Here is a 112,483-nt window from a genome sequence, read left to right on the forward strand (position 1 = left end):
CGACACGCTCGGCGCTCAACGGCTGACCGATGAGCGCGGCGTACGACGCCATGGCGATGAGCTGGTCGGCGATGGCGGCAGCATCCACGTCTTCGCGAATCTCTCCCGCCGACTGTCCGCGCGCGATCCGTTCGGCGACCCACGAGCGGATCGGCGCTGCGAGACGCTCGTTGAGCGCGAGCCCAAGTTCGTGGTCGGTGGCCGTCACCGCGATCAGAGCCCGGGCGAGGGCGACGCCCTCGGGCCTCTCCATGCCGGCGGACATCGCGGAGAACCAGGCGTGCAGATCAGCCCGGATGTCGTCGCTCATCGCGACGGTCGCATCCGCGAGGGGCACCTCTCCCTCGAGCAGCGCCTCGCCCAGGATCGCCGCCTTCGACGGCCACCAGCGGTAGATCGTCTGCTTGGAGACAGTTGCGGACTCCGCGAGTCCCTCGATCGTCACGGCCTCGTAGGCACCGGCCACGACAGCAGCGCGCATCGCCTCGAGCACGGACTGGCGCGCGGCTTCACTTCGGGGACGGGGCACCTGAACAGGCTACCGATGCTGCGGGTGGCGCGTTTCGTTTCGGCAGCTTCGCAGACCTCGCTCAACGCCTGAGGGGGAACAACCGCGGGCCTCGCTCAACGACCGTTGTGGCTGCGCGGTCTTGGATAGAGTCGCGGGATGAGGGAGACTCGAGGGCGGTTGAGCATGGGCATGTTGACTCTCGCGCTCACGGTGTTCGGACTTGTGCTCTTCATCGTGACGATGCTGATCATCCACGGCGCGCCCTACCTGACCGACTCGCTCAGCCCCGCGAACGACCGCGAATGGACCAATTGGTACTGGCTGGCCATGCTCATCGTGGCGCCGACTGTCATCACCGGCGCCGTATCCGGACTGACCTCAGCCTTCGGCGCCTACATCGCCAAGCGCGTCTCGGCGACCACCGATGGCGCGCCAGCGAATCGGTGGAAGATCAGCGTCGGCGCCGGTGTCGGTGGCGCCCTGGGCAGCGCCTTGTTCCTGATCTATATGAGCTGGCTCTACCAGAACGGGCTGGGCCCGTGGATCCTGGTGCTCGGGTCCGCAGCGGTATTCGGCGCCTACGCGGGCTTCACCGCACTGTGGATCGGCCGCAGATCGCGGAGCCCTCAGGCGCCCGCACCTGCAGTCACAGCCGCGGACGGTATGTGACGGCCACGGCTCCCGAGCCGAACTCCCGACGATCGACGACGTCGAGCTCGAGCGGCCGGTTCAGCCCATCCAACAAGCGCGGCCCGTGCCCGGCGACGATCGGATGCACGACGAACGTGTATTCGTCGATCAGCCCCAACTCAGCCAATCGCAGCGGCAGCGTCACGCCGCCCACCGACAGCCCCTCGCCCGGCTGCTGCTTGAGCTCTCGGACCGCCTCACCCAGGTCACCGTGAATCAGCTCGGCGTTCCAGTCGACCGAGCTCAGCGTGCTCGACACGACGCGCTTCGGCACGCGGTCGATGGCCTCGGCGAACGGGATCTCCCACTCGCTCATCCAGTCCGGCCACACCCCGGATGCCGGGCGGCGCCAGGCGCCCTCCATCATCTCGTAAGTCGTTTTGCCATAGATCACGGCACCGGCCCGCTCCATCTCGGTGGTCCAGAAGGCCATCAGCTCTTCGTCGGGAGCGACCCCCGCCTCGTGGTGAACGCAGCCGTCGAGCGTGACGTTGATGGCGTAGCGCAGTGGTCTCATCTCGCCGATCTCCTTCGATGCGGGCGGTGCAGGATGAGCACCAGGGTACTGCTGTCAGAACGGCGATGTGTCAGTTCGCGCTCTCGTCCGGATCAGCCGGATGCGGACGACGGGACAGTGCATAGACCATTCGTTGGCCGAAGGATTCGCCTTGCATCGAAGGATCGCCCCCAAGAGAGCGCGCGGTAGCTACAACGCCGGTCACGCAGGCGACGACGGCGAATATAGGCCCGATCCACAGGGCTCTCGAACCAAGCGCAAATCCGGCGACCACCGCCACTCCGACCAACAGGAGCCCCGTGACAAACAGAGCCGATCGATGCCTGCTGCCGGGGGCGGAAGCGAGCACCAAGCCGACGCTTACAGCTTGAGCGAAGGCGAGCACGTACACGATGATCTCTTCGATGCCTCCGATAGTCATGAGCGCTCTCCAGTCATCAACATCCGAGCCTGAAGATCACTCCGGGAACTGGCGCGGCCGTGAAGAACAGGCAAGTCTTCGCAGGACTATCCCCCTGTGCAAGGTTCGCCTGAAGGATGATGTACGACCCGAATGCAGAGCATGCAATGCTGACCTGCCTCGCAAAGACTGCGCACATACCGAGGGCAGCGGCGTAGTCGCGTACGCGGGAAGTTTCAGCACGAGTGAGCTTCATCCCCCAGATCGGCCCGTACCACTGCCAGCTCGGATCCGCCACGACGGGGTATGAGGTGGAGTCATCCGCAACAACGATTTGGAAGAGCTCGTCTCCGCGAATCTCGTATCGAGTTTCAACCGGATTCCCGTTGGCATCCGTGGCCCATGGGGCCGCGACCGGAACGTAGTTTCCATCCTCGCTTACGAAGATCACCTCGCCGGTGTCGCTCTGGTACGGCTGGTAACCGGACATGCGATAGCCGAACTCGTGTGCGCTCGCGCTGCCGCCGATGACGGTCTGAATCCGAGTTGAACCATCGTCGAGCGTCTGCACTGCGACAGCATCCCCCGAGTCGTCGGTGGCGGCGAAGACGACCGTTCCGTCATCCGCGACCACACCGTCCTTGACGTCAATCTCGTCAGGCAGGTCGATAGTCGCTGTTTGCTCCCCAGCGCCGTTCGCCGAGGTCACGGTGATCGCTTCCTCGGCAGACAAAGGCACGATGGACTGCACGTCCCCGGCTTCGGTACTCAGTTCACCTGCGACGAGATCCCCCGGTTCAGACAGATCCGTCGCGGGAGCAGCCTCCTGAATCAAGGAAGCGATTGCGTCCGCGTCGTCCGTCGTCTCCGACGCGTGGGCAGGCGACACCATCGTCGCGGTCAGGGCAACTACAGCCGCCACCGAGCCCCACACCCGCAGCCTGTTGTGCACGTCCTCCGTCGCCGAGACATGTGTGTGTCCGTTCATCGCTACTCCGATCTGTCAAATATGTTTTCTTTCGAGAAAGAAAAGCACACATATGACTGCATATCGGCATACAGTGAAAGCTCGGGCTTTCCGTCTACCTGTCGACGGGCGACGGACAGGAGTGGTCCTCTGCCGAGCAAGAGATCGTCTACCCCGCGGTTCAGCCAGGATTGGGCTACCGGGCAGCAGCCTCGGTTGAAAAGACGTGCGCCTCGTCTCGGGCGGCTCCGCCGGCCTCGCTCAACGACAGGGGGCATCAGCACTCCACGACATTCACCGCCAACCCACCGCGACTCGTCTCCTTGTACTTGTCGCTCATGTCGGCGCCGGTCTGACGCATCGTCTCGATCACGGCATCCAGAGACACCACGTGGCTGCCGTCGCCGTGCAGGGCGAGGCGGGCGGCCGTGACGGCGGTCGACGCGGCGACGGCGTTGCGCTCGATGCAGGGGATCTGCACGAGTCCGGCGATCGGATCGCAGGTGAGCCCGAGGTGGTGCTCCATCGCGATTTCGGCCGCGTTCTCGACCTGCTGCGGGGTTCCGCCGAGCACGGCACAGAGCCCCGCTGCTGCCATCGCGCACGCAGAGCCGACCTCGGCCTGGCATCCGCCCTCCGCGCCCGAGATCGACGCGTTCGCCTTGATCAGCGATCCGATCGCGGCGGCGGTCAGCAAGAAGGTCCGCACAGCCGCAGCATCCGCACCGGGCACGAACCGCGAGTAGTACATGAGCACGGCGGGCAAGATGCCGGCGGCACCGTTCGTGGGAGCGGTGACGACCCGGCCACCCCCGGCGTTCTCCTCATTGACGGCGAGCGCGAACGCCTGCAGCCAGTCGGACGTGACCGGCTGCCCCGCCGCCTCCGCCCGGAGGATGCTGTCGCGCATCGAGCGCGCCCGCCGCGGCACACCGAGCCCGCCTGGCAGCACTCCCTCAGCATCCAACCCCGCCTCGACGCACTCGCGCATGGCAGTCCAGATCGCGTCGAGACCCGCGTCGACGGCATCGGCGCCACGCGCAGCGAGCTCACCGGCCCGCGCCACGTCGGCGATCGACAAGCCATCGGCGCACAGCGAGAGCAACTCCGCAGCCGTCCGGAACGACGGCATCTCGTCGGGCACGGCCGGGCTCTCGACCACCTCGCCAACGCGCTGGATGAATCCGCCGCCCACCGAGAGGTACGTCTCCTCCGCGATCGACACCCCACCAGCCCCGAACGCCCGGATCACCAGAGTGTTCGGGTGCACCGGCTGCCGGGTGAACGGGTCGAGCACGACATCGGAGCTGTCGAATGCCACAGGCACGACGCCGCCGAACAGCAGCGGCGACCCCGCCGGGTGCCCCGACCACGCGCCGCGCACGGCAGCCGGGTCACATGTCTCGGGATCCAGACCGGCGAGACCCGCGACCACCGCATCCGGCGTTCCGTGGCCGAGTCCGGTCGCCGCGAGCGACCCGTACAACACCACCTCGACGCGACTCGGCCCGCCCGGATGCTGCGCCAGCACCCGCCGCGCGAAATCACGCCCGGCGCGCATCGGCCCCACCGTGTGCGACGACGAGGGGCCGATACCGATCGAGAACAGGTCGAATGCCGAGACGTACACGCCGCTGCGAGCGCCGGTCGCGGAGGTGAGAGTCGTCACTCCTCGCCCTGCGGGTGGGTGGTCGCTCCGGCCGGTCGGGCAGCCTGGCGAGCGAGCAGATCCGCTCGCGACTCGGGCGTGAGCGCCGCGGTGGCCGCCGCCCAGGCGAGGCCGATCGCCGCATCGATCACGGCGCGGTCGGCGGCGGGCGTCGCCGCATCCGCAGCGAACCCCTCGGTGTGCGGGGCCGACGTCGAGCCGATGATCGCGATGCCGGGGTGGATCGACGGCACGACCTGCGAGACGTTGCCCATGTCGGTCGAGCCACCGGCCGCTCCCGAGAACGCGATCGGCTCGCGGCCGAGCTCGGTGAGCGCGTCGTTCCACGCGTCGGCGAGCAGCGGCTCCTGCACCAGCGGGTCGTACCGGGGCTCGGTGCGCACCTGCTCCCACGAGCATCCCGAGGCGAGCGCTCCTGCTTCGAAGCAGGCCATCACCCGGCGCTTGGCGTCGCGCAGCTCGTCGAGGTCGAACGAGCGCACCTCGGCCTGCAGCACGGTGCGCGCGGGGATGATGTTCGTCACCTCGCCGCCCTGTGTGATCACGGCGGCTGTGCGGACGGTTCCGGGCAGCTGCTGACGCAGCAGGCCGATCGACGTGAGCGCGATCGTCGCGGCATCCAGCGCGTTCACGCCCTTGTCGGGAGCGGCCGCGGCATGCGCCGGTCGACCCGTGTACGTCACCTGGAATCGGTCGACGGCCTGCGTCGCGAAGCTCTCGCAGCGGATGTCGATGCCGGGCGCACCGTGCACCATGAGCGACACGGTGGCGTCTTCCCACGCCCCGCCCTCGAGCATGAGCACCTTGCCGCCGCCGTGCTCTTCGGCGGGGGTGCCGAGCAGCTTGACGGTGAGCCCCGCGTCGTCGGCGATGGCCGCGAGCGCGATCGCCGCACCGAGGCCGGCAGCTGCGATGACGTTGTGCCCACAGGCATGACCGATGCCGGGAAGAGCGTCGTACTCGGCGCAGATCGCGACCACGAACTCACCATCGCCGAAGCTGGCGTCGATGGCCGTCTCCACACCGAACGCGCCGACCGTGGCGGTGAAGCCGGCATCGCGCAGAGCCGCTGCGACGAGGTTCGCCGCCCGCACCTCCTCGAACGCGATCTCGGGATCGGCGTGGATCTCGTGGCTGATCTCGACGAGCCGCTGCTCCCACGCACGCACGGCATCGGCGCTGCGCTGCTTCGCGTCTGCGAGATCGAGCAGGGTGCGGGTGGAGGGGTCTGCGAGGGTCATGCGGTTTCTCCTTCGAGAACGGGGTCGGCCGTGGTGACGGCGGGAACGGGAGTCGGGGTCTCGGCGACCGGACCGGGCACGCGGAGGAACAGGGCGAGCACCGCGATCGCGACGCCGATGGTGGCGCAGATGCTCCACACGGCGACGTATCCGTCGAACGCCGTGGTGGTGACGGCGGCATCACCCGTTCCAACGGTCATGAGGAAGCTGCCCATGACCAGGGCGAACACGGCACCCGCGACGGCTCCGGCCGCCGTGCGCGAGGTGTTGTAGAGAGCGGAGGCGATGCCGACTGAGTCGGCGGGGGCGCGGCGCACGACGATGGTCGGCAGCACCGAGATGAGCAGACCGTTGCCGAGCCCGGCGATCACCATGGCCCCGACGAACACCGCGACGACGCTCGGCGCGGAGAGGAAAGCGACGTAGCTGCCGCCGACCAAGACGCCGCCGAGCGCGATTGCGCCCTTCGCCCCGATGCGGCCGGCGACCCTGTCTCCGATGATCGATGCAAGGAAGGCCGAGAGTGCCGCGACCAGCGCGATGACGCCGACGGCGGCCGCCGTGAATCCGAGGCCGAAGCCGACGGCATCCGGATCACTGAGCACGTAGACGCTCGATGCCGTCTGCCCGCCGAAGAGCTGGGCACCGAAGAGGAAAGCGATGATGATCGGCAGGCCGATGCCGCCCTTGGTGAGCAGGGCGATGTCGATGAGCGGATGCGCGACGCGCTTCTCGACCATCACCCAGACCACGAGCAGAGCGATGCCGCCGAGGATCGCGACCCAGGTGATCGGGTTGCCCCAGCCCCACGTCGACGCGTTCGAGATGCCGCCCAGCGTGGCGAGCAGGCCGATGCCGAGCAGCGAGGCGCCCAGCCAGTCGGTCTTGCCAGCCGCCCGGACAGTGGTCTCGGGCACGAGGAACGCCACGACCGGCACGCAGATGAGGAGGAAGATCGCGGGCATCCAGAGCACCGCACGCAGGTCGCCGAGCGCCCCGAACAGCAGGCCGGAGCCGAGGGAACCGAGGGCGGCGCCGAAGGTGAGCGCGCCGACGAGCTTGCCGATCGATCGCCCGGCGGACTTCTCGTCGCGGTCGCGGACGATCGCAAACTCCAACGGCAGGAAGGCGGCGAGCGGGGCCTGCAGCGCCCGACCGACGAGGAACAGCTCATAGCTCGGTGCGATCGCCACGACGATCGAGCCGAGCGCGACGAGGGCCGTCGAGATCAGGAGCAGCTTCTTGTGTCCGTAGCGGTCGCCGAGCTTGGCGAGGATCGGCACGCAGACCACGGTCGCGAGCATGTAGGCGGCGCTGACCCAGTTGAGCTGCGCAGCGCCGATGCCGAACTCTTCGCCGATCGCGGCGAGGAGCACGGGGTACCAGCCCTGGAGCATGCCGGAGCCGAGCTCCATGATGACGAGGAAGCCGACGGCCCCGCGCACAGCGGAGCGGCCGGAGATGGTCTTGCCAGGCGGTGCGGGGACAGCCATGAGGACTCCTTGAGAGGGATCGGGTGGAGCAAGAGCGAATCGGATTGCAGTGACTCTAGGAACGCAGCTGTACGATCACAGTCAGGTGCACGAAATCGGATGCGAAGGTGTGACGCATGCAGGAAATCGGACTGGATGACCTCGACCAGCGACTCATCCACGCCGTGCAGGTGAGTCCGCGAGCGACCTGGAACGCGCTGGCTCCCATCGTCGGCGCCGACCCTGCCACCCTGTCGCGCCGCTGGGCGCGCCTCGTCGAGCAGGGGATCGTCTACGTCACCGGGTACGGCGCGGGGGCGCCCGCCACGCTCGTGCTCATCGAGATCGAATGCAGTCCGGGCGAGACGCTGGCGGTCGCCGAGATCCTCGGACGAGACCCCGAGGCGTTCACGATCGATCTGACCGCAGGTGGACGCGACATCTTCCTCACTCTCGCGGTTCCGGATGCCGAGGCGCTCGCCGTCTGGACGCTCGAACGCATCCGCGGGGTCGCCGGCGTCCGCTCGATGCGCACCCACCTGGTCTCAGAGACAGTCCGCGACGCGCGGGGATGGCGCCTCCGCGCGCTCACGGTGCAGGAGGTCGGGCAGATCGAAGCTCTAGAGCGCAGCGCCCCCTCAGCATCCGTGCGGATGTCGGTGGAGCAGCGAAACGCCATCGCGTCGGAGCTCGCCTACGACGGTCGCGTCGGGATCACCGAGCTCGCTTCGCGGCTGGGAATGGCTCCGCGCCGTGTGCGCGATGCGATCGCCGAGATGCGCGAATCGGGGCGGCTGGCGATCCGCGTCGACGTCGCCCGGCGCTACACGCCCTGGCCGATCTACGCCTGGTACTTCCTCAGGGTGCCGGCCGCGATGGCTGCTCGCATCGGCGCACAGCTGGGACGAATCGAAGAGGTGCGCCTGGTCGCCAACACGGTCGGCGAGTACAACGTGATCATGGCCGTCTGGCTGCGCACGCTGCAGGACGTCGGACGCATGGAGGCGATCATCGAGGAGCGCCTGCCCGGGGTCACCATCGCCGACCGGTCTGTCGTGCTGCGGACGACGAAACACCTCGGGCACCTGCTGCATGCCGACGGGCGCGCGTCGGGCGAGGTCGTGCCACTCACGATCTGACGGCTTCGTCGGTCAGCTCCTCCCGCACCCACCCCCGCAACCCGGTCGGGGTCGTCGTCACGACGGTCCGCTTCTGCTCGGGCACGAAACCGTCGCGCAGCCCCGTCGACATCCCGAGCACGGCACCCGCCATCGCGTCCGGCATCCCCGCGTCGAGCAGTCCCTGCCGCATCTCGTCGTCTGCGATGCGCTCGACGGCGACGTCGCGGAGGAGCTCTTGCGTGAGGATCTCGGCAACCTGCGACCAGCTCAGATCCTCCGGCCCGTGCACGGCCTGCACCCGGTGCCCGCTCCACTCGCGGTTGAGCAGCGTCAGACCGGCGACCTCGGCGATGTCGCGCGGCGCCACCCAGGCCATCGGCGCATCGAGCGGCAGCACGGTCGTGAGCCGACCGGCCTTCAGCGACTCCGGATCGAGCAGCAGGTTGCTGAAGAAGTACCCGCACCGCAGATGGGTGACGTCGATGTCGAGGGCATCGAGCGCCACCTCGGTCGCCGCCAGCCCGTCGATCTCACCGGCACCATGACGCATCTCGGCGCCGACGCTGCTCTGGAACACGACCCGACCGATCCCGTTCTCGACCACAGCCCGCACGAGCGCATCCGTCGCCCGGGCATAGTCGGCGAGGGGATCGTCCGACATCACCGACGGATCGACCCAGTAGATCGCGTCGACACCGCGCGTCGCGGCCACGACTTCATCGGCTTTCTGCGAGTCGGCGCGGGCCACATCGACGTGCGGCAGCAGCTCTTCGGCGATCTGCTCGGGATGCCGTGTGAGCAGCAGAGGACGGATGCCGGCGCGCACCAGCATCCGTGTGAGGTGGTGTCCGACGTTGCCGTTCGGGGTGGTGACGGCGATTCTCATGGCGAGTCCTTTCGTCTGTGACTGGCCACGGTAGACGCAGATGCGGCCTGTTTCTGGCCGCATCTTGGGCGATCATGGATTCGTGGACTCGCCATCGACCCGCACCCTGCACCTGCTGTCGCTGCTCCAGACGGGCGGCGACTGGAGCGTGGATGCTCTCGTCGAGCGACTCGAGGTGAGCCCGCGCACCGTGCGGCGCGACGCCCAGCGGCTGCGGGATCTCGGCTACGACGTGCAGTCGCGACCTGGTCCCGGCGCCGGATATCACCTGCGCCCCGGGACGAAGATCCCGCCGCTGCTGCTCAGCCCCGACGAGGTGGCCACGATCATCACGAGCCTGCTCGTGCTCGAGACGTGGATGCCCGACGACCCGTCGGCATCCGTCGCCCGCGCGAAGCTCGAGCAGACCCTGGCGCCCGCACTGCGTCGAAGGGCAGTGGCCACCGCGATCTCGACGCAGATCCTGCACGAGCCACCCGCGCCGGTCGACTGGGCACTCGTCGGCACGCTGTCGGATGCCGTCGCGCAGGGCGCCCGTGTCACCTTCGACTACACGGATCAGCACGGGCGCGAGTCGACGCGGGTCGTGGAACCGCACCGTCACGTGCTGCGGAAGCGGCAGTGGTACGTCGTCGGATTCGACCTCGACCGCGACGACGCGCGGCTCTTCCGGCTGGATCGGATGCAGTCGACCAGCATCCTTGCCGGCGTGCACGCGCACCGGGAGTTCCCGTTCGCGTCGATCGAGGAGTGGCTGGTGAGCGACTTCGGGCGGATCGAGCATCCCTGATCCGCCCAGCCTCTGGCCGGGTGCCGCGCACAGACCTAGGCTGACCGGCATGTTGAAGATCGTGTCGATCGTGATCCGCGTGAACGACCTGCCGGCGCAGTCCCGGTTCTGGCAGGCGGCCCTCGACTACATCGAGCGGGATCCGGCGGACGATGACTGGGTCGTGCTGAAACCGCGCGACGCGGATGCTCCCTGCATCGCCCTCGACGCACATCACTCCGAGCGAGTGGTGCCGCCGCGCATCCACCTCGACATCTATGCCGAGGATCAGGCAGCCGAAGTCCACCGTCTGGCCGAGCTCGGCGCGCGCGAGGTGCACTGGGACAACCTGCCGGACGACGCCGACTACGTGATCATGGAAGACCCCGAGGGCAACCGGTTCTGCGTCGTGGATCGTCCGGATTGGGTGGGGTGGGAGGCCGTGCGCTGACGGACCGCCCCAAGGTCAGCTCGGCGCCACTCCTTGGGCTCCGCTCGACATGCGCCCCATGACCTGCCTGTCTCCTTGATAGGTGGCGAGGGGGATCCATCCACTTGAGGAGTAGAGCCGAACGGCCGGATCGTCTGCGCGGGCAGACGTCGACAGAAGCGCGCGCTCATGCAGCAGGTCGGCGAGGAGGGCATCGTGCAGTGCTCGCCCGATGCCGCGACCACGAGCGTCCGGGATGACCGCGAGCTCGACGAACTCGAAATGGCCGCCGATCCACTCATCGACGCGCGGGCCGAGCTCGCGTGAGATGAAGTCCGACCAGTACTGCCCTCGCTCACCGGTGTACCCCCACGCGAACCCGACCAACCGATCGCCCTCGCGTGCAGTGACCAGGCGAAAGCCCGCCCGCGATCGATGACGCTCCCAGATCGATGCTCGCCAGTCGTCCGCATCCGCTACCGCGCCGAACACATCGGACCAGACCTCGAGAACTTCGGACTCTAGTCCGGCCGCTTCGGGGCCCGCGAGCGTGACGACGAAGAGCTCGTTCACGTCACTGCGCGATGTAGCGCTGCGCCGGTCGCCTCTCATCCGCCATCGCCTGTCGGTGCGACGTCAGCGCTGCGCGCACGGCCGTGTAGATCACGAACCACAGGATGAGCAGACTGATGAGGAAGCCGCCGATATAGAGGAGCACCACGAAGAGGAAAGGATCCATGGCGTCAGGATAGCCACACGGCTGTTGGCGACCTCAGTTAGCCCGCGCTCAACGCCCGGTAGAAGTAGAACGCTCGCTCACCCGAGTCCGAGTCGGTGCCGCTGAAACCGTGCCGCTCGTAGAAGCGCATCGCCCCGGCATCCGACTCATCGACGTTGATCTCGATCGCTGCGGCTCCGAGGTCGCGGCAGATCGCGACCATCTGCAGCAGGATCGCGCTGCCGATGCCGCTGCCCCGCTGCTCGGGCGCGACGTACATCTCGTCGAGCAACGCGACCGGACCGTCTGACCATACGTTCGGGCGCAGCGTCACCAGAGCCACGCCGACCGCCGGGTCGCCACCGAGCACGGCGAACGTCGATGGCTCGGCGAGCAGAACGCGCAGGCGTTGCGCGAGCACCGCGACCCCGGGTGTCTCGGTGTCGAACTCGGTGTTGAAGGCGTGGAGGAGCTCGGCGATGCGGGCTGCGTCGTGCGGGGTGGCTCGACGTGTGACGGTGGTCATGCGGATGCCTTTCTCGGGTCTTGTGCGTCGCCTCGGCGGCGCTGCCGATTCACAACTCAGCAAGAACGGGTCGACCGACGCATCGGTCCCACGGGATTCCGGGGCCGAGTCGGCGGACGCACACGATTCATGCTGCGCTGTGAACGTGAACCTCCGCTACCTTGCTGACGGACCGGGAGGACCCGATCAGGCACTGTCCGAATCCGCCTTGCGCGAGCCGGCCTCGAGCACATCTCCCGCGGGCAGCTCCTGATGCCCACCGAACTGCAGGCGCATCGCCGACAGGACCTGGTTCGCGAAGTGGTCTTCGTCCCTCGAGGCGAAGCGCTCGAACAGGGATGCTGCGAGCACCGGCACGGGCACTCCGACGTCGACCGCGGCCTTGACCGTCCAGCGGCCCTCGCCCGAGTCGGACACGCGGCCGGCGAGACCGTCGAGCTTGGGGTTCTCGGCGAGCGCCGCTGCGGTCAGATCGAGCAGCCACGACGAGATGACGGATCCGCGGCGCCACAGCTCGGCGACCTTCGAGGTGTCGATCGGGAACTGGTAGAACTCCGGCTCCTCCAGTGGGGCGATCTCGGCAGAGTGCTCGGCCTCGCGCACCCCGGCATCCGCGTTGTGCAGCAGATTGAGCCCCTCGGCGATCGACGCCATGATGCCGTACTCGATGCCGTTGTGCACCATCTTCACGAAGTGCCCCGCACCCGTCGGACCGCAGTGCAGATACCCCTGCTCCTCGGCAGTGAGCTCACCGGTGCGGCCGGGCGTGCGCTCGATCTCGCCGACACCCGGAGCGATCGTGCGCAGCACCGGCTCGATGCGCTGCACGGCCTCATCCGGTCCGCCGACCATCAGGCAGTACCCGCGGTCGAGCCCGAACACACCACCGCTCGTGCCGACGTCGACGTAGTGGATGCCGCGCTCGCGGAACGCCTTCGCCCGCCTGACGTCGTCACGGTAGTTCGAGTTGCCGCCGTCGATCAGGATGTCGCCCTCGTCGAGCACCTCCGCGACCTGATCGGCCACCATGCCCGTGAGCGAAGCGGGCACCATCATCCACACGGCCCGCGGCGCCTCGAGCTTCGACGCGAGGTCGGCCATGCTGTCGGCGCCTGTGGCTCCCTCGGCGACCAGCGCCTGCACGGCATCCGCGTTCACGTCGTAGACCACGCACTCGTGCCCCGCCCGCATCAGGCGGCGCACGATGTTGGCACCCATCCGGCCGAGTCCGATCATCGCCAGCTGCATGAGAATCCCTTCGTCCCCGCCCCCGGTGAGCCGAGTCGGGGCAATCCTGGCACGGGTGCGGGGAGGGCTCAATGGTGTGGACTACCCCCGCCCTTTGAGGTAACGCGGCAGATCGATGCTCCACATCGGCGGAGTCAGCGCCGCGATCGCCAGAGAGATCGTCGATGCGCACATCGCCGAGGTCGCGGCCAACACGCTGAACGCCTGGGGCGTGAGACCGCCCGAGGACAGGAGGAAGGCGACGCCGGCAGCGAGCATCAGCAGCGTCGCGGGAGTCGCCAGAAGCCAAGCTTCCAGCGCGAACATCACCGCTATGTCGGACGAAGAGAAGCCGACGATTCTGTACAGTGCGAACTCGGGCCACCGGGGTCGCAGCGAGATGACCAGCATCCCCGCACAGGTCACGGCGACCGGCACCCAGCTCCACCGGGTGACGCGACCCTCGTACTGCGCCTGTGCGGCGGTCACCACGTCGGTCGAGACGAGGGAACGCACCCGGAGGTTGCCGACAGAGCCGAACAGCGCAGGCACCATCTCGCGAACCCGGTCGAGGCTCCCCTGCCTGCTCTCGACCCAGCACTCCGCCACCGACGCGTCTGCCGCAGCAGGGGCGATCTCGAGCATCCATCGATCGCGATCCTGCGTCCTCGCACCGGCGGGCAGCACCGCCCCCACCCGAAGGCTGCGTCCATCGGTCAGCCGAACCAGGCTTCCGGCGCCGACCCCCAGAGTGTCCGAGACCGCGCTGCCCGCGACCACGGCATGCACGCTCAGTGCCTTGGGGGCGACGACGCGCAGGTAGCCGGGACTCACCGTCGCTAGCTGGAACGACGACGCCCCGCCATCATCGAGTCTCACCGCGACGACCGACCGCACGCTGCCGACCTCGAGCACGTCGCCCGACCTGGCCAGAGCCTCGCAGGGACCGGAGGGAATCGGAGATCCGTCGGCATCGATCACCAGGACATCGGATCCGGCCGCGACCTGCTGCGCGACAGTGGCCTCGAGGGAGTTCAGCGCGTGCACCTCGAGGAGCCCCGCCCCCAGGCTCAGCGCACCGATGGCAAGACCGGTCAGAACGGAGAGGACGGGCCGGGCGACGATGGAGCGCACCGACTCGAGCACCAGCTCACCGAGCGCGACCGACCTCATAATCACCCCCCGAGCGCAGGGTGATCTGCTGGTCGCAACGGTCTGCGAGCCAGGGATCGTGCGTGGCGACGAACACCAGCTTGTGCGAGTCGGCCGCCGCCCGCAGGGCCTCGTAGACGAGAGTCGAGCTCGCCGCGTCGAGCTGCCCGGTCGGCTCGTCGGCGATCAGGATCGGTGCCGACGCGAGCAGTGAGCGAGCGATGGTCACGCGCTGCGTCTCGCCGCCCGAGAGCTCGCCGACAGGTGCGTCGGCCCGCGACTCCAACCCGAGCGCGGCGAGCACCGTTCTGGCCTCCGCACGCGCCTGCCGCATGCTGCTCCCCTGCGCGAGCAGCGCCACCGCGGCGTTGTCGAGCGCCGTCCGCCCGACCAGCACGGGGTTGCTCTGAATCACCCACGAGGCGCGCCGTTCCTCTCCAGCGAGCGATGCCTCGGATGCTGGCTCCGAACCCGAACCCGATCCCGATCCCGACCCCGATCCCGATCCCGACCCCGACCCCGACCCCGACCCCGACCAGACGATGCGCCCGCTCTGCGGTCGCCGAAGCCCGCCGACCAGGTCGAGCACCGTCGATTTCCCGCACCCGCTGGGACCGACGAGTCCGACGATCCTGCCGGCCTCCGCCGTGAAGGACAGCGTCTCGACCACCCAGGGGTCGGCTTCTGAGTACCGGAATCCGACCCGGTCGAACGCTAGGCGCACTGGCCGACATCGTTCGCGTCGGTCGGGTGGGTGAGCACCACTCCACTGTCGGGTAGTGGTCCTCCCACCCAGGCGACACCCGGAGGCGATCCGGCCAGCAGCTCGACCTCTCTCATCTCGAAGTCATCCGCATCGCTCGCCGCAGTCAGGGCATCGGACTCGGCGAACATCACACAGTGCCCACCGCTCGGACCGACGAGGACGCTGCTCGATGGCACCGCCCATCCGAGCATCGGGGCCTCGAGGCTGAGGGTCGCGGTCACGGTCTCCGGCGCGTCGGCCCCGAACTGCGCGGCGAAGGCCGCGAGCAGCGGCGGATCGACGAGGGGAATGCTCTGCACCGGGCTCGACGCCGCCCCTATCGTCAGCTGCCACCGCTGCCCTGACAGGTCTGGGATCCGTACCCCCTCGGAGGGTCGAATGCCCGTGAGGCACGGCGGAAGCACGAACACCTCATCGGTCGCGGAACTGCCCACGCGGGGCACGCCGCCCCCGACCTGCACCTGCCCGGCGGGGATCCATACGATCCAGGTCGGATCGAACTCCGTGACCTCGCCCGCTGACGGCACACCGATGTCACTCGCGAACTTGCGGATACCGGACAGCAGGCTGCGATTCCAGGCCGATCCGCTCGTCGAGTATCCGAGCGACGACAGAAAGGCGCTGACCGTAGACCTCGAGACCCCCCGACTGTCAGCGCCAACGGGCCCGAAGAGCGGCTTCTCGGCGCTGTAGGCCACTCGACGCACCCCGTTCACCTCGACGACGGGCGTCCCGGTCGTGACAGCGTCTCCTTCTGCGACGAAGACCGCCGTGATCAGCCCCGACCACCCGGGGCTGAGCACGGCGACGGGCTCCTCCCACGTCAGATCGAGCCCGACCTGCTGCTCGCCCACCAGCGACGACGTGTCGACGGGGATCCAGGTCGTCTCGGACGTGACCTCGGTCGCGTCCGAGCTCACCTTTGCCGCGACGAGCGCGCCCAGCCCCAGACCGAGCAGCGGAACCGTCATCAGCACGACCATGAAAACGAGCTTCGCCCTGGCCGCGTTCCGGGCATCTGACCTACTCACCCGTCGTCCGACTCGTTCGAGTCGTCATCGGTTCTGTTCGGGTCGGGCGCTACGGCGAAGAAGCCGGGGTACTTCTGCACGCACGGCTGGATCACCGACTGGTCCTCCAGCTCGCCCACTCGAGCGGCCAGGTCGTCGAGCGTGAAATCGTCGTCGACGTCGATCCCGACTCCCCTCAGACACTCGGCCACGTCGGGGCGCAGGTCCTGCAGCTCTTCCGGCGAGAGCAGCTGCTGATACGCCCACACCTTCCCGACATCCTGGAAGTACTCGGGCAGGCACTCCTCGGCGAGGGCGTTGATGCGCTCGAGATCCTCGTCGTCCACGGCGAACACCTGATAGTCGAAGGCCTTCTCGCCATTTCCCGCCTCGTAGATCTCCGAAGGGGTCGCGCCCGCGTCTTCCACGCATGTGCGATATGCGAGAAGGGACTGCTCGTACTCGTCGGCAGACACCACGCCGTCCTCGAGCAGCGGCTTCTGGTACTCGCTCGTCGATTCGACGAGCGAGTCCACATCGAGAGGCGGAGGCTGCTCGCTGCCACTGCAGCCCACGACCACAAGCATCGTGACCGCTACGAGGGCGACGCACCCCCCGCCCCTCGAACGGATCACGCCCAGACGCCGACCTGCGGGATGCCAGGAGCCCACGTGCCGTCATGATAGGACTGGCCCTTCACGGTCGTGCCGCTCTTCATCTTCACGTTGAGCCCGGTGTAGCCTCCCGCGAAACCGATCGGGATGCATCCGCTGTTGATGCCTGTCGTCTGACTCCATGCGGACCCTGACGACAGGGTTCCCCATGCCTTCGAACGGAAACCGCAGTAGTTGAGCCAGGCTTCTCCGGAATGGCCGTGACTGGTGTCCCATCCGGTGACGGTGGTCGACGTGCCCGCGATGTGCAGATAGGTCGAACCGCCCAGACCATGAGACGCGACGATGTTGGTTCCGCTCGCCTGCGCCGCTTGCCCTGCCGTCAACGAGACGACGAGCAGTGCCGAGGCGGCGAAGGCGCCCACGAGCACTCGGTTGCGCCGGGATGATGTCATGTGATGTTCCCACCTCCTTGTCGATGAAAACTTTCTTAACATGGCCATATGGAGGATATAAGCACACATATGTGGACTATCCGATATACGACGATGCCGGGGCTCGGGCGCCTCTCGGCAGGCGTGGCTGCTGCCCAGAGCGCCGCGCCATGGTCGACCGATGGAAGGATTGAAGAATGACTTCCGGCACGTTCGACCAGATCACGCACGACGACCTGCGCCATGCGGGCAGCATGAAATGGACGACGTTCCCCGACATGATCGGCGCTTTCGTGGCCGAGATGGACTTCGGACTCGCCCCTGCCGTCAACACCGCCGTGAAGGATGCTCTCGACCTGGGCGTCACCGGTTACCTGCCCGAGAAGCTCGCGAAGGACCTCTCGGCGGCGACCTCCCGCTGGTATTCCGACTCGTACGGATGGGAGATCGCCCCCGATCGGGTGCACCACGTGCCCGATGTGATCGCCGCCTTCGAGCTGGCGATCGACAACTTCACCGCTCCCGGCTCGGCCATCATCGTGCCGACTCCCGCATACATGCCGTTCCTCCTGGTGCCGCCGATGCGCGGCCGCCGCGTCATCGAGGTGCCGAGCATCGAGGTCGACGGACGCTGGGTCATGGACCTGGATGCTGTCGCGCAGGCGTTCCGCGACGGCGGCGAGATGCTGGTGCTCTGCAACCCGCACAACCCGCTCGGCACGGTCGCAACGCGGGATGAGCTGCTCGCGATCGCGTCGGTCGTGACGGATGCCGGAGGCCGCGTCTTCGCCGACGAGATCCACGCGCCGATCATCTACTCCCCGGGCCGGCACATCCCCTACGCCTCGGTGTCGGATGCCGCCGCCGCCCACACGTTCACCGCGACCTCCGCCTCGAAGGCCTGGAACCTCGCGGGCCTCAAGTGCGCGCAGGTGATCCTCTCGAACGACGCGGATGCCGAGCTCTGGGAGCGCCTGGGATTCTGGCCCGGACACGGCACCTCGACCCTCGGCGTCATCGCGAACACCGCCGCCTATACGGCCGGCGGCGAATGGCTCGGCGAGGTCGTCGACTACCTCGACGGCAACCGGCGGATGCTGGCGCAGCTCGTCGACGAGAAGCTCCCCGGCGTGCGGATGATCGTGCCTGAGGGCAGCTACATCGCGCTGCTCGATTTCCGCGAGACCGGGCTGACGGGGGATCTCGGCGAATGGTTCCGCGAGCACGCGGGAGTCGCGATGACGGATGGCGCCGCCTGCGGTGCGGCCGCCATCGGGTACACGCGCTTCGTGTTCGCGCTGCCGCGTCCGGTGATGGTCGAGGCCGTCGAGCGGATCGCCGCTGCGCTCGTCGGGCGGGCCTCGGTCTCCGCCTAGCCGCCGTTCCGGGGCCTGGCTCACCGCTTCGCGCGGGGTCCCGAACACGAGGGCGAATGTCGGAAGCTGCGCGGAGGATGGCAGCACGCTCGACAGCCCAACTTCTACTACTTCTACTAGTTCTACTAGTTCTACTAGTTCGAGCGTAGAATCGGGGAATGGCCACGGTGACGAAGACCGAACTGAACCAGCAGACCGCGAAAGTCCTGGCTCGTGTCGCCGCGGGTGAGCGCCTCACCATCACTGATCGAGGCCGCCCGATCGCCGAGCTGACACCCCCGACGCAGAACCCCTGGGAGCGGCTGGTGTCGTCAGGTCGCGTCTCTCTGCCGACCAAGACCGGCGCACTCGAAATGCCCCTGACGACCAGCGACCGCACGACCCGCGAGATCCTCGACGACCTTCGGAGCGATCGCCTGTGATCTACCTCGACACCTCGGCAGCAGCCAAAGCACTCATCGAGGAGGACGGGAGCGATGCGGTGCGTCAGGCTTTCGCCGAGGGCGCGCCGTTCGTCTCATCGCGCTTGCTGGCGGTGGAACTGCACGCCGTGACCGACCGCCGCTCGGTCAGTTCCGAGGCCGCGCAGGAGCTCCTCGACCGCGTCGCACTGGTGTCGCTCGCCGACGACACCCTCACGCGAGCCGTCGACCTGCACAGCGGGCTGCGCACACTCGACGCGCTGCACCTCGCGACGGCGGTCGAGATCGGGGACGCGCTCACCAGCATCCTCACCTTCGATGTCGAGTTCGCCGCGGCGGCGACTCGACTCGGCATCCCGGCATCCTCTCGGGTCTGAGCCCGACCCCGGGGAGGTGGATCAGCGACCGCGAACCGCATCCCCCATCGCGGCGAACGCCTCGCGCAGGATCGGCCGCGGAGTCGCGAACACGACCCGGACGAAGTTCTCATACCCGTGCCCGAGCAGCGCGCCCTCGGTGAGCACGACGCCCGCGTGCTCACGGAAGAACGCGGCGGGAGGGCCGTCGATCGCGAGGCCGCGAGTGTCGATCCAGCCGATGTAGGTCGCCTCCGGCGCGCGATATACCGCACCGGGCAGGTGTTCGGCGACCAGCGAGACGACGAGCTCCCGCGAACCGTCGAGGTAGTCGAGCACACCATCGAGCCAGGGCTTGCCCTCGCGGTACGCCGCGGTCGAGGCCACTACGCCGAGGGTCGCGGCGCCGTGCTGCACCGAGAAGCCGAAGCGGCGATAGAGCTCCTGGTCGGCGTCGTTCGAGGTGATCAGTTGCGCGGTCTTGAGCCCGGGGATGTTCCAGGCCTTCGACGCACTCGTGCCGGTGACGGTGTGCGCGGCGGTGGCCTCAGACAGCGATGCATAAGGGATGAAGGGGCGGCCGTCGAAGCGCAACGGCGCGTGGATCTCATCCGCGAACACCCGACCGCCGTGTCGTTCGACGATCTCGGCGAGCGCTTCGAGTTCGGAGCGCTCGACGACAGTTCCGGTCGGGTTGTGCGGGTTGCAGAGCACGAGGGTGCGGGCGCCCGCGGCGAACGCCTCGTCGATGCGCTGCAGGTCGTGGTGCCAGCGGCCGTCGACCTCGACCCCGGGAACCTCGATCACCGGATGCCCGATCGCGGGCAGATATGTCAGGAACGGCATATATGCGGGAGTCGGCACGATGACGGGCGAACCGGCGGGCGCGTACTCTTCGACAGCGACGCGCAGAGCGGCCATGACATCCGACACGGGGTGCACGCGCTCGGGGTCGACGTCCCAGCCGTACTCGCCGCGCATCCAGTCCGCCGTCGCCTCACCCAACCGGGCAGCGAGCGGCGGCGACAGGTATCCGAGGTTCTCCTCGTCGATCGCGCGGTGCATGGCCTCGGCGATCACCGGTGCCACGCCGAAGTCCATCTCCGCGACCCAGGCACCGATGCGCCCGGGGTGCAGGCTCCACTTGCGGCTCTCCGGCCGATCGAGGTCGAACCTCGTGCGGGAGTCGAACGGATGCGGGTCGGTGTGCGCGCGGTCGTCAGTCATGGTGTGCGGCTTTCAGCCTTCGGCCCGACATCGAACGGCAAGTCCGACGGTCGCGACGCGGCGAGCGTCCGCGCCGCGGGACGCGAGCGCCGCCCACCGGGTGGTGGTCTGAGTCTCGGACACGGCTGCTCCTTCACGGCATCTTTCATCGCGGCGTTCACGGTGGGAGCTTCCAGCCTAAAGACGCCCACCGTGGTCTCGCGATTCACGTTTCGGTGAGTGACGGTTGCAGCCTGGTCGTGCTGCGCACCCGGCACCCCTCAGTAGGCGGAAGTGAACGCGGATGCCGCCCGCACCAGCGCCGCGTTGTCGGGTGCGCTCCGCCCGTCGGGCAGCGTGAGCGTGTCTTCGAGCCCGATGCGGGTGTCGACTCCCAGCTCGGCCGCGAGAGTGAGTGCCGGCCAGGCCGAACGCCCCTCGCCGTGAAGCAGGATCGGCATGCTCGGCTCGTCGAGCCGGACGTGCGCGATCAGCCCCTCGGCATGACGCCGCACCACCTCGGCGGCCTCGTCGGGCAGCTCGATCAGCACGCGCGTGCAGTCCGCGCGTGACGGCGAGCTGCTCCACGCCTCGAGACCGGTCGGATCCCAGATGCCCGCCTCGACGCCGACGCCTCGGCTCAGCAGCAACGCGGCCACGCGATCGGCGCCCGTCTCGTGCCAGTTCACCGACGCAAAGTCGGGGAGTTCGGTCCATTCGGCGATGGACGCCAGACGCTTCTCGACGTCGGGTTCGATCCACGCTCCGGTCGTGACGCCGATCGGCACATCGGGGCACGCCGATCGCAGCGCGCGCAGCCAGCTCGCGACGCCATCGGCATCCAGGGTGTCGCGCCCGACGGCATCCTTCGGGTGCACGTGGATCTCCTGTGCTCCGGCCGCGACAGCTCTCGCCGCATCCGCGGCGGCGAGCGTCGCGTCTGCGCTCAAGCCCGGATGCTCGGTCACATCGCGCGCCCCGTTGAGGCACGCCTGCACCAGCATCCGTCGTTCTGACTCTTCGGGCACCGCGCCCATCAGTTCATGAGGTCGCGGGGATGCCAGTCGTAGAGGTTGCCCCTGTCAGACGGGCCCTCTTCGGTGCGCACGGCGTGCTCGACCTGACGTGCCGCGGCCGCTCCGCGCCCGACGCGGACGGCCTCGTCCTCGGTCTCGAAGCTCGACCCCAATGTGCGGGATTCGCCCTCGATGCGGTTGAACCAGATCCCGTCACGTTGGAACGTCTCGATGTCACCTGCGGCCATGCCAGAAATCCTTTCGATCTTCTTCATTCATACCCGGGGGTGCGGACGCCGCGAGAGGGCCTTGACAGCATTTCCATCGCCGCTCGATGCCTCAGCGAGGCGTGGATGACCGCATCTCGCGGCGCGCAGTGCGAGTGCGCGAGAGCCGGATCGCCGAATTCGCGTAGGCGGCACCGATCACCAGCAGGATGACCGCACCGATGTTCCCCGACATCACCAGCGGCGGCGTCCACGCACTGAACAGCGAGAAGGCCGCCTGCCCCACGAACACCGCAGAGAGCAGCGCACTCGGGAGAGGCGCGGCCGTCATCTGCCACCACGGCCGCGGAGCAGACGACTCCCCCGCACCACGGAACGTCCGCGCCGCGAAGAGCACGAGTGCCGTCATGGCGAAGAGCATCCAGGCGGCACCCCACCAGGGGTTTACGACCGCCAGCAGCACACCGATCATCGGCATCAGGATGACCGCCACGATCACCGTGCCGACCTGGGCAGAGGGGGAGGAAATCCGCACGGGAGAGGCCTTTCTCTTCGGAGCGTCACTCAGAAGCGTAGCCAGATGAGGTCGCCTCCTCCACCCGTGCCGGGCCTCGTCTTCTCGGATACCGGAATGGGATGTCGTCTTTCTTCTCACGACCGCATCCACCGATCCGCGCTCGCGTCAACCCCGATGACGACCTCTTTCGACGCTGGGTAGGGTCGAAAGATGCAGTACCCGGATGCACCCGCAAGGAGCGAGCGATGACGCTGGAAGTGATGTCGCCGACGGCGGCACTGCTCGATGGACGATATGTGCTGCACGAACGCGTCGGTCGCGGCGGCATGGCCACGGTCTACCGCGCGGAGGACACCCGGCTCGGTCGGATCGTCGCGATCAAGATGATCCACGAGGGCGAAGGCCCGGTGGCGTCGATCGAACGCGCGCACACCGAGAAGGCGCTGCTCGCGTCACTGAGTCATCCGTCGCTCGTCACCCTGCACGATGCACAGCTCGAGCCGAAGCGCCCGCAGTACCTCGTGATGGAGTTCGTCGACGGTCCGACCCTCGCCGCACGGATGGCCGAAGGCCCGCTCCCGCCGCGCGACGTCGCCCGCATCACCCGCGATCTCGCCGAGGGGCTCACCGCGGTGCACGCCGCCGGGATCGTGCACCGCGACGTCAAGCCCTCGAACGTCCTGCTCGCGCGCGGCCGATCGGGGCGTGCCGTCGTCGCGAAGCTCGCCGACTTCGGCATCGCGTGCTCGATCGAGAACACCCGGCTCACGACCCCGGGCATCGTGCTCGGCACACTCACGTATATGGCACCGGAGCAGCTGCGCGACGCCGACCCAGGCACACCGGTCGACATCTTCTCTCTCGGACTGGTCGTACTCGAGGCGCTGACCGGCGAGCCCGGCTATCCCTCGCTGGTCTCCGGCCGCGCAGCGGCGATCGCCCGGTTGACGGAACCGCCCGCGATCAGTGAGACCGTGCCTCGGGAGTGGCGCGACCTGCTCGCCTCGATGACGAGCCTCGAGCCGGACGAGCGACCGACCGCTGCCGACGTGGCACGCACCGCACGCGGCCTTCTGCGCGACTACGCATCCGACGCGAGCGGGACCGCCGTCGCGGCAGCGGCCGCATCGATCGTCGCGGCCGCCGGGGCAGCACCCGTGGAGGCCTCGGCTGCGACCCGTGAGCCGGATGCCGCGGAGTCGGCGTCGACCGGTGCCACGGCAGTCTTTCCTGCGACCGGTGACGCGGATTCGCCCCCGCGCGGACGCACGCGCACACGCAATCGGGTGATCGCCGGCGCCGCCGGTCTGGTCGCGACCGGTGCTGTCGTCGTCGGACTCGCGGCATTCACCGCTCCGGCATCCGACATCGGCCGCGCGGCGACGGCCACCGTCACACGCACGACCTCCACGCCCGCCGAGACGGGGCCGGAGGACACGCCCGTCGAGGCGATCACCGACTCGGAGACCCCCGGAAACTCGGGCAATTCCGGGAACAGCGGCAGCTCGGGCAAGGGCGACAAAACCGACAAGGCGGACAAGTCGAACGGCAACTCCGGCAAGAACTGACCGGCGTCGCCCGTTCACAACTCAGCACGAATGCGCGGGAGCCCCCTGAAACGACGGTCCAGAGATGACCCGACGCTGTTCATGCTGAGTTGCGAACGACGTCCGGCTCAGCCCGCGAACTCCGCCCGCACGTCGAGCACCCAGGTCACGCCGAAACGGTCTGTCAGCATGCCGAATCCGGGCGACCATGCCGATGCGGCGAGCGGTTCGACGATCGACGCACGCTTCTCTCGCGACCTTGGACGCACCGTTCCGCATCGAGGGCCCGTCCGAGCTGCGCGACGCCGCAACCGCCCTCTCGCGACGCCTCCCCGCCTCTCGCGACGCCTCCCCGCCGCGGGCGAGGCTCGCTGACCGGTCAGCCCTGATCGCATCCGAGACCTCGCACCCCGAGTCGCCGCGTGCTCACAGATCGATCTGCGTATGCCGCGCCGCCCCCGCCCCGCGGTGCGCCGTCACCTCGATCTCGGCCTTGTACTCGCCCGCGAGCGGGCTGCGCGTCATGGTGAGCGCCGGGTCGATGCCGCGGAACACCTCGCCGAGCACCTCGATCGTCTCGTCCTGATCGGACGCATCGGGAACGAAGACCTGGATCCGGACAACATCGGAGAGCGATGAGTCCACGGCGGCGAGCGCCCGCGCGACGGTGGCGATCGCGAGACGCAGCTGCTCTGCCGCCGTGTCCGGCAGGGTCCTCGTCTCGTAGTCGATGCCGGCGGTGTTCGAGACGAAGATCCAGTCGCCGATCGCGACGGCCCGCGAGTAGCTCGCGAGGGTCTCGAACTTGCTTCCGCTCTTCACGCTGGTGATTATCAACGGTTCCGTCTTTCGTGTCAGTGGCCCTGGAGGACCGGATAGTCGTCTGCGAGGACGAGATCGTCGGCGCGCGCCTGAGCACGGCGCCGGTGGTGGCCAAGCGTGAACAGGGGGTGCTGCAGCGCACTCGACCCGCTCTCGGCGAGTTGCGCCAGTACTCGCCCGTAGGCGGGCGAGAACTTGAAGCCGTTGCCGGAGAACCCGGCTCCGATGACGATCCGCCCCGACTCGGAGACGTCGAGGATCGGGACATGATCAGCCGTCGTCGACTCCGGGTGGATGGACGACCGGACCACCTCGGGCAGGATGCCGGGGAACATCCGGGTGGCGATCGCCGTGCAACTCCGCAGTTGCTCACGCGACAGTTCGCGGGGATCTGTGTCGGGGTCTTCGATCGTGTCGATGCGCGTCGTGGGGGCGATCTTGACCGAGTAGCCGTCGAGCGTGGGGACGCCGAAGGCATGGTCGCCGTCCAGGTCCCGCATCCAGCAGGGGAAGCGATCAGGGGTGAACTGGCTGATGTCCTCCGGCATGAACCACGTGAGCGGGATGGCGATCGCGCTCACCAGATCGCGCAACTCCGGCACGATCCTCGTCGTCCACGCACCGGTCGTCACGATCACCCTCTGCGCGTGGACGATCCCCTCGGATGTCGAGATCACGACACCGCTCTCGCCCTCATCGATGCCGAGCACCGGGGTGTTGTACAGGATCTCCGCCCCGCGCCTGATCGCGGCCCGCTGCGCGGTCGCCACCGCCAGCTCCGAGCGCAACCCGCCGCCCAGCACGTCCATGATCCCGATGTCGCCGTCCTCGACGGTGAACTGCGGATACTCCCTGCGGAGCTCCGCGGCATCGAGGAACCGGTGCGGGAGATCGCCCTCCACGATCGATCGCTGCGTGGACTCGAGGAACGGATGTCCCTCCGGCGCGATCGCGAGGACGCCGGTCTTCAGCAGGAGCTGGCGGCCGGTCTCACGCTCCAGCTCGGTCCACAGCGCCCTGGCCTCGAGAGCAGCGGCCGTGTAGAGCGCGCCCTCCTTGTTCGCCGCACGGAACAGACGCGACTCACCGGCGAAGGCTGCGTGGCCGTGCGCCGGTCCGTACTGCTCGACGCCCAGCACGGACATCCCCGTAGATTTCGCGAGGTGCCACAGCGCCATCGATCCCATGGAGCCTGCACCCACCACCGCGACGTCGACGGTCCGGATGACCTCTGCCTCATTCATGCGAGAGCCGGCTCGGTCCACAGGTTCAGCTTCTGGCCGATGCCGCGCTCCAGGGCGTTGCGATACACCTTCGTCCCCCACGCGACGTCCTCCACCGGCATCCCGCCGACCGACATGATGACGATCTCGTCATCGCTCTGCCGACCTGGCCGCTTTCCGGAGACGACATCGCCGATGTCGACGAGCTCGTCACGGGAGAGCTCCCCCGCCTTCACGAGATCCATCCACTTCTGCCCGACCATCGGAATGTGCTCGAACGACGGCTTCGGGAACTCCTCGTACCAGGTCTCGTACAACCCGTACGCATCGACGACCTTCGTGATGTCGCGGTCCAGCAGCGAGTCGTCGGTGTTGCACAGGGACGGCATCGCGAAGAACGCCCCTGGCGAGATCCACTCCCGCTGGATCGTGGGGTAGTTCTCCGAGCCGCCGGCACCTGTGCCCGTGGTGCAGAAGCTCACCAGGTCGCTCCCCCCGGACGACGTCCTCGATCGAGTCGACGACCTCGATCGTGGTGATCGTCGGGAACTCCTCGCGCACCCACTCCTGGAAGCGCGCGAGGCTCTCCGCCCCTCGCCCCTTGATCTTCAGCGTGTCGATCAGCGGGCACGCGTCCATGAAGGCCAGGAGCACCGTGCGGGCCATGACGCCGGGCCCGGCGATCCCCGCGACGCGCGAGTCCTTGCGGGCGAAGTGCCGCGCACCGACCCCCGGCACGGCGCCGGTCCGGTATGCCGACAGCAGGTTCGCCGACATGAACGCGAGTGGCACCCCGGTGTCGGTGTCGTTGAGCGTGAACATGAGGATCGACCGCGGCAGACCCTTCTCACGGTTGGCGATGTTGGACCCGTACCACTTGACGCCGGTCGTCTGGAAGTCTCCGCCGAGGTAGGCCGGCATCGCCATGAACCGTCGGTCCTCAGTGGGCACGGGCATGTTCGGGAACGGTGACGCCTCGGGGAACGTCATCATCGCGCCGTGCGAATCGTTGCTCTCACCGGTCATGCGGTAGTCGCCGGCGGCGAACAGTGCGAACATCTCCTCCATGGTGTCGACGCACTGGTGCATATCGGTCACTCCGGCCGCGATCATGTCGGCTTCGGAGAGGTAGAGGAAATCCACGTGGGGCAGGGGCATGACGGTCCTTGTCGTCGAGGGGGTGGGGGAGAGTGTGTCGGTCGCGCTCATGGTCGCGCGCCCTCAGCCGGCGATGGCGTCGGTGAGCTTGGCGTATGCCGCGGGCCTGCGGGCTCTGATCCACGCGGCCTGGGCGTACCCGATGAGAGGGAAGACGATCACCAGGCCGAGCAGACTCCAGCTGACCGCGCCGAAGACGGGCGCGCCTGTGGCATCCGCATCGCCGACCATGATCGGGAAGTAGACGACGATCATGACCACAGAGAGCACCAGGCCGATGAAACCGAGCACGGGGGCGATCACGGTGTTCCAGACCCTCCGGTCCTTGCGTGTCCTCGCGAAGTAGACGATGACCGCGATCGAGGTGACCGCCATCAGGAGGGCGATGGCCACGGTCGCGACCCCGGCGAACCAGGTGAACACCTGCAGCACCGGGTCGAGCTGCAGAACGGCGAACAGCGCGACGAGGACGATCGCGGTGATGCTCTGTACGAGCGAGGACACGTGCGGAGACATGTGCCGGGGGTGCACGGCGCCCACCCGGTCCGGCAGCACGCCGGCGCCTGCCATGGAGTACTGGTAACGGGCGACGACGTTGTGGAACGACAGCACGCAGGCGAACATCGCGGTGATGAGGAGGATGTTCGTGATGATCTCGCCGGTGGCGCCGAGGTACGCCGACATCGTGCGGAGGATGAGCGTTCCCGGGTCGGCCGCGGCCTCCTCCAGGATGTTCGAGGGCCCCCACGCCATGACGAGGCCCCATGAGGCGAGGGTGTAGAACACACCGATGCCGATCACGGCCATATAGGTGGCTCGGGGGATCGTGCGGTCGGGATCGCGTGCCTCGCTGCGGAAGACGGCGGTCGCCTCGAACCCGATGAAGGCGGCGATCGCCATCATGAGGCCGACGCCGGGGGAACCGCTCGCGACGTTCTTCGGCTCGAAGGGTGCCAGGCTCAGACCTTCGGGGCCGCCGGAGATCACGACCGCCGCGACGAGAAGGAGGACGATTCCGACCTCGGCGCAGAGCAGGACGCCGAGCACTTTGCTGGACAGATCGATGTGGCGGTAGCCGAGGAACCCGACGATCGCGACGACGGCGATCGAGTACAGCCACCAGGGGAGCGTGATGCCGAACCCCTCGAAAGTGAAGCTCAGCACGTAGCCCATGTACCCGTACACGGACACCTGGATCGTCGTATACGTGAGCATCGCGATCCAGGCGGAGGCGAGGCCGGTCGAGCGTCCGAGGCCGTATCCCACGTAGGTGAAGAACGCCCCGGGGTTGGGGACGTGCTTGGCCATCGCGGAGACGCCGACGGCGAAGAGCACGAGAACGACGGCGCTGATCGCATACAGCGCCGGGAACCCCGACCCGTTGCCGAGCAGGATGCCGAGTGGGGCCGACCCGCCGATGACAGTCAGGGGCGAGGCGGCGGCGACGACCATGAAGACGATCGCCGTAGCACCGAGCGATCCCGACAGGACCTTCTTCGGGGAGGCCTCGGTGGCGCTGGGCTGAATCTGGACCATGTGCAAACCCTTCTGAGAGAAGCGGAGTGGAGCGGTTCACCCACCCTGCCGCGGCGGGATTTCCCGCCCGTCTCGCCGGAGTGACGTCTGCGGTCGCCGCGAACGGGACGCCGGAGTTCCGGCCGTCTCATTCGGGTGACATCTGCATGAAACATCGCGGACGCGCTCCGGCAACAGGCCGCTCGTAGCCTCCTCCCATCACGAGACAGGCGGAGGCCCCATGTCTGCACTGGAAGAGGCGATCGAGCGCCCGCAGACCGTGCGCTCGTTCGCCGCCCGGTCACCGTTGCACGGACTGGACAGACACACGGTGGGTTTCGCGGACGTCCTCGCGCAATCGGTCGCGGCCGTCGCCCCAGCGGCCGCCTCGGCGATGGCGGTGCTGCTGGTGGCGGACCTGGCGGGCGGCGCCACCGTCCTCGTGATGGCCCTCGCCATGATCATCACGTTCCTGGTCGCTCGGACGATCAACCAGTTCACTCGTCGGTTCGCCGCCAGCGGCTCGCTGTACACCTATGCGGCGCGGGGACTCGGCGCGGCGGGCGGACTCGCGACCGGTGCAGCGATCCTCGTCGGGTACGCCTTCATCTCGATCTTCGCTCTTCTGGGCGGCGCCCATTATGCGACCATGCTCGTGACCCGGCTGTGGCCTCAGCTCGCCGCGATGCCGATCGCCCTGGGCGCTCTCGTCGTCGAAGCAGCGGTGCTCGCGATCGTTCTCGTCCGCGGCATCCGACTCTCATCCCGGGTCGCGCTCGTCGTCGAACTCATCTCCGTCGCGCTGATCCTGTTGCTGATGATCGTGCTCCTCGTGCACATCGGACCGCTCCAGCCGGCGGCGATCTTCTCGGCAGACGGCATCTCGATTGCCGGCGTCGCCGGCGGTGCCGTTCTCGCGATCACCGCGTTCGTGGGGTTCGAGAGTTCCGCGACGCTCGGCGTCGAATCCCGCTCGCCGCTGAAGAACATCCCTCGCGCCATCGTGTGGAGCGTCGGCGTCGCCGGAGTGTTCTACCTCATCGCCGCCTACACGCAGATCGCTGGAGCCGCCGCGATCGGGGGGACGTCATCGGTCGCGCTCCTCGACGATCTCGCGTCGCGTTTCGGCCTCTCCGCATGGGCCGCCGTGGCGGACGTCGGCATCGCCACTTCGGGTCTGGCCTGCGCGATCGCCTCCACGACCGCCCTCACCCGTATCGTTTTCGCGCTCGCCCGCGACGGCGTCCTCCCCGCCCGGCTCGGCCGCACGCACGGACGCCACCGCACTCCGATCGGCGCGGTCGTCGTCGCGGTCCCGCCGATCGTCCTCGCACCGATCGTGATCGTCGCGGTCGGCGTGTCACCGTGGGACGCGATGAAGGCCGTCCTGTTGATCTCGGCAGCGGGCTACATCGTCGCCTACGTGCTGGTCTGCATCGCCGCTCCCCTGTTCCTGCGCCGTATCGGGGAGGTCACCGTCGGTTCCATCATCGCCGCCGTCAGCGCGGCGGCGGCTCTTACGGCATGCCTGACGGTCTATCTCGTCGCGGAGGCGGCCGCGGGAAACCCCGGGGTCTGGTTCGCCCTCGGCTTCGCCCTGATCGCGGCGGTGCTGATCCGGTGGCGACGGCGCTCGCCTCTCGGCGAGGTCGGGCGCTACGACGAGCCGGTCGCCGCCCATGTCCTCGGCGGCGTGGCCCGCACCGGCGGCGGTAGCGCACACGGGGGCGAACCGGGGGACGCCGACGGATGACGGCTGGCGACGCGGTATCGATCACGGCCCGCCAGCCCGCCGCCATCCACAGCGCGCTGTCGATGCTGGAGGCCGTCGCTGCGATGGGTGCCGGCGTCACAGCGCGGCAGCTGGCCGAGCGGCTCGGGCTGCCGCGGGCGACCACCTATCGTCTGCTCAACCTGCTGGTGCAGGACGAGTACCTCGTCCGGACGCCGGATCTCGCCGGATTCGCCCTGGGCACGAAGGTGGCGCTGCTCGCCGGCAGCATCGGCGTCGAGCGCATCCCGCGCGCCGCACGGGACGTCCTCGAGCGCACCAGGGCGAGCGCGAGGGGCGGCATCCACCTCGTGCTCTATCGTGACGGCCGGGTCGTCGTCGCCGATGAGGATCCCGACTTCCCCCTCTCGAATCGGCAGGGTCTGCAGCAGGAGCCCACCCGCTACGCCCTCGGCCTGCTGCCCCTGGTCGTGCGCGGGGAGACCGTCGCCGGCGACCTGGTCACCGAGCTCCGTTCGCAGGGGGTGATCCGCGCCCGCGACGGTCAGCGTGGCTGCCTGGCCGCGCCGATCACCGACGCCTCCGGCACGCTCGCCGGAGCGCTCTCCTATTCGGGTCCGCGCCGGCAGATCGACAGTTCCGACTCGATCGCCCTCTCCCTCGTCGCGGCTGCGCGGGAGCTCGGGCCGCTCCTGACGTAGACCCCGTCATCCGCCCGGGCCGATGGCCCCAGCATCCCCCGGTAGACTGGCCATGCCCCGCCGGCCCCTCATCTAGGAGTGCGCGTGACCACCGCCCCTGCACCTGCCCACAAGCACGTCCCCGACTCCGTCGAGAACGCCACCGCGACTCCGGAGAAGGAGCAGCCGTACGCAGCGCTGGGCCTCAAGGACGACGAGTACGCCCGCATCAAGGAGATCCTGGGCCGCCGCCCGACCTCCGGCGAGCTGGCCATGTACTCCGTCATGTGGTCGGAGCACTGCTCGTACAAGTCGTCGAAGAACTACCTGCGCCGCTTCGGCCAGAAGGTCTCCGACGAGATGAAGGAACGCCTGATGGTGGGCATGGGCCAGAACGCGGGCGTCATCGACGTCGGCGAGGGCTGGGCCGTCACCTTCAAGGCCGAGTCGCACAACCACCCGTCGTTCATCGAACCTTTCCAGGGTGCGGCGACCGGCGTCGGCGGCATCGTCCGCGACATCATCTCGATGGGCGCACGCCCGGTCGCGGTCATGGACGCCCTGCGCTTCGGCGCGATCGACCACCCCGACACGGCCCGCGTCGTGCACGGCGTGACCAGCGGCATCAGCTTCTACGGCAACTGCCTGGGTCTTCCGAACATCGGCGGCGAGACGGTCTTCGACTCCGTCTACCAGGCCAACCCACTCGTCAACGCGCTCGCAGTCGGCGTGCTCCGCCACGAAGACCTCAAGCTCGCCAACGCCACCGGCGTCGGCAACAAGGTCGTGCTGTTCGGTGCCCGCACGGGTGGCGACGGCATCGGCGGCGCCAGCATCCTGGCATCCGACTCTTTCGATTCCACGGGCCCGACCAAGCGCCCCGCGGTGCAGGTGGGCGACCCGTTCGCCGAGAAGGTGCTCATCGAGTGCTGCCTCGAGCTGTACCGCGACGAGCTCGTCGAGGCCATCCAAGACCTGGGCGCTGCCGGCATCTCGTGCGCGACCAGCGAGCTCGCGGCCAACGGCAACAGCGGAATGAAGGTGTCTCTCGACAACGTCCTGCTGCGCGACCCCTCGCTCACGGCTGAGGAGATCCTCATGTCGGAGTCGCAGGAGCGCATGATGGCGATCGTCGCCCCCGAGAAGCTCGACGCGTTCCTCGCGGTCGTCGAGAAGTGGGACGTCGAGACGTCGGTGCTCGGCGAGGTCACCGGCGATGGCCGCCTCATCATCGACTGGCAGGGCGAGCGCATCGTCGACGTCGACCCCTCGACCGTCGCGGTCGACGGCCCGGTCTACGACCGCCCGGTCGCGTACCCGACGTGGATCGACGCGCTGCAGGCGGATGCCGCCGAGAAGCTGCCCCGCTCGAACGACCCCGAGGTGCTGCGCGAGCAGTTCCTCAACCTGGTCGCCTCGCCGAACCTCGCCGACACCCGCTGGATCACCAACCAGTACGACTACTACGTGCTCGGCAACACGGCCCTCTCGTTCCCCGACGACGCCGGCATGATCCGCGTCGACGAGGAGTCGGGCCTCGGCTTCGCGATCTCGACCGACGCCAACGGCCGCTACTGCCAGCTCGACCCGTACGCGGGTGCGCAGCTGGCCCTCGCCGAGGCGTACCGCAACGTCGCCGTCACCGGTGCCGTGCCGACCGCGATCACCGACTGCCTGAACTTCGGCTCTCCTGAGAACCCCGAGGTCATGTGGCAGTTCGGGCAGACCGTCGACGGCCTCGCAGACGGATGCTACGAACTCGGCACCCCGGTCACCGGCGGCAACGTCTCGTTCTACAACCAGACCGGCGACGTGCCGATCCACCCGACCCCGCTCGTCGGTGTGCTCGGCATCATCGACGACGTCTCGCGTCGCATCCCCTCGGGATGGCAGGACGAGGGGCAGAACATCTACCTGCTCGGCACGACCTCGACCGAGCTGTCGGGTTCGGCGTGGGCCGAGACCGTGCACCAGCACCTCGGCGGACTGCCGCCGAAGGTCGACCTCGCGGGCGAGAAGCGCCTCGCGGGTCTGCTCGGCGCCGCCCGTGACGAGTGGCTGATCTCGTCGGCGCACGACGTGTCGGAGGGTGGCCTCGCGCAGGCTCTCGCCGAGGGCGTCTCGCGCTTCGGCATCGGCGCACGCGTCTGGCTGAACGAGATCCTCGAGCGCGACGGTGTGGATGCCGCATCCGCACTGTTCTCCGAGTCGACCGGTCGCGTCATCGTGACCGTGCCGCGTGAAGACGACGTCAAGTTCCGTGGGCTCTGCGAGGGCCGCGACTACCCGGTGATGCGCATCGGCGTGACCGACACCGAGGGCGACAAGCTCCAGGTGCAGGATGTCTTCACCGTTCCGATCGCCGAGATCCGCGAGCGCTCGCAGGCCACCCTGCCCGCAGCCTTCGGCCCGACGGTCGCGGAGCCGGTCAGCGCATGAGCGAGCTCAGCCGCCCGGACGACGACTACGGCGACCTGGGCGAGAAGCGCAACCGTCGCCTGCGCATCGTCGCCTGGACGGTGATCATCGCCCTGATCCTCGGCGGCGGTGGCGCGACGGTCATCACGCTCATCCTCGGCTGAGGCTTTCGGGGCTGATGTCGGTGCGGGTCCGGGGTGTCTGGGTCTGACCCTGAGGACGACTTCGGAGCGCCCTGGTCGACCACCGGGCACAACTTCGGAGCGCCCTGGTCGACCACCGGGCACAACTTCGGAGCGCAGGGGCGACACTCGGGTGACCCCGGCCTCGATGACGGCGTGTCGACGGCCGGGTCCGAATATGTGCCCGGCCGGCCGCGCGGCGTCCTCTTCTGCACCGGCATCCGTGATTCGGGTTTCTCCACAGACCCCGGAATTCGGCCTCGCAATGTAGGTACCCCCGCGAAGGATCCGAGGCATCACAGATCCAAGGGGGATGCCATGACCGAAGCCAAACTCGACCTCATCGCGAAGCTGCTCGCCAAGGCCGAGAGCACGACGCCCGAAGAGGCCGAGGCTCTCACCGAGCACGCCGAACGACTGATCGTGAAGTACGGGATCGAGCAGGCGCAGATCGATGAACGGCGAGGCCGACTGGGGCAGTCTCGTGAGCAGATCGTCACCGAGCGGATGCTGTTCCGCGGCGTCTATGCGAAGGATCTCCGCGAGATCGGCATCGGCGTGGCCATGGCGTTCGAGACCGTGCGGCCGCTCGTCGGGGAGTTCCCGCCCGTGTCCGCGCTGTATCTGGTCGGGCACGAATCCGACGTCCGCCAGGCGCAGACGCTGACCGCGAGCCTCGAGGTGCAGGCCATGGTCGCTATGCGCGATTGGTGGCTCAGGCACCGCGACCTGTACGCCAGGCACCGCGAGGGCGAGAGGAGACGTGCGCGCAGTGGATTCCTCCGTGGGTTCGCAGTGGGCGTCATGAACCGCATCGCGGAGAGCCGCCGCGTCGTCGTCGACGAGAGCACCGCAGGTACCGATCTCGTGCTCGTCTCGCGGCGGAGCCGGGTCGATGCTGCGGTCGACGAGATGGCGACCAAAGCCGCACGACCGAGGCGAGGGGCCGATGCCGCGTCGTTCGCGTACGGGCACCGATCAGGCCTCGATGCTCAGACCGGCGGCCAGGCCGCGGTGGCGCGGTGAGCCCCAGGACTAGCGGGAGAAGAAGAAGCGGGTCAGCCGCACGATCGACTCCGGGTCGTGGTGCTCGCGCCCCAGCGACTCGACGATGATCGCGCCGAGGATCGCCCGACCGAGCTGCTCGACGGGGGCGTCCTCGGTGAGCTGACCGTCGCGGATGCCACCGCGGATGCGCTCGGTGAGGTACTTCTCGACGCCGAGGCTGTCACCGAGGTGCGCTCCGACTCCGGCATCCTCGGTGGCGGCGGCGACGAGTGATCGCAGCAGCGCTCCGCCCTCGGGCGCCTCGAGGATCGAGAGCACGCTGCGCAGCCAGGTCTCGACGTCGGCGACGAGGTCTCCGGTGTCCGGCACGACGAAGTCGACCGGGATGAGGCGCCCCTCGGCGAGGCACTCACCGATCAACGCGCCCCGCGACGGCCACCACCGGTAGATGGTCTGCTTGCCGACACCGGCCTCTTTCGCGATCCCCTCGATCGTGAGACGGTCGTAGCCCTGATTGTGGAACAGTCGCGCGGTCGCGTCGAGGATCGCCTCACGGGCAGCCGTGCTGCGCACAGGCCCGCTTCGATGCTCGTTCACCACACGTTCAGGATAACCACAGAACACTAGACGAGACGCCCCGTATGATCTATTCGTCTAAGGAGATCGTTTTGGCATCACTGCTCTACCGTCTGGGTTCTTTCGCTGCGCGCAAGGCGTGGACGGTGATCGTCTCGTGGGTCCTCATTCTCGGCCTGGGCGTCGGCGCGTTCCTCACGCTCGGCGGCACGCTGAGCAACAGCTTCGACATCCCCGGCACCGCCTCGGGTGCCGTGACCGACCAGCTCGCCGAGAAGCTGCCAGACACCGCGGGCGGCACCGGCACGGTGGTCTATCAGACGACCGACGGCTCGGCCTTCACCGAGCAGCAGAAGCAGGACATCTCCGCCCTCGCGAAGAGCGCCGAGGACCTCGACGGGGTCGCATCGGTGGTCGACCCGTTCGACGCCCAGCAGCAGCAGGCCGTGCAGGCGCAGGATCTCGCCGACGGCAAGGACCAGATCGAAGGCGGCCGCGCCCAGCTGGATGCCGGTCAGACACAGCTCGATGACGGACGCACCCAGCTCGACGCGGGTCTCGAACAGCTCACCACCGCTCGGTCGCAGGCCGAAGCGGGGGGTGCTCCTTCTGCACAGCTCGCCGCTCTCGACGCGCAGATCGCCGCGCTCAACGCACAGCTCGCCGAGCTCGACGCCCAGCAGAAAACGATCGACGAGTCGCGCGCCGAGCTCGACGCCAACGCCGAGAAGGTCGATCTCGGGTCCACGCTCCTCGATCTCACGAACGGCATCGGTGTCGTGTCCGACGACGGCTCGACAGCGATCGTCAACGTCTCGTTCGAAGACCCCCGCCTCGAGCTCTCCGAAGAGGTCAAGGAAGGCACGATCGAGCACTTCGAGTCGTCCCCGATCGATGGCGTCGAGGTCGACTTCGGCACCGACATCGCGCAGGGCGTGCCCGAGATCTTCGGCGTCGGCGAGGCGATCGGCCTCGCATTCGCCGCGATCGTGCTGATCGTGATGCTCGGCTCACTCATCGGCGCCGCACTGCCGATCGTGACCGCAGTCGTCGGCGTGGGTGTCGGCGTGACCGCATCCCTCGCCTTCTCGGGCGTCGTCGACATGGCATCCGTCACCCCGGTCCTCGGTGTCATGCTCGGCCTCGCCGTCGGCATCGACTACTCGCTCTTCATCGTCAATCGACACCGCAAGCAGCTCCTCAACGGTGTTCCGGTTCGGGAATCCATCGGGCTCGCGACCGGTACCTCGGGCACGGCGGTCGTGTTCGCCGGAACCACGGTCATCGTCGCGCTGCTCGCCCTCAATGTGACGGGCGTGCCGTTCCTCGGGCTCATGGGCACGGTCGGCGCGGTCTGCGTCGCGGTCGCCGTGCTCGTCGCGATCACACTCGCCCCCGCTATTCTCGGGCTCGTCGGCACCCGCCTGCTCAGCGGCAAGGCCCGCGCCACGATCGGCCAGCCGCACGCCGCGGGCAAGCCCGTCACGCGCATGTCGACGCTGCGCGCGATCGTCACCGTACTCGTCAGCGTGATCGCGCTGCTGATCGTCGCGATCCCCTCGATGTCGCTGCGGCTCGGCCTGCCCGACGGTGCGAGCGAGCCCTCGGACTCGACCAGCTACCGCGCGTTCCACATCGTCGACGAGCAGTTCGGCGAAGGCGCGAACGGGCCGCTGCTCGTCACCGCCACCCTCGACGACGCCGTGAGCGACGACGACCTTCTCGCCACCCAGGTCGAGGTCGCCCAGAAGATCGCCGATCAGGATGACGTCATCGCTGTCGCCCCGATCGCGACGTCCGACGACAACACGCTGCTCGCGTTCCAGGTGCTGCCGGCCGAAGGCCCGAACAGCGCATCGACCGAGAAGCTCGTGCAGGACATCCGCGCCCTGCCCCAGCTCGACGGCGGAATCACGCTCGGCGTCGCCGGTCAGGCTGCGACCAACATCGACATCTCCGAAGCACTCGCGGGCGTCCTGCCCCTCTACCTCGTGGTCGTGGTCGGGCTCTCGCTGCTCATCATGATCGTCGTGTTCCGCTCACTGCTCGTGCCGATCATCGCCACCGGCGGGTTCGTGCTCTCGCTGTTCGCGACCTACGGCCTGATCGTCGCCGTGTTCCAGTGGGGCTGGGGTGCAGACCTCATCGGCCTGGACACACCGGGACCGATCCTGAGCTTCCTGCCGGTGATCCTCGTCGGCATCCTGTTCGGGTTGGCGATGGACTACCAGCTCTTCCTCGCCTCGGGGATGCGCGAAGCGTACGTGCACGGAGCGTCCGCTCGGGATGCCGTCGCGCAGGGCTTCCGCGCAGGCCGCTCGGTCGTCATCGCCGCAGCCCTCATCATGGTCTCGGTGTTCGGCGGGTTCATCTTCTCGGAGTCGACCATCATCCGCTCGATCGGCTTCGGCTTGGCCTTCGGTGTCCTGCTCGACGCCTTCGTCGTGCGGATGCTGCTCATGCCGGCGCTCATGCACCTGCTCGGCCGGTCGGCCTGGTGGCTGCCGCGGTGGCTCGACCGCATCCTCCCGAACGTCGACATGGAAGGTGCAGCGCTCGAGCGCGACCACCCCGGCGTGCGGACGGACACGGTTCAGGTCGTGCCGAGCACGGAAAAGGCGACCGACGCGCGCTGACCGCGCTCTCGCGCTCGCGAGATATCGCGCATCGAAGGAGTCGATCCGAGGATCACTCCTTCGATGCGCACGTCTCCCTCGCAGTGTGCGGCGTGCACGAACACGCGCCGTCCACGCCCCCCCCGGATCGCCAGCGCCTCTTCCGTGCGGGGGATCGCGTGGGTAGCCTCGGCGAGCAAGGAGGCATCATGACGATCCATCCCGTAGACGCCGCCCGCGATGCCGATATCGAGGGCTACCTGATCGGCTCCCCCGTGAGCATCATGCGCGAGTACATCGCGAGACCAGGCGCAGGGCCACGGCTGCACCGGCATCCGTACGTCGAGACCTTCGTGATCCGCGCCGGCCGCGCTCTCTTCACCGTAGGTGACGAGCAGGTCGTCGGTAGCGGAGGGCAGGTGCTGGTCGTTCCGGCGCTCGTCGACCACCGCTTCGAAGTGCTCGACGGCGGCACCTATGAGGCCACCCACATCCATGCCAGCGACCGGTTCATCACGGAGTGGCTCGAGTAGTCACCCGCGGGCAGCGGCCGGATGTTCGATACCGCCGGGCTGGCCGCTTGCACACCCGCATGCCCAGATCACAGGTGCAGGCCGGATCTGGGGTTCTCGGTCTGCATCCGTGATCCGAGCATGCAGATGTGCACCGAATGCGGTCGGATCAGCGGGATGGGTGGCTCAGGCGACCATCCCGCGCCAGATCACCTCGACCGCGGCGCGCAGCCGTGCCGCCACCGCGGGGTTGTCCATCCGATCGCCGCGCACGACGATCTGGTAGTACGCGGTGCCGGCGATCGCATCGAAGCACGCCTCGACATCGAGATCGGCCCGCAGCTCTCCGCGCGCGATCCCGGCGCGCAGCGCGTTCACCAGCGGCACCCGCCGTCGCGACACATGCGATTGCCAGTACGCCTTCTGCAGGGCACGGTCCGACATGACGAGACGGATGCGCTGCCGGAAGCGCTCTTCCGAGTACCCCGACACCGCCAGTGCGACGCTGCTGCCGCCGAGGCCGAAGCCGTCGACCAGCGCCTCGCGCAGATCGACGCCGTCCGGATACTCGGGCGGGATCGTGCGCCCGACGTCGAGGGCCGCCGCGATCAGCGTCGTGAGCGACGGCCACCGCCGATACAGCGCGGCGCGGCTCACACCGCTCCGAGCGACGACGCGGCTCACGGTCACCTCGTCGCCCGCGTCGATGATCTCGAGCGTCGCGGCGACGATCTGGCCGTCCATGTCCTCATCACGCGGGCGACCGGGGCGACGGCGAACCGCTGCCCCGGCATCCCGCTCCACAGTCGTCACGCGCTGAGCGCCCGCTCACGGAGCCGCGCAACGGTCGCATCCGACAGTCCGGCCGCGCGAAGAGGCGCGAGGGCATCGCCGTGCTGTTCGCGGAGGGTGTCGAGCAGCGTGCGCATCGACACTTCCATGGATCCCTCGAGAAGCGAAGAGGTCGAGGCGACGGCATCCGCATCGAATCCGAGGGCCTTCCACATCGCCCCCATCACGGGTGCGGTGCGCTGCATGATCGCGACCATATTGCCGCCGGTGAGGGCGTAGTCGGCGACGATGTCGTCATCCGCCGCTCCGAGCGCGAGCAGCAGCATCGCCGCCACCACACCGGTGCGATCCCGTCCGGCGGCGCAGTGGAACGCCGCGGTTCCCGGGGTGTGGGCGATCACGTTCAGCGCCGTGACCAGCTGGGGAGCTGCCACTTCGACCATCCGCAGGTACATCTGGCCCATGGCGTCGTGGCTGAGCTCGGTGGCCCCTTCGCCCATCGAGCGTCCGACATCCGCGATCAGCGGCAGGTGGTGGTACGCGACGGGGTAGTCGGCGAGGGGTCCGCGGCCGGTCACCGACACCTCCAGCGGCGAGCGCAGATCGATGATCGCGGTGAGCCCTGCGGCGACGAGCTGCGACGCGATCTCGGTCGTGACGTACGCGAGGTCGTCGGTGCGGATCGCGAGACCTTCGCGCAGCACTCCCCCGTCGATCGGGATTCCGCCGAGGTCGCGCAGGTTGACGGGGGCGCTGAGCACCAGGTCGATGTCGGCGATGGTCATGTGATTCTCCTTCGGATGAGGGCACTGCCCTGGTCGATCGCCGTGACGAGCACGATGATGCAGATGATGATGGCGCTGAGGTGGCCGTAGTCGTACATGCGCATGGCGGTGGTCAGCTCGAGGCCGATGCCGCCGGCTCCGACGAGACCGAGGATGGTCGCGCCGCGCACGTTGCCCTCGAACAGCAGCAGCGTGTAAGACGTGAGCAGCGGTGCGGCCTGCGGCAGGATGCCGTACTGGATGACCTGCCTCTTCGACGCGCCGACCGCCTCCATCGCGACGACGGGCCCGCGGTCGACCTGCTCCATGGCCTCGGCGAAGATCTTGCCGATCGACCCGATGGATCCGAGGGTCATGGCCAGGATTCCGGCGAACGGACCGAGTCCGACGGCCGAGACGAACATGAGCGCGAAGACGAGGTCTGGCACCGAGCGGATGATGTTCATCACCCATCTCGTCGGGTAGTAGACCCACTTGGGCGCGATGTTCGACGAGGCCCCGAAGGCGGCGAGCAGCGACAGCACGGCCCCGAGCACGGTTCCGACGACCGCCATCTGGAACGTCTCGAGCAGCAGCGCGAGGATCGTGCCGATCTTCGAGAAGTCCGGCGGGAACAGGCGCGACAGGAACTCGCCCATGTTGACCGCGCCGTCGCCCAGCTTGATGAAGTTGAACTCGGCGCCGTTGAACGACCAGATCAGCAGCAGCGCGGCGATCGGCAGTCCGATCAGGAATCGCGCACGCGGCACCCGGAACGCACGCTCGAGCCGAGAGCGCTCGGCCGCGTCGAGCGCGGGACGAGTCGTCGGGCGTTCCGTCGGGCGGGGATCAGTGGTGAGCGTCATCGTCGTGCTCCTCGTCGTCGTAGAGCGGCGCGAGGGCCGCGGCATCCAGCTGCGATGTGGCGCCGGCGACCAGCATCCGTCCGTGCCGCAGGCCGATGATGCGGTCGCTGTGCGCGAGCGCCAGCGGCAGCACATGCAGGCTGACGAGCACGGGGATGCCGTCTTCGGTGGCGATCTCGCGCAGCAGTTCGAGCACCGAGTCCGCGAGCTTCGGATCGAGCGACGCGACCGGCTCATCCGCCAGGATCACCTTCGGCTGCTGCATGAGTGCGCGGGCGATCGCGACGCGCTGCTGCTGTCCACCCGAGAGCGAGCGGGCGGGGGCGTTCGCCTTGTGGGCGATGCCGACCCGGTCGAGCAGTTCGAGCGCGCGGCGACGGTGCGCGCTCGAGAAGCCGCCGACCATGTTGATGGGTCCGGCGCCGTGCAGTGCACCCGTGAGCACGTTGGTCAGCACGCTGAGCCGGGGGATCAGGTTGAACTGCTGGAACACCTGTCCGACATCCGAGCGCAGGGTGCGCAGCTCGCCGCGGCCGAGGTTGGTGACATCGTGCCCTGCGACCCGCACAGAGCCCGCCGAGATCGGAGCGAAGCCGGTGAGACTGCGCATCAGCGTCGACTTGCCCGAGCCTGAGGCACCGAGCAGAGCGACCATCTCGCCAGGGAACAGGTCGAGATCGACGCCGTCGAGCACGGTGGTCGTGTCGTACGCGACGCTGAGGTCGCGCACGGTCACGAGCGGCAGGGTCTGACGGAGTTCCGCGGTGGGGGTGCGGGTGGTGGATGCCGCGGCATCCGCTCCCATCCCCATCGCGTTCTCCTGCGCGATCGCCGTCGGAAAGCTCAGACCAGCGGATGCCTGCTCGGCACGTCGAGACGCGGCACGCCGTGCGGGGGCCGTTCCGTCTGGGTTCTCCCGTGAGCCGAGGGCGGAGAGTGCGGGACTCGTCACTTGAGGTCCTCGAGCTCGACCCCGGCGACCGCGGCGATCTCGGCGAAGGAGGCGAACGACGAGCCGTCGGGGTCGACGGTCTGCTCGGCGGCGGCGAAGGCCCCGTAAGCTCCGAGACGCTCGGCGTTCTCGGGCGAGAAGACCTCGGCGATGCCCTCCTGGATGACCTTGCGAGTGTCGGCGTCGAGCGACTGGCGTCCGAGCACCGCACCCTGGATGTCCATGGCCGGGCTCTCTCCTACCGCCCGCCACTCGCCATCGGCGAACGGGAACATCGGGGCGCCGAGCTCGGTCAGCATGACGGCGGTGCAGGCGGCATCCACCTGTCCCTGCTGGAGTGCCGCGAAACTGCCCTCGTGCCCACCGGCGAAGATCGCCTCGTAGTCGGTGCCCTGCTCGAGGCCCGCCTCGTGAAGCATGTACACCGGCATGAAGTAGCCCGAGCTCGAAGCCTGGTCGGCGAACGCGACGGTCTTGCCCTCGAGGTCCTCGACGGTCTCGATCGGCGAGTCGTTCAGCACGACGCAGGTGGAGACGGGCTTGCCGTCGCCCTGGAACGCGACCAGCGCGTCGACCTCGCCGGTGTTGACGGCGAGAGCAGAGGGGAAGCCGCTCATGATGCCGATGTCGACGTGGTCGGCGCGGATCGCCTCGACGACGCTGAGGTAGTCGGGCACATCGGTGATCTCGACGTCGCGCCCGGTGGCGGCCTCGAGGAGCTCGGCGAAGACCTCGATCGGGTTCTCGGCGGTGGGGTCTTCGCCGACGGGGATCGTCGCGATGGTGATCGGAGCGTTCGGGTCGGCGGGGGCCGCTTCGGCGGACGGGCTCTGGCAGCCGGTCAGGGCGAGGGCGGCGACGCCGAGGAGGCCGACGGCGGGCAGGGTGAGGCGGCGCATGATGACCTTTCGGGAGGAGATGTTCCCGAATTCCGAGAACAGGAGTATTCCAACTCGCGAAGGTGACAGGCAATTACGAGACCGCCGTACTCGAAACGGAACGCTGGATGAACGACTGGTGACGGCGTTCGGGGTTGCGCGCACACTTGGATGCTCGGATCACGAATGCAGGCCGAGAAACCGGATTCCCGACTTGCACGTGTGTTCTGGACCTGCAGATGTGATCCCGAGCGCTTCTCCCTCGGGCGACCACCGAGCCTAGACCGGATGTCGGAGCCCCGGCCTAGAGTGTGCGGATGACGTCGGATGCCCGCTCTCGCCTCGCGCTGTTGCGTGCCGAAGCGGCGGCTCGGGTCGCATCGACGGCGGCGACCCTCGCCGAGCTGATGCACGACCGCGAGGGATCGAACGACGACGACGAGCACGACCCCGAGGGCGTCACGCTCTCGTCGGAGTGGTCACGACTGACGGGGCTCGCCGACGCAGCGGCATCCGAACTCCAGCAGGTCGACGACGCGATCGCACGCCTGGATGCCGGCACCTACGGCGTCTGCGCGAACTGCGGCCGACCGATTCCCGAGGCGCGACTCGCGGTGCGCCCGTTCGCCACCCACTGCGTCGCCTGTGCCGAGAAGCTCGGCCTCTGACCCCGGGCTGGGCCGCCGCTACCCGGCGACGACCTCGGCGATCGCCGTCCCCAGCTCGACCGTCGTGGCGGTGCCTCCGAGGTCGGGGGTGAAGGGCGCAGCATCCGCCCCTCGACTGAGCACGTCTTCGATCGCGCCGAGCACGGCGGCGCCGGCATCCGGGTACCCGAGGTGCTCGAGCATCATCGCGCCGCACCAGATCTGACCGATCGGGTTCGCGATGCCCCGGCCGGCGATGTCGGGCGCCGAGCCGTGCACGGGCTCGAACAGGCTGGGGAACAGGCCCTCGGGGTTGATGTTGGCGCTCGGTGCGATGCCGATCGTCCCGGTGCATGCCGGCCCGAGGTCGCTGAGGATGTCGCCGAACAGGTTGCTCGCCACGACCACGTCGAACCAGTCGGGGTGCAGCACGAAGTTGGCCGTGAGGATGTCGATGTGGAATTGATCGCGCCGCACATCGGGGTAGTCGGCTGCGACGGCGGCGACCCGTTCGTCCCAGTAGGGCATCGAGATCGAGATGCCGTTGCTCTTGGTCGCAGACGTGAGGTGCCCGCCATCCTCCCCGCCCCGCTTCTGCGCCAGGTCGAAGGCGTACCGCAGCACCCGGTCGACACCGGTGCGGGTCATCACGGTCTCCTGCAGCACGAACTCCCGGTCGGTGCCCTCGAACATGCGCCCGCCGATCGACGAGTACTCACCCTCGGTGTTCTCGCGCACCACGTAGAAGTCGATGTCACCGGGCTCCCGGCCGGCGAGCGGCGAGACGACCCCGGGCATGAGGCGGCACGGCCGCAGATTCACGTACTGGTCGAACGCGCGCCGGAACTGGATCAGGCTGCCCCAGAGACTCACGTGATCGGGCACGACATCGGGCCAGCCGACCGCGCCGAAGTAGATCGCGTCGAATCCGCTGAGCGTCTCGAACCAGTCATCCGGCAGCATCTGCCCGTGCTTCTGCCAGTACGCGGCGCTCGCGAAGTCGAACTCCTCGAACTCGAGAGAGATGTCGAAGCGGGATGCCGCGGCCCGAAGCACCCGCAGCCCCTCGGGCATCACCTCGGTGCCGATGCCGTCGCCGGCGATCACGGCGATGCGGTGCGTGGTGGTCATGGGGTTCCTTCCGGGTACGGACAGAGGGGACGGAGGAACGAACCTCAGAGCACGTCCCGCTCGGCGGGGTGGTGGCAGGCGACGCCGTGGGTGTCGCCATGGTCGACGAGCAGGGGCACGACCTCGGCGCACACCTCGGTGGCCTTCCAGCAGCGGGTGCGGAAGCGGCATCCGGACGGCGGCGAGACCGGACTCGGCACGTCGCCGGTGAGCACGATGCGCTCGCGCGCCCGCTCGGCTCGCGGGTCGGGCACGGGGATCGCCGACAGCAGCGCCTGGGTGTACGGATGCAGCGGCCGCTCGTACAGCTCATCGACCGGCCCCTCTTCGACGAGCTTGCCGAGGTACATGACGCCGACCCGATCGCTCAGGTGCCGCACCACCGACAGGTCGTGCGCGATGAAGAGGTAGGTGAGACCGAGGTCGCGCTGCAGGTCGTCGAGCAGGTTGAGCACCCCGGCCTGCACGCTCACATCGAGTGCGCTGACCGGCTCGTCGAGAACGATGACCTCGGGCTCGACGGCGAGCGCCCGCGCGATGCCGAGCCGCTGGCGCTGACCACCCGAGAACTCGTGCGGAAAGCGGTCGGCGTGGGCGGGGTTCAGACCGACCTGAGCGAGCAGCTCTTCGACGCGCCGCTCGTGGTGGCCGCGGTGCAGTCCGTGGATCACGAGCGGTTCGGTGAGCGTCGCCCGCACGGACTTGCGCGGGTTGAGCGACGCATAGGGGTCTTGGAAGACGAACTGCACGCGACGACGCAGCGCCCGCAGGCGCCCGCCCTCGAGGGTCGTGATGTCGTCATCGCCGAGCCGGATCGTGCCGCCGTCACTGGACTGCAGACGCGCGACGCTGCGTCCGAGCGACGACTTGCCGCACCCGGATTCGCCCACGAGACCGAACGTCTGGCCGGCGCCGATCGAGAGGCTCACATCCGACACGGCCTGCACGATGTCGCGCGTGCGACCGAACAGCCCACCGCCGACCTTGTACTCCTTGACCAGACCTTCGACGGTGAGTCCGGTGCCCCCTCGCACGACCTCACTCACGACGCGATCACTCATGACACGACCTCCTTCTGCCACTCGTCGACCCGCACGCACGCGGCCGTATGACCGGCGCTGACCTCGACCGGCGGCGGCACCACGGCATCGCAGAGACCCGCGACCGCATGGGCGCAGCGCGGTGCGAAGCGGCATCCGTCGGGCCACGCCGTCGCCACCGGTGGCTGCCCCGCGATCTGATAGAGCCGCTCGTCGCGAGACGACCGGCGGTCGATGCGCGGCAGCGATGCGAGCAGCCCCGCCGTGTACGGATGCGCGGTCTCGTAGAACAGCGGATCGACGTCGGCGGTCTCGACCAGCCCGCCCGCGTACATCACGAGCACCCGGTCGGCAGTGCCGGCGACGACGCCGAGGTCGTGGGTGATGAGCAGCACTGTCGTGCCGGTGCGCTGCTGCACCTCGCGCAGCACCTCGAGCACCTGCGCCTGCACCGTGACGTCGAGAGCGGTGGTCGGCTCGTCGGCGATCAGCAGGTCAGGCTCGTTCGCGATGCTCATCGCGATCATCACGCGCTGGCGCATGCCTCCGGAGAACTCGTGCGGAAAACGGTCGACCCGCAGTTCGGGCGAGGGGATGCCGACGACGTCGAGCAGCTCGATGGCTCGCGCCTTGCGCTCTGCCGCCGTCGACTCGGGCCGGTGCACACGCACCGCCTCGATCAGCTGCTCACCCACGCGCATGACCGGATTCAACGCGGTCAGAGCGTCCTGGAACACGATCGCGATGTCCTTGCCGCGGATCTCGCGCAGCTCGGCATCCGAGAGTCCGACGAGTTCTCGACCCCGCAGCTTGATCGATCCGGTGACGACCGCCTTCTTCGGCAGCAGTCCCATGATCGCCATCGCGGTCATCGACTTGCCCGAGCCGGATTCGCCGACGATGCCGACGGTCTCACCGGTGCGCAGCACGAACGACACGCCTTCGACGGCCCGCGCGAGCCCGGCATCCGTCGGGAAGCTGATCGCGACGTCTTCGACCTCGAGGAGGATCTCTGCAGTGCTCATAGGTTCTTCCCCTGCGGGTCGAGGGCGTCGCGCAGTCCGTCGCCGATGAAGTTGACGCACAGCACGGTCACGAGGATGAAGAGGCCGGGGAAGTACAGCAGGTACACCTGGGGCGTGCCCACGTACCCCGCGGCCTGACTGAGCATCGAACCCCAGCTGGTCTGCGGCGGCTGCACGCCGAATCCGAGGAAGCTGAGGGTCGACTCGGCGATGATCGACGAGGCGACGGCGAGGCTCATCGCCACGACGATGACGCCGGCGAGGTTCGGCAGCAGGTGCGAGACGACGATGCGGAATCCGGATGCTCCGATGCCGCGCGCCGCGTCGATGAAGTCCTTCTCTCTGAGCGACAGCACCTGGGCCCGCACGACGCGGGCGATGTAGGTCCACCCGAGCGCGGTGAGCGCCAGCACGATCGTGGTCGGCGACGGCCCGAGCCCCTGCAGGATCACCGCGAGTAGCGCGATGGCCGGGACGATGAGGAACAGGTCGGTGATGCGCATGATGAGCTCACCCACCCAGCCGCCGACGTACCCGGCGACGGCCCCGAGAGCCGTGCCGACGACCGTCGCCAGGAGCGCCACGGCGAGGCCGATCGCGAGCGAGATCTGCCCGGCGAAGAGGATCTCGCTCAGATAGTCGCGGCCCAACTCGTCGGTGCCGAGCCAGTGCTCTCCCGACGGGGGCGTCGGGCCGAGCAGCAGATCCTGCTGCCCCTGCGGGTAGGGCGCGATCCACCCGGCTCCGAAGCACGCGATCAGCAGGATGCTCAGCACGATGAGACTCGTCACCGCGAGCCGGTGGTGAAGGAACCCCTTGATCAGCTGACGGGTGGGCGCCTTCTGCGGATCCTGCTCGGCGAGGACCTCCTCGCGCCCGGCGATGCCTGCACCGCTCATGACAGCCTCACTCTCGGGTCGAGCACCGCGTACGCGATGTCGGCGATCAGGTTGCAGATGACCACCGCGACGGCGACCACGATCATCCAGGGCAGCAGCACGTAGACGTCACCGGCGACGAGCGACTGCAGGAACAGCCGCCCCATGCCGGGGATCGCGAAGATCTGCTCGGTCACGACGAGGCCTCCGATGAGGATCGCGGCATCGAGCGCGACGACCGTGACGAACGGCGCCATCGAGTTGCGCACCGCGTGCCGCCAGATCACCTGACGACGCGGCACCCCCTTGGCCCTGGCCGTTCGCACGTAGTCGCTCGACAGCGCATCGAGCATCGCCGCCCGCCCGAACCGGCTCCACGAGGCGACCAGCGCGATCATGAGGGCGGCGACCGGCAGGATCAGGTGCCGGATGTAGTCGAGCACCCCGGTCTGCCCCGGCGAGTGCAGCCCGATGAAGAAGAGCGGCGGCTCACTGAGACCGAATGCCTCTTTGGGCCACACCGCGAACGTCTGGATCAGGATGAGCCCGAACCAGAACGCCGGCATCGCGATGCCGATGTACGACGCCCCGGTGAGCAGGTTGTCGCCGAGCGAGTACTGGCGGACGGCCGAGTAGACGCTGATGCCGCCGGCGATGAGCACCGCGATGATCAGCCCCCAGAAGGCGAGCTGCAGGGTGGGCCAGAGCGCGTCGCCGATCAGCGGCAGCACCGGGGTTCCGGTGCGGGTGCTGAGACCCCAGTCGCCGACGACCAGCGACCGCAGCCACAGGAAGTACTGCTCGGGAATCGACCGGTCAAGGCCCAGTCGTTCGATCTCACGGGCGATCACGGCCGGGTCGTGCGCCTGGCGGAGCTTGGCGAGCGGATCGAACGTCGACCGCACCGCCCAGAACAGGATGAACGAGGCGACGATGATCACCGGGATCGAGTACAGCACCCGTCGTGTGATGAAGGTGATCATGTCGCCCCGTTCCTGTCCTGCGCTGTCTGCCCGGCCCGGCTCAGCCGGCCAGGCCCCACTCGGCCAGGTTCCAGAACGGACCCTCGACCGGGTTGATCTGCAGCGGGCCGCCGACCGTGTCGCTCCACAGGAGCACGTTCGGCACGGCGTCCAGGGGCAGCGACGGCACGTTCTCGGCGATCAGCGTGTCGGCCTCGTGCGAGGCGGCGATGCGAGCATCCGGGTCGACCTCGCTGTCGACCTGCGCGAGCAGATCGTTGAGGCCGGGGATGTCGGTGCGGTAGAAGTTGATGCCGGAGAAGCCGTTCGCCTCGCTCGGGATGTTGACCGACGAGAACGTCGAGCTGAGCGTGGGGTCCGGGAACGTGTCGACGAGCGCCCAGATTCCGGCCTGGAAGTCACCCTGCGGCGCGATCGTGCCGAACAGATCGGCAGGGGTCACCTGGTCGATGGTCATCTCGAACCCGGCATCGGCGAGCTGCGACTGCAGCACCTGCACCGTGAGGTCGCGGCGCTTGTTGCCTGCGAGGGTCTTGATCGAGAACGTCGCCGTCTCTCCGCCCTTGGCCCAGACGCCGTCGGAGTTCTTCGACCAGCCGTCGCCCTCCATCAGCTCGTCGACCTTGTCGAGGTCGAGCGAGTACTGCGAGAAGTCGTCGGCCGCGAACGGAGCGACCATCGGCGAGTTGAAGCTCTGCTGCGCCTCGTCGATGCCGAGGCTGCCGAACAGGCGCGAGACGATCGCATCGCGGTCGATCGAGTAGGCGAACGCCTGACGCACGGCGACCGAGTCGAACGGGGCGGCGGAGTTGTTCAGCCAGATCGCCTCGAGGTTGCCGCTGCGGGCATCGACCTGCGACTGGATGCCGGGAAGCCCCGCCTCGATCTGGTTCAGCGCGTCGAGCTGCGGCGACGGGTAGAGCGCGCTCACCTGGCCGCTCTTGAGAGCCTGGAACGCCGCGGTGGTGTCGGGGAGGAAGAGGAAGGTCACCTTGTCGAGGTGCGGCTTCTCGCCCCAGTAGTTCTCGTTCGGGACGAGGGTGACCGAGGTGCCGCGGGTCCATTCGTCGATCTTCCACGGGCCGCCGCTGAAGTCGTAGCCGTCTGCCATCAGCGCGTTGCGGTCCTGGCCCTCGAGCAGGTGCGCCGGCATGATGCCGTAGACGCTGAACAGGGTGCGCCATCCGGCGTAGGGCGAGCTCAGCGTGACGACTGCGGTCGCCGGGTCGGTGGCGTCGATCGAGGCGATGCGGTCGTAGCCGGTCTTGTCGAAGATGTCGTCGCCGTCGCGGATCTGCAGCGCCGTGTACTCGAAGTCGGCCGAGGTGATCGGCTCACCGTCGGACCACACCGCATCCGGGTTGATCGAGTAGGTGATGGTCTGGGTGCCGTCGTCTGCGACCTCGACCTCGGGCTCGGCGGTGACCAGGTCAGAGGGCACCGGCACCCACTCGTCGTCGACCTGCCTCGTCTGGAAGACACCGGGCAGCGTCGGGATCTGCATGATGTACGTGCCCCAGATCGAGCCGCCGCAGGTGGCGATCCAGTCGGCGCAGTCGGGCTCCTGCTCGGCGCCGATCACGATCTCGCCGCCGTCGACGACGGCGACCTCGCTCGGCTCGGGCGTCGCGGATGTCGGCGAGCAGGCTGCCAGCGAGCCGACGAGGGCTGCGGCGGTGAGGGCGGCGATGATGCCGCGACGGGAAGCGGGTACAACAGTGCGAAGGGATTTCGACATGGTCGGATCTCCTGTGATCGGGCTACTGAGGGACAGTTCGGGAGTGCTGTCGTGCTGTGGTGGTCTGACTCTAGAACTGACCCGGAAAGATAGCAAGCCTTTTAGTCAATGTTCGTGACTAAGGGCGAGATCAGTGATCCCAGCGATCCCCCGAGAGCGTCCGCAGAGCGAGCTCGTGCATGCGCCGCTGGTCGATCGCGGCAGCCTCGAGACCCGTGGGCTCATGGCCGCCCTCGAAGATGTCGAGCACGACGTCGCCGCCCTGAGCGCCCAGCTCGTCGACGTAGCGCTGCACCCCGATGATGGGCGTCCTGGTGTCGATGGACCCCTGGTTGATCCAGACCGATGCCGTCACGTCGTCGAGGTACGAGATCGCCGAGAAGCGCTCGACCATCTCGGGCGGCACCCATGAACTCCACACCGAGCGCACCGCCGGATTCATGGCCGCGATCGCGGCCGTCCAGTCGGCGACGGCGACGTGTGCGAGCCCGCCCGCGAAGAGCTCGGGGAGCCGGCCCACGCTCAACAGCGTCATATGACCGCCGTACGAGGCGCCGGTGATGAAGGTCGACGCGGGGTCGGCGAGGTCCTGCTCGCGCAACCACGCGATCGCCGCCGCGACGTCTTCGATCTCGCGATCGCCCCCTGCTCCCCAGAACCCCTCACGGAACGCGCGGCCGAAGGTCACCGAACCGCGGTAGTTGAGCGAGGCGTAGGCGAAGCCGGCATCCAGCCACGCCTGCGCCGACGGGTTGTACGAGTCGATCGTGACGAGCATCGGGCCGCCGTGGATCTCGAGCACCGTGCCCCGGGGCTCGACCCCCTCGGGGCGCGCCCACCAGAGCTGCACGCGCGTGCCGTCGGCGCTCTCGACCATGGCTGACGCGAGCGGACGCCCGGCGGGCACGGGTGCGGGTTCGATCAGCGTCGCGCTGGTTGCGTCTGCGGCGATCTCGTCGATGTGCAGCGGAACATCCCACGTCGAGCGCACGGCCCGGATCGCACCGTCGGGCGCGTAGTACGACGCCCACTGGAACGGATGCAGGTCGGCGACGTCAGGGTCGGCGAAACTGCCACCCTCGGCCACGACCCGCGTCGAGCCGTCACTCTCCTGGATCTCGAGCAGGTGGTGGATGCCGTCGTCGATGTGCACCGCGAGGATCCTGCCCGACGGCGAGTGCCAGTCGACCGGGATCACTTCTCCGGCGAGCTCGGGCAGATCGAAGTCCTGGCGCTCGTCCGTGCGAACGTTCCAGATCGCGGGGCGCGCGAAGCCCGTGCGCTCGGTGTTCAGCAGCAGACGGTCATCGCCCGCCTCGGACGCGAATCGCACACTGCGCACCGGCCCTGCCGGGAGGTCGTCGAGCGTCGCGATCGTCTCGCCGGTCACTCCATCGACGACCGTGAGCAGCGGGCGACGGATGCCGGGGTTGTGCGCCGTCGTGTCGACCGAGATCAGCAAGCCGTCGGGCGAGATCTGGCCGTACCAGGCCTCGATCGGGTTCGAGTAGACGACTCGGGTCTCGCCCCAGGGCGCCGCCGGGATGACGAGAACGTGAAAGCCGTCTTCGTCGACGACGGTCGCGACGATCGCGGATCCGTCGTACGACGACTCGAGCCCGCGCACCACGTAGGGTGCGCGACCGGGCGTGAGAGCGATGCGCTCCGATCCGTCGACGGCGAAGGCCACGAGACCGCCGACCTCCGACCCTCCGTCGTCGTCGAGGTCGATCACCCATTGCCCGTCGGAGGCGAGGATCGCACCGACGCTCACCGGGAACGGCAGCAGTTCGCTCGGCTCCGCGGGTGCCCGCCAGACGCGGCCGCGGGCGCCGTCGGGGTGATTCTCGACCAGCAGCGCGAGGTCTGCCTCGCCCGGCACCGGCCGCACCGTCAGGAGGTAGGGCACGGCGAACCTCGCGGCGAGCACCTCATCGGACGGAACTGCGGGGACCTCGAGCATCCTGACTCCTTCTGACCACGTTGCCAATGGCGTTGACTATAACAGTGGCTATCGTGCGCCGCCAGAGCTTGTCCCATTGTCGATGCCCCTGACAGACTGGCTGACAGCGGTGAGGTACCGTGATGTCTGCGCGGCCGCACGGCTGTGACCTGCGAACGGAGTTCTCGATGGCGACGACACGGAAGACCGCGGATTCGGCGAAGGCGAAGGCCCCTGCGAAGGCATCCGCTCGTCCCCGGCGAGCGCGCGATTCGCTGAGCCGCGAGATCATCGTCGCCGCCGCCGACCGCGTGGTCGCGCGCGAGGGCCTCGACCGTCTGACGTTCCAGTCGATCGGCGAAGAGCTCGGCGCGCACCCGACCTCGATCTACCGGCACTTCCGCGACAAGGACGAACTGCTCCTCGCTCTCATCGACACGCTGCGCGCCCGGTCGTACAGCGGCGGGATGGTCGCGACCGACGACTGGCTCGCCGACCTCCGCACCCAGGCGCACCTGATCCACGACCACTACATGCGCTACCCCGAGTTCGCGCTGCAGATGGCGCTGCGGCGCCCGACCGACTTCGCGTCGATGGAGTTCTCGATCGGCGCGCTGCGCCGCGGTGGCTACGACCAGATGCAGGCCGCTCTCTACGCACGGGCGCTCGGCCAGCTCATCCGCTCGGCATCCAGCATCCAGGCCGCCCTCACCGCGCTGCCCCCCGATGTGCAGGATGCCGATGAGCTGACCTGGCAGATGGACTATCGCCGGCTCGACCCCGCCGAGTACCCCGAGATCACCTGGGCGGGCGACGCCCTCCCCGGCATCCGCGACCCTCGAGCATGGGAGACCGCGCTCGACCTGCTGCTCGAGAGCATCGAGCGGCACGCGCCGGGGGCCTGACGCGGCACTGTTCTCGCGGCGGTCTCGCGGGGTCGCCGCGGGCCGTGGGCCACTTCGGCGGACTCGCCCTCATGCGGGGCGTTTTCGGCGGACTCGCCCCTCGTGCGCGGGGCCACTTTGACACCGCCCTCACATGCGGGGCCACTTTGACACCGCCGCGAGGCGTATCGGGTGCGGAAGTGGCCCCGGCTGGAGGCTCGGGTGCGGAACTGGCCCCGGCTGGAGGCTCGGGAACGGATGCCGCGTGTCAGCCCTCGCGCCCACCGACGAGGTCGTCGAGCATGCCGGCCAGCAGGTCGACGCGCTCGTGCATCGAGGCGATCGACACCCATTCGTGGTCGGCGTGCGCGCCGGCTCCTCGTGGGCCGAGGCCGTCGAGGGTTCGGGCGCCGACCGCGGCGGTGAAGTTGCCGTCGGATGCCCCTCCGGCCGAGACCGCCTCGACCTCGGGGTGACCGAGAGCATCCGCGACCCGGCGAGCGCAGGCGAGCAGTTCAGCCGACACGCTCTCTTCCATCGGAGGGCGGTTGATGCCGCCGAACACCTCGACGCTGACGTCTTCGGTGTGGGCGCCGAGCGACTGCATCCGCTCGTCGACGCGTTCGAGTTCGTCGAGGGTCCAGGCGCGCACGTCGACGCGCAGCTCGGCGTGCTCGGGAATCACGTTCGTCACAGTTCCGGCCTGCGCCACGGTCGGACTCACGGTGGTTCCGCGCTCGTCGTCGGCGAGCTGCGGCAGCGCCAGCACCTGGTGCGCGAGCTCGGCCAGGGCACTGCGGCCCTTCCAAGGTTCGAGTCCGGCGTGCGCTGCGCGCCCCGTGATCGCCAGGCGATAGATGCTGCCACCGCGGCGAGCGATCTTGAGCGCGCCGTCGAGGCTGGGTTCGAGCACCAGCACGGTGCCTGCCCGCGCGGCCTCGCGTTCGATCAGCGCCCGCGAGGTGGTCGAGCCGACCTCTTCGTCACTCGTGAGCAGCACCGCGATCTCGCCCGGACGCGCGACCTTCTCGAGCGCGGCGGCCATGATCACGATGCCCGCCTTCATGTCGAAGACACCGGGCCCCGTGGCACGATCACCGTCGAGGTGGAAGGGGCGTTCGGCGATCGTCCCTGCCGGGAACACGGTGTCGAGGTGCCCGATCAGCAGCACCGAGGGCGCGTCACCACCCGGCCAGAGCAGATGAGGGATGCCGTCGACGGTCTCGATCACGCCCTTCTCGCCGAGCACGGGCTCGAGCCAGGAACGCACGAGATCCTGGGCTGCGGCGAGTCCCGCCGCATCCCCCGTCGGCGTCTCGATCGTGACGAGTTCGGCGAGACGTTCGGTCTCGCGGTCGCGGGTGCTCACGACGACACCTCCACGCTCGAGAGGAATGCTCGCAGGGCCGCGGCCGTCGGCTCGGGCGTCTCCTCGGCGAGGTAGTGGTCGGCGTCGATCGGTTCTCCGCTGACCTGCTCGGCATACTGCGACCATGTCTCAAGCACGTCGAAGTTGCGGCCGACGTAGCTGTGCGCGCCCCAGAGCGCCAGCACCGGGCATCCGATCCGTCGCCCCTCCGCCCGGTCAGCACGGTCGTGGTCGAGGTCGATCGTCGCGGCCGCGCGATAGTCGGCCCCGGATGCGAAGACGGTGTCGAGGTCGAAGCAGCGCAGGTACTCGTCGAACGCCTCGGGCAGCGCATCGCCGTCATGCCGGCGGCCGGTGAAGCGACTGCGCAGCCAGGTCTCGCGATCGGCGCCGATCAGCGCCTCGGGCAGGCCGCCCGAGCGAGCGAGGAAGAACCAGTGGAAGTACGCGGTCGCCATCTCACGGTCGACGTTCTCGAACATGTGCAGCGTGGGAACGATGTCGAGCACGGCGAGGGCGGTGACGGCATCCGGATGGTCGAGCGCCAGCCGATGCCCGACACGCGCTCCCCTGTCGTGCCCGATCACGGCGAACCGTTCGTGGCCGAGCTCGCGCATGAGCAGGAACTGGTCGCGGGCCATGTCTCGCTTGGCATAGGAGGCACCGCGCGGTTTGGCCGAGTCGCCGTAGCCGCGCAGGTCTGCCGCGACCACGGTGTGGTCCTCCGCGAGCGCGGTCGCGACCGCATTCCACATCGCCTTCGTCTCGGGGTAGCCGTGCAGCAGCAGCACCGCCGGGCCTGAGCCGCGGACCTCGGCCGCGATCTCGATGCCGTCGCAGTCCACCGTGATCGATGTCGCCGTGCGGGAATGGGTCATCATCGTCCAACTCTCGGAACTCAACGCGCAAGTCAATTGCATTGACTATATCAATGACAAGGGATTTGGGAAGAGGGCGTCGGGGATGTCGGAGAGGTTCCGCGCCCGGCGAGCACCGGGCGCGCGACCCCTTCGCGTCACCACAGGAAGGTGACCCCGACCGCCAACACGGCGCCGATCACGGCGACCGGCCACCAGAACCAGGCGCGGCGACGAGGCAGGAACGGCAGCCGCGCCCGCGAGGCGCGAACGACGAGCACGCCGATCGCGGCGAGCGCCGGGGCGAGAGCGATGCCCCACAGCCATCCGCCGACCGCGAACCAGGGTCCGCTGTGCCAGAGCAGCAGCAGTCCGAAGGTCGCCCAGATCAGATCGCTGACCGACGGGAGCAGCGCCTTCACCCGGAACGAGCGGATCAGCGCGATCAGGCCGAACAGCAGCGCGAGCCCGAAGACGCCCCACGCGACCGTCTGACTCGGTGCGTCGACCTCGGGGATCGGGGCGCCGGACGCGTACGACATCGCGATGTAGTCGGCGGGAGCCACGGTGTTCGACAGCGCGATGAAGGCCGTTCCGGCATCCCGGTCGAGTGTGAGCATCGTGCGGAATCCCGCGGTACCGCCGTTGTGCCATGTCTGCATGCCTTCACCCGAGAAGGATGCCGAGGTGATCCATCCCCAGCCGATCTCGGCGCCTTCGCCCATCGGTGCGGTGGGCTCGAGCGCCGCTGCGCCCGGGGCCGTTCCGTCGAGGTTGGCCTGCGCCCAGAGAGCGAGGTCGGCCGTGGTCGTGAAGGTCGACGACCCTGCCGGCAGATATCCCTCTCCCCACCACCGCGGCGCCGGAACGCCGTTGATCAGGAAGCCGGGCACGGCATCGGCCGGAGCCTCGTCGGCGGATGCCGCGACGACCGTGTCGTCCATGCCGAGCGGACCCGTGATGCGCTCCTCGAGCAGGGTCGCGTAGTCACCGGCATCCGCCGCCTCGACGAGCGCGGTGCCCAGCAGCGAGACGGCGAAGTTCGAGTAGAGCGAGCCCTGGTCGGGGTCGACCGGCGCCACCGCGGCGTCGGCGATCAGCTGCTCGGTCGTGGTGGTCGCGTAGGCGTTCTCATTGAGCAGCACGCCGCCGACCGCGGCCTCGGCGGCCGTGGCTCCGAGACCGGGCAGACCCGACGAGTGCTGCGACAGCGATGCGAGCGTCACGTCGCCTGCTGCAGTGCCCTCGAGTTCGGGCAGGTGCTGGGCGAGAGTGTCGTCCGCGGCGACCTCACCGCGGTCGATCGCCTCGGCGAACAGCGCTCCGGTGAAGGTCTTCGTGATGGATCCGAGTTCGAACACCGTGTCGGAGGTCGGCGCTCCCGGGTTGCCGGGGTCGGCGTCGCCGAGACCGGCGAAGACCGCGCCATCCGGGCCGATCTCGGCGACCGAGAGAGAGCGGAAGCTGTCGAAGCTGCCGGGAAGCGAGCGGATGCGGTCGGCGAGACCCGGATCCCCCGCCGTGGATGCGCCCACGGTCTGGTGCTGCGGGCCGATCGCGGCACCGACCGCGATGCCCACGACCGCAGCAGCGCCGATCACGGCGAGGATCGCACGGGTGGGGCGGCGGTGCGATGTCTCCGGTCCGCTCGCGCGAACCTCGGGGTCGATGGATGTCGGGGACGTTGAGGGGGTCGTCACGGTGGGCTCCTCAGCTCGAAGCGATCATGGTCAGGACGAGAAGGGGCACGACGCGCGCGGCGGGCACCTCGTAGTACCCGCGGCGGGGAGAGACGAGCCAGCCCGCGCTGACGAGCTGACGAAGGTGGTGGTAGAGCTGCCCGGACGATGCGAGGTGCTCGAGCTGCAACAGCTCGGCAGTCGTGTGCGCGCCGCGCATGACCTGACGGACGAGCTCGATGCGGGCGGGGTGACCGAGCGCCTCGAGGGGGCGCGCGAGATCGCTCCAGTCCTCCGACAGCAGGCCGTCGGCCATGAGGCCGTATTGCCAGCGGACGGGGCCTGCGGCGGTATCGACCGCACCGGCCATCATTACGGCACCCGGCGCGCGACGACCGAGCTCGTTCACGAACCAGAGCGGGTCGTCGGAGCCGGCGGACGCGGCACCCGGAGCATCCGAGGCCGGTTGCTCGCGGGCTGACCCTGCAGCTCCTTCACCGGCCGCGTCTGCGGCATGGCCAGCTGTCGGCTCGGCCAGAGCGGAGAGCCGCGCGACCTCCTGCTCGAGGTCGGCCAATCGACGCTCGATCGCACTCGCGGTATCCGGTTCCATGAGTCGAAACTATCAAAAGTTCGTAATTACGGAAAATTGGCTCTAGGGGTCCCGCGCACGCACGACGCGACGGTCGTCGAACGACCCCGCGCGCAGCAAGCTACGAGGGCGTGCGCAGGCGCACCGGACGAAGAACGGTCAGGCGAGGACGGTCGGCCAGGAGGCCGCGCGGATGCCGTGCCAGAGCCGAGACAGCCGGGCCGCCATGTCGATCGAGGGGTCGAGCAGCCACTGCACCTGCAGCCCGTCCGCCGCGGCGATGACCAGATCGGCGACGTACGCGACATCGACATCCGGCCCCATCAGCTCGGCCGCCTGCTCCTGCTCGACGGCCTCGACCATGAGGGTGCGCACCCAGGCGAAGCGCTGCTCGAAGAACGCTCGCGCGGGGTGCCCCTCGAGGGTCGCCTCAGCCGAGTACTCGACGTACAGACGGACGAGTCCGGGCACGCTGGCGTTGTGCGCGATGACATCCAGGAAGCCCTGGAACCCGTGCTGGGGCGAGTAGAACCGCTCGTGGTCGCGCTCGTCGCGCGCCCGGAGGACTTCGAGGAAGAGCTCTTCGCGGGTGCTGAAGTAGTGCATCAGCCCCGGCTGCGTGAGTCCGACACGTGCGGCGATCTCACGGTTCGAGGCCTTGCGGGTTCCCAGTTCGGCGACGACATCGAGCGCGACGGCGAGGATCTCGGCACGCTTCGCCGCGCCCTTCGCGTACTGCCCCCGTCGCGCCATCACGCCATTCTAAGAGAATCCGATGAGAGGCCGAGCGGGACGGTGGAGACCGGATGCGCCCCCGAGGCGTCCGATCTCCACCCCCCTACCCGCTACTTCACGCTCTTGATCGGGAAGATCACCGCGGCGCCTATCAGCGCCGCGACCGCGCAGACCGTGAACCAGACCGTGTAGTCGGCACCGCTGGCGCCGCCGGTCGCCGCCAGAACGAACCCTCCGATCAGCGGAGCGACCGTCTGCGGCAGCGCGTTGGCGATGTTGAAGACGCCCAGGTCCTTGCCGGAGTCATCCGGGTTCGGCAGCACGTCGACGACAAGCGCGAGGTCCACGCCGACGTAGATGCCGTAGGCCGCGCCGAGCAGGAGTTCGAGGATGTAGTACGACGGGACGTCCTGGATGAAGATCAGTGCGAACGTGCCTGCGGCGAAGAGAACGGTCGACGTCCACACGAAGATCTTGCGCCGGCCGATCCTGTCCGAGATCTTGCCGGCGATCCACGCCGTGACGACGAGCGCTGCGGTGTAGACGAGCGTGGTGTTCGCGATCAGCAGTCCGATCTCCTCCTCCGGCACGCCGAGGTGGAAGCCCATGTAGGCGAAGCGGAAGGTGGTGAACCCGAAGCTCGCGAACGTGATGAGGAACCGCGACCACCACGCGAGCGCGAAGTCCGGGTGCGCGACCGGGCTGACCCAGATCGTCTGGATCACCTCGCGGAAGCTGATCCGCGGCGGCTTGACCGGGAGCACCCTGTCGGGCAGCACGATCGCGAAGACGACCATGGCGATGATCGCCAGGATCGCGGGGATCACGAACACGATGAAGAGGCTGAACGAGAACCAGCCGGCGACGTAGACACCACCGACGATGCCGAGGTTCTGTGCGATGCCGAGACCCGCGGTGATCGACCCGCGTTGGAACTTGGGCACCTGATCGGCGATCGTCGCGACGAACGGCGCGAGAGTCATGTTGGCGCCCAGCTGGGCGATAGCCCATCCGATCGTGGCGACGAGCAGGCTCGGGCCGAGCGCCATGAAGACGAAGCCGATCGCCATGATGACGGTGCCCAGCACGATCCAGATGCGGCGGCGTCCCCATCGGCTCGTCGTGCGATCGGAGACCCGGCCGAAGACGACGTTCGCGACGGTCGCGAAGAACGCCCCCACTCCGCCGAGGATCGCGGATGCGGTGTTGAAGCCCGCGGCACCCTCAGCGATCGCCCCCGCGTTCTGCAGATCGGTGATCTTGAGCCCGATGCCGACGACCGCCGGCCCCAGCAGGGCGACGAAGAAGATGAACTGGGCGATGATGAGCCAGGCGACATAGCCCTTCTTGGCCGGCTCGGTCGGTTCGGCGAACCAGTGATGCTCCCGTGCGACCGCCGTCGCCGTCGTCATTCCCGACGGCGTACCCGCTGCGGAACCGCTCATGCCTGCCTCCTTCGGCCGGTGGGAGTCGGAAGGCATCGCAACGCCGCGATATGCCGAGGTTTCGCTCCCGTGGCTGAAAACCTAGACTGTTCAGGTTTTCAGCGCAAGAGCTTCTGTGCCAGATGTCGGCGGCGTCTTGTGGAACAAAACCTTAGCGATTAAAGTTTTGGGATCGAGCGGATGCCGCGCTTCCGACGCAGCCCGATCCGACTCAACGGCGAGAGGGAACCACATGTCCGAGCCCACCGGCGCACGCGCGCACGACCTCAGCCTCGAAGAGAAGGCGGCGCTCACCAGCGGGGCCGACTTCTGGACGACCAAGAGCATCGACCGCGTCGCCATCCCCTCGCTCATGCTCACCGACGGACCCCACGGCCTGCGCAAGCAGGGCGGCGACACCGACCACCTGGGCCTCGCCGGAAGCATCCCGGCGACCTGCTTCCCGCCCGCGGTCGGACTCTCGGCGAGCTTCGATCCCGACCTCGCCGAGCGCGTCGGCGTGGCGCTCGGCGTCGAGTCGGCGATCGAAGACGTCGCCGTGATCCTCGGCCCCGGCATCAACATCAAGCGCTCGCCCCTGTGCGGACGCAACTTCGAGTACATGTCGGAAGACCCGATCGTCTCGGGTGCGATGGGCGCCGGGCTCGTGCGCGGCATCCAGTCGCAGGGCGTCGGGTCATCGCTCAAGCACTTCGCCGCCAACAACCAGGAGACCGACCGGCTGCGGGTCTCGAGCGACGTCGACCCGCGCACGCTGCGCGAGATCTACCTGCGCGGATTCCAGCGGGTCGTCGAAGACGCTCAGCCCTGGACCATCATGTGCTCGTACAACCGGATCAACGGCGTCTACGCGTCCGAGGACCCGTGGCTGCTCACGACCGTCCTGCGCGACGAATGGGGCTTCGAGGGCATCGTCGTCTCGGACTGGGGCGCGGTCAACAGCCGCGTCGCCGGCGTGATCGCAGGCATGGACCTCGAGATGCCGGGCAGCAGCGGGCGGACGGATGCCGAGGTCGTCGCCGCCGTACAGGACGGCAGCCTCGACGAGGCAGCTCTCGACACCGTGGTCGACCGCCTCATCGACCTGACGCGCAAGGCGCAGGCGCGGCCGGCAGCCTCCGGTCCGCTCGACGTCGACGCCCACCACGCGCTGGCTCGCGAGGTCGCCGGACGCTCGATCGTCCTGCTGCGCAACTCGGGCGGCATCCTCCCTCTCCGCCCGTCGGCGAACCTCGCCGTGATCGGCGAGTTCGCGCGCACGCCGCGGTTCCAGGGCGCCGGCTCGTCGCAGATCAACCCGACCCGCGTCGACACGGCGCTCGACGAGATCCGCGCACTCAGCGACGGCGAGGTCGCGTTCGCCGCCGGATACACGATCGGCGCCGATGCGGATGCCGACTCCACAGCCCTCCGCGATGAGGCCGTCGCCGTCGCATCCGCCGCCGACGTCGCCGTCGTGTTCCTGGGCGTTCCCGCCCACGAGGAGTCCGAGGGCTTCGACCGCGAGCACATCGACCTGTCGGCGGCGCAGCTCGAGCTGCTGGATGCGGTGCTGAGCGCCAACCCGAACGTCGTCGTCGTGCTCTCCAACGGCGGGGTCGTGGCCCTGCCGTTCGCCGACCGGGTGCCCGCGATCGTCGAGGCCTGGCTGCTCGGCCAGGCGGGCGGCGGCGGCACCGCCGACGTGCTGTTCGGCGTCGTGAACCCGTCGGGCCGGCTCGCCGAGACCATCCCGCTGCGCCTCGAGGACACACCCGCGTTCGGCAGCTTCCCCGGGGAGCACGGCCACTCGATCTACGGCGAGGGCCTGCTGGTCGGATACCGCTGGTACGACGCACGCCACCTGCCCGTCGCGTTCCCGTTCGGCCATGGCCTCTCGTACACGACGTTCTCGTACGGCGAGGCGACGGCATCGGTCGACGGTTCCGGCGATGTCGTCGTCACGGTGCCGGTCACGAACACCGGGGCGGTCGCAGGTCGCGAGGTCGTGCAGGCGTACACGAGCCTTCCCGGGTCGTCGGTGCAGCGCGCGCCGCGTGAGCTCAAGGCGTTCGCGTCGGTGCTGATCGAGCCGGGTGAGACCGTCCGGGTCGAGCTGCGACTCCGCCGCTCTGAACTGGCGTACTGGGACACCCGCGTCGACCGCTGGATCGTCGAGAGCGGCGAGTACGTCGTCGATCTCGGGTCGTCGAGCCGCGATCTGCACACGCGCACGACCGTCGCGGTCAGCGGCGACGAGGTCGTGCTGCCGGTCAGTCTCGGCTCGTCCTTCGACGAGCTGCTGGTCGATCCGGTGGTGGGGGCGGAGTTCGCAGCGGTCATCGACGAGAAGTTCGGCTCCGAGGGCGGCGAGATGCTCAAGATGCTCGGCAACTTCCCGGTCGGCCGTCTCGACGGATTCCCACTGCCGCGCGCCGAGCTCGTCGCCCTCGTGGAGCGCGCCCAGCGCGGCTGAGGCAGATCGGGCGAACTCGGGCTCGTCGACCCGCTTCGCCCGGTCGATCGGCTTCGGAGCCCCGGTCCGGCACGCCGAGCGGCGCATCGGATGACCGGCGCGGCGGACCCGGCATCCGAAGCTGTGCCCGGGCCCGGAAGCCGCGACGCCGTCGAGCCCGAGAAGTAGGCTGTGTGCATCATGGAACCCTTCTGGAGCTGGCTCGGCACTGTGCCCTGGTGGATCATCTTTCCCATCATGGGTGTCGCCGGCGGCGCGGCGAAGGCGTGGGAACGCAATGCGAAGCGCCGCCACGAACGGCGCCTCGAGACACTGCGGCTCAAGGCCGAGATCAAGACCGCCCAGCTCGAGGCGCGCGGAGGTCACGCGCGGCGGATCGGTCCGGCGGTCGTCGACACCCGGGCATCCGTCGCCCCGAACGCCCTGCTCGAGCGCCTGTTCGCCGAGCACGACGAGATCACCGCCCGCTGGCTCGACTACGAGCTCGACGTCGCGAAGCTCATCGCCTTCCCCGCCATGAGCGACGGGCGCCAGCCGCTGGTCGCCGCGTTCCTACGGGCGAAGAAGACGGCGGATGCTCTGCGACCACTGTCGGCCGAGGCGACCGTGACCGAGCAGCAGGTCTCGGAGTATCTCGATGCGGTGGGCGCGTACGCCGTGGCGTTCGAGATCGCCGAGAAGGATGCCCGGCGCCTGCGCGATTCGACCTTCACCGAACCGGAGCGCAAGCGCCTCGATCGCGCGCAGCAGCTGCTCAAGGTCGCCGTCGACGAATCGGCCACGCAGGCCGAGCGCAACATCGCGTACAAGCGTGTGCGCGACGAGCTCGAAGGGCTGATCCTGCTGAGCGATGAAGCCGTGCAGGTGCTTGAGAAGCAGGTCGCGCGCGAGCTCCCGGCGCAGGCGACATCCCCCGCAGTCCCCGCGGCCGCGCCCGCTCCGGAGCCTGAGAGGATCTTCCTTCCCTCCTCGACGAACTCCCCGGCGGCCACGACCGGAACGGCGGCGTCTGCACCCCTGATTCCGAGCGCAGACGACGACGGCGAGAACCCGCGATGATCACGAGATTCGAAGAGCTCGACTGGCAGGAGACGCCGATCGGCGAGCTGACGTTGCGCCGACGCACCGAGCCCGCGGTCGGGCAGGAGATCTACGAGGTCAAGCTCGGTGACGAGTATCTGATGTCGAGCCTGTTCACGGTGGCGGAAGAGGAGCTCTCGAATCTGGGCCTGGCCGCTGTCGACGGCGACGAGCTCTCGGTCCTGGTCGGTGGTCTCGGGCTCGGGTACACCGCGGTCGCGGCGCTCCGCGATGACCGCGTGGCGTCGCTCACCGTGGTCGATCGTCTCGGCGCGGTCATCGGCTGGCACCGGAAGAAGCTGCTGCCGGTCTCGGCGGAGCTGGTCGACGACCCGCGCACGACCCTGGTCGAAGACGATTTCTTCGCCCTGGTCCGGGCAGCGCCCGCTGAGGGCCGCCGCGGATACTCCGCGATCCTGCTGGATGTCGACCACTCGCCGCGTCACCAGCTCGATCCCACGCACAGTGATCTGTACACCGCGGCCGGCCTGCTCGCACTCGACCGGCACCTCGCTGCGGGCGGGGTCTTCGCACTGTGGTCGGACGATCCGCCCGACGACGAGTTCATGGTCGAGATGCACGCGGTGTTCGATGACGCGGTCGCCCACGTGGTCGACTTCGCGAACGCCGTCACCGGCGGGACGTCGTCCAACACCGTCTACGTCGCGCGCAGTCGCGGCGCCTCGGCCCCACCTGTCGGCGGTTCGCAGAAGTCGGCGTCGTGACGCAGAAGACGGTCGTCCTCACCGGCGCATCCGACGGCATCGGTGCGGCATCCGCTCGCCAGCTCGCGGCATCCGGCCACAGGCTGATCCTGGTCGGACGGTCCGTCGAGAAGACACGCGCCGTCGCCGCCGACACCGGGGCCGAGTGGTTCACGGCCGACTTCGCCCGGCTCGACGACGTGCGCGAGCTCGCGACGAAGATCGCCGGAGCCGTGGGCGACGGCGGCATCGATGTGCTCGCCAACAACGCCGGCGGCATCTTCGGAGATCAGACTCCGACCGTCGACGGCTTCGAGAAGACGCTGCAGGTCAACCACCTGGCCCCCTTCCTGCTGACGAACCTGCTCCTGCCGCAGCTGCGCACGGGCCACGCGGCGATCATCAACACGTCGAGCGTCGCGCACCGCCTGTTCGGGCGCATCGACATCGACGACCTCGACAACCGCAAGGACTTCAGCGCCAATCGGGCCTACGGCGACGCCAAGCTCGCGAATGTGCTGTTCACGAAGAGCCTGCATGCGAAGTTCCACGGCGAGGGGCTGACCTCGGTCGCGTTCCATCCCGGGACCGTGCAGACGAACTTCGCCTCGGACTCGAGCACCGTCATGCGGTTCGTCTATCGCACCCCGCTCAAGCACCTGCTGCTCATCAGCAGCGAGAAGGGCGGCAGCACGTTGAGCTGGTTCATCGAGGGCACGCCGGACGAGACCTGGATCTCGGGCGAGTACTACGACGAACGGGTGCTGACACGTCGGGTGAACCCGCGGATCGAGGATGCCGCGCTGGCCGAGGCCCTGTGGCAGAAGAGCGCCGAGCTCGTCGGCATCGACGCCTGACCGCATCCGACACGCATGGATCTCCCGTCCAGCACGCAGGAGTATGCTGGCAAACCGGGCCATGTGACCCTTTCAGAGCGCGAGAGGCGGTGATGGCGATGTCCGGTGATAGTTGCGACGCCGCCTTCGTTGCGTCGCGTCTGACTGCATCCGTGCGTTGAGCTTCGGCTCCGCACCTGCACGTCCTGCTCCGCAGCCGTCGGTGGCGTCTTCCGCCCCCTGATGAATTCTGCGCACGCCCTCTCTGACGAGGCAGTGCGCCTGCGAGAACGGAGCCAGTCATGGCCCTCATCGACAACGGCGTGTACGTCCACGGACGTCGCGTGGAGACCCCGAAGAACCTCGACGAGACCTACCGGTCGCTCGACGCCCACGGCGGCATCGCGTGGATCGGCCTCTACCGCCCGAGCCCGCAGGAGGTCACCTCCGTGGCGCGCGAGTTCGACCTGCATCCGCTTGCGGTCGAAGACGCGCTCTCGGGCCACCAGCGGTCGAAGGTCGAGCGCTACGGCGACACGCTCTTCGCCGTGCTGCGCCCTGCGCGCTACCGCGACGAGCAGGAGTCGATCGAGTTCGGCGAGCTGCACCTGTTCGTCGGACCCGACTTCGTCGTCACGATCCGGCATGCCGAGTCGCCAGACCTCGTGGGCGTCCGCCGCCGCATGGAGGCGCACCCCGAGCTGCTCGCGATGGGACCGGAAGCGGTGTTCTACGCGATCCTCGATGAGGTCGTCGACGGCTACGAGCCGATCGTCACCGGGCTGCTCAACGACATCGACGAGATCGAGGACCAGCTCTTCGGCGACAGCGACGACGACGCCCTCTCGCGCCGCATCTACGAGCTCTCTCGCGAGGTCATCAACTTCCAGCGGGCGGTGCACCCGCTCGCCGGGATGCTGGAATGGCTGCGTCGTGGATCCGAGAAGTACCGCATCGACGAGGAGCTGCAGCGGTCGCTGCGCGATGTGCTCGACCACGTCATCCGCGTGAACGAGCGGGTCGACTCGTTCCGCGCGATCCTCGAGAACGCCCTCACCGTGCACTCCGCCCTGGTCGCACGGCGGCAGACCGAGGCGGGACTGGCGCAGAACGACGAGATCAAGCGCATCTCGTCGTGGGCGGCGATCATCTTCGCCCCGACGCTCGTCGGCACCGTCTACGGCATGAACTTCGACGTCATGCCCGAGCTGCACTGGGTGCACGGGTATCCGATGGCGATCGGCGCGATGGCCGCGTTCGCGGTCGCCCTCTACGGGGTGTTCAAGTACAAGAAGTGGTTGTGAGGCGACCGGGCTCAGCGATCGCGCACCTCGATGCTCGCGACCTCGAGTTCGTCGTCGAGCTGCACGAGGATCCGGGAATCCGGGAACTGCTTCGGCGCATCGAAGGCGATCAGCACCGCGTCGGCGAACACCACGGCGGAGGTGGCTTCGAGGTCGTCGCGCAGGTCGGTCTGCTCGATCACCGGCTCGTCGTCGACCGCCTCGTCGATGTCGTCGGCGACCTCGTCGATCACCGCACGCCACCGCGACTCGGACACCGACAGGATGCGGGTGATCGCCCCGAGCAGCGCGTCGGCGTCGAGGGTCTCCTCGTCATCCTCCAGCTCGGGGTCGACGTTGACCGTGACCACCGCGCCGGCCGCGTCGATCGTCGCCCGGCCGTACACGAGACCGTTCTCCGCGACCGGATCATCGAGCAGACCGCTGTCGACGATGCGGGCGAGGAGGTCGTCGAGCAGAGGGGAAGCCATGAGACCAGTCTCCCACTGACGCCGCGGCTAGTCTTTAGGGCGTGCCGAACGCCGAATCCCCCGCATCCGCATCCGCCGCATCCGATCTCCGCCGCCTCGCCGAGCTGCTCGCAGGCGCCGAGCCGCTGAACTGGGTCATCACCGGCGACTCGATCACCCACGGACTCGTGCACACGCAGGGCGGCCGGAACTACGCCGAGCACCTGCACGAGCTGATCCGCGGCGAGCTGGGACGCACGCGCGATGCCGTCATCAACACGGCGATCAGCGGGCACCGCATCACCGACATCCTCGGCGACTGGGACCGACGCATCGCGACGTGGAATCCCGACATCGTGACCCTGATGATCGGCACCAACGACATGGCGACCGGCCCCGGCCAGATCACCGTCACGCCTGCGGAGTTCACCGCGTCGCTGCGCGAGTTCGTGACGCGTGCACGGGCGGAGGGCGCGATCGTCGTGCTGCAGACGCCGCCCTCGATCGACATCGCCAACGCGCCCGGTCGAGAGCGGATCGTGGAGTTCGCGAATGCCGTACGCGAGGTCGCCGCGTCGGAGGACGTGATCCTCGTCGACCAGCACGCGCGCTTCACCGACCTCGGCAACGGCGGCGTGCCGTGGGGCATGATGAACGATCCGTTCCACCCGAACGCCGCAGGTCACGCCGCACTCGCACTCGAACTCGCGAACGCCCTGGATATCTGCCCGCAGGCCGACCGCGACCGCACGCTTCCGCTGCTCGAGGCGCGGGTGATGGCGGCGCGCCTGAACGGCTAGCGGCCGCATCCCTCAGCGGTCGCCCTTCGCGGTCGCCCATCTCGGGTGATGCCCCTATGCAGCCGACCCCGCACGCCGGTACGGTGAGCGCATTCGCACTCGAGAGCGAGGGGGGACGCCATGTCTCATGTGGTCGCAACAGGGGCCGGCAAGGCCATGATGGAGCGTCGGAACGACCCGACGCACGACTACATCCTCGGACTCACGCGAAAGAAGCGACCCCGGGTGCTGTTTGTGGGCACCGCGACGGGCGATGACGCTGCGTACATCCTGAGCTTCTACTCGACGTACGACTCCGACCGGTGCGCACCTCATCACCTCCCCCTCTTCCACCGGTCGGTCGACGATCTCGCCGGATTCGTGAAGGGCTTCGACGTCATCCACGTCGGCGGCGGCAACACCGCGAACATGCTCGACGTGTGGAAGCGTCAGGGACTCGACGACATCATGCGCGAGATGTGGGAGGACCCCGACTCGAACGTCGTGTTCACCGGCGGCAGCGCCGGCGGCATCTGCTGGTTCGAGGGCGGCACGACCGACAGCTACGGGCCGACGCTGCAGGTGCTGCCCGAGGGACTCGGGTTCCTGCACGGCAGCTTCTGCCCCCACTACGACGCCGAGGATCAGCGGCGACCGCTGTTCCACGCATCGCTGCTCAGCGGCGAGCTCGCGACCGGATACGCGGTCGGCAACCTGCAGTCGCTGCACTTCGAGAACTCCGAGTTCGTGACAGCGATCAGCCCGGTCGAGAACCCGCTCGCGCTGCGCGTCGAAGCCATCGACGGAACCATCGTCGAGACCGAGCTCGCGACCGAGATCCTGACCCCCTCCGCACCGATCACGAAGGGGCCGTCGACGTGAACGACAACGTGTGGATCCTCGTCGCCCAGCTGATCGTCGTCATCCTCGCGATCTACATGGGCACCCGCACCAGCGGGATCGGCCTCGGCGTCTGGGGACTCGTCGGCGTCGCCGTGCTCATCTTCGTCTTCGGCGAAGCCCCGGGCAACGCCCCGGTGGATGCGGTCTTCATCGTCATCACGGTGATCACCGCGGCATCCACCATGCAAGCCGCCGGCGGCATCGACTGGATGGTGTCGGTCGCCGCCAAGGTGATCAGGCGCAAGCCGAAGTCGGTCGTGTTCCTCGCCCCGGCCATGTCGTTCCTCTTCACAGTCGGCGCCGGCACCGGAAACATCTTCTACCCGCTGCTCCCCGTGATCTACGACGTGTCGTACCAGCAGAAGATCCGTCCCGAACGGGCGCTGTCGGTCTCGGCCGTCGCGTCGCAGGTCGGCATCCTCTGCTCCCCCGTCTCGGCGGCGACCGCGTCGATGGTCGTGCTGCTGGCGCCTCAGGGGGTCGATCTCGGTGGACTGCTGCTGATCATGTGGCCCGCGTCGATCGCCGGACTCTTCGTCGCGGCGCTCGTGATGATGAAGCACGGCAAGGACCTCGAGGACGACCCCGAGTTCCAGCGCCGTCTCGAGAGCCACCAGATCCAGCCCCCGGTCGTCGACGCGCACGACACCAAGCTGCCGCGCACCGCGGTGCTGTCGGCCACGCTCTTCCTGATCGGCGTCGGCGTCATCGTGTTCTTCGGACTCTTCGAGGGGCTGCGCCCGGTGATCGGCACGGATGACGCAGGCGACCCCGTGCGCCTGAGCGTGACCGTGATCATCGAGGTGGTGATGGGCATCATCGCGGCTCTCATCTTCGTGTTCTGCAAGGTCAAGGCCGCCGACGTCCCCAAGCAGCCGACGTTCCCCGCCGGCATCGTCGGTGCGATCGCCCTGTTCGGCATCGCGTGGCTCGCCAACACGTTCGTCGCGGCGAACCAGACGCTCATCGTCGACGGACTCGGGTCGGTGGTCTCGGGATCGTCGGCTTTCCTGGGCGCGCTGCTCTTCGCCCTCGCCCTGTTCGCCGTCGCGATGCTGACGACGAGTCAATCGAGCGCGACCAACGCGATCGTCCCGATCGGCATCACGATCGGGCTCCCCGCCCCACTGCTGGTGGGGCTGTGGCCGTCGACCATGGGCATCTACACGCTGCCCGCCAACGGCAGCCAGGTCGCGACCGTCGCGTTCGACCAGACCGGCACGACGAAGATGGGCAAGTTCGTCTTCGACCACTCGTTCCAGCTGCCGAACCTCGTCTACATCGGTGTCGCGATCGTCGTCGGAGTGACCCTGTCGCTGATCTTCTCGTGACATGACGGCCTGCTGAGATGCCGGATGCTCTCGACCGTTCGGCCCTGCGCCAGTTCCTGATCGGACTCGCGCAGGGCATGAACGCGTCCGCGGAATCGGTCGACCGCATCCGCGACACCATGACCGATGTCGTCGAGGCGTACGGCGGCGACGACACCGACTTCGTCGTGCTGCCGACGATCATCCTCGTCGAGACGGGCGACGACGAGGAGTCGCGGGTGGCCATCCGCTCGGCGACCAACGCGTCGTTCCGCTTCGACCAGATCGCGGCCCTGTATGAACTGATCGCGCAGGCGCGCACCGCGTCGGTGCCGCCACTCGACGGCATCCGACGGCTGAACGAGATCGGGGCGATGCGCCCTCGCCTGGGCTGGGTCACCCGGACGTTCGGGCACGCGGTGCTCACGACCGGCCTCGCGCTGCTGCTCGCCCCGACCTGGCAGGGCGCGATCGTGGCCTTCGTGCTGGGCGCCGGCATCGGGCTGCTCAAACTCGTGCGGTCGCCGACACTCCAGCTCGTGATGCCGATCGCAGCCGCGTTCGTCTGCGCCGCCGCGGTGTTCCTGCTCGCCGAGGTCATCGAGATCGGCGATCCCATCCGGCTGCTGATCGCCCCGCTGGTCACCTTCCTTCCGGGCGGGGTGCTGACCACGGCGACCGTCGAGCTCGCAGCGGGGCAGATGATCTCGGGCGCCTCGCGCCTGGTCTACGGTTTCGTGCAGCTCGCACTGCTCGCCTTCGGCATCCTCGCGGCCGGAACCGTGGTGGGCGTCGAGTCGCGCACGTACGAGCCGCTCGAGGCGGCATCCTTCCTGCCGTGGTGGGTCGCGCTCATCGGCATCCTCGTCTTCGCTCTCGGCAACTACCTGCATTTCTCGGCGCCCGCCTCGACGTTCGGCTGGGTGCTGCTCGCCCTGATCGTCGCGTATATCGGACAGTGGGCCGGCACGGCGCTGCTCGGCCCGACCGTGGGCGGATTCGTCGGAGCGGTCGCGATGGCTCTCGTGGTCTTCTGGATCGCGTCACTGCGTCATGGGGCTCCGGTGCAGATCACCTTCCTCCCCGCGTTCTGGCTGCTCGTTCCCGGAGCCGCGGGCCTGGTCGGACTCACCGAGGCCGTCGCCACCGACAGCGGCCTCGCCGATTTCATGGAAGCCCTGCTCTCGATCATGTCGATCGCGCTCGGCGTTCTCATCGGCACAGCGCTGTACCGGGTGGTGCATCACGGGGCGGAGGAGATCGTGCAGTTCGCCGTCGCCCCGCCGGCGGTGGTCACTGAGGCGCCGCGCCGGCTCTTCGACCGGCTGCTGCCCTGGCGGCGAGCGCGGACTCGAACGCAGGCTCAGGTGCGGACTCCGCACGCCTGAGCGCCGCGTTCGGCGTGCAGGACTCAGCATGGATGCTCGGGGCTCCCGCCGATCCGGCCATTCGGCGGCCATCCGTGCCATCGGTGCTGAATCGTGCACACGGCCTCCGCGAGCCGCCGCGAGAAAGTTCAGTATTCGGTGTTGCTAAGTACCGGTACTCAGTGTTACTTTGTACCGGTACCCAGCAACACTGAGTACCGCAACCGAACGAAAGGAGGTTCTCATGGGCAAGCAGATGACCGAAATGCTCAAGGGCACCCTGGAGGGCATCGTCCTGACCCTTCTCGCCGAGCAGCCGGCCTACGGGTACGAGATCACCAGCCGCGTGCGCGATCACGGATTCACCGACATCGCCGAGGGCACGATCTATGCACTCCTCGTGCGCGTCGAGCAGAAGAAGCTCGTCGACGTCGAGAAGGTCCCGAGCGAGAAGGGGCCGCCCCGCAAGGTCTACTCGCTCAACCCCGCGGGCACGCAGGAGCTCGAGGAGTTCTGGAAGACCTGGAGCTTCCTCTCCCAGCACATCGAACGACTCAACACGCACACCACGAACACGAACACGAACACGAACACCACGAACACGAACACCAAGGAGAACTGACATGGCCGCCAAGTGGATCGAAGCGCTCACCGGATCGCTCGAGCAGAAGAAGCAGTACCGCGATGGGAAGAAGCGCATCGACGCCCTCCCCGAGCCGTACCGCACGGTCGCCAACGCCCAGCACCGCTACACGATGTACTACGGGGGCATCACCGACGGCGACATCCTCGTGCAGATCTTCCTCGATCTCGCCGACCTGTGGGAGCGCGCCGCCATCGACGGCACCCCGATCGACGACATCGTCGGCGACGACGCCGTCTCGTTCGCCGAGACCTACGCCGAGGCGTACGGCGGAACCCACTGGATCGACAAGGAACGCGCCCGCCTGAACACGGCGGTCGACGACGCGAAGAAGAAGGAGTCCCGATCATGAACGCACCCGCCATCGCCGTCCGCGGCATCGAGAAGTCCTACAAGGAACTCCACGTGCTGCGCGGCGTCGACTTCGAGGTCGAGAAGGGGTCGATCTTCGCCCTCCTCGGCTCGAACGGCGCCGGCAAGACCACGATCGTCCGCATCCTCTCCACGCTGCTGACCTCGGATGCCGGCACCGCCGCCGTGCAGGGTGTCGACGTCGCCGCCGACCCTGTCGCCGTGCGGCAGCGCATCAGCCTCACCGGCCAGTTCGCCGCGGTCGACGAGATCCTCACCGGACGTGAGAACCTCGTGCTGGTCGCGAAGCTGCGGCATCTGCCGGAGCCGGGGATCATCGCCGACGACCTGCTCACCCGCTTCCGGCTGACGGATGCCGGCGCCCGCAAGGTCGGCACGTACTCGGGAGGCATGCGCCGCCGACTCGACATCGCCATGAGCCTCGTCGGGCACCCCGAGGTCATCTACCTCGACGAGCCGACCACGGGCCTCGACCCCGAAGCCCGCATCGAGGTGTGGAACGTGGTCAAGGAACTCGCGAACACCGGTACGACCGTGCTGCTCACCACGCAGTACCTCGATGAGGCCGAGCAGCTCGCCGACCGCATCGCGATCCTCCACGAGGGGCGGATCATCGCGAACGGAACGCTCGCAGAGCTCAAGCGCCTGCTGCCGGCCGCCAAGGTCGAGTACGTCGAGAAGCAGCCCACCCTCGAGGAGATCTTCCTCACCCTCGTCGGCACCACGTCGACCTCAGAACCCGGAAAGGAGAACGCAGCATGAGCACGCACATCGTCGCCGACACGGCGACACTCACCGGCCGCTCGATGCGGCACATCTTCCGCAGCACCGACACCATCATCACCACGGCGGTCACCCCGATCGCACTGATGCTGCTGTTCGTGTTCGTCTTCGGAGGGGCGCTCAAGCAGAGCATCGGCTCCGAGAACTACGTCAACTACCTGCTCCCCGGCATCCTGCTGATCGCGGTGGCATCCGGCATCGCCTACACGGCGTACCGCCTGTTCAACGATCTGCAGAGCGGCATCTTCGAGCGTTTCCACTCCATGCCGATCGCCCGATCGAGCGTGCTGTGGGCACACGTGCTCACATCGCTCGTCGCGAACGGCATCACCCTGGCGATCATCTTCGCCGTCGGGTTCCTGCTGGGGTTCCGCACCGGAGCAGGTCCTCTCGCGTGGCTCGCCGTCATCGGCATCCTGCTGCTGTTCACCCTGGCCCTCACCTGGCTGGCGATCATCGCAGGCCTGAGCGCCAAGACGATCGACGGGGCGACCGCGTTCTCGTATCCGCTGATCTTCCTGCCGTTCATCAGCTCGGCGTTCGTGCCGACCGACACGATGCCCGGACCCGTGCAGTGGTTCGCCGAGAACCAGCCGGTCACCTCGATCGTGAACACCATCCAGGCGCTGTTCGCCGAGAAGCCCGTCGGCACCGACATCTGGGTCGCTCTCGCCTGGTGCGTCGGCATCCTGATCGTCGGCTACGTCTTCGCGATCATCGCCTACCGCAAGAAGGTCAGTTGAACGTCTGCAGTGAGACGGAACGCTCCGTCCGGGCCCCGCGCCCGGCCGGGGCGTTTCGCCGCGCTCGGCGCGACGTCAGCGTCGTGGCCGATCATCGACCTTGACCAGCGTCCGCCCGCGGAGGGTGAACACCGCCCCATCCTCGTCGACATTGAGGTGAGGCCCGCTGTACCAGCCGCCGTTGATCCCCGGGACGACCGTCGTCACCTCGAAGGTGCGAGGGTGGATGCGGAACAGGTTCGTGTCGGAGACCCCGTAGATCACCCCTCTGGCCGCCTTCATCGCGGCGAATCCGGGAACGAGGGCAGAAAGGTCTCCCGTGTGCGCGATCGCGCGGCGCGGGCGATCGATCACCACCAGCGCGCCCTTGATCGTGAGGGCGAACAGGTACCGTCCGTGCGCGGCGAGGGCGGCGATGCCGTTCGGCGTGCCCGTCTCGACCCGCCAGAGCTCTCGTTGCGCCACCGGATCCCACGCGACGACGGTGCCCCGAGGCCCGGTCTTCTGCGCGTTGTCGCCGCCGAGATACGCGACACCGTCGACCGCGACCACGGCACGCACCAGCTGCACATCGTCGATCGGGTTGATCGCATGGGTGCTCGCGCCCGTCCGAGGGTCAAAGGTCCACAGCGAGCCACCACCCTCGGTGTCGGCCTGGGCCGCCACGAGCAGCATGCGATTGCAGTCGTCCCAGTGGGTGTCGAGCGGCCGATTCTGCGCCGAGGGGAAGGATGCCACGCGACGGATCGGCTCTCCCGAGCGCGGGTCGTATGCCCAGATCCCCTGCGAGTTGTACTGACCGGTGTACAGCACGCCGCCGATCACCTCGGCATCCTTCGCCTCCCCGGGCGCGCGGAGGTTGACGGCACCGCCGCGGCGCAGATCGTGGCGGGCGATTCCCCCGTTGCCACCGACATAGGCGAAGCCCGCACCGACCGCGATACCCATGCAGGTCTGCGCGCTCACGGGCGCCCCGGCCTTGCCGAGGTCGTACTCGCCTCGCACCGCACCGGCGGCGTCCAGCGCAGCGACGAAGCCATAGCCCGACACCACGACCAGTCCGTCATCCTGGGCGTCGACGCCCCAGATCTCACCGAGGTCGATCGTCACGGCAAGCTGCTCGACGGCATCATCGCCCGGCGTCCAGCGCACCACACCGGCGTCGTTCGCGCAGAAGACGTCGCCACCCAGGACGGCGAAGTTCTTGGCCGTGGTGCCGATCGACGTCACCGCGCGGTACGACCCGTGATCGGCGAGCGAGATCTCGGCGAGCTTCGACGGCTCGGTCGACCCCGCGGAAGACACGAGAAGCCGGTCCCCGGCGACAGTGAGCTCACGGATGCTGGGGTCGTTCACCATCTCGACGGGAGTGATGTCCGAGAACGACCCCGATGCACGATCGAAAGCATAGAGCGCCGCCCTGCTCGTGCCCGCTCCACCCCCGAGCGTGCTCCCGGCACCGAAGAACACCGCCTGATCGGTCGCGGCCACGGCCCGAGCGAGGGTCGCCTTCGCGTCTGGCACGCCGAGACTCGTGATCGCCCCGGACGCAGGGTCGTACTGCCACAGCGCGGGGGCGCCCGTGCCACCGCCTCCGACCGCGAACACCGTGCCGTCGGGCGAGACGGCGAGGTCGCGCACGTCGCGGTCCCCGATGCGTCCGATCGCCACCGCGGGTGAGGTGAGGTCGCTCAGATCCCAGCGATACAGGTTGTTCGTACTCGCAGCCTTCTGCAGGATGCCGGCGTAGAGCACCTTGCGCACGGGATCCACCGCGAGCGCCTGGATGCTGTGGCCGGTCGCGAGCGTCGTGGAGTGCGTGACAGTGGCCGATGCCACATCGAAGGCGAGGATGCCGGTCGGCTCGAGGTTGCGGGATCCGATGTAGCAGACGCCGTCGAGCAGCACCCCGCTCATGAGCGAGTACTGCATGATGCCGGGCCCGATCTCGGTGATCGTGGAGCCGGTGCGACCCGCCGGGAAGAGCGACGGTGCGGCGCTCGCCGACTGCCCGGACCCGACTCCCGCCGCAGCCGCGAGCAGGCCACCGGCCCCTGCGAGGAGGACGGTTCGTCTGGTCATCTTCAGTGGTTCGGGCATGAGGGCTCCTTGCTTCGTCGTCGAATGATGGGGAGGACGTCAGGTCAGGCGGTGATGGCGAGCAGCTCGGGCTCGACCTCGTGCGCGAGCGGCTCGCCCCGCGAGATCCGGTGCAGCTCGTCGAGCATGACTCCCGACAGCCGCTCGAGTTCGACCCCGTACGACCCCGCGATGTGCGGGGTGAGCAGCGCATGCTCGGACGTGTAGAGCGGGTGGTCCGGCTCGAGGATCCACGGCACGGTCACGTCGAGGATCGCGAACAGCTCACCCGCGAGCACCCTGCGCGTCAGAGCATCCTGATCGACGATCTCTCCGCGCGCGGTGTTCACGAGGGTCGCGCCACGCGGCATGGAGGCGATGCCGGCGGCATCCACCAGATCGATCGTCGAGGGCAGCGACGGTGCATGCACCGAGACGACGCGGCTCGTGCGCAGCAGCTCGTCGAGGGCGACCGGGGTGACTCCGAGCTCCGCGGCATCGGCCTCGGTCAGATACGGGTCGTAGACCACGACCTCGAACGCATAGGCCCTGAGCATCCCGATGACGATGCGGCCGATCTTCGACGCACCGATGATCCCGACGCGCTGACCATAGTTGCCGAGCCCGGGGAACGATGCCTCGATGTCGAATTCGTCCTGCACCTGGCGGTAGTGGCGGGCGATCGGGAGCACCTGCTTGCCCGCCAGCACGATCATCGCGACGGCGAACTCGGCGACGGGCACGGCGTTGGCACCGGCGGCCGAGCTCACCCGCACCCCGCGCTCGAGAACTGCGGGGTCGAGGTAGGGCTTCACGGTTCCCGCCGCGTGCAGCACCGCTTCGAGTCGAGGTGCCGCGTCGAGCGCGGCGGTGTCGATGCGCGGTGCACCCCAGCCCGTCACGAGCACCTCGACCCGAGCGAGGACCGAACGGGCATGGTCGGAGGTGTACTCGGTCAGGATGCCGGCGATGTCGGCCGCAGCGGCGTACTCGCGCATGACCCTCTCGGGGAACACGCGACCCCTCACGGAGTCGGACATGGCGAAGGCGATGACCGGGCGCCGCACGCTCACTTGACGCTTCCCGCCGACAGGCCCGATCGCCAGAACCGCTGCAGCATCACGAACGCGAGGATCAGGGGGAGCACCGAGACGAACGATCCGGCGATCACGAGCGTCGAGAACTCGGGGTTCTGCTGCACCTGGCTCTGCCACAGCGCGATGCCGACGCTGGAGGGGAACAGATCGCGGTTCTGCAGCATGATCAGCGGGAGCATGAAGTTGTTCCAGATGCCCACGAACTGGAAGAGGGCGATCGTGACGAATCCGGGGACGAGCATCGGCATCCCGACCTGCAGGAAGCTGCGGATGGGACCGGCGCCGTCGACCCTCGCGGCCTCGAGGGTCTCGGCCGGCAGATAGCCCGACGAGAACACCCGCGCGAGGTAGACGCTGAAGGGGTTGCAGAGCGTCGGGATGAGCACCGCCCAGATCGTGTTGGTGAGTCCGATCGAGGCCGCGAGCAGGTAGAGCGGGATCACGGTGGCGGTGTTCGGGATCAGGACTCCCACGAGCACCGAGGCGTACAGCCCCCGCTTGCCGCGGAACTCGAACTTGTCGAACGCGTACCCGGCCATGAGCGAGACGAATCCGCCGACGACGGCTCCGATCCCCGCGTAGAGGATGCTGTTCCCGAGCCAGCGGAGGAAGATCCCGTCGTCCTGCGCGAGCAGGCGCTGCAGGTTGACGATCAGGTCGGTGCCGAAGGCGAACGCGTTGCCCGAATAGAGGTCGCCGGCATCCTTTGTCGCCGCGAACACCAGCCAGAGCAGCGGCAGCACCATGTAGGCGGAACCGAGCACCAGCAGTCCGTTGACTCCGACCTTCGCGGCCGTGCGGCGGGAGGGTCGTGGCGAGCGCGAGCGCACCGGCTTCACGGGGGTGGACGTCTGGGACGTCGGGCGATCGATCACGGCGGTCATCGCGTCGGCTCCTTCGAGGTGAATCGGGTGACGACCCACGACAGCAGGCCGGCGAGCAGGGCGAGGATGATCGAGGCGGCGGCCGCCTGCGGGAGGTCGTTGCGGTTGAACGCCGCGTCGTAGGCCCACATGTTCGGCACCCAGGTGCTGGTCACCGCCGTCGTCGCAGAGGACAGGATCTTCGGCTCGGTGAACAGCTGCAGCGAGCCGATCACGGTGAAGAGCAGCGCGACGCCGAGGGCCGGCCAGACGAGGGGCGTCTTGATCGACAGTGCGGTGCGGATCTCGCCCGCGCCGTCGACCTTCGCCGCTTCGAGGATCTCGCGGGGCACCGCCTGCAGCGCCGTGAAGAGGATGATGACGTTGTATCCGGCCCACTCCCACACTGCGATGTTGACCATCGAGGGGAGCACGAGCTGCACCGAGAGGAAGTCGATCCCGATGCCGCCTGATTCGAGAGCCTTGACGATCGGGCTGACTCCCGGCGTGTAGAGATAGGCCCAGATCAGCGCGGCGATCACACCCGGAACAGCGTGCGGCAGGAACAGCAGCAGCTGGAACGCGCGCTTGGCGTAGGCGACCGCCGAGTCGAGCAGCAGCGCGAGCACGAGCGCGAACGCCAGCAGAGTCGGCACGTAGAGCAGGCAGTAGATCGCCAGCCGCCCGAAGCCGTCGGTGAAGGTGGTGTCGCTCAGCACCTCGAGGTAGTTGCCGAGTCCGACGAACTCGACCGTCGCCCCGCCGAATCCGAGTCCGCTGCGTCGCTCGGCGAAGAGGCTCATTCCGATCGCGTAGATCACCGGGGCGATCATCGTGAGAGCGAACAGCACGAAGAAGGGGATCAGGAACACGGATGCGGTGCGTCCGCCCGTTCCCGGAATCGTCTTCCTGCGGGTGCGCCTCGTGGCGGGTGCCTGAGTCGTCATGGTCTGTGTCCTTCGATCCGGACCGTCGGGCGGTGCGTCTTCGCGCCCGCCCGACGGTGCATCGGCTATTCCTTGATGTCGAGGCCGAGCTTCTCGAGCCCGCTGACCGTGGCCTTCTGGGTCGAGCTCAGCGCATCGCTCAGCGTCGGCGAGGCCGTGACGGAGTCTTTGAGCGCCGTCGCGGTGAGGTCGTACTTCGGTCCCCAGGCCCACGGGCCGAGGTCAGCGGACGCCTCGTCGAAGACCTCGTAGATGTCGTTCGCGTAGTAGTCGGTCGGCGCGACGGACGCGGCGACGTCATTGAGTCCGGGATACGCCAGGTACGCGGTGCCCACGGCGCCTCGCGCCTCGATCGCCTCGGGAGACGTGACGAGCCACTCGAGGAAGACCGCTGCCGCTGCCGCGTTGTCGGAGTTCTCGGGGATCGCGAAACTCGTGCCGCCGCTCAGCGCTCCGCTGGGCTCGCCATCCCACGACGGCGGGGCGGCGGCGATCCACTTGCCTGCCTGGCCCGACGCCTCGGTGCGGGTCTTCAGCGCAGATGCGCTCCATGATCCGCCGACCCACGCGTTGACCACTCCGCTGTTCAGATCGGCGGTCCATTCGTCGCTGAAGCCGAGCTGCTTCTTGACCAGGTCCTCGTCGATCAGACGCTGCCAGTAGTCGGCGACCTCCTGCGACTCCTCGTCATCGACGGCGACCTTCCAGCTGTCGTCCTCGACGCTGAACCACTCGGCTCCCGCCTGCCACGACATCGGTGCGAGCTGCGGCTCGTTCGTGAAGAAGCTCGTGAGGTAGGCGTCGGGGTTGACGGCCTTGACGGCGCGGGCCGCCTCTTCGAATTCGTCCCACGTCGTGGGCACGTCGACACCCGCGGCCTCGAGCACGTCCTGTCGGTACCAGATGACCATCGGCGGGGCGTCGTACGGCAGGGCGTAGGCCGCGTCGCCGAACGACACGAGGTTGCGCACCTGCTCGTCGTACTCGCCCAGCACGTCACCCGACACCAGTTCGTCGACGGGTGCGAGCTGCTCCGCCGCCACGAATCCGGGAAGCCGGTCGTACTCGATTCCGACGACGTCGGGTCCGCTGCCGGATTCGATGGCTGCGGAGAGCTTCGTGTATCCGCCGTTCGCCCCGTTCGGGATCTCCTCGAAGGTGACCGTGATGTCGTCCTGGCTCGCGTTGAAGGCGGCGGCGACGTCGGACATGCCGCTCAGGAACGACCAGAAGGTGACCTCACCCTTCGGGGTCTCTGTCGTCACCGGCTCGGCTGCCGGACCGCCGGCAGCGCATCCCGCGACGAGGACGGAAGTGGCGGCCAGAGCCACCACAGAGAGGGAAGTTCGATGCAGGGACATCGCGGGTTCTCCTTTGAATCGTTGACCGTGCGAGTTCGATCATTCGTCACGCGGCACGATTCACCAACCGAAGAGGCCGATTTACAACAAAACCTAACAATCAGGACATGCGGACCGTCGACTCACGCACCACCAGCGCGGGCAGCAGAGCCATCCGCACGGACGTGTGGGCCGCGCCAGACGGCTGCTTCAGCCGGTCCACGCAGAGGCGGAGAGCCGCATGACCGAGCTCATGCTTCGGTGGCGCTACCGCGGTGAGGGGAACCGTCGCGAAACCGGCGACCTCGTCGTCATACGCCACGACCGCGAAGTCGTGCGGCACCCGCAGCCCCCTCTCGAGCACGAGATCGAGGAACGCCATCGCGTCGGCATCGCCGAGCAGGATCGCGGCCGTGATCCCCTCCGCGAGGCAGTCGTCGAGGAGCGCGCCCAGTTCGACGATGTTCGCGTTGTCGCCGATCTGCGGATGCGAGAGATCTCGCCGCAGTGCCCGCGCTGCGCCCGGATCGAGGGCGCCCATCGCGCGTCGGAACCCGGCGTCGAGTCCCGCCACCGTCGCTGCGGGGCGCGCAGCGAGCGCGATTCCGAGATGCCCCTGCTCGGCGAGATGGCGCACTGCGACCTCGGCGCCATGCGCATGGTCGGTGCGGACCCACTCGAGCTTTCCGGCGAGCGGGTCGTCGACCGACCTCTCGACCATCACCACGGGAAGGGCCACCTCCGACAGCATCCGCTGCAGAGGGGAGTCCCGGGCGAGGGTGGCCTGGGGCGTGATCATCAGAGCATCCACCCCGCTCGCGATCAGTCGCTCGGCTTGACGCAGCTCCTCCTGCTCGGAGTAGTTCGATGCGCCGACCACGAGGCGGCAGTTCGACTCGTGAGCCGCCTGGCTCGCGCCGCGGATCACTTCGGGGAAGTAGTACCGAGTGGTCGGGACGATCATTCCGATCGTCGCCACCGGCCTCGGCCGGATGGCACCCTGCTCGGCGTCCCGGGACTGCTGCTGCGCCACCGCGGGAGAGATCGCCCCGCCATGCACCTTGACGAGCAGCCCGCGCTCCTCGAGGGTGACGAGGTCACGCCACAGAGTCATGGTCGTCACGCCGAGGCGTGCGGCGAGGGCCGTGCTCGACAGCGAGCCACGCATCTCGAGTTCGCGCAGGATCGCATCGTGACGCGCTGCGGCGGGCATCGTTCCTCCGTCGGGGATCCTCGAATCCAACAGAATCCAACATAGCCGGGGTCGGGCTGGGGATCGGGGCGAGACCGATCGCTTACCGCAGCCCGAGCGGACCGAGCACGATGCGCTGGCGCGTGCGCACCCAGATCACACCGTCTTCTCGCCGCTCGGCACGGGTGGCGAACCGATAGCGATACGACACGGCCCGCACCCACCGAGGCGGTTCACCGTCGAACGGGTCTCTGCGCAACAGGGCGAGCGTCGGAGCATCTGCCTCGAGCAATCGCAGCAGGAAGACCGTGAACCAGTCGTCGAGGGAGCGCCCGAGCGGCAGGAACCACATCAGCCAGTCGAGGCGCAGGTGGTACGGCGCGAATTGGCGCGGGATGCGGCGCACATCGCCCGGCTTGCCCGTGAACTCGTACTCCTGCCAGAGCAGGCCGTCGTCATCCACCGACCCCTCGACCACGATCTCGACCCGCTCCTTCGTGACAGTGCCGAAGGCGCCATACGCGTTGGCGAGCTGCCAGCGGTTGAAGCTCGCGTTCATCGCCTGGCGCCGCGCGAAGAGGTTGCGCAGCGCCGGCCAGCTCACCACGAGGTACAGCAGCGCCACCGCCGCGGTGATCACGAACCAGTACAGCGGGATGCCGGGCCACGGCACCTCGCCGGCTGTCACGCTCCCGATGCCCGGCAGCCCGATCGCCGAGAACGCGATCACGATCGTCACCCAGTTCAACCACGCGAAGTTGCCCGTCGCGACGAGCCACACCTGCGTCGCAATCATGATCGCCGCAGCCACGACCCCGACGATCTGCGGCACCGGCCCCGGCACCCACGCCGACAGGAGCGGCGCGAACACGAAGAACGGCACCACGAGCTGCGCGAAATGATTGCCGATGACCTCGCCCCGATGCACCCAGCGCGGCAGCAGGTGGGCCTGCCTGCTGAGCGGCCCGGGCATCGGCTGCGTCTCGTGGTGATAGGTGAGGGCCGTGAGGTCGCGCCACTCCTGTCCGCCACGGATCTTGATCATCCCGGCGCCGAACTCCACGCGGAACAGCAGCCACCAGAACAGCACGATCACGATGGTCGGCGGCGGTTGGTCGTTCGAGCCGAGGAAGGCGGCGAGGAACCCCGCCTCGAGCAGCAGCATCTCCCACCCGAACGAATAGAACGTCTGCCCGATGCTGACGATGGACATGTACCCGAGCCACAGTGCCAGGAAGCACAGCATCGGCACCCACGGCGGCCCCCACTGCGGGATGCCGAGGACGAGCACGGCCGAGAGCGCGATCCCCGCCCCACACAACAGCACGAGTCGTCTGTCCGAATACCGGATGCGGAGGAACAGGGTCGGATGCAGCATCCGCCGTCGTTCCTTCTTCTCGGCGATCCACTCGAGCAGCACCGGAGCAGGCAGCAGCCCGCGCTCGCCGAGGAGCGGGCGGAACTGATTCAGCGTCGAGAGGAACGCGACGAGATACAGCGCCGCGACGCCCCGCTGCAGGACCTCGCGGGCGAACCCGAAGTCGACCGCCGCGAACCCGTCCACGGCGACAGGCTACGCCCGGGTCGGGTCACTCGCGGAGGGGGTTGCGCCCGGCGACGCTGCGCCCCGGGAGGAGAACCACCGCACGGGAGGAGGAATCCCGACGGACCCTCCTTCCCAGGCGCAGTTCTCTTCCCGGGGCGACAGGTCAGAGTCATCCGCCCTGTGCAGCGACGCGTTTCTCGGCGAGACGACCGCGCCGCACACGACGCGCCTCGAGCAGCAAGGCACCCATGAGGGCGAGACCGATCAGCACGCTTCCGGCGAGCGTGAAGCCGAGCGAGCCCGGGCCTCCCGCGGCCGGCAGCACGAAGGCGGGCACGTCGCGGACCGAGATCGTGTTCGCTGCCACGGTGACCTGCGGACTCGACTGCCCCGCCGCGATCGACAGCACGCCGGTCGACGACACCACGACCTTGACGGGCTCGGCGAGCAGCGCGAACCCTTCGGGCGCCTTGGTCTCCTCGAGCCAGTAGGTGCCCGGGCGCACGCCGGCCGCGGTGAAGGTGCCGATCTCGGCCCCCGCGACCAGCCCCGGCACGACCGCGACCCCCGGAGCACCCGCGACATCGGTGAGCAGTCGGAACCCCGATCCGTCCATGCGCACCCAGTCGCCGTTCGTGTCCTCTCCGATCTTCTCGATCAGGATCGAGACCAGGATCTCGCGGGTGGTCGCATTCGCCGGATCGGTGTCGGTGATCCGCGCTCCGCCGGATGCCGGTTGCCCCGATGCGGTCGCGGTGTTCGTGTGCAGCGTGCTGCCCGTCGTCGGCGCGGCGCGGGTTGCAGTGAAGACGGCCACCTCGCCCGGGTCGAGCGTGCCGTCCCAGATCCCGACCGGGACGATCCCTGCCGCCGCGATGACGTTGTCGGTGAGCTGCACGGCGGTCAGCGGCACATTGCCGGTGTTCGTCACCCGGAACTCGAATGAGAGCGTCGACCCCGCGTCGACGAGGACCCCGGGGGCGGTGTTCGCGTCGTTCCCGTTCACGAGCTTGACGACCTCGATCCCGGGCGTCGCCGCAGCGACGGTCAGGATGTAGTCCTCGGCCTCTCCGGACTGCGCGATCCCGCGAGGATCCACCACTTCCGATGCTGTGAACGCCGTCCGCAGTCGCAGGTACGTGTCGCCGACCACCGCGGCCCCCGGCACCGTCCAGGTCAGGTTCACCGACGTCGCTCCTGCGATGAACACCGCCTGCACCCGCTCGGTGGCATCGAAGATCCCGTTCCTGTTGACATCGATCCATCCGGCGACCGTCCCCGGCAGCGTCGTGCCCGTCAGCGGAATCGTGAGCGAGTACGGCATACCTCTGATCGCGCTCGGGGCGCGCACGCCGTCGCCGATCGCGTCATCGGTGTCGAGCGACGCGGTGGCGCTGGACTTCGGTGACAGTGTGGGCTTCGCCGTGGCGTCGGCATCCGATGTGATGCCCGCTCCGAGATGCAGCGGGCCCTGCACGTGCACCGCGGCCTGAGCCGCGTCGTAGCTGCTGGGCGCATCGCCCATGTCCTCATGCAGGCGGATCGACAGGCGGAAGAGGTCGGCGAGACGCGTGCCCAGGTCGGCCGTGTTGTATCCGCTGGCCCAGCCGTCGGCGACCGGGGCCCGTTGGATGTGCGTGCCGATGCTGAACGTCACCGCCTGGAAGGTGCCCTTCAGGGCCACGGATCCGCACCCTGCGAGCGAGGTGCTCGTCATCGTGCGCCCACCGAGCTCGGCAGCATCCGGCAGGATCGTGTCGCATCGGGAGCTGCTCGACTTCACCGCGGTGGTGAGGCTCGTGGCCGTCATGCTGAAGTTCTGCGCGCCCGCGATCGGCGAGAAGGTCACCCCGGGGGTGGTGATGTCGAGCTGGATGTCGATCCACCCGGCGGCGGTCTTGTCGCCGTCCGCGTTCGTTCCGACGGTGAGGCCGTTGCCGCTGATGATGTTGCAGTAGGTCTCCGATGTGTTGCGCACCTCTGCGCACTGCGCGTAGCCGCCGAGCCCCGAGATGTCGAGGATGGGGTCGGTGACCGCGCGGTTGAAGGTGACGGTGAGCGTTCCGTTGCCGGGGCAGAACCCCGTGAAGTTCAGGGTGCCGCACATGCCCGCATAGGCCTCGAGCCCCACCGTGGGCGTCGTCGCAGGGTCGAGCCCCGGCGCGAACATGGCAGAGGTCGCGCCGTACGCCGAGTGCGGAGTGGTCGCGAGGAACTGCACGCCTGCCGACCCGTACTGCGTGGTCGCCTGCGTGAGCGACAGCGTCGCCGTGACGCCACCCCGATAGTTCATGGTCGAGGTCGTCGCGGTGCGGGTGACGCTCACCGCATCCTCGACCGCTTCGGCCGGCTCCTGCGTGGTCGGGAGCCCTCCGGCCAGGAGGATCACGCCGATCAGCGCCACCCCCACCAGGGTGCGAAAGCGACGTCTCCGCGGTGCTGCTGCTGTCATCAGGTCCTCCATCGACGGGACACAGCCGCGCGGAGTTCCAGGACCCGATCGTGGACCGGAGGGCGCATCGTTCAGCCCCGGCGAAGCATGTGTGAGAGAGCGGTCGAAGATTCGACCCACACACAGGACAGTGGCGCTGCCCGTTCGTGACGACGTGCCGGATGCGCTGTTTCAGTACATCGGTACATCAATGGGTGGGCACCGGACACAGCGATGGGCGGAGGATCCGCATCGGATCCTCCGCCCATCGGAGTGACGTCCGCCCCACACTGTGGAGCGAGCAGAGTCAGGTCAGCTGACGACCCAGTCGAACTCGTCGCCGTGCTCCTCGAGCCACGCGTCGATGGCATCCGCTTCCTTGCCCTCGCCGTACTCGTTCACGACCAGGTCCTCGAGCGAGCCGTACTGCTCGTCGTCGAGCTTGATCTTCTCGATCAGCTCCGCAGCCTCGGGGAACTCCTCGGCGAAGCCCTTCGTGCCCAGGAAGTGCAGAGCCTCGGACTCGCCCATGGCGCCCTTGGGGTCTTCGAGGTCCTTCAGCGGGAAGGCGTCGTTGGCCCAGAACGGACGCCACAGCGTCACGACGATGTCCTCCTGCTTGTCGGTCGCGGACTTCAGCTCGGTGAGCATCGCCGCCGTCGACGAGGTGACGAGCTCGTACTCGCTGTCGAGACCGTACTCCGGCATCATCTTCTGGGTCTGCGCGGTGAGGCCGGCACCCGGCTCGATGCCGAAGATCTTGCCGTCGAACTCGGCGCCCTTGCCCGCGAGGTCCTCGATCGAGTTCAGCTCGGAGTACTCCGGAACCGCGATGGTCAGCTTCGCGTTGTCGTAGTACGCGCCGAGGTCTTCGATGTCGTCGCCGTAGGTGTTCATGTACTCGGCGTGCGTCAGCTCGGGCCAGGCAGACGGGTAGATGTCGACGTCCCCCTGGGCGAGGCCGGTGTACAGCGGGCCCGCCTCGGTCAGCGTCTTCATCTCGACGGTGTAGCCGATCTTCTCGAGCTGGTCCTGCAGCAGGTATGCCGTGCTGAGTCCGTCGGTCCACGAGGGCAGGAAGCCCAGCGTGATCGTGCCCTTGTCGCCCGATCCGGTGTCTTCACCGCCGGTGCCGCCACCGGTGCCGCCCATGCCGTCGCCGCTGCATCCGGCGAGGGTCAAGGTCGCTGCGGCTCCGATGGCCGCGATCGTCAGGAACTTCTTCTTCATGTGTGTGTCTCTCTCGTTCCGTATATATGGGTGCTGTGTTGCTGTGATGCGTTGTACTGCTGTGTTGCTGTTCTCTTGCGGAGGGGATGAGTCAGTGCACGCCGCCGCCGACGGCGGTGCGACGCGGGGAGGCCTTCTCGCGCTCGGCCGCGTCTGCGGCATCCTTCGCGTCGGCCGCCTCGGCCGTTACGGGTGCGGATGCGGATGCGGTCGACTCCGCCTCAGCGGCTGCCGTCTCGAGACGCTTCTGCGTCCGGCGACGCGCGAGCATGCCCAGCAGCGACGAGCGGTTGCTGCCGAGGTCGCCCAGGGCCGCGGTGACGCGGTCGAGGAACACGGCGATGAGCACGACGCCCAGCCCCGCCTCGACGCCCTTGGCGATGTTGATGGTCGAGATCGCCTCGACGACGATCTTTCCGAGGCCGTCCGCTCCCGCCATCCCGGCGATGACCGCCATCGACAGCGCGAGCATGATGACCTGGTTGACGCCGGCGAGGATCGTCGGCATCGCGAGCGGAAGCTGGATGCCGCGCAGGATCTGACCCGGCTTCGCGCCGAACGCCTGACCGGCCTCGACCGTCTCGGAGTCGACGCCGCGGATGCCGAGCTCGGTCAGTCGCACGCCCGGAGGCAGCGCGAAGATCACGGTCGCGACGAGGCCCGGCACGACGCCGATGCTGAAGAACACGATCGCCGGGATCAGGTAGACGAACGCCGGCATGGTCTGCATGAAGTCGAGAACGGGCTTGAGCACCGCGCGCACGGTGGCGTTGCGGGCAGACCAGATGCCGAGCGGCACCGCGATCAGCACGGCGATCACCGCGGCGACGAGCACGAGGGCGAGCGTCTGCATCGCCGGAACCCAGAGGTTCATGGCGACGATCAGACCGAACGAGACGATCGTGCCGATCGCGAGCTGCCAGGAGCGCACGAGCCAGGCGATGAACGCGGCGATCAGGATGATGACGATGAAGTGCGGGCTGAGCAGCGCGCGGGTGAGACCGTCGACGAGGAAGCTGACCACGAACGAGATGACGTCGAGCAGACCGTCGAGGTTCGTCTTGATCCAGTCGACTCCTGTTGCGACCCAGCTGCCGAGGGGAATGCGGAAACCATCCATCAGCGCACCTCCTCCGTCGTTCCGGCGGCCGGCTGCGGGTCGGCCGTCCATCCGTCATCGAGTACTGCATCGATCTCGGCCTGCGGCATCGGGAGCAGCGGCAGGGTGAGCTCACCGGTGGCTCCGGGGCCGGGGCCCAGGGCTGCGAGCAGGGTGATGCGCGGGATCACGCCGACGAGGCGCCCCTCGGCATCGACCACGGCCAACGGCAGCGGCGACTCGACCGACGGGATGAAGAGGTTCATCAGGACCTCGTCCTTGCTGACGCTCTGCGGCACCGGCTTGATGATGGACTCGAGAGTCGACACCCCCTGGCGCACGAGCTTGACGGCATCCCGATCGGTGACGATTCCCAGCAGCTTGCGGTCGCGGCCGGTCACGTAGGTGGCCGACATGAACGCGTCGCGCATCTGGCGAAGCGCCGTGCGGGGGCCGGCGGTCTCTGCGACGACCGGACGCGGGCGCTCCATCACGTTCGCAGCCGTGAGCACGCGGGCGCGGTCGACATCCTGCACGAACTGCTCGACGTAGTCGTTGGCCGGGTCGGTGAGGATGTCCTCCGGTGTGCCGATCTGCACGATGCGGCCATCGCGCATCACGGCGATGCGGTCTCCGAGGAACATGGCCTCGTTGAGGTCGTGGGTGATGAAGACGATCGTCTTCTGCAGCTTCTCCTGCAGCTCGAGCAGCTGCTCCTGCATCTCGCGACGGATCAGCGGGTCGAGGGCGCTGAACGCCTCGTCCATGAGCAGGATGTCGGAGTCGGCCGCGAGCGCACGGGCGATGCCCACGCGCTGCTGCATGCCGCCGGAGAGCTCGGACGGCAGCTTGTCGGCCTGGCCCTCGAGCCCCACCAGGGCGAGGATCTCCTCGGCCTTCTTCAGGCGCTCGTCCTTGCCTACGCCCTTGAGCTCGAGCGGGTACGCGACGTTCGCGGCGACCGTGCGGTGCGGCAGCAGAGCGAAGTGCTGGAACACCATCGAGATGCGGTCGCGGCGGATCTCCCGCAGACGCGACGACGGGATGCCCGTGATGGGGTCGCCGTTCACGACGACGGATCCGTCGCTCGCCTCGTGCAGCCCGTTGAGCATGCGGATGATGGTGGACTTGCCGGAGCCGGAGAGCCCCATGATCACGAAGATCTCACCCCGGTTGACCGTGAAACTGGCGTCGATGACGGCGGCGGTTCCTGCGTCGCTGACTGCGGATCTGCTCTCACCGGCCTTCAGTCGACGGACGGCACTGCTCGGATTCTTCCCGAACACCTTGTACAGATTGCGCGCTTCTAGAGCGATTTCGGACACGTTTCCCCTGCGGCTCGCCTTCGGGCGGCTGAGCCTGCTTCGGTTACGCCCGGGTGATCCTCCCGGCCGTTTCGACGTGGTGCTGTGGCGGCGCGGACGGCGGATTTCGGATCCACCGCGATAGAGCATCGACCGTACGTCCACGCCTCTTCGCAGCACAGCACATTCGAAAGAAGGACGTGGTCGCGGACTGGTCTTCGGGCCGTCAGGCCCACCAACCAACGTAACGAAATGGCCGGTCAGGGGCAAATCCTCTATTTCGAGCGTTGTTCAGTTCCGTCGGCTGACCGGGGGATTGTGCGGGTTTCGGCCATGGTCGCGAGCGGGTTGTGCGCGGGCGTTTCGGCGGCCGTTCGCGCCTGCGTCGGCCCGATCCCGAGCATTCGGCCGCGGGAAGCGCGTAGGGCCGAACCAGGCGCAGGGCGGAGACGGATCAGCGACGGATGCTGCGCGTCACCGTGAACTTCGGAGTGCGCTCGAGCTGCTCGGTGGCACCCACCAGACGGGTGAGTTCGGCACGATATCCGAGCGACGAGTTGAAGACCGTGAAGAGCTCGCCGCCGGGGCGGAGGATGCGGGCGGCCGCCTCGAACAGACGCGTCGCCGCGCCGGTGTGCACGCTGCTGCCGAGATGGAAGGGCGGGTTGAGCAGCACGACGTCGGCGCTGGCGTCGGCGATCTCTGAGCCGGCGTCGTCGTGCATCACGGTGACCCGATCGCCGACGCCATTCGCGGCCATCGTGGCACGGGCGGAGGCGACGGCTGCGGCCGACCGGTCGGTGGCGATGACGCGGGCTTCGTGGTGCGCGAGCGCATACGACGCGGCGAGCGCGCCGGTGCCGCAGCCCAGATCGACGACGGTCGTGCCGGAGTTCGACTCTTCGCCGCCGTCGAGGCCGAGCACGTCGAGCAGAACCCGCGTGCCGATGTCGAGCTTCGCCCCCGCGAACGCCCCGCCGTGGCCGACCAGCGTCAGTCCCTCATGCTGCGCCGTGAGGGGAAACGGCGGCTCCGAGGACACCGGCCGTGGCTCACTCGCGATGACCAGGCGGGACTTCCGTTCGGCCCGCTGCGCCTGCACCTCGACAAAACTGCGCTCGAGCACCTCGTTCTGCGCGATGGTCATGTGCTTGACGCGGCCACCGGCGACGAGCACGACATCCGGCGCGGCCCAGCGGGCCACGGCATCGGCGCTCTCTTCCAGCTCGGCGAGCGCCTTGGGCAGCTGCAGCAGCACGAGTCGCGCCCCGTCGAGCAGAGTCGCATCGAGCTCGTGCGACGAGAATCCGGCGAGCCCGAGCTCTTCGGCGTTGCGCGCGAGGGCACGCCGCCCGCTCGCGAGGTCCTGATGCACGCGCACACCGTCGAAGCCGGCGGAGGTCAGCGCCAGCGTGATCGCGCCGTATTCGTCGCCGATCACCGCGATCTCGTGCCCGTCGATCCCGAGCGAGAGAGCGCGCTCGCCCAGCAGCAGGTCGGTCGCGTCGTGTGCCTGAAGGTTGTCGGCCTCGACATCGGGCCAGCGGCGCAGGCGGCTGTAGGGGAAGTCCACGCCTCTAGACTACGAGCGGCACCCGCTGACGCGGATGTATCGAACGCTGTCACTCGTTCGAGATCGTGGTGGCGAAGTGATCGCTGGGCTGCGTGACTGCGGCGTTGAGGTTCGTCGCTGCGGGGTCGAGGACGATCGTGATGTCCGGCTCGCTGCTCGGGTCCGGGTAGAGCGCCGCACTCCAGACATCCACGTCCCTCGGGCGGGTCTGGTCTTCGGCGACACCGGTGGCTTCCGCGTCATTGACGTACGTGCCCAGCAGCGGCAACGAGGGAGGGAAGCCCACCGTCGTGTTCCACGTGTCCAGAGCGCCGTAGACCTTTCCGTCCTCGGCGGTGCCCTGCGCGAAGGCATCATTGACGTAACTGCCGTCCGGTGCGTTGATGAACGCCATCGCCGCACACCAGGTCTGGCTCGAGCCGCCGTCGCTCCAGGCCCCAGACGCCTGAAGCCGATGCTCCTGACCGTCGAACACCATGATGTTCTTGTGGGTCTCCCCGTCGGACGAATCCGGGGTCGCGGGCACAGCTGTGCAGCCACCGCCTGCGTCAGCGGGATACACCTTGAGGGTCGAGTGACGAAGAAGCGTGCCCTCTTGCGCCATCCCGGCGCTCAGATCGTGAACGGACCCGTCGATTGCGACCTGCGAGGTCACGGACACGTCATAGACGAGGCCGACGATGCCGTCCGCCCATCCGGTGGCCTCGAAGGTCCAGATGATCGGTGCCGCGTCAGGACCGGTCTGCCCGAGGACTTCGGCCATCTTCGAGCCAGGCAGTACGAGCTCGACCGCGGCACCATCCGTGCTGCGGACGAGAGCTGCCGACCCATCGGCCGGAGCCGCCGCGAAGGCGACCCGGCCGTGGTCGAACGCAGGAATGCTGACGGAATCGTCCATCGCCCACAGTGCGTAGGCGGCGGGAACGGTTCCGGCAGCGAGTGCTCCCAGAACGAGTCCACCGATGGCGGCCTGTGCATAGGAGCGACCGAGGGTGCGCCTGCGCGACCCCTCCGCCAGGCGTTCGCTCGTGCGGCTCATGGGCTCCCTTCCTCGACATGGCCGGCTCCCCCGCGAAGCTGCTCGAGCGAGATGACGATGTTCCCGGCTGCCCACTGGGCGGGTGCGTCGCCGACGGACTCACCGTCGACCCAGTCGTAGTCGCCGAGGATCTCTGCGGAGATGACGACCTTCCAGCCATCCGTGACACCATGATCGGTGCCGGTCAGACCGTCCACCGCGAGAGTCGTGCCGAAAGGCGCCGATCCGCTTTCGGGCGCGACCTGAACGCCCTCCTCGTTCGCGATGTGGAACGACAGCGTGATCAGTCCGTCCTCGACGTCCTGAGCGGCATCGCTCCCGCTCGCGTAGTCGACCGCGAGCCCCGCATCGAGGTTGTCCCCCTGGAGGTACGACTCGACGGTCTGGGTGATCGTGATGACATCTCCGGGCATCACACGGAAGTCCGTGGGCGTACCTGTGAGCGGGAACTCCTCCGGGTTGCCGCTTCCCGGCGTGGCCTGACTCCAGGTCGTGTCCATCGAGACGAGCCGGAGGTTGCCACTGGTGATGTCACCGAGGCTGGCCGAAGTACTGGCTGACCAGAGGGCATGCGCGCCTGCTGCCGATCCGCCGGCGATGAGCAGCCCGACCACGAAGGGGGCCGCGACCGCGAGGCCGGTTCGCCCGAGCCTCCGCCTGCCTCGTTCGCGCGCGGTCACGGGGTCTCATCCGACTCGGCGATCGGGCCGTCTGCCGTGGTGTCCCCGGGAATGAGCGACGCGCAGGAGAAGAGCTTCACGGAGTCGCCGCTTTCCAGCGACGGGACGCTGCCGATGAGTCCAGCGTTGCCGAGGCGCTCGTCCGAGTCGTTGACCTGGATGTCACGGAGAACCGTGACCCAGTCGTCTGCAGAGGTGTTGGTGACGGTGTACACGAAGCACACGGGCTGTCCGTCTGTGAGCCGGCTGTCGCGCGGAGCGGGCGTACCCGTGGCCTCGATCCGATCCACGGAGGAGGAATCGCCGACGTCGATGAACGCGCGCTTGGCGATGTCGATCACCGGGTCGGTGGCGTAGAGGTACGGGGTCACATCCGGCACGAGCAGGCCGTCGTAGTTGGAGTCGCCGGTCGCCACGGTCGCCGAGATCGTCGTCTTGGTGCCCGCCTCCGCATCACCTGCGGCAGCGGTCACCACGATCGCAGTCGTCTGCGACGCTCCACCGTCGATCACCGGCGACGGCGCGCTCAGAGAGATCTTGGGCGTCCCCGCGGGCTGGCTGATGCTCGTCGTGAATTTCAGCTGCTCGGTCGGAGCAGGCGCGCCGGCCGCCAGCATGTAGGTGAAATTCTTGCCCCGCTCGTCACCGGTCACCAACGTGAACCTGCTCGGCTGAGCGGTGATGGGGTTCACGAACGTCACGACGTTGTCGGTGGCGCGCTCGTTCCCGGTGGTCGCAGCACTGATGTTCGCGAGTCCCGCGGGGATGGCGACGGTGCCTGCACCGATGGTCACGGTCGCCTGCGCGGTGTCGTCGACGCGCACCACCACATCGAACTGCGTGCCCGCGCTTCCGGCGATCTCCGAGACCGAGACGATACGCGGGTCGAGCCTGCCGGCGTCGATCGTGCTGATGCCTGCTGCGACGCCGTCGAGTCCCTCGGACGTCGTGCGTCTCGCCTCGACGACGAAATCATCGCTGGTGACCGTCGACGTGTCGAGCTGCATCGACGAGGTGAGCGTGAAGTGCAGGTCGCGGGCGTGCGTCTCCTCGTTCTGAGTGGTGCCCTGCGCGATGGTGAGCGCGGGACGGCAGTTGCCGTCGATGACTGCGACGCGCGAGTACTGCGACGACGCGGAGCTCGGGAGAGGTTCCATCGTCTGCACCCTCAGGGCTCCGCTCACCGCTCCCGAGAGGGGATCGACGGGGCCGACGCCGCTGTTCGTCTCGAGCAGCTCGTCACCGGGCATGGGCAGAGCGACCTGGAGGATCTGACGCTTGTCGGCCGCGACGTCGAAGCGGCCGATGTAGACCTCCGCGTCATTGCCCTGGGTCCAGTAGACGTCGAGCTCGACGGGCACTCCGGGATAGCGGCCTGCGGTGTAGTCGGTCGTGTTTGCCTCATCGGCGGGAGGGGCCACTTCAAGGGGCACCGTGCACTCGATTGCGGTGATCGGAGAGGTCTGCACGTTCGCGCTGCTGCGCGCGGTCGGCCACCACGTGTTCAGCTTCGCGTTCGCAGACGCGTTCACGTTGCTGACCAGTGTCGCGGCCACAGAGCCGTTGCCCGAGAACTCTTCGAGAACGGTGTTGGTCTGGCTTCCGGACCGCGATCCGAACGTGTTGCGCGCGATCTCGACCACGCCGGTCTGCAGCATCCGGATGCCGGAGCGGGAGGCGCTGGTCGAGAATCCATCGAAGTGGTTGTCGATGACTGAGACGCGCGAGGCGGCGAGGTTCGTCGCCGAGTCGGTCGGCTCGAGACCGTCCCAGTAGACGGCCTGCGTGTTCATGGTTCCCATTGCGAGGAACTCGTTGTCCGCGATCTTGCCGCCGGTCCCGATGCGCTTGTCGGTGGGGAGCATGATCGCCGCCGCGTGGTCCGGCACATCGCCGTTGCCCGACATACCCGTGAAGTCGTTGCCGATGATCTCGAAACTGTCGAGGTTGGCGTAGGCCAGGTCGATCACCGCCTGACGAGCGCGGTAGTACGGGGCGGAGAACGTGTTGCCGCCGACCTTCAGCGTGCCCACCGTGGCGTACCGGAGGTCGAGGCCGCGAGCGTCCGAGGCGGATGATCGGTTGATGTTCGGAGCGACGTTGTCGGTGAACTCGAGCTCCGTGATGTGCTGCTCATAGGCCTCGACCGGCGTCGAGGTGCACCCCGCAGCCGTGCTTCCGTTGCACGCACCGGCTGCGTCGCTTGCGAGATAGGTGTTGCCGGTGACGGTGAGCCCCTTGACGGGGAACGACGCACTGGTCCCCTCCACCACACCCCAGTTCCACTCTCTCTCGCTGGAGGCGAAGCCGCTGATCGTGGAGTTCGAGACGGTGATCTCCTCGGCTCCCCCACGCACGACGAAGAAGCGTTCGGGGTAATACGTGAGAGTGCGCACATCGAGGTCGTCGAGGGTGACCCGCTTGGCCTTCGGTCCGATGTAGAAGGAGGTCTCCCCCGCCCAGACATCGTCGACAGCGCGGATGGTGATGTCGGGCCCGTTGAGGTGGAAAGGAGCGACAGCGAGGTCCCCTGCCCCGGCGGGGTGGATAGTGATCCTGTGCTCGAGGTCGATGATGACCGGCGCGGTCACCTCATACACCGCACCGCTCCCGTCACCACTGGCATCGCCGGCTACCGCACCGTTGGCTCCGGAGAGGGCCGTGGTCCTCATCCGCGTCGCCGTGGTGATCGCGATGTTGCCACCTGCGAAATCGGGGTCGACCCCGATGGCCACCTCACCGGGGGCAGCGTCGAGGGCGTTGGATTCTTCGATGGCCGCGCGCAACGTGCACGTTCCGTCGGTGGACTCGCATATGCCGTCTGTGAGGGAGCCTGCAGCGCTCTGAAGTCCCAGGGAGTCGACCGACAGCTGGGTCGCCGCCTGGGCCAGGCTCGCAATCGTGATCGGTGTGAGCAGTCCCGCTGCGACGGCGAGCGCCACGCCTGAGGCGACGGCCTTCCGGCGACGTACGCTGTCGGTTCCACGAGTTCGCATTTTCACTGTCTCCCTACTGCGCAGCAGCGCGGCGATGTCCAGGAGTGGCTGACGCTTCTATGACAGCTCCGAACGGCGAGGGCACTCCGCGTTCGGGCGAACATGGGTGGTGCACGATCGGAAGTTGGGTATTCGTGTGGGCATCCCTGCGTGACATACGCGTAACGCGGATGCACGAAACGCCGGTCGGCCGATGTTGCTCCGAGTTCTCCGTGGCGGACCGAGACGTCCAGAGTGCACGTGCCCCCTTGACGTCGGCTGAACACTTGTTTAGTCTGCTGTACATGCGTTCAGCATCTGACGATCTCACCGCTCGTGCCCGCATCCGCGACGCCGCGATCGGCGCCTTCGCACGCGACGGATTCGACGCCACCAGCATGCGGACGATCGCGGCGCAGGCGGGAGTGAGCGCGGCGCTGATCGTGCACCACTTCGGCGACAAGAATGCGCTCCGCACCGCGTGCGACGACTATGTGGTCAGCGTCTTCACCGACGAGGAGCACGACCTCATCACGGCACCGACCAGCGATCGCATCCGCACTGCGCTGCACGACCTCGACCGGTACGGGCCCTATATCGACTACCTCGCCCGGATGCTGGTCGACGGCTCACCTGCCTCCGATCGACTGTTCGACAGCTTCCTCGCGAGAACGCGCGATGTGCTCGCCGAACAGCGTGACGCCGGGATGCTCGAGCCGATGAGCGACCCCGAGATGACGACGCTGCTCCTCACCCTGATCGGCCTCGGGCCGGTCGTGATGCGCACGCAGATCGCCCGCACGCTGGGCGCCGATCAGCTGAGCCCGTCGGGCCTCGTGCGCACGACGCTGCCGACGCTCGAGCTGCTCACCCATGGCATCTATTCGACGACCGCGCTGCTCGACGGAGCGCGCGACGCGCTCGCAACGGAGAGCGGGACCCCAGAGGGAGGCGCATCATGACCGACATCATCGAGATCGATCGGCTGCACAAGCGCTACGGCAGGCGTGTCGCGCTGCACGAGCTCGACCTGCACGTACGACCCGGAACGGTCTTCGGACTCATCGGGCCGAACGGCGCCGGCAAGACGACCACGCTGCGCACGCTCGTCGACATCATCCGCCCTTCCTCCGGCGCGGTGCGCGTGCTCGGCGAAGACCCGCGTCGTGGCGGCGCCACCCTCCGTCGACGCATCGGATACGTACCGGGCGAACTCCACCTCGAGGGGCGATCGAGCGGACACCGGATGCTGTCGTTCTACGCCCAGGTCTCGGGCAGCCGTGACTCCGCGGCCACGTTGCAGACCGGCCGCGACCTCGCCGACCGCCTCGGTGTCGACCTGTCACGCCCGGTGCGCACTCTGTCGAAGGGCAACAAGCAGAAGGTCGGGCTGATCCAGGCGTTCATGCATCGACCCGAGCTGCTGATCCTCGACGAACCCACCAGCGGCCTCGACCCCCTCGTGCAGCGCGAGTTCCTGCAGATGGTGCGCGAGGCGAAGGATGCGGGGCAGACCGTGCTGCTCAGCTCGCACGTGCTCAGCGAGATCCAGCAGACCGCCGACGAGGTCGCGGTGCTCGCCAACGGCCGAGTGGTGGCCGACGGCGACGTCGCGTCTCTGCGGCTGGGCTCGATCCGACGGGTGCGCGTCGAGCTCGCGACAGCGGATGCCGCGGGAGTCCGCGCCGGCTTCGACCGAGTCCCGGGACTGAGCGGCATCGATGCGAGCGATGCCGACGGCATCCTGCAGCTGTCCGGCACGATCGACGGCGCCATCGATCCGTTCATCAAGGCGCTCGCCCCGTTCGAGGTGCGCGACCTGACGGTCGAGGAGCCCGACCTCGAAGAGTCGGTGCTGCGGCTGTACGGCGACCCGGCGGCGAGCGCAGCGTCGGTTCAGCCACGCGGCGAGGGCGGCAACGGCGTTGCCGAGGCCGACGCCCCACTCCCGACGAGACGCTCGATCCGCGACGGGGAGGCGGAGCGATGAACGGCATCCTTCCGGTGTTCCGGCGCAACCTGCGCGACTCGTGGCGGAGCCTGCTCGGGTGGACGGTCGGCCTCGCCGCCGTACTGTTCCTCTACCTGCCGCTGTATCCGAGCATCGGGGGCAACGGGCAGATGCAGGACATCATCGACGCCCTCCCGAAGCAGCTCGTCGAGACCATCGGGTACGACCAGATCTCCAGCGGCGCCGGGTACACCCAGAGCACGTTCTACGGGCTGATGGGCTTTCTGCTGCTCACGATCGCTGCAGTGATCTGGGGGTCGGCGGCGATCGCCGGGGCGGAGGAGAGCGGGCGAGCCGAACTCGACCTCGCGCACGGCATCGGACGCGGCCAGTACGCACTCGAGTCCGCGCTCGCGGTGCTCGTCCGCCTGCTCTGGCTCGGCGCGTTCTCGGGCGTCGTCGTCTGGGCGTTGAACGACTCCGCCGAGCTGGGCCTCGAGGGCTGGCGCATCGTCGGAGCCAGCGCGGCGCTCACCGGACTCGCTTTCCTCACGGCATCCGCCGCCCTGCTCGCGGGAGCTGCGACCGGGCGTCGGATCTGGGCGACCGGGGTCGGTGCGGGAATCGCTGTCGTCGGGTACATCCTGCAGGCGCTCGCCAAGCAGTCGAAGGATCTCGACTGGCTGAACGCGCTCTCGCCCTATGCGTGGGTCTACCGCCAGTCGCCGCTCTCCGAGGGCGTCGACCCCGGCGGCCTCGCGCTCACCTGGGGCCTCGCGGTCGCGTTCGTCGTCGCGTCGGCCCTCGCGCTTCGCGCCCGCGACCTGCGCGGCTGACGTCTCGCGCACAAGGGGGTGGATGCTGCGGCATCCGCCCCCTCTGTGTGCTCCCGAATTCGCATGCCCCTTGCGGAGGAAACACGATCGACACACAATGGTCATCGAATAGATCAAATTGATCTGTTTGATAGGTGCAACGACGCACCCGAGGGAGACGACCGCATGACCCTGACCATCGCCGGCCTGCAGCACCCCGGCGTCCCCGGCGATGTCGACGCGAATCTCGCGATCATCGCGGACGCCGCTCGACAGGCAGCCGACAAGGGCGCACGGGTCCTCGTGACCCCCGAGATGTTCGTGACCGGCTACAACATCGGAGCAGGCCTCGCACCCCTCGCCGTGCCCGAGCTCGTCGACCGGGTCGCCGCCGTCGCGATCGAGACCGGCATCGCGATCATCGCCGGCCTTCCCGAACCCCACCCCGGCGGAGGGATCACGAACTCCCTCGTCGTGATCGATCGAGACGGCACCGAGCTGCTGCGCTACCGCAAGACGCACCTGTTCGGGGACCTCGACCGCAGCCTGTTCGTGCAGGGCGACACTCTGCCGGGCACGGTCGAACTCGACGGCGTGACGCTGTCGGTGCTCATCTGCTACGACGTGGAGTTCCCCGAGACCGTGCGCGCGGCAGCCCTGAACGGAGCGGATGCCGTCATCGTGCCGACCGCGCAGATGGAGCCGTACGCCCACATCGCCGAACGGCTCATCCCGGTGCGCGCCTGGGAGAACCAGATCCACGTCGTCTACATCAACCGCGTCGGCGACGAGGGCGACCTCACCTACGTCGGACGCAGCAGCGTCGTCTCACCGGATGGCGTCACCCTCGCCGCTCTCGGCGCCAGCGACACCGGACTCCTGATCGCCACGATCGATCCCGAGGCCACCCGGCGTGCGCGCCGCGAGAACCCTTACCTCGCCGACCGCCGCACCGACCTGTACTGAACCTCCTCGCCCCGCATCCGTTCAGGGTGCTCTGTCGAAAGTGACCTCATGACCGTCTCCCCTCTCGCCGAGCCGCGCCAGCGCCTCGACGGCCAACTCGGAACCGGCGCGATCGTCTTCATGGTGATCGCCGCCGCCGCACCGCTCACCGTGATCGGCGGCAACGTGCCCATCGCAATCGGTGCCGGCAACGGCCCAGGTGCCCCGATCGGCTTCGCCCTCGCCGCCGTCATCCTGCTCGTGTTCTCCGTCGGATTCGTCACAATGACGCCCTTCGTCAAAGAGGCCGGAGCATTCTTCTCCTACGTCACCGCCGGCCTCGGATCGAGGCTCGGACTCGGCTCGGCCTTCACCGCCCTGGTCGCCTACACCGCGATCCAGGTCGGAATCTACGGCTACATGGGCTGGGCGGTCGACGACCTCGTCACGTTCTTCGGGGGCCCCAGCCTGCCGTGGTGGCTCTACTCGTTCGCGACGATGGCGATCGTCGCCGTGCTCGGATACCGGCACATCGACCTGAGCGCCAAGGTGCTGGGCGTCGCCCTGGCACTCGAGATCCTCGTCGTCGTGGTGCTCGACGTCGTGATCTTCGCGACCGGGGGCGCCGACGGCATCGCACTCGAGACCTTCGACCCGACCTACGTCTTCTCGGGCGGCATCGGCGTCGCCGTGCTCTTCGCCCTGACCGGATTCATCGGCTTCGAGGCGACCGCCGTGTTCCGCGACGAAGCCCGCTCTCCCGAGCGGACCATCCCCCGGGCCACCTACCTCGCGGTGATTATCATCGGCGTCTTCTACGCCGTCTCCTGCTGGGCGCTGATCACCGGAGTCGGCGCCGGCAACGCCGTCGCGGTCGCTCAGCAGACGCTCGCCGGCGAGGGCAACATGCTCCTCGACACCACCACGCAGTATCTCGGGCCGATCATGCGCGACGTCGTGCAGGTGCTCCTCATCACCAGCCTGTTCGCGTGCGTCCTCTCGTTCCACAACGTGATCGCCCGATACCAGTTCACCCTCGCACACAAGTCGGTGCTGCCCGCACGGCTCGGTCGCCGCCATGCATCCCACCACTCCCCGGCGTTCTCCTCGATCGTGCAGACGATCACGGCGGCCATCATCCTCGCCGTGCTCGCCCTGCTCGGCCTCGATCCCCTCGTCGGGGTGTTCGGCTCGATGGCCGGCGTCGCCACGGTCGGCATGGTGCTGCTGATGCTCACGACCTCTGTCGCGGTGCTGGTGTTCTTCGCCCGTCGCCCCCAGCTCGCGGCCGGCCGCGTGGGCAGAGCGAGAGTGTTCCCCGTGCTGTCGGTGCTCGGTCTCGTCTTCGCGCTGTGGCTCGTGCTCTCGAACTTCACCCTGGTGACCGGTGGAAGCGCAGCGGTGAGCACGGCGCTCGCGCTGATCCCCGTGATCGCCATGGTGATCGGTATCGTGTGGGGCAAGCGGTTCTCGCTCGACGCCGACCCCGTCGAGGGCTCCGCCGCATCGGGCCGCACGGAGGAGACCGCGGCGCGCTGACCGCAGACTCCAGGGTCGCGACCGATGCCGACCCGAGAGACGAGCGCGAACCATGGACCTGGCCTCCCCGGCACTCGGTGCGATCCGCCGCACCACCGCCGTCGACACCGTCCGCGCCCGCATCTCGCTCGCTGTCGAGCTCGGCATGCTCGCCCCCGGTCAGCGACTCCCAGGAACGGATGACACCGCTCGCGCGTTCGAGGTGAGCGAGATGACGGTGCGTCGGGCGTATCGCGCGCTCAGCGCGGAGGGCGTCGTGGTGCGGCGCCCGGGTCACGCCGGCGGCACCTTCATCGCCGACGCACCCGTGGTCGGCACGGTCGTCGAGATCGACGCCTATCGCGCGGATGCCGCACACGTGCACGCGCTCATCGACCAGCGCGCGGTGCTCGAAGCGGGGCTCACTGCTCTGGCGAGTGGCAGTGCCGATGCCGACGCGTTCGAGCGCCTCGACACGCTCATCGACGAGATGCGCGTCACTCCCGACTGGACCGGCTTCCGCACAGCAGACGCCGCGTTCCACGACGTGCTCGCCGGTATCGCGGGCACAGAGGGCGCCATCGAACTCCACCACCGGGTCAGCCACGAGCTCTACGCCTATTTCATCCCGTATCGGATCGACTATCTGCGGGCGTCGAACGAGGAGCACGCGCTGCTCGTCGATGCGCTCCGATCGGGCGATGCCGCCGCCGCCAGTCGCCTGGCCTTCGACCACGTCGCCGAACTGCACGGCTCGATGTACGTCGGGCACCCCCGCGCCTGACCCTCCCCTACCGGTCCCCACCCGCCGTCCCGGCGCGGTCACAAACACACCGGAACTGCCGGTTTCGGGTGTTCTTTCGACCACCCACGCGCCGCAGACGACATAGCGGTTGACACGACCGAGGTTCAGTGGTTACCTAGTCGAGTAACTAACCCACTAACCACTGCGGAGGACTCGTGATCGAAGAAGGCAAGCCGCTCTTCCTCCAGATCGCCGAGCAGATCGAGGACTCGATCCTCGACGGCTCACTCCCGGAGGAGTCGCAGGCGCCCTCGACCAACGAGCTCGCCGGCTTCTACCGGATCAACCCCGCGACGGCTGCGAAGGGAGTCGCCATGCTCACCGACAAGGGAGTGCTGTACAAGCGCCGCGGCATCGGCATGTTCGTCGCCACCGGGGCGAAGGATCTGCTCCTCGGCGAACGCCGCGCCGCATTCGCCGACCGCTACATCGACCCGCTCCTCGCCGAGGCCCGCACGCTGGGGCTCGGCGCCGAAGACCTCGCCGCACTGCTCCACGAGCGGGCAGCGCAACCGGCACACACCACACAGACCACCCAGGCAGAAGGGAAGACCACCGCATGACCGCCGTCATCGAGGTCCAGAACCTCACCAAGCACTACAAGGAGAAGAACGCGCTCGACGACGTGTCGCTCAGCCTCGAGGGCGGCGCGATCTACGGCCTCCTCGGCCGCAACGGCGCGGGCAAGACGACGCTCATGTCGATCCTGACCGCGCAGAACTTCGAGTCATCAGGCACCGTGCGCGTCTTCGGAGAGCACCCCTATGAGAACGCGCGGGTCCTGAACCGGATCTGCTTCGTCCGCGAGAGCCAGAAGTATCCGGATGACGCCTACCCGCGTCACGCGTTCAAGGCCGCGAGCCTGTTCTTCCACAACTGGAACCAGGAGCTCGCCGACGAACTCATCGAGCAGTTCCAGCTGCCGATGAAGCAGACCATCAAGAAGCTCTCGCGCGGCCAGCTCTCAGCCGTCGGCGTGATCATCGGTCTCGCCTCCCGCGCCGAGCTCACCTTCTTCGACGAGCCGTACCTGGGTCTCGATGCGGTCGCCAGGCAGATCTTCTACGACCGCCTGCTCGAGGACTACGCCGAGCATCCGCGCACGATCGTGCTCTCGTCGCACCTGATCGACGAGGTCTCGAACCTCATCGAGAAGGTCATCGTGATCGACAACGGGCAGATCCTGCTCAACGAAGACACGGATGCCGTGCGCGACCGCGCCGTCACCGTGGTCGGCGATGCCGCCAAGGTCGACGCGTGGGCCTCCGGCCGCGAGGTCCTGCACCGCGAGGCACTCGGCCGTGTGGCATCCGTCACCGTACTCGGGGCGCTGTCGTCCGCCGAGCGCGCCGAGGTCACGGCATCCGGTCTCGACCTCGCGCCCGTCTCGCTGCAGCAACTGATCGTCCGGCTCACCCAGAGGGCCGAGGCGGATTCCGCCACGAGAGGTTCCGCCATGAAGGAGGAGGTGCGCTGATGCGACGCACACTCAACGTCATCCGCCTGCAGCTGATCAACCGCCAGACGTTCATCTGGGTGCCGCTGATCATCCTCGGCTCGGCAACCGTCATCTCGATCCTCATCTACGCGATGATCCCCGTCGACACCCCGAAGTACGGCGGTGGCGGCCAGGCTCCGCTCTGGTACTTCTTCGCCATCGGCATCTCGGCCATGACGCTCACGTTCCCGTTCTCGCAGGCGATGAGCATCACCCGGAGGGACTTCTTCTTCGGCACGCTTCTCACGGCGATCCTCGGTAGCGCGTTCATGGGCGTGCTGTTCCTGATCGGCGGCGCCACCGAGACGCTGACCAACGGATACGGCGTCAACGGCTACGTGTTCTACCTGCCATGGCTGTGGGAGGCGGGTCCGTTCGGTGCGTTCGTCGTCTACTTCACGCTCGCGCTCTTCCTGTTCGTCGTCGGCTTCACCGGCGCGACGATCTACAAGAGCTGGGGGCCGACGGTGCTCACCATCGTCGGGGTCGGCCTCGCGCTGATCCTCGTCGGTCTCGCCTTCCTCGCGACGAGGCTCGACCTCTGGGGACAGGTGTGGACCGGCATCCTCGATGCGGGCGCACTCGGACTCGCGCTCTGGGGACTCGTCGCCACCGTGGTGCTCGTCGGCGTCTCGTTCCTCGCGTTCCGCCGGGCGATTCCCTGATCCAGTGGGTCACCCCGACCCCCGACGCCGGTCGCTCCTCACGGGGCGGCCGGCGTCGTCGCGTCTGCACCCGCTACTCGCCGCGAGCGCAGGACGCAACCCGGTGCGAGCAGGGAGGCGCAGCGGATAGCGTCACCTGCGGGGAGGATGACGAAGGGATGCCGTGACCACCATCAGCACGCGACTCCGAGCGCGCCGCTCGGGGGCCGCACTCGAGATCCGCGAAGCCGTGCATCCGGCCCGCCTCCTGCTCGTCGCGAAGACCACGCTCGCCGTCGGCCTCGCCTGGACGATCGCCCCGCACATGCCGGGCATCACCGACGAGTACCCCTATTACGCCCCGCTCGGCGCGCTCGTGAGCATGTACCCGACCCTCATGGGGTCGCTGCGTTCCGGACTGCAGACGCTCTTGGGCCTCGCCACCGGAATCGGGCTCGCCCTCCTCGTCGTGATCACGGTCGGCCCCACATGGTGGACGATCCCCGCCGTGGTCGGGGTGGGCATGCTCATCTCCGGCACCGGATGGTTCGGGGCGGCTCGTGAGTACGTCCCCGTCGCCGCGCTGTTCGTGCTGATCATCGGCGGTCAGAACGCCGACGACTACTCGCTCGGGTATCTGGTGCAGATGGCGGTCGGCGTCGCCATCGGCCTCATCGTGAACGTCGTGATCGCGCCGGCCCCGCTCACTCTCGCCGCAGCCGCACGGGTCGACGCGTTCCGTGAGCAGCTGAGCGCGCACCTGCACGACATCGGCTCCGCCGTGTCGGAATCCTGGCCGCCCGAACACGAGAAATGGGCCGACGATGCGGCGTCTCTCGCCGACACCACCTCGGCGCTGCGAGCGGCTCTGGCCGACGCGGACGACAGCCGACGCGGCAATGTCAGGGCGCGCGGCCGACGAGGCGAGACTCAGCACATCCATGCCGACCTGACGCGCCTCGATCGGGTCGCCCACCTCATCCGCGACATCTCCGACGAGATCGCCGACACCATCTGGGATCGACCAGGCGCCCTCGAGCTCGACCCCGCACTGCCCGAGCCGCTGTCGGCCGCGTGTCACGCCGTCGCCGAGGTCATCGGCCAGGAGGAGCCGCTGACCGCTGCAGATCACCGCGCCAGGGCCGAGGCGGCGCGGGCGATCCGCCTGCTGCTCGAAACGGTCGATGTCCGCACCATCGACGTGCGCCGCTCGATGGGACCCGGTGTGCTCGCGGCCATGCACCTGCGCCGCATCCTGATCCTCAGCGGACACCGAGAGCCGGATGAGCCGGCTGGCTCCGACGCGGAGAGCTCGGGAGCGTAGCCGTCAGATCGTGTCGTCGGCGGCGAGGATGTCGATCTGCCATGAGCACCCGGCCGGGTCGTCCTTGTCATGGGCGTCTACCGCCTCGGTGACGACCTCCTGCACGCGCTCCATCACGGCTTCGAACTCGGCCTCGGTGAGACGCACCATGCGCTGCGAGAAGTGGGCTCGTACCTCTGTCGCTCGGCCCGAGAGGTATTCGGGAGTCCAGGCGATCACGCGACTCAGCATGTCCTGATGGTCGTCGGCGACCGAGCGGACCATTGCGGTGCCCAGGGCCTCATCCGGCACCGGATGCTCGGGGCCGCCGACGTTGAACGATCCTCTGCGTGGCTTCCAGACGCGGTCGCGGCGATCGCGGGCATGCTCGGGTGCCTCTTCGATGAGACCCGCATCGGCCAGGACCCGCAGGTGGAAGCTCGCACTGTTGGCCGGCACGTCGAGGTCGGCGGCGACGTCGGCCGCACGCAGGTGCTCGCGACGCGAGAACAGACGGATCATTCGACGACGCAGCGGGTGCGCGTAGGCCTTGAGCATCGCCGACGTCATCCAGACCTGGTCCGCGTCCTTCTTCGCCTCCTCCATACCGAGAGTGTATCCGCACAAGAAGTTGCGCAATAAGTATTGCGCAACTCTTCTTGCGCAATTACGGTGAGTACCATGACGACCGTGACCGAGCCCCACCGTCTGTGGCGCAACACCCGATACCTGACCTGGCTCGTGAGCGACACGAGCAAGGGACTCGCGGCCGCCCTGTTCGCGTTCGCTATCCCGCTGCTCGCCCTGATCGTCACGAACGACCCCGCGCAGGCCGGCATCATCGGCGGCGCAGGCATGGTCGCCCGGCTGCTGCTCACGCTCGCCGGCGGCATCCTCGCCGATCGCCATCGGCGCATCCTCCTCATGCTGATCGGCTCTCTCATCGGCATCCTGCTGGCGGGCGCCTTCACCCTGCTGGCACTCGGGGGTGCGCTGACCTTCGCCACCCTCCTCATCGCCGACGTGCTGCTGGCCGCGCGCAGCGGACTGTTCGACGTCGCCGGCGAGAGCGCCATCAAGGAGATCGTCCCCGACGATGCGATGGGCAGGGCCCAGGCGGCGAACCAGGGACGGGATGCCGCGCTGCAGCTCGCCGGCGGCCCTCTCGGCGGCCTGCTGCTCGGCGTCGGCGGATGGCTGGTCGGAGCGGTCATGACGCTCTGCCACGCGGTCGCGGCGGTGACGGCGTGGATGCTGCAGCGCGAGATGCGCCGCGCCGGGATCGTCGACACGGGAGCGGATGCAGTCGCTGCGGGCGCCCGGCGGGAGAAACGAGATCATCCGGTCGGCGACGAGCGTGTCGCCGTGGGGCTCGCCGTGGATCCGGCGGATGGTCTGGGTCTTCCCGTGGACACCGCGGCAGACGTGGGCGCGCAAGGCAAGACCAGCGCATGGGCCGAACTGCGCGAGGGCTTCACCTGGTTGCTCTCGCGACCCGATCTCGGCGGCGTGCTGCTCATCATCACGGTCATCAACCTGGGCTTCAACGCTGCGATCACGACCACGATCTACGCGCTGCAGCAGGACGGCTACTCCGAACTGCTGATCGGTTCGCTCAGCGCGGCCGTGGGTGCCGTCATGCTCGTCGGGGCGGTCGTCGCGCCGACGCTTGTGCCCCGGATCCGCGCCGGCGCGATCGCGATCAGCGGACTCTCGGTGGTCGCCATCGGCACGATCGTGCTGTCGATGGTCACCGAACCGTGGACGATCGTGGTCGTGCTGGGAGCCTCGGTGCTGCTGCTTCCCGCCCTCAACGCGGGGATGATGGGCTACTTCATGGTCGCGACGCCGACGCAGCTGCTCGGCAGGGCGAACAGCGCGGCCGGCGTTCTCGGCATGGGCGCACTGCCGCTCGCGCCGCTGATCGCCGGCTTCGGCCTCACCTGGATCGGACGCGAGTGGACGATCCTCGTCTGCGCGGCGCTCTGCGTCATCGCGGTCGCGCTCGCCCTGGGCAACCGCGCATTGCGCGCGCTGCCGATCGAGTCGCGCTGGGCCGAGCACGCGAAGCAGTACGAGAACGCCTGAGCCGCACCCCCGTTTCACGCCCTGATCTCTCCTCGGGGCTTGGCCGCAGACGTCGGACGCTCCGAGGTTGTCAGAGCATCCCGGTGAGCACGCCCCCATCGGCGCGCAGTGCCGCGCCGTTCGTCGCCGACGACAGCGGGCTCGACAGATACGCGACCAGGCTCGCGATCTCCGTCGGATCGATGAATCGCTCCAGCAGAGTCGTGCGGTTCCGGCCGATGATCGCATCCTTCATCGCCTCCGCGGGGAGCGACTGGGCCTCGGCCACGGCGGCGACCGATGCGGCCACTCCATCCGAGAACGTGGGACCGCCGAGCACGGTGTTGACCGTGACCGCGGTTCCTCGGGTGAGCTTCGCCAGGCCGTTCCCCAGCGCGATCATCGCCGCTTTCGTCATGCCGTAGTGCACCATGTCGGCCGGCACGTTGACCCCGGATTCGCTGCTGATGAAGATGATGCGCCCCGAACCCCGCGCGAGCATTCCGCCGAGCACCGCCCGTGACAGTCGCACACCGCTCATCACATTCACGTCGAAGTACCGCGTCCAGTCCTCGTCGCTGATCGATGCGAAGTCGGCGAGACCGAAGAGTCCGACATTGTTCACGAGGATGTCCACGTCACCCAGTGCGTCCGTGAGCCGCGTCACCTCACCGGCATCCGAGAAGTCGGCCGCGAGTCCCGACACTCGAGCCCCCGGCTGCTCGCCGCGCAGACGCTCGACCGCAGCGTCGACGCGTTCTGCGGTGCGCCCGTTGAGCGTCACCTCCGCACCCTCTGCGGCGAGCTGGGCCGCGATGGCGTATCCGATGCCCTGGGTAGAGCCGCTGACGAACGCCTTCTCGTCGTGCAGTCGCAGATCCATGACTACTCCTCCTCGCGCCGCCGAGCGACGCATTGACTTGCCTGAGCAAGTAACTGTACGGGGATTAACTTGCCTGAGCAAGTGAATACCGAGCAGATGAAGTAGTGTCATGACATGCCTGAGCAATCGATCGACGATCCACTGCGCGCGGACGAACTGGAGATCTGGGCGTCCGTCGCCACGTTGATCGAGCGCCTCCCGACCGCTCTCGACGCTCAGCTGCAGCGAGACAGCGGGCTCACCCATTTCGAGCACGGCATCCTGTTCGCCCTCGACTCCGCGCCCGATCGATCACTGCGCCTCAGCGTCCTCGCGAGCTACGCCAGCTGCACCCTCTCGCGGCTCTCCCGCGCTGTCTCTCGCCTGGAGGCGAAAGGATGGGTCCGCCGCGAGACCGACTCCGCCGACGGCCGGTTCACGCTCGGCATCCTCACCCCGAGCGGGCACGACAAGGTCGTCGAGTCCACTCCCGCGCATCACGCACTGGTGAGGCGGGTGATCTTCGAGAGCCTGACGGTCGCGCAGACGCGCCAGCTCGGCGTGATCAGTCGGAGGATCTCCACCGCGATCGGACCGGACGAGGCGTGGAAGCCGCCGGTCCCCGAGCGCCCCTGAGGAATGTCGGTGTCGGGATCGGACATCGGTGTCGATGCGGATGTCGGTGAGGATGCGTAGGATCGGCGGCACCGACACCCCTACTTTGAGGAGACGACGATGTCAGCCCTGGAGATCAGCGAGAAGCCTCTTCCCTATGTCCGCCTCGCGACCCTGACCGAGAAGGTCGACACGCAGCCCGAGGTCGCCGCGGTCGTCGGGCCACTTTTCGACCGGGTCGCCGATGCGCTTCTGGCATCAGGGGCGACCCCCGGCCTGCCGATCGCCGAGTACGACATGGACCGCCACGGGGTGCGCATCACCGTGGGCTTCACCTACGACGGCCCCGCGATCGACGGTCTCGTGATCGTCGAGCTGCCGGCCGTGGAGTCGGCTTTCACGGCCACCCACCACGGATCCATGGCGACGATCGATGACAGCTGGGGCGCGGTGAACGCCGCGATCACAGAGCGGGGCGCCGCGGCTGTCGGACCCTGCCGCGAGGTCTACCTGCAGTCGGAATCCGAAGATCAGGCCGACTGGATCACCGAGCTGCAGCAGCCGGTCTCAGCGAGCTGAACCGGGCGAGCGGTCGGCAGGATTTGGCGGATACCAGCTTCTACCTCTTGCCGTCCACCCGAAGAAGGGCGACCCCTTCCCGGGGTACTCGCTTCTACTGCCCGACAACCAAGAGACGGACGCAACGATCAGATCGTTCCCGTTCATGTATCGGCCCACCTCCACGCTTGACTTGTCAGCGGCAGCCCTCAAAGCACTTACAGATGCGGGAGTGTGTGAAATTCGACTCCGAAGATGCGGCTAGACAAGCGATCGCAGTAACCGAGGCATAGTTCCACCCGCTCTAGAAGCCCTTCCGTGTGTCAGGATCCTGGCTCGCATGCCCCAGGTGCCCCGCCATTGCGCGGCATCAATGCAGGCAGACTGAGTGTCGTGATGAAGACGATCTATCTCGACCAGATGAAGTGGATCGACCCTCGCGCGCGCTGAGACCAGACACGCGCAGGGCGCGCAGTACATCCCGGCACTCGAGGCCTTCAAGAAGGCCGTGGACGACGGCCGCGCATCCTTCCCTCTCAGCGTCGCTCACTACATCGAGACTGGCAAATCTCAAGACTCCAGCCGCCGTGTCAACCTCACCAAGACCATGATGCGCCTGGCCGGCATGGATCGCATCGCCCCGCCCCACGTCGTCGTTCCGTGGGAGATCCGCAAAGCACTGATCGAGGTCTTCGAGCTCGACGCGCCAACCCCTGGGCTGCAGCTGTTCGGTGAGACCGCGGCGCACGCGCACGCGCTGCCATCCCTCCGCTACACAGCACCTGAAGAGCACGAAGGCGTCATGCTGTCGGAAGCGGACAAGCGGAAGCTCGAGGAGCTCGTCGCGCCGAAGTTTGAGGCGATCATCCTCGGTGGCATCGCCCCGGAGGGGTACCCAGAGAGCACGCGACTCGTCTTCCAGGACCTCCTGGACTACGACGAGCGTTTCGTAGCCGAACAGAACCGAATCGCAGGGTGGGTCGAGAAGCTCCCGCGCACGAAGCTCCCCAACATCATGGTCGCGACGGCCATGCAGGACATGCTCGAACCTGCGATCGAAGCGGCTCAGGAGTTGGGCGTCGCTCCCGAGGCACTCGTCGAGGCGCAGAACGTCACCCGACTCATCGAACACATGCCTTCACGCTGGGTCGAGATGAAGCTTCGCCACCTCAAGCAGGCCAACCCCCAGAAGCGTTGGGAAGGCAACGACCTGAATGACATCACGGCGTTGGCAATAGCCGTGCCCTACTGCGACGTCGTGGTCACGGAGAAGTTCTGGTCTTCGATACTCAACAACGCCAAGGTGTCGCAGCGCTACGACACCTTGGTCACCCCCAGTCTGCAAGACGTCGTTGACCTGCTCGGGCCCCCGAACTAGCTGCCCGTGGAAGGCGTTCCCTTGGCCGCCGACGCGGCGCAGCGTCATGCCGATATGTAGGAATACAACGTCGTGCCGCCTCGACGCGGGGCTGAAGCGGACTCTATCTTTGGCGCAACTTCATCATCTTGAAGAACCATTGACCGGAGGAAGATCGCAATGTCGAGATTGACCATCAAGAGAAAGTGGGGCGGCATAGCTGCGGCATTGGCAGTCACGGCCAGCATGCTCATTCTCCCCGCACAAGCCGCCTCGGCATGCACCATCAACCTCACCCACACAGCAAGCAGTGCAAACGTATCGGTCCAGAACGACTGCATCGGTTCGATCGAGAAGGTTCAAGTCCGCCTATACCGCTACTACAACAGCGTGATCAACACGTTCTACGGTGCTGAAGGAACGTGGAGCTCCACGGTGACGAACGGCACTGGCACGCAGGCGGGTCAGGCCTACCGCCAGAAGTCCGCGATCTCGCACAGCTGGTCGGGGTATATCTCGTACACGTCCTGAGTAGCCCACGAAACCAGACGAGTGCAGGTAGGTCGCCGGTTAGCGACCTACCTGCACTCACGTGTCGTCACAGGAGATGACTTGAACTACACCTACACTGACCGGATGCGACTCTCAGCGACGATTCTTGTCGGCGCCCTTGCCCTCGCGGCTCTCGCTGGTTGCACTGCCCCCGAGGCGGCCACGAACCCCTACGGCGATCGGATCGAAGAAGCTCAGAGCCAGGCAACCACCGACTTCGAGAAGCAGGTTTTCGATGATGGGGAACTGACACGGGTCGAGTACGAAGAGGCGGTGAACAGGTACGTCGAGTGCATGGAAGCTCAGTCCGTTCAGATCACACCACTCGAGCAGACCGGCTACTTCGTGTTCAGTACCTCGTCGGACTCCGCCGCCTATGACGCTTCGGACGAGCAGTGTCGGCCGGGAACATTGGAACTCGTCGAGCCTCTCTATGTGGACATGACGATGAACCCGGAGAACCGTCCGTTCACCGAGGTCGTTCGCGAATGCTTGGTTGCCCGGGATGCGATCGATGACGGCTTCACAACGGATGACCTCAATAAGGAGATGTCACGCGGTGGCCCCCTGACCGAGACTGAGGACTACACCACGTGCATAGCCAACCCCTCGTACTCGTCCGATGAAGGGTAGACGCTCAGGCGCACGGTTCTTCGCACTTGGCGCAGTTGCTCTCCTTATAGGCGCACTGGGAGGAGTTGCTGCGTGGACATCACTGCAACCTAGGACGGTAGAAGATGAGCCCCTGTCTAGCCAAATGGTAGTCCTGGAGCAGTATGCTGCCCCAGTAAATGTGTCGCTCAAGCCGGTGTACGGGTCACCTATGAGTCCGCGGCTGTACGCAAGCGGCGTGGTCAGAGCGTTTGATTGCGTCCCCGAATCCCCTTGGATATCAGGTGACTCGAACATCACAATCGATGACCGTACGCTCCGCAATCTCGTGCTCCCAACACCACCGTGGCGTTCCCTCCGCGTTGACGATCGTGGAGACGACGTACAAGAGCTCCAGGAGGCGCTGCGAGGTCTCGGATATGCGATCGACGCCGATGGCGTGTTTGGGCAACACAGTCTCGAAGCGTGGCGCGCGTTCACCAACAATCCGAAGGCTGAGACCGCTGCCCTCGAGGACTTCGTGTGGGTGCCGTCAAACTTCGTGTCGAGCAAGTGCGAGCTGATCCTTGGCGACTCGGTGACAGGCCCCATGTCGCCCGCCTCCGGCGATGCGACAGTCGCCAGATTCTCAATCGTCGGGACAATCCCTGACGCCACGAGTGAACGAGTGGTCGTCGTCGGCTCGGAGCGAGTTTCCGCGTCCGGCTCTGTCATCAGCGATCCGTCCGCGATCGCCACGTTGATGGAACAGCCGGTAGTGATCGCCGCTCTGGAGACAGAGGATGCGGCGGTGGCCGCAACTCTCGAGCTGGTGACCCCGGTTGAAGCCGCGCGCGTGTCCGCGGCCGCGATCATCACTGACGGCGACGAGGTGTGCGTCGCTCACGGCGCTACTACCTATGGCATCACCATCATCGATTCTGCGCTGGGACGCACGATCGTCACATTCGACGGCGAGGTCCCGCGCGAGGTGGATCTAGACCGGCGCATCAATCGGTGCTGACATGCCCGACATCCGCGCCGACGGCCTTGCCTTTCAATACCCGGATCAGCCTCCGCTGTTCGAAGATCTGACGTTTCGCATCGGCCACGGAACGACCGCTCTAACGGGGCCATCAGGCTCGGGAAAGAGCACGCTGCTGGGCATCCTGGCCGGCTGGCTGCGCCCGTCGCATGGAGACGTCAGTAATCTTCCGAGCCGAACTCAATGGGTCCTTCAGAGTCCGATCGGGTCGCCGCGCAGGAGCGCCCTGAGCCACGTAGAACTTCCTCTGCTCGCCGCCGGCGCCCTGCTACAAGATGCTTCGGCCGAGGCGTACGACATTCTCGCTCGGGTGGGACTCGACGCCGTGGCAGAGCGACCGTTGCGTCACCTGTCGGGTGGTGAGGCGCAACGGCTGATGCTCGCCCGAGCAATGGCGGCCAAGCCGGAGTTGATGCTCGTCGACGAGCCGACAGCATCGCTCGACGCTACCAGCGCCGCGACCGTGATTGAGGTCATACATGCGCTGGCCGATATCGGCATGCCCATCGTGATTGCCACTCACGACCTGCACCTTGCTGACGCCTGCAGGTCCCGAATCGAGGTACGGCGTTGAAACCGTCGATTTGGTTCCGAGAAGCGATCGAAGACAGCAGGACGGGTGCATCGCGGCCGTGGCTGTGGGGGCTCACCTTCCTCCTTCTGCTCGCGGCAGTGTGCGGCTGGGATATCTGGTCAATCTCTCGGGTGTCCGAGGGAGCGTCAGCTTTCAAGAGCTCAGGATCTTCGATCTGGATCACGGACAGCATCACTGGGATCGATGGTCGCTCCTGCGACGCCCTTGCTTCGTC

At 68.0% G+C, this 112,483-nt stretch carries 110 protein-coding genes and 2 pseudogenes (1 of these 112 only partly in view); 48 read left to right on the forward strand and 64 right to left on the reverse strand.

The genetic code is table 11. The features are described 5' to 3' along the window. Positions 1 to 529, reverse strand: partial view of a TetR/AcrR family transcriptional regulator gene (locus tag ASF80_RS10470; protein ID WP_235559938.1) — the 5' portion only. The gene continues 41 nt to the left of window position 1, outside the view; 529 of the gene's 570 nt are visible here — the first part of the coding sequence; it begins with the start codon at positions 527 to 529; the stop codon falls past the left edge of the window. A 138-nt stretch (positions 530 to 667) separates the two neighbouring features. On the opposite strand from ASF80_RS10470, the gene ASF80_RS10475 reads away from it, so the two are divergent. Further along, positions 668 to 1,180: a hypothetical protein gene (locus tag ASF80_RS10475; RefSeq protein WP_157521026.1), complete on the forward strand. Its 513-nt coding sequence runs from the start codon at positions 668 to 670 to the stop codon at positions 1,178 to 1,180. Here the strand turns inward: ASF80_RS10475 and ASF80_RS10480 are convergent. The 6 genes from ASF80_RS10480 to ASF80_RS10505 form a co-directional block, all read right to left on the reverse strand. Continuing rightward, the gene (locus ASF80_RS10480) at positions 1,158 to 1,718 is read right to left on the reverse strand and encodes a dihydrofolate reductase family protein (RefSeq protein WP_056310523.1); all 561 of its coding nucleotides are present in this window, start codon (positions 1,716 to 1,718) and stop codon (positions 1,158 to 1,160) included. The genes ASF80_RS10475 and ASF80_RS10480 overlap by 23 nt on opposite strands. Positions 1,719 to 1,788: 70 nt before the next feature. Beyond that, complete coding sequence (locus tag ASF80_RS10485) at positions 1,789 to 2,139, reverse strand: hypothetical protein (protein WP_056310525.1); 351 nt, start codon at positions 2,137 to 2,139, stop codon at positions 1,789 to 1,791. 16 nt (positions 2,140 to 2,155) lie between these two features. Then, positions 2,156 to 3,106: a hypothetical protein gene (locus ASF80_RS10490; RefSeq protein WP_056310527.1), complete on the reverse strand. Its 951-nt coding sequence runs from the start codon at positions 3,104 to 3,106 to the stop codon at positions 2,156 to 2,158. Between the two features lie 256 nt (positions 3,107 to 3,362). Beyond that, positions 3,363 to 4,715, reverse strand: coding sequence for an L-serine ammonia-lyase (locus ASF80_RS10495; protein ID WP_056312009.1), 1,353 nt, complete (start codon positions 4,713 to 4,715; stop codon positions 3,363 to 3,365). A gap of 35 nt (positions 4,716 to 4,750) precedes the next feature. Beyond that, complete coding sequence (locus ASF80_RS10500; protein ID WP_056310530.1) at positions 4,751 to 5,995, reverse strand: M20 family metallopeptidase; 1,245 nt, start codon at positions 5,993 to 5,995, stop codon at positions 4,751 to 4,753. Continuing rightward, positions 5,992 to 7,488 carry an MFS transporter gene (locus ASF80_RS10505; RefSeq protein WP_056310532.1) on the reverse strand — a complete coding sequence of 499 codons (1,497 nt, stop codon included), beginning with the start codon at positions 7,486 to 7,488 and terminating at the stop codon, positions 5,992 to 5,994. The genes ASF80_RS10500 and ASF80_RS10505 overlap by 4 nt, the downstream gene beginning before the upstream one ends. 116 nt (positions 7,489 to 7,604) lie before the next feature. Here ASF80_RS10505 and ASF80_RS10510 point away from each other — a divergent pair, with 116 nt between their 5' ends. After that, a complete protein-coding gene (locus tag ASF80_RS10510) occupies positions 7,605 to 8,606 on the forward strand; it encodes an Lrp/AsnC family transcriptional regulator (RefSeq protein ID WP_056310534.1) in 1,002 nt (333 codons plus the stop codon). Here ASF80_RS10510 and ASF80_RS10515 read toward each other — a convergent pair. Next, entirely contained in the window at positions 8,596 to 9,474 is an 879-nt protein-coding gene (locus ASF80_RS10515; RefSeq protein WP_056310536.1) for an NAD(P)H-binding protein, read from the reverse strand. The genes ASF80_RS10510 and ASF80_RS10515 overlap by 11 nt on opposite strands. 82 nt (positions 9,475 to 9,556) lie before the next feature. Here ASF80_RS10515 and ASF80_RS10520 point away from each other — a divergent pair, with 82 nt between their 5' ends. Next, positions 9,557 to 10,264, forward strand: coding sequence for a helix-turn-helix transcriptional regulator (locus tag ASF80_RS10520; protein WP_056310538.1), 708 nt, complete (start codon positions 9,557 to 9,559; stop codon positions 10,262 to 10,264). Positions 10,265 to 10,313: 49 nt separating this feature from the next. Beyond that, a complete protein-coding gene (locus ASF80_RS10525) occupies positions 10,314 to 10,694 on the forward strand; it encodes a VOC family protein (RefSeq protein ID WP_056310539.1) in 381 nt (126 codons plus the stop codon). Between the two features lie 15 nt (positions 10,695 to 10,709). Here ASF80_RS10525 and ASF80_RS10530 read toward each other — a convergent pair whose 3' ends face one another. The 9 genes from ASF80_RS10530 to ASF80_RS10565 form a co-directional block, all read right to left on the reverse strand. Beyond that, positions 10,710 to 11,246, reverse strand: a complete 537-nt coding sequence (locus ASF80_RS10530) for a GNAT family N-acetyltransferase (RefSeq protein ID WP_056310542.1) — start codon at positions 11,244 to 11,246, stop codon at positions 10,710 to 10,712. A gap of 1 nt (position 11,247) precedes the next feature. Continuing rightward, positions 11,248 to 11,412 (reverse strand): hypothetical protein, encoded by a 165-nt coding sequence (locus ASF80_RS18900; protein WP_157521027.1) that lies wholly within the window; start codon positions 11,410 to 11,412, stop codon positions 11,248 to 11,250. Positions 11,413 to 11,449: 37 nt separating this feature from the next. Then, on the reverse strand, positions 11,450 to 11,917 hold the full coding sequence (locus ASF80_RS10535; protein ID WP_056310544.1) for a GNAT family N-acetyltransferase: 468 nt from the start codon (positions 11,915 to 11,917) through the stop codon (positions 11,450 to 11,452). 186 nt (positions 11,918 to 12,103) lie between these two features. Then, positions 12,104 to 13,165, reverse strand: coding sequence for a phosphogluconate dehydrogenase (NAD(+)-dependent, decarboxylating) (gene gnd, locus ASF80_RS10540; protein ID WP_056310546.1), 1,062 nt, complete (start codon positions 13,163 to 13,165; stop codon positions 12,104 to 12,106). A gap of 81 nt (positions 13,166 to 13,246) precedes the next feature. Next, on the reverse strand, positions 13,247 to 14,317 hold the full coding sequence (locus ASF80_RS10545) for an FtsX-like permease family protein (RefSeq protein WP_056310547.1): 1,071 nt from the start codon (positions 14,315 to 14,317) through the stop codon (positions 13,247 to 13,249). Beyond that, complete coding sequence (locus ASF80_RS10550; protein WP_056310549.1) at positions 14,295 to 15,020, reverse strand: ATP-binding cassette domain-containing protein; 726 nt, start codon at positions 15,018 to 15,020, stop codon at positions 14,295 to 14,297. The genes ASF80_RS10545 and ASF80_RS10550 overlap by 23 nt, the downstream gene beginning before the upstream one ends. Further along, positions 15,011 to 16,093 carry a hypothetical protein gene (locus ASF80_RS10555; protein ID WP_157521028.1) on the reverse strand — a complete coding sequence of 361 codons (1,083 nt, stop codon included), beginning with the start codon at positions 16,091 to 16,093 and terminating at the stop codon, positions 15,011 to 15,013. The genes ASF80_RS10550 and ASF80_RS10555 overlap by 10 nt, the downstream gene beginning before the upstream one ends. Next, positions 16,090 to 16,659 (reverse strand): hypothetical protein, encoded by a 570-nt coding sequence (locus tag ASF80_RS10560; protein WP_157521029.1) that lies wholly within the window; start codon positions 16,657 to 16,659, stop codon positions 16,090 to 16,092. Before ASF80_RS10560 ends, ASF80_RS10555 begins: the two co-directional genes overlap by 4 nt. Before the next feature lie 44 nt (positions 16,660 to 16,703). Then, positions 16,704 to 17,141 carry a hypothetical protein gene (locus tag ASF80_RS10565; protein WP_056310556.1) on the reverse strand — a complete coding sequence of 146 codons (438 nt, stop codon included), beginning with the start codon at positions 17,139 to 17,141 and terminating at the stop codon, positions 16,704 to 16,706. Between the two features lie 176 nt (positions 17,142 to 17,317). On the opposite strand from ASF80_RS10565, the gene ASF80_RS10570 reads away from it, so the two are divergent. The 3 genes from ASF80_RS10570 to ASF80_RS10580 all read left to right on the forward strand — a co-directional run bounded on the left by ASF80_RS10570 (position 17,318) and on the right by ASF80_RS10580 (position 19,295). Continuing rightward, the gene (locus tag ASF80_RS10570; protein WP_056310558.1) at positions 17,318 to 18,496 is read left to right on the forward strand and encodes a MalY/PatB family protein; all 1,179 of its coding nucleotides are present in this window, start codon (positions 17,318 to 17,320) and stop codon (positions 18,494 to 18,496) included. Positions 18,497 to 18,654: 158 nt separating this feature from the next. Continuing rightward, on the forward strand, positions 18,655 to 18,918 hold the full coding sequence (locus ASF80_RS10575) for a type II toxin-antitoxin system Phd/YefM family antitoxin (RefSeq protein ID WP_056310560.1): 264 nt from the start codon (positions 18,655 to 18,657) through the stop codon (positions 18,916 to 18,918). After that, positions 18,915 to 19,295: a type II toxin-antitoxin system VapC family toxin gene (locus ASF80_RS10580; protein ID WP_056310562.1), complete on the forward strand. Its 381-nt coding sequence runs from the start codon at positions 18,915 to 18,917 to the stop codon at positions 19,293 to 19,295. Before ASF80_RS10575 ends, ASF80_RS10580 begins: the two co-directional genes overlap by 4 nt. Positions 19,296 to 19,316: 21 nt before the next feature. On the opposite strand, the gene ASF80_RS10585 is transcribed toward ASF80_RS10580, so the two are convergent. The 4 genes from ASF80_RS10585 to ASF80_RS10600 all read right to left on the reverse strand — a co-directional run bounded on the left by ASF80_RS10585 (position 19,317) and on the right by ASF80_RS10600 (position 22,258). Beyond that, complete coding sequence (locus ASF80_RS10585; RefSeq protein WP_056310564.1) at positions 19,317 to 20,501, reverse strand: MalY/PatB family protein; 1,185 nt, start codon at positions 20,499 to 20,501, stop codon at positions 19,317 to 19,319. Between the two features lie 260 nt (positions 20,502 to 20,761). Further along, positions 20,762 to 21,508, reverse strand: coding sequence for a 3-keto-5-aminohexanoate cleavage protein (locus ASF80_RS10590; RefSeq protein ID WP_235559939.1), 747 nt, complete (start codon positions 21,506 to 21,508; stop codon positions 20,762 to 20,764). Between the two features lie 8 nt (positions 21,509 to 21,516). Continuing rightward, the gene (locus ASF80_RS10595) at positions 21,517 to 21,744 is read right to left on the reverse strand and encodes a DUF2188 domain-containing protein (RefSeq protein WP_056310565.1); all 228 of its coding nucleotides are present in this window, start codon (positions 21,742 to 21,744) and stop codon (positions 21,517 to 21,519) included. 91 nt (positions 21,745 to 21,835) lie between these two features. Beyond that, positions 21,836 to 22,258: a hypothetical protein gene (locus ASF80_RS10600; protein ID WP_157521030.1), complete on the reverse strand. Its 423-nt coding sequence runs from the start codon at positions 22,256 to 22,258 to the stop codon at positions 21,836 to 21,838. Positions 22,259 to 22,485: 227 nt separating this feature from the next. Between ASF80_RS10600 and ASF80_RS10605 the strand changes: the two genes are divergently transcribed. Next, complete coding sequence (locus ASF80_RS10605) at positions 22,486 to 23,808, forward strand: serine/threonine-protein kinase (protein ID WP_056310570.1); 1,323 nt, start codon at positions 22,486 to 22,488, stop codon at positions 23,806 to 23,808. A 107-nt stretch (positions 23,809 to 23,915) separates the two neighbouring features. Here the strand turns inward: ASF80_RS10605 and ASF80_RS18745 are convergent. From ASF80_RS18745 to ASF80_RS10625, 6 genes and pseudogenes are all read right to left on the reverse strand, one after another. After that, positions 23,916 to 24,029: pseudogene (locus ASF80_RS18745) on the reverse strand (VOC family protein); the annotation flags it as partial. A 184-nt stretch (positions 24,030 to 24,213) separates the two neighbouring features. Further along, a complete protein-coding gene (locus ASF80_RS10610; protein ID WP_200934767.1) occupies positions 24,214 to 24,609 on the reverse strand; it encodes a RidA family protein in 396 nt (131 codons plus the stop codon). 32 nt (positions 24,610 to 24,641) lie between these two features. Then, positions 24,642 to 25,853: an N-methyl-L-tryptophan oxidase gene (gene solA, locus ASF80_RS10615; protein ID WP_082488377.1), complete on the reverse strand. Its 1,212-nt coding sequence runs from the start codon at positions 25,851 to 25,853 to the stop codon at positions 24,642 to 24,644. Next, the gene (locus ASF80_RS19345) at positions 25,850 to 26,314 is read right to left on the reverse strand and encodes a hypothetical protein (protein WP_235559940.1); all 465 of its coding nucleotides are present in this window, start codon (positions 26,312 to 26,314) and stop codon (positions 25,850 to 25,852) included. The genes solA and ASF80_RS19345 overlap by 4 nt, the downstream gene beginning before the upstream one ends. A 70-nt stretch (positions 26,315 to 26,384) precedes the next feature. Then, positions 26,385 to 27,041, reverse strand: a pseudogene (locus ASF80_RS19350) (tyramine oxidase subunit B); the annotation flags it as partial. Positions 27,042 to 27,053: 12 nt separating this feature from the next. After that, positions 27,054 to 28,526, reverse strand: a complete 1,473-nt coding sequence (locus ASF80_RS10625) for an APC family permease (RefSeq protein ID WP_056310574.1) — start codon at positions 28,524 to 28,526, stop codon at positions 27,054 to 27,056. Between the two features lie 220 nt (positions 28,527 to 28,746). Between ASF80_RS10625 and ASF80_RS10630 the strand changes: the two genes are divergently transcribed. From ASF80_RS10630 to ASF80_RS10645, 5 genes are all read left to right on the forward strand, one after another. Continuing rightward, complete coding sequence (locus ASF80_RS10630; RefSeq protein WP_056310576.1) at positions 28,747 to 30,258, forward strand: APC family permease; 1,512 nt, start codon at positions 28,747 to 28,749, stop codon at positions 30,256 to 30,258. Beyond that, positions 30,255 to 30,938 (forward strand): helix-turn-helix domain-containing protein, encoded by a 684-nt coding sequence (locus ASF80_RS10635; protein WP_157521031.1) that lies wholly within the window; start codon positions 30,255 to 30,257, stop codon positions 30,936 to 30,938. The genes ASF80_RS10630 and ASF80_RS10635 overlap by 4 nt, the downstream gene beginning before the upstream one ends. An 84-nt stretch (positions 30,939 to 31,022) precedes the next feature. Next, positions 31,023 to 33,356 carry a phosphoribosylformylglycinamidine synthase subunit PurL gene (gene purL, locus ASF80_RS10640; protein ID WP_056310578.1) on the forward strand — a complete coding sequence of 778 codons (2,334 nt, stop codon included), beginning with the start codon at positions 31,023 to 31,025 and terminating at the stop codon, positions 33,354 to 33,356. Beyond that, complete coding sequence (locus ASF80_RS19115; RefSeq protein WP_164481743.1) at positions 33,353 to 33,499, forward strand: hypothetical protein; 147 nt, start codon at positions 33,353 to 33,355, stop codon at positions 33,497 to 33,499. The genes purL and ASF80_RS19115 overlap by 4 nt, the downstream gene beginning before the upstream one ends. 336 nt (positions 33,500 to 33,835) lie before the next feature. Then, complete coding sequence (locus ASF80_RS10645) at positions 33,836 to 34,543, forward strand: DUF2786 domain-containing protein (RefSeq protein ID WP_056310580.1); 708 nt, start codon at positions 33,836 to 33,838, stop codon at positions 34,541 to 34,543. A gap of 9 nt (positions 34,544 to 34,552) precedes the next feature. On the opposite strand, the gene ASF80_RS10650 is transcribed toward ASF80_RS10645, so the two are convergent. Then, the gene (locus ASF80_RS10650; protein ID WP_235559941.1) at positions 34,553 to 35,122 is read right to left on the reverse strand and encodes a TetR/AcrR family transcriptional regulator; all 570 of its coding nucleotides are present in this window, start codon (positions 35,120 to 35,122) and stop codon (positions 34,553 to 34,555) included. Positions 35,123 to 35,193: 71 nt separating this feature from the next. On the opposite strand from ASF80_RS10650, the gene ASF80_RS10655 reads away from it, so the two are divergent. Both ASF80_RS10655 and ASF80_RS10665 read left to right on the forward strand, forming a co-directional pair. Next, a complete protein-coding gene (locus tag ASF80_RS10655; RefSeq protein ID WP_056310585.1) occupies positions 35,194 to 37,737 on the forward strand; it encodes an MMPL family transporter in 2,544 nt (847 codons plus the stop codon). A 188-nt stretch (positions 37,738 to 37,925) separates the two neighbouring features. Beyond that, a complete protein-coding gene (locus tag ASF80_RS10665; RefSeq protein WP_056310590.1) occupies positions 37,926 to 38,249 on the forward strand; it encodes a cupin domain-containing protein in 324 nt (107 codons plus the stop codon). A gap of 165 nt (positions 38,250 to 38,414) precedes the next feature. Here ASF80_RS10665 and ASF80_RS10670 read toward each other — a convergent pair whose 3' ends face one another. Genes ASF80_RS10670 through phnD form a run of 5 tightly spaced genes read right to left on the reverse strand, consistent with a single transcriptional unit; the run spans position 38,415 to position 42,501 of the window. Continuing rightward, entirely contained in the window at positions 38,415 to 39,041 is a 627-nt protein-coding gene (locus ASF80_RS10670; protein ID WP_056310592.1) for a TetR/AcrR family transcriptional regulator, read from the reverse strand. Further along, positions 39,038 to 39,805, reverse strand: coding sequence for a tyrosine-protein phosphatase (locus tag ASF80_RS10675; protein WP_056310594.1), 768 nt, complete (start codon positions 39,803 to 39,805; stop codon positions 39,038 to 39,040). Before ASF80_RS10675 ends, ASF80_RS10670 begins: the two co-directional genes overlap by 4 nt. Then, entirely contained in the window at positions 39,802 to 40,650 is an 849-nt protein-coding gene (gene phnE / locus ASF80_RS10680; protein ID WP_056310596.1) for a phosphonate ABC transporter, permease protein PhnE, read from the reverse strand. Before phnE ends, ASF80_RS10675 begins: the two co-directional genes overlap by 4 nt. Then, complete coding sequence (phnC, locus tag ASF80_RS10685) at positions 40,634 to 41,602, reverse strand: phosphonate ABC transporter ATP-binding protein (protein ID WP_235559942.1); 969 nt, start codon at positions 41,600 to 41,602, stop codon at positions 40,634 to 40,636. The genes phnE and phnC overlap by 17 nt, the downstream gene beginning before the upstream one ends. Beyond that, positions 41,599 to 42,501: a phosphate/phosphite/phosphonate ABC transporter substrate-binding protein gene (phnD, locus tag ASF80_RS10690; RefSeq protein WP_056310598.1), complete on the reverse strand. Its 903-nt coding sequence runs from the start codon at positions 42,499 to 42,501 to the stop codon at positions 41,599 to 41,601. The genes phnC and phnD overlap by 4 nt, the downstream gene beginning before the upstream one ends. A 296-nt stretch (positions 42,502 to 42,797) precedes the next feature. On the opposite strand from phnD, the gene ASF80_RS10695 reads away from it, so the two are divergent. Further along, positions 42,798 to 43,148 (forward strand): TraR/DksA family transcriptional regulator, encoded by a 351-nt coding sequence (locus tag ASF80_RS10695; RefSeq protein WP_056310600.1) that lies wholly within the window; start codon positions 42,798 to 42,800, stop codon positions 43,146 to 43,148. Positions 43,149 to 43,166: 18 nt separating this feature from the next. Here the strand turns inward: ASF80_RS10695 and ASF80_RS10700 are convergent, their stop codons facing one another. The 7 genes from ASF80_RS10700 to ASF80_RS10730 form a co-directional block, all read right to left on the reverse strand. Further along, positions 43,167 to 44,258: a tartrate dehydrogenase gene (locus ASF80_RS10700; protein WP_056310601.1), complete on the reverse strand. Its 1,092-nt coding sequence runs from the start codon at positions 44,256 to 44,258 to the stop codon at positions 43,167 to 43,169. Between the two features lie 44 nt (positions 44,259 to 44,302). After that, positions 44,303 to 45,319, reverse strand: coding sequence for an ABC transporter ATP-binding protein (locus ASF80_RS18905; RefSeq protein WP_056310603.1), 1,017 nt, complete (start codon positions 45,317 to 45,319; stop codon positions 44,303 to 44,305). Next, the gene (locus ASF80_RS18910; RefSeq protein WP_056310605.1) at positions 45,316 to 46,323 is read right to left on the reverse strand and encodes an ABC transporter ATP-binding protein; all 1,008 of its coding nucleotides are present in this window, start codon (positions 46,321 to 46,323) and stop codon (positions 45,316 to 45,318) included. Before ASF80_RS18910 ends, ASF80_RS18905 begins: the two co-directional genes overlap by 4 nt. Continuing rightward, positions 46,320 to 47,222 (reverse strand): ABC transporter permease, encoded by a 903-nt coding sequence (locus ASF80_RS10715; RefSeq protein WP_056310607.1) that lies wholly within the window; start codon positions 47,220 to 47,222, stop codon positions 46,320 to 46,322. Before ASF80_RS10715 ends, ASF80_RS18910 begins: the two co-directional genes overlap by 4 nt. Beyond that, complete coding sequence (locus ASF80_RS10720) at positions 47,219 to 48,184, reverse strand: ABC transporter permease (RefSeq protein ID WP_056310609.1); 966 nt, start codon at positions 48,182 to 48,184, stop codon at positions 47,219 to 47,221. The genes ASF80_RS10715 and ASF80_RS10720 overlap by 4 nt, the downstream gene beginning before the upstream one ends. Before the next feature lie 40 nt (positions 48,185 to 48,224). Then, a complete protein-coding gene (locus ASF80_RS10725) occupies positions 48,225 to 49,922 on the reverse strand; it encodes an ABC transporter family substrate-binding protein (protein ID WP_056310611.1) in 1,698 nt (565 codons plus the stop codon). Positions 49,923 to 50,052: 130 nt separating this feature from the next. Next, complete coding sequence (locus tag ASF80_RS10730; protein ID WP_056310613.1) at positions 50,053 to 51,885, reverse strand: prolyl oligopeptidase family serine peptidase; 1,833 nt, start codon at positions 51,883 to 51,885, stop codon at positions 50,053 to 50,055. Between the two features lie 167 nt (positions 51,886 to 52,052). On the opposite strand from ASF80_RS10730, the gene ASF80_RS10735 reads away from it, so the two are divergent. Then, positions 52,053 to 52,769 carry a TetR/AcrR family transcriptional regulator gene (locus tag ASF80_RS10735; protein ID WP_056310615.1) on the forward strand — a complete coding sequence of 239 codons (717 nt, stop codon included), beginning with the start codon at positions 52,053 to 52,055 and terminating at the stop codon, positions 52,767 to 52,769. Between the two features lie 247 nt (positions 52,770 to 53,016). On the opposite strand, the gene ASF80_RS10740 is transcribed toward ASF80_RS10735, so the two are convergent. The 6 genes from ASF80_RS10740 to ASF80_RS10765 all read right to left on the reverse strand — a co-directional run bounded on the left by ASF80_RS10740 (position 53,017) and on the right by ASF80_RS10765 (position 59,425). Continuing rightward, positions 53,017 to 54,117: a M20 family metallopeptidase gene (locus ASF80_RS10740; protein WP_200934768.1), complete on the reverse strand. Its 1,101-nt coding sequence runs from the start codon at positions 54,115 to 54,117 to the stop codon at positions 53,017 to 53,019. Beyond that, the gene (locus tag ASF80_RS10745; RefSeq protein ID WP_200934769.1) at positions 54,114 to 54,998 is read right to left on the reverse strand and encodes an alpha/beta fold hydrolase; all 885 of its coding nucleotides are present in this window, start codon (positions 54,996 to 54,998) and stop codon (positions 54,114 to 54,116) included. The genes ASF80_RS10740 and ASF80_RS10745 overlap by 4 nt, the downstream gene beginning before the upstream one ends. A gap of 134 nt (positions 54,999 to 55,132) precedes the next feature. Then, positions 55,133 to 56,674 carry a serine hydrolase domain-containing protein gene (locus ASF80_RS10750; RefSeq protein ID WP_056310619.1) on the reverse strand — a complete coding sequence of 514 codons (1,542 nt, stop codon included), beginning with the start codon at positions 56,672 to 56,674 and terminating at the stop codon, positions 55,133 to 55,135. A gap of 10 nt (positions 56,675 to 56,684) precedes the next feature. Next, on the reverse strand, positions 56,685 to 57,266 hold the full coding sequence (locus ASF80_RS19355; protein WP_056310621.1) for an ArsR/SmtB family transcription factor: 582 nt from the start codon (positions 57,264 to 57,266) through the stop codon (positions 56,685 to 56,687). A gap of 138 nt (positions 57,267 to 57,404) precedes the next feature. After that, positions 57,405 to 57,998: a TetR/AcrR family transcriptional regulator gene (locus ASF80_RS10760; protein ID WP_056310623.1), complete on the reverse strand. Its 594-nt coding sequence runs from the start codon at positions 57,996 to 57,998 to the stop codon at positions 57,405 to 57,407. A 92-nt stretch (positions 57,999 to 58,090) separates the two neighbouring features. Then, entirely contained in the window at positions 58,091 to 59,425 is a 1,335-nt protein-coding gene (locus ASF80_RS10765; protein WP_056310625.1) for an MFS transporter, read from the reverse strand. Between the two features lie 232 nt (positions 59,426 to 59,657). On the opposite strand from ASF80_RS10765, the gene ASF80_RS10770 reads away from it, so the two are divergent. The 5 genes from ASF80_RS10770 to ASF80_RS10790 all read left to right on the forward strand — a co-directional run bounded on the left by ASF80_RS10770 (position 59,658) and on the right by ASF80_RS10790 (position 65,804). Continuing rightward, positions 59,658 to 61,880: a glycoside hydrolase family 3 C-terminal domain-containing protein gene (locus ASF80_RS10770; RefSeq protein WP_056310627.1), complete on the forward strand. Its 2,223-nt coding sequence runs from the start codon at positions 59,658 to 59,660 to the stop codon at positions 61,878 to 61,880. 180 nt (positions 61,881 to 62,060) lie between these two features. Continuing rightward, a complete protein-coding gene (locus tag ASF80_RS10775) occupies positions 62,061 to 62,939 on the forward strand; it encodes a hypothetical protein (protein WP_056310629.1) in 879 nt (292 codons plus the stop codon). Beyond that, positions 62,936 to 63,685, forward strand: a complete 750-nt coding sequence (locus ASF80_RS10780; protein ID WP_056310631.1) for a hypothetical protein — start codon at positions 62,936 to 62,938, stop codon at positions 63,683 to 63,685. The genes ASF80_RS10775 and ASF80_RS10780 overlap by 4 nt, the downstream gene beginning before the upstream one ends. Beyond that, positions 63,682 to 64,521 carry an SDR family NAD(P)-dependent oxidoreductase gene (locus ASF80_RS10785; RefSeq protein WP_056310633.1) on the forward strand — a complete coding sequence of 280 codons (840 nt, stop codon included), beginning with the start codon at positions 63,682 to 63,684 and terminating at the stop codon, positions 64,519 to 64,521. The genes ASF80_RS10780 and ASF80_RS10785 overlap by 4 nt, the downstream gene beginning before the upstream one ends. Before the next feature lie 281 nt (positions 64,522 to 64,802). Continuing rightward, on the forward strand, positions 64,803 to 65,804 hold the full coding sequence (locus ASF80_RS10790; RefSeq protein WP_056310635.1) for a magnesium and cobalt transport protein CorA: 1,002 nt from the start codon (positions 64,803 to 64,805) through the stop codon (positions 65,802 to 65,804). Between the two features lie 11 nt (positions 65,805 to 65,815). On the opposite strand, the gene ASF80_RS10795 is transcribed toward ASF80_RS10790, so the two are convergent. Next, positions 65,816 to 66,274, reverse strand: coding sequence for a cytochrome C5 (locus tag ASF80_RS10795; protein ID WP_235559943.1), 459 nt, complete (start codon positions 66,272 to 66,274; stop codon positions 65,816 to 65,818). A 41-nt stretch (positions 66,275 to 66,315) separates the two neighbouring features. Here ASF80_RS10795 and ASF80_RS10800 point away from each other — a divergent pair, with 41 nt between their 5' ends. The 8 genes from ASF80_RS10800 to ASF80_RS10835 all read left to right on the forward strand — a co-directional run bounded on the left by ASF80_RS10800 (position 66,316) and on the right by ASF80_RS10835 (position 73,153). After that, on the forward strand, positions 66,316 to 67,053 hold the full coding sequence (locus tag ASF80_RS10800; protein WP_056310637.1) for an SGNH/GDSL hydrolase family protein: 738 nt from the start codon (positions 66,316 to 66,318) through the stop codon (positions 67,051 to 67,053). Between the two features lie 120 nt (positions 67,054 to 67,173). Next, positions 67,174 to 67,914: a peptidase E gene (locus tag ASF80_RS10805; protein WP_056310639.1), complete on the forward strand. Its 741-nt coding sequence runs from the start codon at positions 67,174 to 67,176 to the stop codon at positions 67,912 to 67,914. Beyond that, the gene (locus tag ASF80_RS10810) at positions 67,911 to 69,266 is read left to right on the forward strand and encodes an anaerobic C4-dicarboxylate transporter family protein (RefSeq protein WP_056310641.1); all 1,356 of its coding nucleotides are present in this window, start codon (positions 67,911 to 67,913) and stop codon (positions 69,264 to 69,266) included. The genes ASF80_RS10805 and ASF80_RS10810 overlap by 4 nt, the downstream gene beginning before the upstream one ends. Positions 69,267 to 69,283: 17 nt before the next feature. Next, positions 69,284 to 70,633 carry a threonine/serine ThrE exporter family protein gene (locus tag ASF80_RS10815; RefSeq protein WP_056310643.1) on the forward strand — a complete coding sequence of 450 codons (1,350 nt, stop codon included), beginning with the start codon at positions 69,284 to 69,286 and terminating at the stop codon, positions 70,631 to 70,633. Positions 70,634 to 70,856: 223 nt separating this feature from the next. Beyond that, positions 70,857 to 71,234, forward strand: coding sequence for a PadR family transcriptional regulator (locus ASF80_RS10820; RefSeq protein ID WP_056310645.1), 378 nt, complete (start codon positions 70,857 to 70,859; stop codon positions 71,232 to 71,234). 1 nt (position 71,235) lies between these two features. Then, positions 71,236 to 71,607: a DUF1048 domain-containing protein gene (locus tag ASF80_RS10825; RefSeq protein WP_056310647.1), complete on the forward strand. Its 372-nt coding sequence runs from the start codon at positions 71,236 to 71,238 to the stop codon at positions 71,605 to 71,607. After that, positions 71,604 to 72,389: an ABC transporter ATP-binding protein gene (locus tag ASF80_RS10830; protein ID WP_056310649.1), complete on the forward strand. Its 786-nt coding sequence runs from the start codon at positions 71,604 to 71,606 to the stop codon at positions 72,387 to 72,389. The genes ASF80_RS10825 and ASF80_RS10830 overlap by 4 nt, the downstream gene beginning before the upstream one ends. Beyond that, entirely contained in the window at positions 72,386 to 73,153 is a 768-nt protein-coding gene (locus tag ASF80_RS10835) for an ABC transporter permease (RefSeq protein ID WP_056310651.1), read from the forward strand. Before ASF80_RS10830 ends, ASF80_RS10835 begins: the two co-directional genes overlap by 4 nt. A gap of 75 nt (positions 73,154 to 73,228) precedes the next feature. Here the strand turns inward: ASF80_RS10835 and ASF80_RS10840 are convergent, their stop codons facing one another. From ASF80_RS10840 to ASF80_RS10910, 15 genes are all read right to left on the reverse strand, one after another. After that, a complete protein-coding gene (locus tag ASF80_RS10840) occupies positions 73,229 to 75,253 on the reverse strand; it encodes a PQQ-binding-like beta-propeller repeat protein (protein WP_200934770.1) in 2,025 nt (674 codons plus the stop codon). A gap of 44 nt (positions 75,254 to 75,297) precedes the next feature. Then, a complete protein-coding gene (locus ASF80_RS10845; RefSeq protein ID WP_235559944.1) occupies positions 75,298 to 76,305 on the reverse strand; it encodes a hydroxyacid dehydrogenase in 1,008 nt (335 codons plus the stop codon). Then, entirely contained in the window at positions 76,302 to 77,213 is a 912-nt protein-coding gene (locus ASF80_RS10850) for a carbohydrate ABC transporter permease (RefSeq protein ID WP_082488276.1), read from the reverse strand. The genes ASF80_RS10845 and ASF80_RS10850 overlap by 4 nt, the downstream gene beginning before the upstream one ends. Next, positions 77,210 to 78,139 carry a carbohydrate ABC transporter permease gene (locus ASF80_RS10855; RefSeq protein ID WP_056310653.1) on the reverse strand — a complete coding sequence of 310 codons (930 nt, stop codon included), beginning with the start codon at positions 78,137 to 78,139 and terminating at the stop codon, positions 77,210 to 77,212. Before ASF80_RS10855 ends, ASF80_RS10850 begins: the two co-directional genes overlap by 4 nt. Positions 78,140 to 78,204: 65 nt before the next feature. After that, the gene (locus tag ASF80_RS10860; RefSeq protein WP_056310656.1) at positions 78,205 to 79,500 is read right to left on the reverse strand and encodes an ABC transporter substrate-binding protein; all 1,296 of its coding nucleotides are present in this window, start codon (positions 79,498 to 79,500) and stop codon (positions 78,205 to 78,207) included. Between the two features lie 100 nt (positions 79,501 to 79,600). Beyond that, on the reverse strand, positions 79,601 to 80,692 hold the full coding sequence (locus ASF80_RS10865) for a LacI family DNA-binding transcriptional regulator (RefSeq protein WP_056310658.1): 1,092 nt from the start codon (positions 80,690 to 80,692) through the stop codon (positions 79,601 to 79,603). An 82-nt stretch (positions 80,693 to 80,774) separates the two neighbouring features. After that, a complete protein-coding gene (locus ASF80_RS10870; RefSeq protein WP_056310660.1) occupies positions 80,775 to 82,235 on the reverse strand; it encodes a lipase maturation factor family protein in 1,461 nt (486 codons plus the stop codon). Between the two features lie 151 nt (positions 82,236 to 82,386). Then, positions 82,387 to 84,669: a GEVED domain-containing protein gene (locus ASF80_RS10875; protein ID WP_162239129.1), complete on the reverse strand. Its 2,283-nt coding sequence runs from the start codon at positions 84,667 to 84,669 to the stop codon at positions 82,387 to 82,389. Positions 84,670 to 84,960: 291 nt separating this feature from the next. Continuing rightward, positions 84,961 to 85,878: a glycine betaine ABC transporter substrate-binding protein gene (locus ASF80_RS10880; RefSeq protein WP_056310664.1), complete on the reverse strand. Its 918-nt coding sequence runs from the start codon at positions 85,876 to 85,878 to the stop codon at positions 84,961 to 84,963. Positions 85,879 to 85,969: 91 nt separating this feature from the next. Then, positions 85,970 to 86,998, reverse strand: a complete 1,029-nt coding sequence (locus tag ASF80_RS10885; RefSeq protein ID WP_056312025.1) for an ABC transporter permease — start codon at positions 86,996 to 86,998, stop codon at positions 85,970 to 85,972. Further along, entirely contained in the window at positions 86,998 to 88,302 is a 1,305-nt protein-coding gene (locus ASF80_RS10890) for a quaternary amine ABC transporter ATP-binding protein (protein ID WP_056310666.1), read from the reverse strand. Before ASF80_RS10890 ends, ASF80_RS10885 begins: the two co-directional genes overlap by 1 nt. 433 nt (positions 88,303 to 88,735) lie before the next feature. Beyond that, entirely contained in the window at positions 88,736 to 89,854 is a 1,119-nt protein-coding gene (locus ASF80_RS10895; RefSeq protein ID WP_056310668.1) for a class I SAM-dependent methyltransferase, read from the reverse strand. Between the two features lie 49 nt (positions 89,855 to 89,903). Beyond that, a complete protein-coding gene (locus tag ASF80_RS10900) occupies positions 89,904 to 90,893 on the reverse strand; it encodes a hypothetical protein (protein ID WP_056310670.1) in 990 nt (329 codons plus the stop codon). Further along, complete coding sequence (locus ASF80_RS10905; RefSeq protein ID WP_056310672.1) at positions 90,890 to 91,573, reverse strand: alternate-type signal peptide domain-containing protein; 684 nt, start codon at positions 91,571 to 91,573, stop codon at positions 90,890 to 90,892. Before ASF80_RS10905 ends, ASF80_RS10900 begins: the two co-directional genes overlap by 4 nt. Then, complete coding sequence (locus tag ASF80_RS10910) at positions 91,570 to 94,569, reverse strand: hypothetical protein (protein ID WP_157521033.1); 3,000 nt, start codon at positions 94,567 to 94,569, stop codon at positions 91,570 to 91,572. Before ASF80_RS10910 ends, ASF80_RS10905 begins: the two co-directional genes overlap by 4 nt. Positions 94,570 to 94,853: 284 nt before the next feature. Here ASF80_RS10910 and ASF80_RS10915 point away from each other — a divergent pair, with 284 nt between their 5' ends. From ASF80_RS10915 to ASF80_RS10960, 10 genes are all read left to right on the forward strand, one after another. Next, positions 94,854 to 95,510 (forward strand): TetR/AcrR family transcriptional regulator, encoded by a 657-nt coding sequence (locus ASF80_RS10915; RefSeq protein ID WP_056310676.1) that lies wholly within the window; start codon positions 94,854 to 94,856, stop codon positions 95,508 to 95,510. Then, positions 95,507 to 96,538 carry an ABC transporter ATP-binding protein gene (locus ASF80_RS10920; protein WP_082488279.1) on the forward strand — a complete coding sequence of 344 codons (1,032 nt, stop codon included), beginning with the start codon at positions 95,507 to 95,509 and terminating at the stop codon, positions 96,536 to 96,538. The genes ASF80_RS10915 and ASF80_RS10920 overlap by 4 nt, the downstream gene beginning before the upstream one ends. After that, positions 96,535 to 97,335 (forward strand): ABC transporter permease subunit, encoded by an 801-nt coding sequence (locus tag ASF80_RS10925; protein WP_056310677.1) that lies wholly within the window; start codon positions 96,535 to 96,537, stop codon positions 97,333 to 97,335. The genes ASF80_RS10920 and ASF80_RS10925 overlap by 4 nt, the downstream gene beginning before the upstream one ends. 165 nt (positions 97,336 to 97,500) lie before the next feature. Further along, positions 97,501 to 98,280, forward strand: coding sequence for a carbon-nitrogen hydrolase family protein (locus ASF80_RS10930; protein ID WP_157521034.1), 780 nt, complete (start codon positions 97,501 to 97,503; stop codon positions 98,278 to 98,280). Between the two features lie 48 nt (positions 98,281 to 98,328). Beyond that, positions 98,329 to 99,798, forward strand: a complete 1,470-nt coding sequence (locus ASF80_RS10935) for an APC family permease (protein ID WP_056310680.1) — start codon at positions 98,329 to 98,331, stop codon at positions 99,796 to 99,798. A 52-nt stretch (positions 99,799 to 99,850) separates the two neighbouring features. After that, positions 99,851 to 100,561: a FadR/GntR family transcriptional regulator gene (locus tag ASF80_RS10940; RefSeq protein ID WP_056310682.1), complete on the forward strand. Its 711-nt coding sequence runs from the start codon at positions 99,851 to 99,853 to the stop codon at positions 100,559 to 100,561. Positions 100,562 to 100,737: 176 nt separating this feature from the next. Beyond that, positions 100,738 to 101,145: a GntR family transcriptional regulator gene (locus tag ASF80_RS10945; RefSeq protein ID WP_056310684.1), complete on the forward strand. Its 408-nt coding sequence runs from the start codon at positions 100,738 to 100,740 to the stop codon at positions 101,143 to 101,145. Further along, positions 101,142 to 102,059, forward strand: a complete 918-nt coding sequence (locus tag ASF80_RS10950; protein WP_056310686.1) for an ABC transporter ATP-binding protein — start codon at positions 101,142 to 101,144, stop codon at positions 102,057 to 102,059. The genes ASF80_RS10945 and ASF80_RS10950 overlap by 4 nt, the downstream gene beginning before the upstream one ends. After that, positions 102,059 to 102,745, forward strand: a complete 687-nt coding sequence (locus tag ASF80_RS10955) for a hypothetical protein (RefSeq protein WP_056310688.1) — start codon at positions 102,059 to 102,061, stop codon at positions 102,743 to 102,745. Before ASF80_RS10950 ends, ASF80_RS10955 begins: the two co-directional genes overlap by 1 nt. 163 nt (positions 102,746 to 102,908) lie before the next feature. Beyond that, on the forward strand, positions 102,909 to 104,048 hold the full coding sequence (locus ASF80_RS10960; protein WP_082488280.1) for an FUSC family protein: 1,140 nt from the start codon (positions 102,909 to 102,911) through the stop codon (positions 104,046 to 104,048). Between the two features lie 3 nt (positions 104,049 to 104,051). Here the strand turns inward: ASF80_RS10960 and ASF80_RS10965 are convergent, their stop codons facing one another. Then, a complete protein-coding gene (locus ASF80_RS10965) occupies positions 104,052 to 104,633 on the reverse strand; it encodes a helix-turn-helix domain-containing protein (RefSeq protein ID WP_056310690.1) in 582 nt (193 codons plus the stop codon). 75 nt (positions 104,634 to 104,708) lie between these two features. Between ASF80_RS10965 and ASF80_RS10970 the strand changes: the two genes are divergently transcribed. Beyond that, positions 104,709 to 106,115: an MFS transporter gene (locus tag ASF80_RS10970; RefSeq protein ID WP_056310692.1), complete on the forward strand. Its 1,407-nt coding sequence runs from the start codon at positions 104,709 to 104,711 to the stop codon at positions 106,113 to 106,115. A 70-nt stretch (positions 106,116 to 106,185) separates the two neighbouring features. On the opposite strand, the gene ASF80_RS10975 is transcribed toward ASF80_RS10970, so the two are convergent. Next, on the reverse strand, positions 106,186 to 106,977 hold the full coding sequence (locus tag ASF80_RS10975; RefSeq protein ID WP_056310695.1) for an SDR family NAD(P)-dependent oxidoreductase: 792 nt from the start codon (positions 106,975 to 106,977) through the stop codon (positions 106,186 to 106,188). A gap of 114 nt (positions 106,978 to 107,091) precedes the next feature. On the opposite strand from ASF80_RS10975, the gene ASF80_RS10980 reads away from it, so the two are divergent. The 7 genes from ASF80_RS10980 to ASF80_RS11010 all read left to right on the forward strand — a co-directional run bounded on the left by ASF80_RS10980 (position 107,092) and on the right by ASF80_RS11010 (position 112,248). Next, complete coding sequence (locus tag ASF80_RS10980; RefSeq protein WP_056310697.1) at positions 107,092 to 107,592, forward strand: MarR family winged helix-turn-helix transcriptional regulator; 501 nt, start codon at positions 107,092 to 107,094, stop codon at positions 107,590 to 107,592. Between the two features lie 99 nt (positions 107,593 to 107,691). Next, complete coding sequence (locus ASF80_RS10985) at positions 107,692 to 108,150, forward strand: GyrI-like domain-containing protein (RefSeq protein WP_056310699.1); 459 nt, start codon at positions 107,692 to 107,694, stop codon at positions 108,148 to 108,150. 487 nt (positions 108,151 to 108,637) lie between these two features. Next, complete coding sequence (locus ASF80_RS10990) at positions 108,638 to 109,507, forward strand: hypothetical protein (protein ID WP_056310701.1); 870 nt, start codon at positions 108,638 to 108,640, stop codon at positions 109,505 to 109,507. Positions 109,508 to 109,666: 159 nt separating this feature from the next. Further along, positions 109,667 to 110,017: a hypothetical protein gene (locus ASF80_RS10995; protein ID WP_056310703.1), complete on the forward strand. Its 351-nt coding sequence runs from the start codon at positions 109,667 to 109,669 to the stop codon at positions 110,015 to 110,017. 81 nt (positions 110,018 to 110,098) lie between these two features. Further along, positions 110,099 to 110,671, forward strand: coding sequence for a hypothetical protein (locus ASF80_RS11000; RefSeq protein ID WP_056310706.1), 573 nt, complete (start codon positions 110,099 to 110,101; stop codon positions 110,669 to 110,671). Positions 110,672 to 110,861: 190 nt separating this feature from the next. Beyond that, positions 110,862 to 111,653 (forward strand): peptidoglycan-binding domain-containing protein, encoded by a 792-nt coding sequence (locus ASF80_RS11005; protein ID WP_157521035.1) that lies wholly within the window; start codon positions 110,862 to 110,864, stop codon positions 111,651 to 111,653. 1 nt (position 111,654) lies between these two features. After that, on the forward strand, positions 111,655 to 112,248 hold the full coding sequence (locus ASF80_RS11010; RefSeq protein ID WP_056310710.1) for an ATP-binding cassette domain-containing protein: 594 nt from the start codon (positions 111,655 to 111,657) through the stop codon (positions 112,246 to 112,248). Positions 112,249 to 112,483 lie beyond the last annotated feature (235 nt).

This window comes from Microbacterium sp. Leaf159 (assembly GCF_001423615.1).
Lineage (GTDB): Bacteria > Actinomycetota > Actinomycetes > Actinomycetales > Microbacteriaceae > Microbacterium.

Excerpts from the sequence above, each read along its gene's own strand:
- ASF80_RS10475 (WP_157521026.1), top strand. The coding sequence starts at position 668 with ATGAGGGAGACTCGAGGGCGGTTGAGCATGGGCATGTTGACTCTCGCG.
- ASF80_RS10480 (WP_056310523.1), bottom strand. The coding sequence starts at position 1,718 with ATGAGACCACTGCGCTACGCCATCAACGTCACGCTCGACGGCTGCGTT.
- ASF80_RS10485 (WP_056310525.1), bottom strand. The coding sequence starts at position 2,139 with ATGACTATCGGAGGCATCGAAGAGATCATCGTGTACGTGCTCGCCTTC.
- ASF80_RS10490 (WP_056310527.1), bottom strand. The coding sequence starts at position 3,106 with ATGAACGGACACACACATGTCTCGGCGACGGAGGACGTGCACAACAGG.
- ASF80_RS10500 (WP_056310530.1), bottom strand. The coding sequence starts at position 5,995 with ATGACCCTCGCAGACCCCTCCACCCGCACCCTGCTCGATCTCGCAGAC.
- ASF80_RS10505 (WP_056310532.1), bottom strand. The coding sequence starts at position 7,488 with ATGGCTGTCCCCGCACCGCCTGGCAAGACCATCTCCGGCCGCTCCGCT.
- ASF80_RS10510 (WP_056310534.1), top strand. The coding sequence starts at position 7,605 with ATGCAGGAAATCGGACTGGATGACCTCGACCAGCGACTCATCCACGCC.
- ASF80_RS10515 (WP_056310536.1), bottom strand. The coding sequence starts at position 9,474 with ATGAGAATCGCCGTCACCACCCCGAACGGCAACGTCGGACACCACCTC.
- ASF80_RS10525 (WP_056310539.1), top strand. The coding sequence starts at position 10,314 with ATGTTGAAGATCGTGTCGATCGTGATCCGCGTGAACGACCTGCCGGCG.
- ASF80_RS18900 (WP_157521027.1), bottom strand. The coding sequence starts at position 11,412 with ATGGATCCTTTCCTCTTCGTGGTGCTCCTCTATATCGGCGGCTTCCTC.
- ASF80_RS10535 (WP_056310544.1), bottom strand. The coding sequence starts at position 11,917 with ATGACCACCGTCACACGTCGAGCCACCCCGCACGACGCAGCCCGCATC.
- gnd (WP_056310546.1), bottom strand. The coding sequence starts at position 13,165 with ATGCAGCTGGCGATGATCGGACTCGGCCGGATGGGTGCCAACATCGTG.
- ASF80_RS10545 (WP_056310547.1), bottom strand. The coding sequence starts at position 14,317 with ATGAGGTCGGTCGCGCTCGGTGAGCTGGTGCTCGAGTCGGTGCGCTCC.
- ASF80_RS10560 (WP_157521029.1), bottom strand. The coding sequence starts at position 16,659 with ATGCTTGTGGTCGTGGGCTGCAGTGGCAGCGAGCAGCCTCCGCCTCTC.
- ASF80_RS10565 (WP_056310556.1), bottom strand. The coding sequence starts at position 17,141 with ATGACATCATCCCGGCGCAACCGAGTGCTCGTGGGCGCCTTCGCCGCC.
- ASF80_RS10570 (WP_056310558.1), top strand. The coding sequence starts at position 17,318 with ATGACTTCCGGCACGTTCGACCAGATCACGCACGACGACCTGCGCCAT.
- ASF80_RS10575 (WP_056310560.1), top strand. The coding sequence starts at position 18,655 with ATGGCCACGGTGACGAAGACCGAACTGAACCAGCAGACCGCGAAAGTC.
- ASF80_RS10585 (WP_056310564.1), bottom strand. The coding sequence starts at position 20,501 with ATGACTGACGACCGCGCGCACACCGACCCGCATCCGTTCGACTCCCGC.
- ASF80_RS10595 (WP_056310565.1), bottom strand. The coding sequence starts at position 21,744 with ATGGCCGCAGGTGACATCGAGACGTTCCAACGTGACGGGATCTGGTTC.
- ASF80_RS10605 (WP_056310570.1), top strand. The coding sequence starts at position 22,486 with ATGACGCTGGAAGTGATGTCGCCGACGGCGGCACTGCTCGATGGACGA.
- solA (WP_082488377.1), bottom strand. The coding sequence starts at position 25,853 with ATGAATGAGGCAGAGGTCATCCGGACCGTCGACGTCGCGGTGGTGGGT.
- ASF80_RS10625 (WP_056310574.1), bottom strand. The coding sequence starts at position 28,526 with ATGGTCCAGATTCAGCCCAGCGCCACCGAGGCCTCCCCGAAGAAGGTC.
- ASF80_RS10630 (WP_056310576.1), top strand. The coding sequence starts at position 28,747 with ATGTCTGCACTGGAAGAGGCGATCGAGCGCCCGCAGACCGTGCGCTCG.
- ASF80_RS10635 (WP_157521031.1), top strand. The coding sequence starts at position 30,255 with ATGACGGCTGGCGACGCGGTATCGATCACGGCCCGCCAGCCCGCCGCC.
- ASF80_RS19115 (WP_164481743.1), top strand. The coding sequence starts at position 33,353 with ATGAGCGAGCTCAGCCGCCCGGACGACGACTACGGCGACCTGGGCGAG.
- ASF80_RS10645 (WP_056310580.1), top strand. The coding sequence starts at position 33,836 with ATGACCGAAGCCAAACTCGACCTCATCGCGAAGCTGCTCGCCAAGGCC.
- ASF80_RS10665 (WP_056310590.1), top strand. The coding sequence starts at position 37,926 with ATGACGATCCATCCCGTAGACGCCGCCCGCGATGCCGATATCGAGGGC.
- ASF80_RS10675 (WP_056310594.1), bottom strand. The coding sequence starts at position 39,805 with ATGACCATCGCCGACATCGACCTGGTGCTCAGCGCCCCCGTCAACCTG.
- phnE (WP_056310596.1), bottom strand. The coding sequence starts at position 40,650 with ATGACGCTCACCACTGATCCCCGCCCGACGGAACGCCCGACGACTCGT.
- phnD (WP_056310598.1), bottom strand. The coding sequence starts at position 42,501 with ATGCGCCGCCTCACCCTGCCCGCCGTCGGCCTCCTCGGCGTCGCCGCC.
- ASF80_RS10695 (WP_056310600.1), top strand. The coding sequence starts at position 42,798 with ATGACGTCGGATGCCCGCTCTCGCCTCGCGCTGTTGCGTGCCGAAGCG.
- ASF80_RS10700 (WP_056310601.1), bottom strand. The coding sequence starts at position 44,258 with ATGACCACCACGCACCGCATCGCCGTGATCGCCGGCGACGGCATCGGC.
- ASF80_RS18905 (WP_056310603.1), bottom strand. The coding sequence starts at position 45,319 with ATGAGTGATCGCGTCGTGAGTGAGGTCGTGCGAGGGGGCACCGGACTC.
- ASF80_RS18910 (WP_056310605.1), bottom strand. The coding sequence starts at position 46,323 with ATGAGCACTGCAGAGATCCTCCTCGAGGTCGAAGACGTCGCGATCAGC.
- ASF80_RS10715 (WP_056310607.1), bottom strand. The coding sequence starts at position 47,222 with ATGAGCGGTGCAGGCATCGCCGGGCGCGAGGAGGTCCTCGCCGAGCAG.
- ASF80_RS10720 (WP_056310609.1), bottom strand. The coding sequence starts at position 48,184 with ATGATCACCTTCATCACACGACGGGTGCTGTACTCGATCCCGGTGATC.
- ASF80_RS10725 (WP_056310611.1), bottom strand. The coding sequence starts at position 49,922 with ATGTCGAAATCCCTTCGCACTGTTGTACCCGCTTCCCGTCGCGGCATC.
- ASF80_RS10730 (WP_056310613.1), bottom strand. The coding sequence starts at position 51,885 with ATGCTCGAGGTCCCCGCAGTTCCGTCCGATGAGGTGCTCGCCGCGAGG.
- ASF80_RS10735 (WP_056310615.1), top strand. The coding sequence starts at position 52,053 with ATGGCGACGACACGGAAGACCGCGGATTCGGCGAAGGCGAAGGCCCCT.
- ASF80_RS10745 (WP_200934769.1), bottom strand. The coding sequence starts at position 54,998 with ATGATGACCCATTCCCGCACGGCGACATCGATCACGGTGGACTGCGAC.
- ASF80_RS19355 (WP_056310621.1), bottom strand. The coding sequence starts at position 57,266 with ATGGAACCGGATACCGCGAGTGCGATCGAGCGTCGATTGGCCGACCTC.
- ASF80_RS10760 (WP_056310623.1), bottom strand. The coding sequence starts at position 57,998 with ATGGCGCGACGGGGGCAGTACGCGAAGGGCGCGGCGAAGCGTGCCGAG.
- ASF80_RS10765 (WP_056310625.1), bottom strand. The coding sequence starts at position 59,425 with ATGAGCGGTTCCGCAGCGGGTACGCCGTCGGGAATGACGACGGCGACG.
- ASF80_RS10770 (WP_056310627.1), top strand. The coding sequence starts at position 59,658 with ATGTCCGAGCCCACCGGCGCACGCGCGCACGACCTCAGCCTCGAAGAG.
- ASF80_RS10775 (WP_056310629.1), top strand. The coding sequence starts at position 62,061 with ATGGAACCCTTCTGGAGCTGGCTCGGCACTGTGCCCTGGTGGATCATC.
- ASF80_RS10780 (WP_056310631.1), top strand. The coding sequence starts at position 62,936 with ATGATCACGAGATTCGAAGAGCTCGACTGGCAGGAGACGCCGATCGGC.
- ASF80_RS10790 (WP_056310635.1), top strand. The coding sequence starts at position 64,803 with ATGGCCCTCATCGACAACGGCGTGTACGTCCACGGACGTCGCGTGGAG.
- ASF80_RS10795 (WP_235559943.1), bottom strand. The coding sequence starts at position 66,274 with ATGGCTTCCCCTCTGCTCGACGACCTCCTCGCCCGCATCGTCGACAGC.
- ASF80_RS10805 (WP_056310639.1), top strand. The coding sequence starts at position 67,174 with ATGTCTCATGTGGTCGCAACAGGGGCCGGCAAGGCCATGATGGAGCGT.
- ASF80_RS10815 (WP_056310643.1), top strand. The coding sequence starts at position 69,284 with ATGCCGGATGCTCTCGACCGTTCGGCCCTGCGCCAGTTCCTGATCGGA.
- ASF80_RS10820 (WP_056310645.1), top strand. The coding sequence starts at position 70,857 with ATGGGCAAGCAGATGACCGAAATGCTCAAGGGCACCCTGGAGGGCATC.
- ASF80_RS10825 (WP_056310647.1), top strand. The coding sequence starts at position 71,236 with ATGGCCGCCAAGTGGATCGAAGCGCTCACCGGATCGCTCGAGCAGAAG.
- ASF80_RS10830 (WP_056310649.1), top strand. The coding sequence starts at position 71,604 with ATGAACGCACCCGCCATCGCCGTCCGCGGCATCGAGAAGTCCTACAAG.
- ASF80_RS10835 (WP_056310651.1), top strand. The coding sequence starts at position 72,386 with ATGAGCACGCACATCGTCGCCGACACGGCGACACTCACCGGCCGCTCG.
- ASF80_RS10840 (WP_200934770.1), bottom strand. The coding sequence starts at position 75,253 with ATGCCCGAACCACTGAAGATGACCAGACGAACCGTCCTCCTCGCAGGG.
- ASF80_RS10850 (WP_082488276.1), bottom strand. The coding sequence starts at position 77,213 with ATGACCGCCGTGATCGATCGCCCGACGTCCCAGACGTCCACCCCCGTG.
- ASF80_RS10855 (WP_056310653.1), bottom strand. The coding sequence starts at position 78,139 with ATGACGACTCAGGCACCCGCCACGAGGCGCACCCGCAGGAAGACGATT.
- ASF80_RS10860 (WP_056310656.1), bottom strand. The coding sequence starts at position 79,500 with ATGTCCCTGCATCGAACTTCCCTCTCTGTGGTGGCTCTGGCCGCCACT.
- ASF80_RS10865 (WP_056310658.1), bottom strand. The coding sequence starts at position 80,692 with ATGCCCGCCGCAGCGCGTCACGATGCGATCCTGCGCGAACTCGAGATG.
- ASF80_RS10875 (WP_162239129.1), bottom strand. The coding sequence starts at position 84,669 with ATGACAGCAGCAGCACCGCGGAGACGTCGCTTTCGCACCCTGGTGGGG.
- ASF80_RS10880 (WP_056310664.1), bottom strand. The coding sequence starts at position 85,878 with ATGAAGAAGAAGTTCCTGACGATCGCGGCCATCGGAGCCGCAGCGACC.
- ASF80_RS10885 (WP_056312025.1), bottom strand. The coding sequence starts at position 86,998 with ATGGATGGTTTCCGCATTCCCCTCGGCAGCTGGGTCGCAACAGGAGTC.
- ASF80_RS10900 (WP_056310670.1), bottom strand. The coding sequence starts at position 90,893 with ATGAGCCGCACGAGCGAACGCCTGGCGGAGGGGTCGCGCAGGCGCACC.
- ASF80_RS10910 (WP_157521033.1), bottom strand. The coding sequence starts at position 94,569 with ATGCGAACTCGTGGAACCGACAGCGTACGTCGCCGGAAGGCCGTCGCC.
- ASF80_RS10915 (WP_056310676.1), top strand. The coding sequence starts at position 94,854 with ATGCGTTCAGCATCTGACGATCTCACCGCTCGTGCCCGCATCCGCGAC.
- ASF80_RS10920 (WP_082488279.1), top strand. The coding sequence starts at position 95,507 with ATGACCGACATCATCGAGATCGATCGGCTGCACAAGCGCTACGGCAGG.
- ASF80_RS10925 (WP_056310677.1), top strand. The coding sequence starts at position 96,535 with ATGAACGGCATCCTTCCGGTGTTCCGGCGCAACCTGCGCGACTCGTGG.
- ASF80_RS10930 (WP_157521034.1), top strand. The coding sequence starts at position 97,501 with ATGACCCTGACCATCGCCGGCCTGCAGCACCCCGGCGTCCCCGGCGAT.
- ASF80_RS10935 (WP_056310680.1), top strand. The coding sequence starts at position 98,329 with ATGACCGTCTCCCCTCTCGCCGAGCCGCGCCAGCGCCTCGACGGCCAA.
- ASF80_RS10940 (WP_056310682.1), top strand. The coding sequence starts at position 99,851 with ATGGACCTGGCCTCCCCGGCACTCGGTGCGATCCGCCGCACCACCGCC.
- ASF80_RS10950 (WP_056310686.1), top strand. The coding sequence starts at position 101,142 with ATGACCGCCGTCATCGAGGTCCAGAACCTCACCAAGCACTACAAGGAG.
- ASF80_RS10955 (WP_056310688.1), top strand. The coding sequence starts at position 102,059 with ATGCGACGCACACTCAACGTCATCCGCCTGCAGCTGATCAACCGCCAG.
- ASF80_RS10965 (WP_056310690.1), bottom strand. The coding sequence starts at position 104,633 with ATGGAGGAGGCGAAGAAGGACGCGGACCAGGTCTGGATGACGTCGGCG.
- ASF80_RS10970 (WP_056310692.1), top strand. The coding sequence starts at position 104,709 with ATGACGACCGTGACCGAGCCCCACCGTCTGTGGCGCAACACCCGATAC.
- ASF80_RS10975 (WP_056310695.1), bottom strand. The coding sequence starts at position 106,977 with ATGGATCTGCGACTGCACGACGAGAAGGCGTTCGTCAGCGGCTCTACC.
- ASF80_RS10980 (WP_056310697.1), top strand. The coding sequence starts at position 107,092 with ATGCCTGAGCAATCGATCGACGATCCACTGCGCGCGGACGAACTGGAG.
- ASF80_RS10985 (WP_056310699.1), top strand. The coding sequence starts at position 107,692 with ATGTCAGCCCTGGAGATCAGCGAGAAGCCTCTTCCCTATGTCCGCCTC.
- ASF80_RS10995 (WP_056310703.1), top strand. The coding sequence starts at position 109,667 with ATGTCGAGATTGACCATCAAGAGAAAGTGGGGCGGCATAGCTGCGGCA.
- ASF80_RS11005 (WP_157521035.1), top strand. The coding sequence starts at position 110,862 with ATGAGTCCGCGGCTGTACGCAAGCGGCGTGGTCAGAGCGTTTGATTGC.
- ASF80_RS11010 (WP_056310710.1), top strand. The coding sequence starts at position 111,655 with ATGCCCGACATCCGCGCCGACGGCCTTGCCTTTCAATACCCGGATCAG.